The following is a 115,343-nucleotide window of genomic DNA, read 5'->3' as shown; positions in this document are numbered from 1 at the left end:
AATGCTCACGTACTTTATTCCGGGCTTCTCGATCACGATCACGTCGTTCATCGTCGTTAACAAGCTGGGGATGCTCAACACGATGGGAGTGCTGATTTTGCCGGGCGCCGCATCCGCGGGCAGCATGTTCTTTTTCCGGCAATTTTATTTGAATGTTCCGCTCGCGTTGGAAGAAGCGGCACTGATCGACGGGGCGAACCGGTTCAAAATTTTCACCAACATTTTCTTGCCCATGTCCTTGCCGCCGTTTGTCATTATCGGGATCGGCGCTTACCTGGGTTATTGGAACGCCTTCGTCTGGCCGGTCATGACGATCACCAACGAGGATATGTTCCAGATCATGCAATACATCTATAACTTCCGTTCAGGACGCGTCGCCGAAATGCACCTGCTGATGGCGAGTTCCTTCCTGGCGGCACTGCCGACGATCGCTTTGTTCCTCATCTTCCAGAAGTACATCGTCGCGAACCTCAAAATGTCGGGCTTGAAATAATACGGACGGGACAGGAGGCATGACGGCATGATCGTACTTGATAACGGACGGATCCGGCTGGAACTCAGCGAGGCCGACGGCACGATTCGCAGCCTTCGCGACGTGCGCAAGGGCATCGCGTATTCGGAAAATTCGGAGGGTGCCGAGCCGTTTCGCCTGGAAACGGACGGAGGCTTCGACGGATCGTTCGAAGCTTTCGAATGGCGGGAAGAGCGGACGGAATCCGGCGACCATGCGGTTATGCTGACGTGGCGGACGGCGTCCGGCATCACCGTAAGGTCGGAGATTTCGCTCGCGCGGGAAGCATCCGAGGCGCAATTCCGCTGTTCGGCCGACAACGGTTCCACGGAGCGGCTCCTCAGCCTGGAGTATCCGGTGTTTCCGAACCTGACGGCGATCTCGGAGGACGGCAAGGACGATTACCTCGCGCACCCGTTCGCGACGGGATTCCTCGTCCGCAATCCGATGAAACATTTCGTGACGAACGGAACCGGGTTCCGGTTCATGCCGTACCCGGAAAGCTTCTCCGGCGCCTCGATGCAGTTTTTCGCCTATTTCGGTTTGAACAAGGGCGGGTTGTATTTCGCCGCTATGGACGGGGAAGGTCATCCGAAATGGCTGAATTTCTACAAGATCGGGCGCGATTTGCTGGAAGCTTCGTTCATCCACGGCTGCGAGGACATGGGACCGGGCAAAGGGATTTATCCCGTCTATCCGGTGCAAGTCGCGCTGCTGGAAGGCAGCGATTGGTATGAAGCGGCGGACCGCTACAAATCGTGGGCAACGCGGCAAAAATGGTGCGCGCGCGGTGAGTTGACGGACCGTAATCCGGACGAAAGCTGCCCTTGGCTGCATGAGGAGATGGGAGTCGCCACGTTCGGGATCAACGCGGGGTCGGACAGAACCGCCTGGCTGCGCAAATACCACGAGTTCATCGGGACCCCGATGTTCCACGTTCTCGGCCCCGACTGGAGTAACGCGCCGCAAACGTTCTACAAGGGAGTACCCGGCGGGTTCGACGACTGGTTCCCGACTCGGTTCAACAAGGACAATATCGCCTGCATGAAGGAGTACGGGGACAAATACGCCCCTTTCGAGTTCGACTATCTCTACCATTTCGAAGGTGCGGACGGGGAGCTGGGGAAGGCGGCCGCCCAGAAGTTCCCGGAGAACAAGAAAAGCATCGACGGATATCCGTTTCCGTTCCTATGTCCCGCCCACCCCTACACGCAGGAATTCCATGTTCGGCGAGATACCGAGCTGCAGCGTGCGGACGACGTCGATTCTATCTATTACGACATCTCAGCGAACAACATCCTGAAAATCTGCATGGACGATTCTCATGGCCATCCGGTCGGAGCGGGACGTGCGATCGAGGAAGCGTATCGCCGAAACTACGCCGAAACGAAGGCCTCAATGATCGGAGTCGCGGGCCGGTACGTTCCGATGGGCACGGAAATGATCAACGAAACGATGATCGACCTGATCGACTACTACCAGGCAAGGGCGGGAGGTCAACCCGCGTCGCCGCTGGAAGGCTACCCGATCCGCGATCTGCTCAAGTCCGGCGAGGCCGAGCTGATTCCGATGTTCGCTTATGTCTATCACGAGTACGGCGCTTTGCGCATGGACGGTTGGGGCAAGCTGACCGAAGAAATCGGGAACCTCTACTATTTCACGGTAGCCCGCACCTACCTGTGGGGCGGTTTGTATGAGCTCAATTACGAGTATAGCCCGATGGAGGCGCTGGACGGTTCGGAAAACGCGGCGGAAGAGCATTATTATCCGTTCGAAGCCAGGGGTTACGTCTTTTCGGAAGCGCGGGCCCGATACCTGTCTACTTTCGCCCGGCTGCGCGTCGGCAACGCCAATAAGTATTGGGCTTATGGACGAATGCTTCGCCCTCTTGCTTTCGAATGCCCACGAATCCGCATGGATTGGTTTCATTATAACCATGGCAAAGAGACGATGGAGTATAACGATGCCGGGGAGATTGCCGTGAACGCGGTGATTCATTCCGCATGGCAGTACAAAGACGAGAGCGTCGGCTTGTTCTTCGCCAACGTGAGCGGTGAGACCAAGACGGTTCGTCTCGTGACGGATCCGGCGGATTACGGAATGAGCCGCTTGGAAAGCCGATGGTTCGGGGAAGGCTCGAATACCGCGGAAATGCTCGACGTCCGGCAGCCGGCTGCCGGCCAGATCGAGTTTCATATTCCGGCCAGAAGCGTCGCGATGCTCGAAATGATGTAAGGGGCGCCTCATCGAGGAAAGGGGGCGGGAGACGAAAAACAACGGTAAGTCAGCGCAGTCGGGTTCGGTCAATCCTGCAAGCAGCCAACCACGGTAAAGGATGGTGCCAGCATTGAACAAGAACAAACTGTTATCGGGGTTTCTCGTCATGTCTTTGGCGTTCGGATCGCTCGCCATCGGCAGCGCATCCGCCCTGACCCCGGTCGGAACTTCCATGATCGCCCGCGTCACGGGCGCCACCCCGTCAGGGGAAACGATGCCTAACCCCAATCATACGAATACGAACTACGATGTCGGCGGAACCGATCTGGGCATCGTGTGGGACAAAGGCGGCGGCCAATATTTCGTGGCCTTCGGGGATACGAACAACGCCGCGGGCAATTGGACGAGAAGCAATGTCCTCGCGATTTCTTCCGACACGAACCTGGCGGACGGCCTCTCTTTCTCCACGATGATCCAAGACACGCCCGGCCACGCCAAAGAAATTTTGTCTTCCCAGAAGGTCAATAACGTGGAAATGACGGTCATTCCGACCGCCGGCGTGACGGTCGGTTCCCGTCATTACATCCATTACATGTCCGTCAACCATTGGGGCGATCCCGGACGTTGGTATACCAACTACTCCGGCATCGCCTATTCGGATGACAACGGACAGACATGGACCAAGTCGTCCACGGCGCGATGGAACAACAACACCACGACGTGGGACAACAAATTCCAAATGGCGGCGTTCCTCAAGGACAGCGGGTTCGTGTACATGTATGCCACGCCCAATGGCCGGTTCGGCGACGTGTATCTCGCCCGCGTTCCGGAGAACGGAATGCTGAACATCGGCGATTACCGCTATTGGGACGGCAACGGTTGGAACGCGAACCAAGCCTCTGCAAGCCCGGTGGCGATCGGCGTGGCCGGCGAAATGTCCGTCGCCTACAACACCTACTTCAAACGTTATCTGATGACGTACTTAAACGAGGACCGCCAAGCGATCGTCATACGCGACGCTCCGACTCCGATCGGTCCCTGGAGCGGGGAAAAGATTCTCGTTCCCGGCAACTTCACCGGCTTGGGTCAGTACAACGCGTTCATGCATCCGTTGTCGAACAGCGGGCCCGATCTTTATTTCATCATGTCGACCTGGTATCCGGACTACAACACGCACTTGATGAAAGCGACCCTTACCGCCGATATGCTGGGCGACAACATCATCTCCGACCCGAGCTTCGAGACGCAGACCGCGACGCCGGTCATGGCGCCTTGGTATGTGACGGGCGAGGGAGGCATCGACCGGAATCTCGGGTTCGCCCGCACGGGCCAGGATAATGGCTACGTCCGAAACGGCAGCGGGTGGAATGCGATCAAGCAGCGCATCGCCGTCCAGCCCAACACGAATTACACGCTCAAGGGCTGGATCCGCACGTCGGCGAACAACACGGAAGGTTACTTCGGGGCCAGGCTCGTCAACGACGGACCTGTCATCGGCGAGACGAAATTCGGGAATTTGCCGGGCTACACCGAGCTGACCGTACCGTTCAATTCCGGCAACAATTCCGTCGTCGAGCTGTACGCCGGGCTCTGGGCGAACGGCGATACATGGCTGCAGGTTGACGACGTCAGCGTGACGAAAGGGAACAACCTCGTCGGTCATGCCGGGTTCGAGTCCCAGCCGACGTCCGGCTTGACGTCGCCCTGGTACGCGAACGGCAACGCCGGGGTGGACCGGAATCTCGGGTTTGCGCATACCGGCGCGAACAATGCGTTCGCCAGGTATGACAGCGGATGGAACGCCATCAAACAGGAAGTGTTCGTGGAGCCGAACGCCAATTATACGCTGACGGCTTGGGTGAAAACGTCGGCGAACAACAACGACGGTTATTTCGGGGCCAGGCTGCTGAACGGCGGACCGATTCTGAACGAGACCAAATTCCTGAGTTTGCCCAATTACACGCAGCTGACCGTCACGTTCAATTCCGGCAACAACCACAGCGTCGAGATCTATGCCGGCATGTGGGCCACGGGAGATACGTGGATTCAAGCGGACGATTTCAGCCTGACGAAGAACTGATACGAAACGAGCAACTTCCGAGGGGGCAGCCCCTTGGAAGTTGTTTTATCGCCATTAAGGAAAGAAGAGGTGCGCAACCATGAAAGCGCTCGTGATGGAAAAACCGCATCAAGCGGTCGTTAAAGAAGTTCCTTATCCCGCTCCCCGTCAGGGGGAAGTCGTGATCGAAGTCGTTCAGGTCGGAATATGCGGGACCGACTTTCACATTTTCGAAGGGGAGTTCTTATCTCCTTACCCTCTTATTCCGGGGCATGAGTTTTCGGGCGTCGTCCATGAACTCGGAGAAGGAGTGGAAGGCTTCCGGATCGGGGACCGGGTGACCGCGGATCCCTCGCTCTTCTGCGGCCGCTGCCGTTATTGCCTGACGAACCGGGGCAACCAATGCGAGAATTGGGGCGCGCTCGGCAATACCGTGGACGGAAGCATGGCCGAATACGTCGCCGTGCCGGCCCGCAACGTCGTGAAAATCCCGGACGGCATGACTTTCGAAACCGCCGCGTTCATCGAACCGATGGCTTGCGTCGTGCACGCCATGAACCGACTGCAGTTGCAAGCCGGCCAATCCGTTCTGCTGTATGGAGCGGGGGCGATGGGGCTGCAGTTGGTGCAGTCGCTGTCCCGTCTGGGGGCTTCGCGACTGACGGTCGCGGACGTCTCGGACCGCAAGCTGGAGCTGGCGAGAGAGCTGGGCGCCACCGACGCGGTGAATGTCCTCCGCGAAAGGCAGCGGCTCGACGGAGAGAAATTCGACGTGGTCGTGGATGCCACGGGCATTCCGTCCGTGATTGAAGAGGCCATGACACACTTGGGCAAAACGGCGAAGTACCTGCAGTTCGGCGTCACCCCCAAACACGCGGAAATCCGGGTCAACCCGTTTGACCTTTATCATAAGGATTGGACGATCCTCGGCTCCATGGCGATCAACTATACGTTCCTGAACGCGTTCGAATGGGTGAAGGCAGGCCGGGTTCAGTTGGAACCTCTCGTATCTAAAGTGATCACGCTGGAAGAAACGCCGGCGTTCCTGGCCAAGCCGAAGGATCCGGAGCTGCTGAAGGTGCAGATCAAAATTCGGGACTAGCCATTCCTTAAAGGAAAGAAGGAGATCGGGTGTCTACGGTTACCTACAATTTCGAGTACGACCGCAAGCTGAAAGCCTGTTTCATCGGAGCGGGGGGCCATTCTTTCCGCAACGTCTATCCGACGTTCCAGTATGCGCCGGTCGACCTGGCGGCCATTTGCGATACGGACGGGGACCGAGCAGCCGCGTATGCCCGGCAATTCGGTGCGCTGCGGCACTATACCGACCATCGGGAGATGCTGAAGAATGAGAAGCCGGACGTCGTCTTCATCGTTACGGCCTACCATCCGGACGGAAGGGTGCAGGCGACGGAGCTGGCCTTGGATGCCCTCGAAGCGGGAGCGCATGTATGGATGGAGAAGCCGACGGCTTCGAGCGTGCGGGAAGTGGAGCAGCTGATGAAGACGAGCCGCAGAACAGGACGTTTCGTCATGACGGGGATGAAGAAAGTGTTCTTCCCATCCATCGAGAAGGCGAAGCAGATCATCTCGTCTCCCGAATTCGGACGGCCCTCATCGGTGTATATCCGTTACCCGCAGGACCTCCCTCCGTTCGAGGAGAGGTCGGATTTGCCGCGTATGAAATGGCTGCTCGACCACATTTTCCATCCCGCCTCGATCCTGCATGATCTCATGGGGCCGATCCGCAGCTTCTTCTACGAGCGGGAACCGAATAACGGCGGCAGCGTGACGGTGCTTCAATTCATGTCCGGCGCCGTGGGCACGATGCATTTGTGCGCGGGCATGTCCGGGAGCAGTCCGCTCGAACGATTGGAGGTCGTAGGCGAGGGCGCGAACGTCGTGGTCGACAACGGGGTCAAGGTTTCGTATTACCGCCGGGCGGAACGCCCCGCATACGGTCGATCCTCCTCCTACCTGGTGAAGGATGAGGAAGCCCCTCTCGTGTGGGAACCGGAATTTTCGCTCGGGCAGTTGTACAACAAAAACATTTTCTATCTGGGCTATGTTCCCGAGGTCGTGTATTTCTGCGAATGCGTGCTGAACGGCACGGCTCCGGAGAAAGGCTCGCTCGAAGCGTCGCTCGAAATCGTCAAGCTGTTCGAGGGATACCGGAATACGCCGGCCGGGACGCTCGGCAGGATCAATGGTTGAAAGAAAGGGTGAATCCGCGGCATGGTGACCGTATCGGATTTAAGGGAAGGCAAGCATGTATTGAGCATGGATTGGGGCAAAATCCAGTGGCTCTGCGGACAGGATATCGATCCCGATTGCGAAATGACGTTCGGCATGGTGTACATTCACGCGGGTGAGTCGAATCCGCGGCACTACCACCCCAACTGCGAGGAATATATTTTCGTGCTGTCCGGCGAATGCGACCATTCCATCGGGGACGAGATCGTGCATCTCGCGCCGGGCATGATGCTCCGGATCCCCCGCGGCGTCCCGCACAACGCGGCGGTAACCGGCTGGGAGCCTTGCCGCATGATCATCGCGTATTCGGCGCCGGATCGGCAGACGATCGGTGAAGACGAATAATGGAAGACGCCGCGTCTTTTTGAAGGGGGTGATTTCTCGTCCTGTTTGCTGCAGGGCGGCTGATTGAACGCTCATCTAGGCGAAGTCAACGAGACGTTTGGAGGGTATTGATCGACGGCGTACATGCAATCGATTGCAGATCAGGATGGAGGAATGGACATGAACCTGAACTTGAACCTGAAAGAGAAGCTGAATTCGAATTTGAACCCGAAACGGAAAGCGGCAGCCGCGGCCCTGACCGGCTTGCTGCTCGCGGCAACGCTGGCGGTACCCGCGTCCGCGGAACCGGTCAAGCCGGATTCCTCATCTTTTGAACTTTACGGAACGAAAGCGACCAAAGTCGCCAGGGTAACCGGGGCCACGCCGGAGGGCGAGACGCTTCCGAACCCGAATCAGACCAAAAGCCGCTACGCGCTGGGCGGTACCGATCTCGGCATCGTCTGGGACGCGACGACGGATCCGGCCCACCCGAAGGTCATGGTCGCGTTCGGAGACTCGTTCGACGGCTGGGGCGGCAACGGAGGCGGCGGCACGGGCTGGAGAGGCAACGTGCTGGCGCTGTCGGAGGACCAGGATCTCACGGACGATTTGAAATTCACGACCATGATCACGGACCCGGCGACGCCGGACTACGCGAAGGAAATCATCCATTCGGACCACAACACGAACGGAACCGGCGATTTTACGGCCATTCCGACGTCGGGCGTATCCGTCGGCAGCAGGCATTTTATCCATTACATGCAGATCCGGAACTGGGGCGCGGCCGGCAGGTGGAACCTCAATTTCAGCGAGATCGCCTATTCGGACGACGAGGGCCAGACTTGGACGAAGTCGGGCGTCAAATGGGGACCGGGCAGCAAATTCGGGCAAGCGGCTTTCCTCAAGGACGGCGGTTACGTCTACATGTTCGGCACGCCGGCGGGCCGATTCGACGGCGCCTATCTGGCTAGGGTTCCGGAAGCGGACGTCCTGACGAAAGAGAAATACGAATACTGGAACGGCACGTCTTGGGCCGTGAACAACGAAGACGCCGCGGTTCGGGTTATCGACGATCCGGTGGGCGAGCTGTCGGTCGCCTACAATTCCTATTACGGCAAGTACATCATGACGTATTTGAACGAGGACCGCGCCGCGATCGTACTCCGCAGCTCTTCCGAAATAACGGGAGGCTGGTCGGGCGAATCCGAAATCGCCACAGGGGACGAGTACCCCGCGCTCTACGGCGCCTTCATCCATCCTTGGAGTCTGAAAGGCAAAGACCTTTATTTCCTGATGTCCCAGTGGGTTCCCTATAATGTGTTCCTCATGCATTCCACGTTGGAGATCGGAGAGCCGGCGAAAAACCTGCTCGCGGACCCTTCGTTCGAAAGCCAGCAATCCGGTACGATCTCTTCTCCCTGGATCCTGGAGAGCGGCAAAGGAGGCGTGGACCGGAACCATGCCTTCTCGCGCGGAGGCGCGAACAACATATTCATGCGCAATGACGTCGGCTGGAACGGGATCAAACAAACCGTGCAGGTCGCTCCGAATACCGATTACGAGCTGACCGGGTTCCTTCGGACGTCGCAGAATAACAACGCCGGTTATTTCGGCGTCCGGGCGCCGGACGGGAAAATCATGAAGGAACTGAATTACGGCCGATTGGACGATTACACCAAGGAATCGATCCGCTTCAATTCCGGTCCCAACACTTCGGTGACCGTGTTCACGGGTTTCTGGTCCAACGGGGACACTTGGATTCAGGCGGACGATTACAGTCTGCTGGCGGTCGACTCCGTTCCGCCGGTCATCACTCTGAAGGGAGATGCGTCCGTTGAAATCCCGCTCGGCGGCACGTTCGAGGATCCTGGAGCGACGGCCAGCGACAATCTGGATGGCGATATTTCCCGGAAAATAGCGAGAGAGGGCACCGTGGACGCGTCTCTTGTCGGAACGTATGCGTTAACCTATCGGGTGACCGACACGGAAGGCAACGCTGCCGCTCCCGTCACGCGTACGGTCAAGGTGGTCGGCCCGGCTTACGCCGTGCAGAACGCGGCGTTCAAGGACGCTTCCGGCAACGCGCTGAGCGAGCTTCCTAAGAAGGGCATGGTACTCGTGAGCGCAGACATCAAGAGCTACACTTCTTCTCCGGAGCCGGTTACGCTTGTATTCGCGTTATACGACAAGAAAGGCGAGCTGCAAAACGTTTCCGCGGTGACGCAGTCGGTCAGTCCGGGGGCAACGGAGACGTTCACCGGAGGGTTTATGATGCCGGGCAACCACTCGGGTTACACGGCGAAGCTGTTCGTGGCGAAATCGATCTCCAGCCTCGAGCCGCTCTCGAACGTGGCAAGCTTGAGCCAGAAATAAAGAGGCAAGCCAAAGAAGGCAGTCCCCATGACGGGACTGCCTTTGCTTTGACGATCTTCATTGCCCGGATGATACACGGATGAATTCGCGGGGGGAGACGCCTTCCGCCTGTTTGAACGCCTTGCTGAACGCATATACGCTGCCGTACCCGACTTCCTCCGCGATCGAAGTCAGGGAGAGCCGGCTGAACATCATGAGTTCTTTCGCCTTCTCGATTCGACGGCGGATTTGGAATTGATGAGGCGACAGCCCATACTTCTCCTTAAACAGCCGGGAGAAGTGGAAGACGCTGAGGCAGGCGATTTTGGACAGCTCGCTCAGATGAACCGTCCGGTTGTAGTGCTCGACGATATAGGTCACCGTCCGCTCGAGCGCTTTTTCATGCAGGGTAAGGTGGGTGCTGTGCTGCGCCTCCAACCCTTTGGCCAATTGATGGAGAATGAGCAGCACAAGCGACTTCTGAAGAATCGTGAACTCCTGGTCCATCCGGTCATAGGCATGGATGAGCCGGTGGAGATGGTGGAGAATCTCGGCATGGCCGCCGATCCGGATCACGTCGGGAAAGTTCAGGGCAGCGCCGAGAATGTCGGGACGGATGAGCGACGCCTCTTCTTCCGTGCACTCCCGCCGGGTTTTGAAGTTGATCGGCACGGCCTCGAAATCCTCGTAGTTCAGGACGTCGAAGTGGATGTGCGGCATCCAGCATTCCCCGTTAGAACCCAGGAATTCGTGCTCCTTGCCCGGCTTGAACAGAATGATGTCTCCCGGATGGAGCTTATGGAACTCCTGTTCAATCCGCACGCTCAGCTCGCCCTTTTCAAGATAGAGAAGCTCGTAGTCGAAAATGATCCTGGATTTCAATGTCATCTCCGAAACCCGATGGTTCCATGCGAGCCGGACATTGGGAGAAAATTGCCGGAGCAGGCTGCGGCGTTGTTCGGTCATGCGGTCCACGGAAACGCCTCCAATATCGCAAGAACGGATAAATTATCACAAGCCCGAGCAAAGCGGGGGCCCATACAATTTGTTAAGATCAATCATGTAAACGCTTATCGCGCGATAGCAATTTCAATTATAGAACGGGATGGCAATCGCGGCAATGGATGAAGGAGGAAAGACAGATGTTGATCGGAATCCCCATACGGATTTCTCCTGAACTGATCAAAGTGCTGATGGAAATGGGCCACGGCGACGAGCTCGTGCTGGCGGACGGCAATTTTCCCGCCGCGAGCCACGCCCAGAGGCTGATCCGCTGCGACGGCCATTCGATACCGGAATTGCTGGACGATATCCTGACGCTGTTTCCGGCGGATACTTCATCGGACCGGGCGTTCGCCGTCATGCAGGTAGACCCGGGAGACCCGGTGGACACGCCTATCTGGGAACGTTTCTGCGAGATCGCGGCGGCGCGGACCGGTTCGGAGAAGCCGTTCGAGCAGATGGAACGCCATGAATTTTACGCCCGCGTCAAGAACGCGTATGCCGTCGTCGCCACCGGAGAAAGCGCGCTTTACGCGAACTTGATCATCCGCAAAGGCGTCATCCCTTCATGAGGGGGATCAAAGGAGGGAAAGCGGCGGCCATGTCGGTTTTGGGAAGCATCCTGCTGGTCACAGCTTGCAGCGGCGAAGATTCGCCGGATCCGCAAGGCAAAGTGATTCCAGAGGAGAGCACCTTCTTCTCCACCGTGCAGGTAGAGCCGAATTCCACTTACTCGACCTTCAGCGACGGGGATTTGTGGCCGGTCGCCTGGTCCGACGACGACAATCTCTATACCGCGAACGGGGACGGCGCCGGTTTCGATTTCGGATCCGAGTTTTCCGACATCGTCGTGAACAAGATCACCGGCTCTCCATGGACCCAAAACCTCGATGGAGAGAGATTGGCAGCGGGGGACGGCGTGAGCCAAGTATGGTCCGATCCGGCGCTGTATAACCGGAAACCGACGGGCATGGTCTCCGTGAACGGCGATTTGTACCTGGCGGTGCAGGACCTGAGCAAGGACGATAAAACGGGGGACATTTTCAACGAGGTGCCGGCCGCGACCATCCTGAAGTCCACCGACAAAGGGAAGAATTGGAAGGTGGGGCCCAACGCCCCGATGTTCAAGGACCATGTCTTCACGACGGTCATGTTTTTGGATTACGGCAAGGACGGGGCGAACAACACGTTCGACGACTATGTCTACGCGTACGGAATGGATTACAACTGGCGGGACTCGTTTAACGATAAAGTGACGGACCCGACCAAGCTGTACCTGGCCCGGATGCCGAAGGATAAAATCCAGGACGTGTCGGCTTGGGAGTTTTACGCCGGGAATCTGAAGGGCAAGGCGAAATGGACGAAAGCCGGCGATATCGCTTCGAGGAAGCCGGTGCTGCAGGACGACCGCCGGGTGTATACGGACCGCCTGACGGACGGTTTGGGCAACATGTCCGTCATTTCGCAGGGCAGCATCGTATACGACAAACCGCTAGACCGCTATTTATACACGTCGTGGACCGAATTCACGTTCGAATTTTATGAGGCGCCGAAGCCTTGGGGCCCATGGAAAAGATTCTATTCGGCGGACTTCGGGGATTATCCGTGGACGCAGGATAAGAACGGCGGCTACGCGACGGTCATCCCGTCTAAGTTCATCAACGAAGACGGCCGCGAAATGTGGCTGAACGCCAACACGTTCGTCGGAGGCGTGAAAAACTACGATTTCTCGCTCCGCAAAATGAAAGTGACGCCTTATAAGAAAACGAAAGCCACCAACCGGAAGAGCAACGACAATCTGGCACTGCCTTCCTATGACCCGGATGTCGCCCCTTACGCTAGAACGATGGGCAATGGGGGGAACGCCAAACTGAACGACGGCAAAAAGGACGAGTCGGTGGACAGCTTTAACGGCGAACGGAAGCCCGAAGATTGGTGGGGGTACGTCTGGCCGAAATCTTACCGGATGAACAAAGTCGTGTTCACCAACGGGACTCCTTCGTCCTCCGGAGGGTGGTTCGAAAACGTCCGGGTTCAGGTGCGGCAAAATTTCGAATGGGTGGACGTGAAAAACGCCAAAGTCTCGCCGGCTTATCCGGCCAATGCGAGCGCGGAAGATCAAACCTATACGTTCACGTTCGACGAGATCGCCGGAGACGGCGTGAGGATTATCGGCAAACCTGGCGGAGATGAAGCGTTCACGTCCGTCAGCGAGCTTGAAGTCTACTATTCTTGACGATAAACGAAGGAGATGAAGAGAATGTATAATTTTAACGGTTTGGATATGGGATTGGGCAATTTGGCGCGCCTGTCGAACGCGGTGACTCGTTCGATCAGCCCCGAGAATTTCACGGGAGAGAAGGGCAAGGGCGCCATGGCGACGGAAGGTACAGGCGCGGCCTGCGCGCGGGATCTCGGCGTCGGCTGGAAAGTGTCGCCTTCCGTAGAGATCGAACCGGGCACGGAGTTCGTGATGGGCGAGATTCAAGGCCCCGGCGCCATTCAGCACATTTGGCTGACGTGTTTCCCGCCGGAATGGCGGAACTTGATTTTCCGGCTTTATTGGGACGGAGAGGAGACGCCGTCGGTTGAAGTGCCGGTGTGCGACTTCTTCTGCAACGGCTGGCAGGAGCGCGCCGACGTCAACTCGTTGCCGATCGCCGTCAATCCGGCCGGAGGGTTCAACAGCTATTGGCTGATGCCGTTCCGCAAATCCGCCAAGATCACGATGGAAAACAAAAACCCAAATAAAGCCGTCCTGTACTATCAAATCGACTACACGTTGACGGAAGTGCCGGCGGATGCGGCTTACTTCCACGCGCAATGGCGCCGCAGCAACCCGGTCGCGTACAAGGACGTCCATACGATCCTCGACGGCATCAAGGGCAAAGGCCACTACGTGGGCACCTATCTGGCCTGGCAGGTGAATAACACGGGCTGGTGGGGAGAAGGCGAAATCAAGTTCTACATGGACGGGGACGGCGAGTTCCCGACGATCTGCGGGACGGGCACCGAAGACTATTTCGGCGGCGCTTGGAACTGGGAGCAGCCGCTGGGAACTTACAGGACCTATTCGACGGCTTACCTCGGCATGCACCAGGCGATTAAGCCCGACGGGTTATACCGCAGCCAACAGCGCTTTGGTATGTACCGCTGGCACGTCATGGATCCGATCCGGTTCGAAAACGACCTGAAGGTGACGATCCAAGACCTCGGCTGGCGTTCGGAACGCCGCTATTTGCCGCAGCAGAGCGACATCGCGTCTACCGCCTTCTGGTACCAAGCGGAGCCGCATGCCCCGTTCCCGACGCTTCCCGGCAACGACGAGCGCGAAGTGATTTGACCTGGCCCGCATGCTAACTGAGAACACCCCTAACGGGGTGTTTTCGCATTTACGACGAAAGGATAATGCATTTTACAACTTTCGTATAATTAACGCTTATCGTCCCGGTTGCTAAAGTAGGAAGGGCGCCGAATCCTAGCTTCGGCCTCAGGCATGCAACAAGGGAGGATGGCAACGAATGAATGGAATGGAAATCTTGGTTGTTGTTCATGTTTTGTCGGCGTTGATCGGGATCGGCCCTACTTTTCTGGGACATGTTTTCCTGCAACGACGCCAGAATGTACAGCAGTACCGCTCGTCAATCGGCTTCGCCGGCAAAATGGAACGGTTTCCGAAAATCGGAGGGACCATCGCCGTACTTTCGGGACTCGGACTTGCGTTGTCCGGGGATTACGGCACGTTTGCCCAACTCTGGCTATACGGCACTTTAGTGATCTATGTTCTCATTCAAATTACGATGATCGCGGCAGTTGCGCCTACGCTTAAGAAACTCCGAGACTGGCTCTATGATCCCGGCAATCAGCACGTGACCGCATTTCCCCCAGAGCAGCAAAAATGGGTCAATCGGGCAAGCGGTTGGCTGTATGTGGCTTCAGGGCTCGGCATTCTGATTTTTATCTTCATGATCGTAAAACCCGGCGCGTGATAGAGAAATCCGAAGCCGCGAGAGATCATGCTATTGAAAAACGAAAGCGGCTGGGGCAGTCACCTTCCAGCCGCTTTTTCACTTTATTGCTATTTTTAACTCGAAAATAAAACTATACTTTAATAGGAAATGGAATCCATACGGGTGCGGGCGGTGAACGTTTTGACGACAACGCGGGAGTTCGATGGAACCGGAGAGACGGAACCAAGCTTCGCGGACCGGGAAGATTACTATTTTGTAGGGCGAAACGCCGAGCGGCTGCGTTTCCGCGGCTATTTGGACGGACAACCGGAGAAACGCACGCTCTGGAGCATCAGCGGAACCGGAGGGATGGGCAAAACGACGCTGCTCGCGGCATTCCGCCGTGAAGCCGAGCGTGCCGGAGCCGTATTTTTGCTGATCGACAGCCGAGACATTCCGCACCGGGAAGACGAGGTGTGCCGCAGGATTCTCACACTGCTGGAAATCGCGCCGGAGAAGATGCCCGGAAGCGACGGCTCTGTATCCGCGTGGACGGAAGCTTGTATCGGAACCCTGCGCGAGATCGCGAAGAAGCGGCGTGTAATTCTCGCCTTTGATACGTTCGAGGAGTTTTCGGATCTGGAAGTTTGGCTTCGCGAGAGGTTGTTTGCCCGGCTGGCGGACAACGTTCTGCTGATGACCGCCGGCCGATTCCCGCTTGGCGGAGCCTGGACCGTATCGCCTGCCTGGAGGGAACGCTTGAATCCGATTCCTCTGGGCGCGCTGTCGCAAGAAGAATCCAGGGTGTATGCAGAACGCTGCGGTCTGCCGGAAGGAGAAGAAGCGGATCGCGTTTGGCGGGCTTCTTTCGGTCATCCCCTCGCTATGTCGCTGGCCACGGCGCACCGGACGAATATCGGCACGCATGCGGAAGCCATGGACAGCCGTGCTTGGTTCCATGAAATGGCGGACATCTGGCTGAAGGAGGTTGCGGATCCGGAGCTGCGGCTTCTCGTAGAGGCCGCGTCGCTGCCCAAACGGTTTAACGCAAGGATCCTTGCTGCGGCATTGGGCGTTCCCGAAATTCCGTCAGCCGCGTTTGACGGTTTGATCCGGCTATCGTTCATCCGGAAGGCGGACCAGGGCTGGGCGATGCATGACCTGATGCGGGATGCGGTCGCCGCTTACCTTCGGGAGCGCGAGCCGGACCGGTACAAGGCGCTTACCGCCAGGCTGGCCTGCTATTTTGCCGACCGGATACTGGAACATGGGGGAACGCGAAGCGTGGCCCATGAAGTCGGGGAATTGTATCAATTCGTCGGGGGAGAGACGATAACCGCCTTTTACCGTAACGCTCCGGCCCATTCGCTTTGGGAGCAGGTGAACAGCGAGACGGTGAAAGAAGCGGAGAAGTATATCCTTCTTCGGTTCGCCGCACCCGACCGCTTCATCTCGACTGTCGCGATCGAACCCGAAAGCGGTCAAGAGATACGCATCGCGTTCTCGGACTCTTTGCCGAAAGCCAGTCTGCAAGGATTGGATCCGCAGGCATGGTATGAGATGGATCAACGAAGCCTGTTCTTGCTTCGCGATGAAAACCGCGAGGCCGTAGGGCTGGCCGCTATCCTGCCGATTCATGCCGGGACGGTTGCCTATATGGATCAAGATCCGTTCAGCTCACCTTATATGTCCACCCTTTCTTCGGCGGTGCGCCGGTCCTTGACGGTCTCACCCGAAGAACCGGCCGGCTGGTTCATTCGCTCCATCGACTATAGCGACTGGACCGATCATCTCAGCCAAAACGAAGTATTCTCGCTCATGTTCAGATATCTTTGCTCAGGCAGGCTGCTCGTTTGCTGCCCGCCGCCCATCGAGGCATTTATGGTGATCCACGAACGAATGGGTTTTGAAGCAGCCGCCGGAACGGAACACGGAGGTTACCGTGAAATTCCCTCCCCCATGCTGGTGCTCGACACGCGCGGCCAACGACTGGCTCGGTTGCTGGAGCAGTTATTGAACCGGGCGGGTATTGCATGGCGGCATGGGGAATCTTCGGCCGACGCAGAGGAGTTGGCGATCCTCTCGGCACGGGAGCGGGAGGTCGCGATGCTCGCGGCGGAAGGGTTGTCGAACGCCGAAATCGCGGCCAGGCTGTACGTAAGCGAAGCCACGGTGAAGAAGCATCTCTCGACCATTTTCGAAAAACTGGGGCTGAAGCGCCGAAGCCAGCTGGCCACGCGGTTCGCCCGTCATCCCCTCCTCTGAACAAAAAAATCGCCGGCGCTCCCTGAGCGCCGGCGATGTTCTTTTTAACGGCTGTAACCGCCGAAAGTATACTGCAACTTCTACTTTCGAGGAATATGACGCTTCATAGACAGGTGATACATTTAGTAACGATAGTGCACTCAAGTCGGATAGATCACGAAATCATGAGGAGAGGGAGTTTTTAACCATGGCCAGATACGATACGTCCATTGAAATCGATGCCCCCGTCGAACTCGTTTGGACGCTCACGCAAAGCGCGGAGCGCAGGCCGGAGTGGGACGGCAGGGTGCAGTGGGTGGAGCTTTTGAACGCGGAAACGCAAAAGAAAGGTACGGTCATGCGTACGCTCGGCTCGACGTGGGGAAGGCCTTTTTATTTTGATTTGGAAACCGTCGTGTTCGAACCCTGCAGAAGATGCGCCGTCGTATTGGTCGGCTCGAAGGGAATGCCTTTCGTGAAAGGCGGAGGCACATGGAAGTACGAAGAGCTCGGCGAGTCGCGCTGCCGGTTCCGGGCGACGCAAAATTTCAATGCTAAAAACAGCTTATTCGGACGAATCGCCGACAAGTTATTTTATCAGCCCTATTTAGAGCGGACGACGGAGCAAAGTCTCATTCGATTAAAAAAGGTGGCCGAGGCCGATGCAAAGCAAGGGCAGACTTCCCGCGGCGAGGCGTTAGGATGATACGAACAACAGCTCGGCCAACGACGCGGCGGCACTGCCGTTGCCCCAGTCGAAAATGGTGAATTCGCCGACCTCGCCTACCATCGAGCCGCCGTGATGGAAATTTTCCATTTCGAAGCCGTAGTCGCGCGGGCCAAAGTGGGGATGCTTGCGTTCGTACAGCGCTTTGACCTCCGGGTTTTCCGGACAGTACATCATGTAGAACGAGGCGCGCATCGCCCATAAGCCGCGGTACAGGTGCTCTTCTTTGCCGGTCAGCCGGTAATAGGCCATGTGGGTCAGCGCGGCGAGACTCTGCCGGGCATCGTTCCATTCGTCGTCGGAGTTCAGGACGCCGTAGCCGCCGAGCGCCGGAATGCCCAGATAGGGAGGGTTCCACACCGCTTGGTACAGCGAGAGCTCGGCCAAGACGTCTTCTCCGGTCTTCAAGGCTTCCGGATCCCGGCTGAATTCATGCCATTCCCGGAAAGCTTCCGCCGTCCAATACATCGAGAACGTGGATTGATTGAACAAGCCGCTTCTGGCGTCCTTGACGCCGGGCTGCTTACGTTCCCAAGCCCGCGCGCAAGACCAATACGTTTCGAAGTCCTCCCACCTGCGCTCTGGAAGGATATGGTCCCGCAAGAACCCGATCCCGGCTTTCGCCGCACGCTGGGCGTCGGCATTCGGCCGCAGCCGGTTCAGCCGCAGCAAAAACCAGACGTGCAAAGCGGTTTCCGCGCTGTCGCGAAGCCAAGGAGAGACGTGTCCCGTCTCGGTATGAACCCAGGCGGGGAAGCTTCCGTCTTCGTTCTGCAATTCCACCAGACGGTCGGCGTATGCCGCCGCATATTCCGCGAGCCGCTCGTCCTGCTCGATGTCCTCGTACCACCGGAGCATCCAATAGCAAGTCCAGGACATGTCGAGCAAGTGGGCGTATTCATCGTGCCCTTGCGGCCGGCGGTCGGAATGCCCCCACGCTCCGTCGGTCCATTCCTGGGTATCCCCCGCCGTGAAGACGGACGGAAACAGCCCGTTCCGCATCGGAGCGGCCAGCGCGAACTCTTTGTTCAACTCGGCCCGCCGGATCCAATCCGGATCGTTGCGCCGCTCGCCCCACAGGCGATAGCCGTAGGCGCTGCGAAGGCCGCAGAACCACGCCTGGTTCCACAGGCTTTTGCGCTCCCGCCATAAGTTCTCTTCCCCATGGCCGGGAGCTTGGGCTGCCCTTACGATGAAGACCGGGCCGCCGACCTCCCGTTCGCCGATCCGAAACTGCTGCCAGACGACGCTCTCCCAACGCCGGAAAGCCCAGTCGTAGGCATGGTCGACATACCGGGAGAGGTCCGGAAGCGAAGAGATCCCGCCGCCCTCGCGCTTCATTCTCGGTTCCGCGAACCGCCGCCAAATCCAATCGCTGACGGCTGAATAACGGCGGTTTTCCTCCACCTGCTCCCATTCGACCAAGTAAAAAGAGAACAGCGTCTGCCCTGTGCGGACCTGCAACGGCCGGCCGCTCTTGCGATGATAGACGTGTTCCTTCTTCTCGTAACGGCACAGCCCGTAGAACAGGTTCCGGTCGGTCTCAACGAAATCCATCACGTGAGGCTCCTCACGGTTATCTTTGAGCCAGTCGAGATCGGGATAAAGCGCGAACTGTCGCTGTCCGTCCCGCAGCACGATTGCCGGCGAGCGGAACAGCAGGTCGCCGATGACCATGTTCCCTTCCGGCGCCAGGTGCGGCTTCCACATCAATCGGATCCGGTCATCCGCGACCGGCATATGCAGCAGGCATTCCGCCGCTTCACGAGACTCCCCTTGCCATACCGCCGTCACCCGTGCCGTGCGGATTCCTTCCTCCGACGGCACATCGGCGACGACCACCGCCATTTCCCTCGCGTCCGGCTCCAGCCGGATCCAGGTTCCGATCCATTCGGTCGAAGTACCCATGAACATTCCCCCCATATATTGCCGATACAATGTGGAATCGATTGCATATTCCTCTAGATCATCATAAACTGGATGGGAGCGGGCTTCAATACGCAAGATTTCCATTGAATTCGAAATGGCCCGGTGCTAGTGTGAGAATGTGTAACCGATTGCATTCGACGGAGGACCAGATGGACAAGCATACGATTTATCATATCGCGGAGCGGGTCGGCGTTTCGCCTTCCACCGTGTCGAGGGCGTTGTCCGGCAGGGGATATTGCGGCGAGAAGACGAAGGCCAAAATCCTGAAGGCGGCCGAAGAGTTGAACTACGCGCCCGACAGCGCCGCCAAAATGCTCAAAATGAGGCAGACGAACAAAATCATTTTCGCGGTTCCCGATATTTGCAATCCTTTCTATTTCGACATGATCAACGGAATCAACCAGGTGCTCGAGGAGCACGGCTATCTGCTGATTCTGTTCTATACGAAGCACAGCTTAAGAGATGAACTCAAAGCCATCCAAAACCTTCGGGAAAGGGTGGCGGACGGCATGATCATGGTTTCCTTCAATTTCTGCGAAGAAAACATCGGGGCCATCAACGCCCTGCAAGAGCCGGTCGTGCTGACGAATAAATACGTTTCCCCGAGCGGCAAAGACCGCTTCGATTACGTGTACGTCGATACGTATACCGGCATCAAACAGGCGACGGAGCATCTGATTGGACAAGGCATCCGCAGAATCGGGTATATCGGCGGCAGCTTGGCCGAGCAGACGGGTTACCAGCGTTTTTGCGGATACCGTGACGCCTTGGAGGAAGCGGGGCTGCCGCTCGACGACCGGCTGATCTCGGAATCCGATTATACGGAAAACGGGGGCTATCTTCACGCCAAAACGTTGTTGGGGACGACGGATAAGCCGGAGGGGATCGTGGCGGCCAACGACCTGATGGCGATCGGCGTCATGAAAGCTTGCGAGGAAGCCGGCTTGCGTATTCCCGAAGACGTGGCCGTCGTGGGCATGGACAATCTCGACTTGGCGTCCCGGGTTTATCCCAAGTTGACTTCCGTGTCCCTCATGCAGGAGGAAATCGGAAGGAAAGCCGCCCAGGTTTTGATCAACCGGTTGCGGGGATACCCTGTTGATAAGACCGAAAGAAAGCTGCTTCCGCAGCTTGTCGTGCGGAATTCCAGCGTGAGGGCGGGGCTTTCATGAATCGATTCGGGTTCGGGAAATGGACGCTGCAGAAGAAAATGACGCTTCTCCTCGTGGTCTTCATTTTGATCCCGCTCACCCTGTTCGGCTACCTGTTCAGCGGAAGCTCCAACCGGTTCGTCTCCAAACGGACGGATCAGGAAACGAGCCAGGTGCTGAGCCTGGTAAAGCAGAACGTGGACCAGATGCTGAAGGAATACGAAACGCAGCTAAAGACGATCTACGACAACGAGGACGTCATTTCCGAGCTCAGCCGGATCGGGCGGGGCGGAGCGGAATCGGCGGACAATGCCGATACGATCAACCGCTTTTTGCGCAACTTCTTGAGGGGCAAGGAAGACCTGGACTCGATTTACCTGTACACGGCCGACCGGCAAGTGTATTTCGCCGACTTCAAGGGCTCGAACTTCTTCTTCTCGCAATTCCAGCTTCACCCGGAATGGCAGCGGACGGCGGAATTGGCCGGAGGCCGTGCGGTTTGGCTGCCCACGTACGTGTTGCCGGCGAACCGGTACTTGCCGCAGGCGACGCAATATTTTCTGCTCGGCATGCAAGTGAAAAACGTTACCGACGTCATGCAGACGCTCGGGACCGTATACATGAACGTGAAAATATCGGCGCTCGACCGGCTGATCCAGGGCGTGGACGTCAGCCCCCGCGGCATGCTGTTTCTTGCCGACGGGGAGGGGCACGTCCTGTGGCACCGGAATCCCGAAGCTTATCCCGTGAAGCTGGCCGAAATCCCGTTTTACCAAGATCTGATGAAACGGAAAACCGCGTCCTCCACCCAAGAGCTGAACGGCAATCTCTACCGGGTGAGCCTCGTGCAGTCCGACTACAACCATTGGTACTACATGTCGCTTATTCCGCAGTCCGACTTGAACGAACAGTCCCGCGATTTGCGCAAGTTCCTTCTCGTGACGCTCATCGCGTTCGGAGGCTCCTTCGTGCTGCTGGCATGGCTGACCTCGCGGTACATTACGAGGCCCGTCCGCCAAATGGCGCTCGCGATGAAGCAGATCCACAAAGACAATTTGGGCTTCCGGCAGCCGGCGACGTCCGCGGACGAAATCGGCATGCTTCAAACCTCGTTCAACAGCATGAGGGGCAGAATCACGGATTTGATCCAGGAGGTCCGGATCGTCTCGGACAAAGAGAAGGAAGCGGAGGTACGGGCCCTGCAGGCGCAAATCAACCCTCACTTCGTCTACAACTCTTTGGATACGATCAACTGGATGGCGATCGAGCGGGGGGAGACGGACATCAGCACGATGATTACCGCCCTGAGCGACATCATGCGGTATGCCATCCGGCCCGGCGAGCAGTGGGTCACGCTGGAGGAGGAGCTGAAATGGGCTTCCGACTACGCGTATTTGCAGAAAATGAGGTTCGAGGATCGGTTCGAAATCACGTTCGATGCGGAGCCCGACCTGCTTGCCTGCAAGGTTCCCCGCCTGTTCCTGCAGCCCTATCTGGAAAACTCCATTCTTCATGGGATGGAGCACGTCGAGGAAGGCGGCTTGATCGCCGTCACGGTCATGCGGGATCTCGCTACCGGTGGACTTCGCGTCGTGCTGGCCGACAATGGCGAGGGCATTCCGAATGAAGAGCTTCAAGACATCGTTCACCGCCGGAGCAAGGGCATCGGCATTTACAATCTGGACGACCGGCTGAAGCTGGAGTTCGGCCCGGAATACGGCGTGACGATTCAATCGTCGCCGGAAACCGGCACTTCCATTACGATCCTGCTGCCTGCGATCGATAAAATTCGGCAACAAGACTCAACTACAGCATTATCATCGGAGGGTGGATGATGTTTCGAGCCATCGTCGTCGACGACGAGCCCAGGGTTCGCCGGGGATTGCTGGCATTGATCCCGAAGCTGGATCCCGAGTGGAGCGTCGTGGGAGAAGCCAAAAACGGGCTGGAAGCGATCGATCTCGTCAAACGGGAAATGCCGGATTTGGTCATCACCGACATCCGCATGCCCCATATGAACGGGTTGGATTTGCTGATCGCATTGAAGGAATATCCGGTCCACGTCGTCATCCTGTCGGGGTACGGTTTTTTCGAATACGCGCAAACCGCCGTCAAGTTCGGCGCGTTCGATTATTTGCTGAAGCCGGTCAAACCTCCGGAAATCGCGTCTTTGCTGCAGCGCCTGAAAGAGCATAAACAGGTACGGGATTTGCCTGCCGGCCCCGCCGTGCCGGCGCTCAATTACTCCAAGTGGTGGAAGGACTGGTTGACCGGCTCCGAGGAAGCCGAAAGCTACGTCTCACGCCTGCGGGAACTCCTTCCGAAGAACGCGGAGCGATTCCAGATGATGGCGGTCGAGATCGACCGTTTCGACGAGCTCAGCCTGGAGGATCAGTGGGGGGACAAGCAGCTCGTCTCCTTCGCGGTGCGCAACGTGATCCAAGACGTGTTGGCCGCGGAGCGGGAGGCGCCGTTCGTCCATCTCTTCACGAGCGGACCGCAGCTCTATTACGTCAATGCCGGAGGCGGTTGTGCGCTGGACGCCGCCAAACGGGTTGCGGAAGAGGTCCGCAAATGGGTGAAAATCTCCGTTTCCGTAGGGCTCAGCGAGACGTCGGCGAAATTCGAAGCGTTGCCTCTCCTGTACCGGCATGCGGGGGAAGCCTTGCGCAACAAATGGATCCACGGCGGCGGAATCGTGAGCCGCTTTGAAGACGTGCTCAGCGGCGAGCGCGAAGCCTCCGGGTATCCGACCCATCTGGATGAGGAAATTTGCCGCGCCGTCCGAGCGGGCGACCGGGACAAAGCGCTGAAGGGCGTCGAAACGTTCCTGGACGAAATCAAGCGGAACAACGTGTCGTTCCGGCTGTTTCAGCGCTTCGGGCTGCAACTGCTTTCTTCCGTCAACCGGATCGTCTACGAGAACCGCGTTCACGACCTCGTGGCCAAGGAAGCCAGTCAGCCGCAAGACTTGTTCCAGCGGGACTTCGGCGCGGACGAGTTCATGGCTTACATGGGGGACTGGATCGGAGCGACGATCTCGGCATTGGATTGGAACCGGCAGCAACGCCATAACCGTACGATCGAGAAAGCGATCGAGTTCATCCACAAAAATTACGCCAAGGACATTTCCCTGGAGGACGTCGCGCTGCACGCCAAAATGAGCGGGAGCTACTTCAGCTCTTACTTCAAGCAAGAGACGGGCGACAACTTCGTCGAGTATTTGACCCGTTTGCGGATGGACAAGGCCAAGTCGCTCATGATGAACTCCGAGCTTCGCCTTTACGAGATCAGCCAGATGGTCGGCTATCAGGACGTCAAGTACTTTTCGCGTTTGTTCAAGCGCCACGCCGGGGTTACGCCGCAGGAATACCGCCAGTTCTTTTACCGCAAGGAGGACTCCTAGGATGACGAAAATCGCGCGCGGGGCTTTGGCGTTGCTGCTGGCCGTGCTCCTGTTCGCCGTCGGCGGATGCGGCAACGTGGTCCGATCGGAAGGGCCGGACGTCGATAAGCTGCTGAACGCGCCGAATTCCGATGCCGGCGGGGATAAGATCGTCCTCCGGCTGTGGTCGTTCCATCAAGCGATGGAGTACGACTTCTGGCAATGGCTGGCCAAGGAATACGAGAAAGAACATCCGCAAGTCGAAATCCGGGTGGAATACGTGTCCAGCGACGATTATTTCTCCAGCACCCGCCTTCTGTCCGCACTCGCGTCGGGACAAGGGCCGGATATTTTCTTCGTTTCCCCCGCGACGATCAAGCGGTTCGTGGACGCGGACTATTTGTACCCGCTGACGGATTACTTCACGCCGGAAATCCGGAGCGACTTCAACCCCGTCGCGCTGGACTCCGTGACCGTGGCGAACAACATCTACGCGGTGCCGTTCGAGACGGAATTGCTCGGCTTGTTCTACAACGAGGACATGTTCAAGTCCCATGGCCTGCAGCCTCCCAAAACGTGGGACGACATGATGAAAGCCGCCCGGATTCTCAAGTCCCCCGGCGTCACGGGACTCACGATCGAAACGTACGACGGCGTCTTCCAAAATTTTTCCTGGCTGCCTTTCCTGTGGCAGACGGGCAGCGACCTGCTCAGCGAAGACGGACGCTCCTCGGCGCTCACCGGTTCGCGCGCGAAGAGCATGTATGCCTTCTTCCGCAGCATGGTGGAGCAAGGGTTGATCAATCTCCGCCCGTCGCGTCCGACGACCGATATCGGCATTCTCGCCAGCGGCGAAACGGCCATGCAGGTGAGCGGGTCCTGGAACATCCGCATGCTGGAAACCGAGTTCAAAGACCAGCCGATCGGCGTCGTGCCGCTGCCTTTGCCGGAGGGCGGAGCGCCGGTGACGATCTCCGGCGGCTGGAAGATGGCCGCGAACCGGCAAAGCGAGCATGCGGAGGAAGCCGCGAAATTCATCATGTGGGCGTTTGCCGGCAAGCCTGAAATTCCGCTCAAGTGGGTCAGCGAGACCAAGTTCGCGTACTCCCCGCGCAAATCGGTGATGGAAGCGGGCCAAGACTTTTACCGAAAAGGGCTCAGAGAGGTGTTCACCGACCAAATATACGGGACGGAACGGGCCGAACCCCGTCTTCCCGAGGATATCAACCGGATTTTCTCGGATTCGCTGCAGCAGCTGCTGTTCGGGACCGCGACGCCGGAGGAAATCGTGCGTAAAGCCGACCAGCGCATTCAAAGCAGCCTGGATGCCTCCTTGAAATAGTCCACCCTCCCAAAATATTTCCCGTTATGGACCCCGACCCAAGTGGCTTACACTTGGGTCGAAATCATTTGAAAGGGGTCATTCACGATGAGAAAGACGTGGAAAGGGCTTGGATTTGCGGCAATCTCCTTGCTGCTCGTGCTTCAGATCGCCTGCGGCGGCAGCGGCACCAAAAACAGCGACGCCGGTGCGTCCGCACCCGCCGAATCCTCCGGACAAGCTTCGGCTTCCGCCGACAACGGCGGAAACAGCGGCAACGGCGGGAAAAAAATAAAGCTGAAATTTTACGATTTCCACACCGAAGCCGAAGAAAAGTTTTTCCGCGGTTTGGTGGACGAGTACAACAAAATCCAGGACAAAGTCGAAATCGAATACTCGACCTTCAACCAAGGCGATTACACGACGACGAAGCTTCCGACTGCATTCGCTTCCGGCGAAGGTCCGGATATCTACATGATCAGCCCGGGCGACTTCATGAAATTCGCCAAGTCCGGCCTGATGGCCGACCTGACGCCGTACTTCCCGGAAGGCGCCAAAGAGGATTTCCTTCCCGCCTCCCTGGACGCGGTTACGGTAGACAACAAAATCATGGCCCTGCCGTTCGAGCTTGAGCTGCTCGGCCTCTACTACAACGAAGATATGTTGAAAGCCGCGAACGTCCAAGTACCGAAGACGTGGGACGAACTGTACGCAGCGGCGAAGAAGCTCACGACGAACAAAGTCGCGGGACTCATCCTTCCTCCGGACAAAGGCCCGTACTTCAACTTCATCTGGTATCCGTTCCTTTGGCAGCAAGGCGGCAACGTGCTGAGCGCGGACGGAACGAAATCGACGTTCAACACGCCGGAAACCGCGAAAGCGCTGGATTTCTGGGGACGCTTCTTCAAAGAAGGCTTGTCGCCGAAGAAGCTGCAAGCCGGCCCGTGGGAAATCGACCACCTCGGCAAGAAAGAAGCCGCGATGCAAATCGTCGGAACCTGGGCGATCAACCGCGCGGAAGAAGTGTTCAAAGACGTTCCGATCAACGTAGCTCCGCTGCCGATTCCGGAAGGCGGCAAAGCGGCGACGGACGCGGGCGGCTGGAAGTTCGCCGTCAACGGCAAGAGCGCCAACGTCGAAGAAGCGGCCAAGTTCGTCATGTGGGCGTTCGCGGGAGATCCGCAGCGCGCGCTCAAATGGTGCACCGAAGTGAAGTTCGCTTACTCGCCGAGGAAATCCGTCGTCGAAGCGGGCAAAGAGATCTACAGCAAAGGCATGCGCAAAGTGTTCACGGAGCAAATCTACGATTCCGCCATTCCGGAGCCGCGTTATCCTTCCGAAGTGCTCGACGTCGTAGGCGACGCGATGCAGTACGTCATGTACGGCAAGTATGACGGAGCCAAAGCCGCCGAGGTCTCGGATCCGAAAATCAACGACGCGCTGGCGAAAGCGAACAAATAAAACGAATCGAGAATGGGTCGGGGGCGGATGGACGCATGTGGGTCCGTCCCCGTTCCCGTTTAAGGGGGAGGATGCTCCAGTGACTCCAAAACGAATCAGCGCCAGAACCCGGAACGAGTGGGTCACGGCATACGGCTTTCTGCTTCCCAATATCGTCGGCTTGCTGGTGTTCGTGTTTATTCCGATCATTTACGCCTTTTACGCTAGCTTGCATGATTGGAACGCGCTCAGCCCGAAAGTGTACGCCGGATGGGCCAACTACCGCGAGCTGCTTCATGATGACGAGTGGTGGGCGTCGGTCCGTAAAACGCTGACGTTCAGCGTCGTATACGTTCCGCTCTTGTTCATGTCGTCTCTGCTGTCTGCGGTCATGCTGAACGCAATCCGCGGGCGCGCCAGCGGCGTCGTCCGGACGATGTTCCTGATGCCTTTCGCGATCACGTCCGTGATCTCGGCGATCATCGGCATGTTCATGCTGGATCCGCGCAACGGCGCGGTGAACCACATTCTCGAGCTGTTGGGCGGCAGCCCGCAGCAGTTTCTCGCCTCGACCTCGCAGGCGATGTTCAGCATCGCCGGCGTCATTCTGTGGATCAACGTCGGCTATAACATGATCATTTTCCTGTCCGCGATGAAGGAGATTCCCCGGGACTATTACGAGGCGGCCGAAATCGACGGCGCCACGGGCTGGAAGTCGTTCCGGTACATCACCCTTCCGCTTCTCAAGGAAACAAGCACATTCATCCTAATCGTGACCACAATCGGCTCCTTCCAGGCGCTCGAGCAAATCCTCGTCATGACCGACGGCGGTCCGATGAACTCGACGCAAGTGAGCGTTCTATACATCTTCAAGCAAGGCTTCGACATGCTGAATATGGGTTACGCTTCCGCGCTCGCGTTCGTGCTTTTCCTGATCATTTTCTGTTTGTCCCTCTTCCAGCTCAAACTTCTGTCTTCCAAGAAGGAGGGGGTGTAGGACATGGCCGTATCCAAACGGATGGTGCTGCCCGTCGTCGGGGTCCTCCTCGGTTTGCTCATGCTTTTTCCGATCTACATGATGCTGATCAGCTCGCTGCGTTCGGAGACGACCGTCTTCGACTTCCAGCTGCTGCCGGTCGAGTTCGAATGGTCCAATTTCAAGACGGCTTGGACGGAATCGGGGCTGCCCCGTGCCATCCTGAATTCGCTGTTCGTGTCCGTGACGGTCACCGTCGTGGCCATGGTGTTCCACGCCATGTCGGGCTATGCGCTCGCAAGGCTGAATTTTCCCGGTAAATCGGTCGTTTTCGGCTGGATGCTCAGCACGCTGATGGTGCCGTTTTCGATTATCATGCTGCCGCTGTACCTGATTACCAAGGATTTGGGGCTCGGAAATTCGTATTGGGGATTGATCGTGCCTTCGATCTTCAACGCTTACGGGATCTTCTTGTTCCGCCAGTTTTACCGGGACTTCCCGAAGGAACTGGAAGAGGCCGCTTACATGGAGGGGCTGAGTCTTGCGGGGACGTTCTTCCGGATCGCCTTTCCGCTGTCCGTGCCGATTATCGTTCCTTTGACGATCGGATTTTTCCTCGCCAACTGGAACTCTTACCTGTGGCCGCTCGTCATCACCCAGGACGAAAAACTGTGGGTCGTGCAGCAAGAGCTGGCGCACATCGTAGGCGGAGGTTATTTCACGCCTTGGAATATCGTGCTGGCCGCCGCGGTCATCGCCGCGATCCCGACGTTCATCTTGTTCTTCATCGCCCAGAGATACTTGGTGGAAGGCATCAAAATGAGCGGGATCAAATGATCCGATCCGCGGTTGGCTGGAACATAAAAAAGGTTGTCCCGAAAGAGGATTCGGGACAACCTTTATTTTTTTGGCGGGGGATGCAACAATTCGCCTAGCTGCGCCGTTTATAGGATTACAAAACCCGGCGAGCCGTGATGTAGTTCTTCTTCCAGTAATTCGAGCTCAAGCTGGAGACTTGGACTTTCTTGCCCGACGCTCCAAGCATTTTGTTGTTGCCGATGTAGACGGCGACGTGGCCGACGCCGGATTTGCCCGGACGCTTGAAGAAGACGAGATCGCCTTTCTTCAGTTGAGCCTTGGTGACTTTCTTCCCTTTCGCCGCTTGGGAGGAAGAAGTGCGCGGAAGCGAGATTCCGTTTCTTTTAAAGATGTATTGGGTAAATGAAGAACAATCGAACGCGTATGTGACACCGGACGGAGCGCCGAACCGGTATTTAACACCTAAGTACTTCTTACCCGTGGAGATGATTTTGTCTGCCTTCGTTTTCGTTGCGGCGCTGGCGGTTGCGGCATTCCCGAAGCCGAGAGCGGCGAGCCCGATTACGGAGCATATACCAACGCTGATTACTTTACGGATGAGTTGTCTTTTGAACAATGTCGATTCCCTCCATCTTTCATCTAGTCAGCGGTTAACCGTGGTTAACTAGAATCCACTTTACCACAGATAAATCTTCCTAATTTTTTCCACAGAGAGCGCAAAGCCCGTATTTACGGGATTTTTTGGTGTGTATGAGAAATAAATGAGAATCTTTTAACGCAACGAATCCCGCGGCTCTCATTTTTGAGCGGCGGGCTTTCGGCGTTCGTAAATTCATGCGAAAATGGAGAAAACGGCAGCCGGAGGGATCTTATGAGAGGTTTGATCAACATCGACTACACCCATGACTTTATCGCGACGGACGGAGCCTTGACATGCGGAGAGCCGGGGCAGGCAATCGAAGCGGAAGTGGTGCGGTTGACGCGCGAATTCGCGGAGTCCGGCGATTACGTCGTGTTCGCGGTCGACGTACACGATCGGGACGATGCTTATCACCCGGAGACGAAGCTGTTCCCACCGCACAACATCCGCGGAACGGCGGGCAGGGCCTTGTACGGCGAACTTGGCCTTTTATATGAAGAGATCCAAGGACGGCCGAACGTCCATTACATGGACAAAACCCGGTACTCCGCCTTCGCGGGCACGGACCTGGACTTGAAACTCCGCGAGCGGGGCATTACGGAAGTCCATCTGGTCGGCGACTGCACCGACATTTGCGTGCTCCACACGGCGGTCGACGCTTATAACCGGAACTATCGGATCGTGATCCACGAGAAAGCCGTCGCCAGCTTCGATCAAGCGGGGCACGAGTGGGCGCTGCGCCATCTCAAAAACTGCCTGGGTGCCGAAATCGTATAAGCAAGAGTCTTCGGTCACGTCAAAGCAGCGAAATCCGCTCCGGAAGACGGCGAGACCGTCTTCGGTCACGTCAAAGCAGCGAAATCCGCTCCGGAAGACGGCGAGACCGCGACCATGAGGTCGCGGTTTTTTGTTGTGCGATAACGGGGTCTTCTGCGAGGGCTCGAATACCTGCGATTGTGCATCTATCTTCCGGGGAACCCGTTCGTTGGATAGGAATAGGTGCAATCGTGCAGGTATTTCGAGTCATATTCGCTCATTAAGAGCTTTTTCAAAGAAATACATGCATATTTGCATCAATGCGACTACACCTCAATGCCTGTTTCGAAAAAGATGTACATTTGCATCCTTTGATCCAGCGGGAGTTGAGCGTGAGCGATTATCGGTTGCTAGAAGCCCGCCAGCTCTATATAATAAAATTTAGTAAAATCGTAATATAAATTTACTAAAGAAGTGGTTATTAATGGCAACTCTCAAAGAGATCGCCCAAGCCGCCGGGGTATCGACCGCTACCGTCTCCCGCGTACTTGCGCAAGACTCTTCGCTGTCCGTCAGCCAAGAAACGAGAGAGCGTATCGTTGAAGCGGCCGAGCGTCTCCAGTACAAGCCCAAGCATCTCAAAAAACCGAATCACCCGCCAAAATCCGGCCAACCGGACATCGCAATTTTGCTCGCCGTGTCGCTGGATGACGAGCGGGAGGATCCTTACTTCGCCGACATGCGCCGAGGGATCGACAAGAAGATTCAAGAGCTCGGGCTTAAGCAGCCTGTCGTAATCCGAAGGAACAGCGCGGACGAACTCCAGCTCCCTCCCCTGGACGGGTTGATCGCCATCGGAACGTTCGACTCGAAGGAATTGGAGTCAAGGCTCTCTCCCAACACGAAATTGGTGCTCGTCAACAGCATTGAGGAAACCCGCCGGCACGACGCCGTGAAGCTGGACTTCCGCCAAGCCGTCGACGACGTGTTGACTCACCTGATCGGCTTGGGGCACGAGAAAATCGCCCTCATCGAAGGCCGGGAGATCATCGGCCGGCTGGATGACCGGAATAGCGAGCGGACGGATGACGACGCCAGGCGCGTTTATTTCGAGAAGTTCCTGCGGGAGCGCGAATTGTTCCGGCCGGAATACGTCGCGACGGGCAACTGGAAATCGACGAGCGGTTATGAAGCGATGCAGCGTTTGCTCGACTTGCCTGACCGGCCGACCGCTTGTTTCGTCAGCAGCGACCCGATGGCGGTCGGAGCCCTGCGGGCGTTGCACGAAAGAAACGTCACAGTACCCGAGCAGATGGCGATCATCGGATTCGACGATATCGACGTCGCCGCTTACGTCCAGCCTCCGCTTAGCACCGTCAAAGTATATCCCGAGGAGGTCGGCAGGGCGGCCGTCAGCCTTCTGTACGACCGGCTTCAGGGGCGCGAGGTTCCCCAGCAGGTGATCGTGGGCACGAAGCTCGTCGTCCGGGAAAGCTGCGGAGGAGGCAGCCGATCGGCGCGGTAGATCCAGTCCCTATTCTTTCGAAACTCGAATCCTGAAAGGAAGAAAACCATGCCCATCACCTATCACGAATCGCAAAATCTGTTCCATCTCCGCTCAAACGACATGAGCTATGTAATTCAAATCGTGCGCGGCTATCCGGTGCATGTGTACTGGGGCAAACGCCTGCGGGACGACGCGAATTGGAACGGCATGGTCCAGCGCGTACAGCGAGCTTCGTTCTCTCCGAATCCGGTGGAGGACGACCACACGATCTCCCTGGACACGCTTCCCCAGGAATATCCGCAATACGGCACGAGCGATTTCCGGGAGCCGGCCTACCAAGTGCGGCTTGCCGACGGAACCCGGATTACCGAGCTGCAGTACGAGAGCCATCGGATCTTCTCCGGCAAGCCGAAGCTTCAGGGGCTGCCCGCGACCTACACGGAGACCGATGACGAAGCCCATACGTTGGAATTGACGCTGGCGGACGCCTACAGCGGGCTGACCGTCGTTTTGTCGTATTCCGTTTTCGAGGCGGCGAACGCCGTCACCCGGTCCGCGCGCCTGGAACTGGCGGAGGGCGCTGCGCCGCTCACCATTCTGCGGGCGCTGAGCGCAAGCATCGATTTCCACGACCGGGATTACGAGTTCGTGTACCTGGCCGGCGCATGGACGCGCGAGCGGCATATCACGAGAAGGCCGGTCGCCGCCGGAGGCACCCGGATCGAGAGCCGCCGGGGCGCGAGCAGCCACAACCTGAATCCGTTCGCGGCGCTCGTTCGGCCGAATACGGATGAAGACCAAGGGGACGCATTCGGCTTCAGCCTCGTCTACAGCGGCAATTTCCTGGCTCAAGCGGAAGTCGACCAGTTCGATATGACCCGGGTGTCGATCGGACTTAACCCTTTCGATTTCGCGTGGAAACTGGGCGCCGGCGAATCGTTCCAGACTCCGGAAGCGGTGCTCGTCTATTCGTCGGAAGGGCTCGGCGGCATGTCCCGCGCTTACCACCGCCTGTACCGCACACGTCTGTGCCGGGGAACCCACCGGGATCAAGCCCGTCCGATCCTGGTCAACAACTGGGAAGCCACTTATTTCGACTTCAACGCCGATAAAATCGAAGCGATTGCCCAAGCCGGAGCGGATCTCGGCATCGAGCTGTTCGTGCTGGACGACGGTTGGTTCGGCAAACGGGACGACGACCGCAGCTCCCTCGGGGACTGGTTCGTGGACCGGAAGAAGCTGCCGAACGGGCTTCGCGACCTCGCGGAGCGGGTGAATCAGAAGGGCTTGCAATTTGGCCTGTGGTTCGAGCCCGAAATGATCTCGCCGGACAGCGACTTGTACCGCGCCCATCCGGATTGGTGCCTGCATGTGCCCGGCCGCAGAAGGACGGAGGCACGCCAGCAGCTCATTCTCGACATGTCCCGCCAAGACGTTCGCGACTACTTGTACGAGGCTTTGAGCGGCATTTTCTCCAGCTGTCCGATCTCTTACGTCAAATGGGACATGAACCGCAACATGTCGGAAATCGGTTCCGCCGCGCTGCCGGAAGACCGACAATCCGAAGTCGCGCACCGTTACATGCTAGGGCTGTACGACTTGCTGGAGAAGCTGACGTCAGCCTTCCCCAACATCCTGTTCGAGAGCTGCTCCGGCGGCGGAGGACGTTTCGACCCCGGCATGCTCCATTACATGCCGCAAACCTGGACCAGCGACGACACGGACGCGATCGAACGGCTCAAAATTCAATACGGCACAAGCCTCGTGTATCCGGTCAGCAGCATGGGCGCCCACGTCTCCGACGTGCCGAACCACCAGGTGGGCCGCATCACTTCTCTCGCCGTGCGCGGTGACGTGGCGATGTCGGGCAATTTCGGCTACGAGCTCGATTTGACCCGTTTTCATGAGGAAGAGAAGGAAATCGTCAAACGGCAGGTCGCGGCTTACAAGGAGCTGCGGGGTTTGATCCAAACCGGGGACCTGTACCGGCTGAAAAGCCCGTTCGAGGGCAACGAGACGGCGTGGATGTTCGTGTCGGAGGACCGCAAGGAAGCCGTCGCGTTCTACTTCCGGACGTTGGCCGAGCCGAACCCGCCGCTGAGAAGGCTGAAGCTGCGCGGCTTGGATCCGGCGATCTCCTATCGGATCGAGGGAGCGGACGCCGCGTTCGCGGGCGACCGCTTGATGCATTTTGGGATCCCGCTGCCGCAGATGCAGGGCGATTTCGCGAGTCTGGTATTCAAGCTGAGAGCCGAATAGGGATATAGGAAACACGGACAGAGCGTCCCGGCAAGCCGGGCACTCTGTCCTTTTCGCATGAATCATTGACGAACGGTTGAATTCGCCATTATGATAGCGATTACATCTCCAGCAAAGGAACGTGTCCCGCATGCCCGTTTCCGGACTTTCCGAGTGGTTCCGCAGCCGGACGATCCGCAACAAGATCATCGTGATCTATATTCCGCTCGTCGTGCTGCCGTTGTTCTTGCTCGGGTACGTCTCCAACCGGATCTACACGCAATCGATCGTAAACAAAACCGTGCAAAGCGTGTCGGATAACGCCCGGCTCATCTCGACGCGGGTTCAGGGAATTCTGCAAAACGCCGAAAGCAGCGCGAACAGCCTGACTTTGAGCCTGAACCGTGTCGTCAAAGAAGAGGGAGAACCGGGCGAGGTGGAGGATCCCCGTTACACGTCGCTGATCGTGAACCAAATCAGCTTCGCGCTTCTCGTATTTCCGGACGTGGATTCCGCCGTGTTCGTCGACACGGGGGGAAGAACTTACGCTTCCCACCCGAGTCTCCAGGAAGGAGCGGATCATTTCCCGGACAGCGAAATGCTGAAGACGCTGCGCCGATCCTCCGGCGAAAACATGTGGTTCGGCATGCAGAAAAGGAACTTCTTCGTCCGCGACAAAGGGCAGGTCGTCCTGACGCTGGGCAAGAAAGTCATCGAAATCAATACCGGCCGAACCCTCGGGTGGCTGATCCTGAACGTGGACGAGAAACACCTCTCCGGCATTTTCCCGGCCGTCGGCTCCGAATTCCGGGCGACGCACATGTTAGTGGACGGCAAAGGCAGAATCGTATCCGCTTTGGATGCGGCCATGCTCCTAACCTCCGTGGACAAGCCGGCTTTGCGGCAGTGGGCGATGGCATCCGGTTTAGGCGGGACGGACCGAACGTTCCGGGACGGGGGCGAACTGTCGGTGGCGCATCGGCTGAACCTAATGGGATGGACGCTGGTTACCCGCGTTCCGATGAAGGAGCTTACCCGGGACACGGGCAAAGTAAGCTGGTTCATCGTGGCCCTCGGGGCGGGCTGTCTGCTGCTCGTTCTCTTCGGCGCGGGACTTTTGGCGCGCACGATCGCGACGCCGCTGGTCCGCTTAACCCGAACGATGCGCAAAGTGCAAGACGGATCGCTCGACAGCCGTTTCGAAGCCCGGGGAAGCGACGAAATCGGAATGCTGGGAGCCGGCTTCAACGGCATGATCGAACGCATCCGCGGGCTGCTCCAAAGCGTGCGCAGCGAGCAGAAACTCAAAAGGGAGTATGAGCTCGCCCTCATCCAATCGCAGATCAAGCCCCATTTTTTATACAACACGCTAGACGTCATCTATACACTTTCGGAGATGGGAAGAAGCAAGGACGTGCAAAGAACGACCAAAGCTTTGGCGGACTATTACCGGATCGTGCTCAGCAAAGGGCGGGAAATCATCACGGTAGGGGAGGAACTCCAAAACGTGCGCGATTATTTGGCGATCCAGCGGATCCGTTATTCCGACGTTTTCGATTACCGGATCGACGTGCCCGCGGAGTTGGAGTTCTACCCGATCCTAAAGCTTACGTTGCAACCTTTGGTGGAAAACGCGATCTACCACGGTCTTAAGCCTGCCGGCCGATTCGGGACCCTCACGATCTCCGGCGAGCTGTCGGAAACGCACGTGCTGCTCAAGGTGGAGGACAACGGGGTAGGCATGGACTCGTTCGCATTGGAAGCGATCTGGGAGCGGGAGGAACCGGCGAAAGGAGCCTCGCTCGCAAGTTTCGGCCTCCGAAGCGTGCAGGAGCGCATCCGGCTATACTTCGGCGAGCCGTACGGCATCCGGATCGAATCGAAGCCCGGCGAAGGCACCGTCGTCACGGCCGTCCTGCCGATCCCTTCCAGCCATCGCGAAACGGGAAGGAAAGAGGAGGAACCTGCATGAAAATCCTCATCGCGGACGATGAAGCGATATTCCGCGACTATTTGAAGCAAGCCCTGGATTGGGCGGCGTACGGATTCAGCATTTGCGGCGAAGCGCGAAACGGCGAAGAAGCGCTGGAACTGGCCGAACGCACGGCACCCGATTTGGCGCTCGTGGACATCAACATGCCGAACATGGACGGGCTTACCTTGACGGAACGTCTTAAAGCCGTTAACCCTCGCATGGACGTCATCATCATCACCGGTCACAATGAATTCGACTACGCCAGGACGGCGATACGCCTCGGCGTGGAGGATTACATCCTCAAACCGTTCTCGAAGGACGAACTGGTCCTGACCCTTTTGAAATGCAGGCAGAAGCACCGGGATTCGCTTGAAGCGCTGCAGACGGAAAAGGCGGATCGCCAATTGATGGCGGAGAGCATGTTGAACCGGTTGGTTTCGGGGGAAGCGGCGGAACCGGCCGAGCGGATCGCGTCGCGACTCGGGCAGCTTGGCGTGAGCCTGGGCTTGAGGCACGGCGTGGCTTGCATCGAAATCGACCACATGGAGCGGCGCTGGAACGAGCCTGCGGAACGTCAGTTGTGGAAATTCGCGGTGGCGAACATCCTGCAGGAAACGATGGAGGAGGATGGGCAGCTGCACGTCTTCCACGGTCCCGAGGGCCATATTCTTTGTTTGCGGAAAGAGAACGGAGCGCCGGGAAGAGCGGCGCAAAACAGCGTCGAAGCCTACGAGAAGGTATGCCGATACATCCGCAAATACCTCAAGCTGACCGTCACCATCGGATTGGGGACCGGCCATGACGGCATCGAGGGAATCCGCCGGTCTTACGGGGAAGCGAGACAGGCGCTGAGGAACAAGTTCACGCTCGGGGAGGATCGCGTGATCGCCTTCGAGGCCTTGGATTCGAAGGGAGAAGGCACGGCTTTCCCCGCGGATACGAACGAGCAGCTGGCGCACCAGCTTCGGATCGGCGATTGGCCTTCCCTCGATTCGAAGTTGGACGAGCTGTTCCGAATCATCCGCGACCGGAAGCTGTCTCTGGATCTGATTTACGTGGCCTGCATGGGGTGGGTATCGGTTTGTCTTTCCCATGTCACCGAAGCGGGTCACCCTATTGAGGATTGCTTCGGGGAGCATTTCTTTCCGTATTCGGAAATCCGGACTCTGGAGACGGCCGAGAACGTGAAAGCGTGGATGAAGCCTCTCTTCCGAAGGGCCTTCGACTATGTCAGCCGGCATAAGCAAACCCGCGCTTCCATCATCGCCAACACCGCCAGGCAGCATATCGAGGAACATTACGGAGATCCCGATCTGTCCGTGGAAGGCGTGGCTGCCCGGTTGTTCATCAATCCGAGCTACCTTCGGGCGGTTTTCAAGAAAACCTACGGCATGACGGCGGGGGAGTACCTCATCCACGTCCGGATGACGAAAGCGAAAGAGTTGATCGGCGGGCCGCTTCGCTTGTCCGACGTGGCGGAAAAGGTCGGGTTTTCCGATCCGGGGTATTTCAGCAAAAGCTTCCGTAAATTTTTCGGCGTGCCTCCCAGCGAGTACGAAAACGCGGCCAAGGGAGCAAGAACCTGAATAAGGCCCGGGAAATTGAAGCGGAAAGTACAATTCCCCATCGTTTTTTCCATTATCGAGGGAGGGGGAGGATTTTATAATGAACCTCGTAAACGAAAAGCGATACTCTTGGGGAGGTCCATCCAATGATCAAAAAATCGGCAACGGTCCTGTTGATCGCGCTGCTTGCCTTCACGGCGGCGGCCTGCGGGTCCGGCAGCAACAAAGAAGAAGGTAACGCCGCTTCTCCGGCCGCTTCGGCCACGACCGGCGCAACCGAGTCGGCGAGCGCTTCTCCGAGCGCCTCGGCCGCGGACGAGAAGGTCAAGCTTCGCATTTACGCCCAATACGCGGACGAAGATACCAAGCTTCCTTACGACTACGCGGTCGCCGAGCTGAAGAAGGAAATGCCGAACGTCGAGCTCGAACTCGACATCCAGGCGCAGGACGACGGGCAGAAGCTGAAAACGTACGCGGCAACGGGAAACCTGCCCGACATTTACCAGGCGGGGCTCGACATCATCAATACATTCAAGCAGTCGGGGAATATTCAAGAGCTCGACGCTTACGCGGATCAATTCGGTTTCAAGGACGCGATGCAGCCGAGCGCCATGAACACGCTGGTGACCGACGATGGCCATATTTACGCCTTCCCTTACGCAGGCAACGAGATGGTGCTGCTTTACTACAACAAAGAATTGTTCGAGAAATACGGCGTGAAAGTCCCCACGACGTTCGACGAATGGAAAACGGCCGTCGAGACTTTTAAGAAAAACGGCATCATCCCGCTCTCCATGTTCGCCAAGGAAAAATGGCCGGATGTCGCGCTCTACGACGTATTCGCCAGCCGGCTGGACCCGGAAGGCATCAAGAAATTGGACAAAGGCGAAGCGAAGGCCAGCGACCCGGCATATAGAACCGCGGCCGAGAAGCTGTCCGAGCTGGTTAAGGCAGGTTTGCTTGCCAAAGGCGCGACCAACATGAACTATGACCAAGCGGCGGCTCTTTTCTATGAAGGGAAAGCGGCGATGTTTCTAAACGGCCAGTGGGAAATCGAGGCGTCGACCAAAGCGCTTGGCGACAAAGCGGCCTGGATGCCTTATCCGGGCATTGACGCGGCCGGCTATGAATCGGCGAAGCTGATTTTCAGCGGCGGAGGCGGTCCCGGCGGCTATGCCGTGAACCCGAAAAGCGAGCACGTCGAGCTCGCGGCTCAGGTAGCGGCTTTCATGTCCCGCAAATACGCCGAATTCAAGTATACGCAACGCGGAACGCCGATCGTCGCCACGAAGGTCGATAAAGCGATCGAGAAGCCTTATCCGCCGATGATGGAAGAACTCGCGAAGGTCATCCCGAACATGAAATCCACCTCGTTCGCTTGGGGATTGTCGAACCCGAAATTCAAAGCCGGCATCGAAGACGCTTCGCAGGCGCTGTTGGCGGGATCCTCCGTGGATCAGTTCGTGAAAGAAGTCGACAAGTCCATCGGGAAATAAGCAGCCGTTCATCCGGACGCAAGTCACACCGCGCGTTTGCGCGGTGTGAACTTTTTCCGGGGCGAGGAAAGGAAGCGCAGCATGAACAAATTTATGGGCAACCGGACGGCCGTCGCCGTCTTCGTCCTTCCGGCTTTGATTTTGTATTCGGCCATCGTGTTTTGGCCTCTGCTGCAGACCGTCTACCGCAGCCTTTTCCAATGGGACGGCCTCAATCCGGCAACCTTTCTGTTCCTGGATAACTATAAAGAACTCTTCCAAGACGAACTGTTCAAAACCTCCGTATACAACGGGCTTATATTCGCGGTGATCATCGCCGTCTTTCAGATCGGCGTCGGCACGCTGCTGGCTTTCGGCGTGGCGGATGCTTTCGTCAAGGGCCGCAAGTGGCTCCGGATCAGCTTTTTCATTCCCGTGGTGTTGTCCGTGACCGTCGTCTGCCAATTGTGGTTGGCGGTTTACAACGGGGAGTACGGCTTGCTGAACCGGCTGTTCGAAGCCTTCGGGATTTCCTACCGGCAGGATTGGCTGAGCGACCCCGAAAAAGCAATCTACGCGATCGCCTTCGTCAATGCCTGGCACTTTATGGGTTACCATTTCGCGTTGCTGTTCGCGGCGGTCAAATCGATCCCCGAACATTTTCTCGAAGCCGCGCGGATCGACGGAGCGGGCAAATGGAAGGCCCATTGGCTGATCAGCGTACCGCTGCTTCGGGAAACGTACCGTTTTTGCCTGGTGCTGGGCGTGACGGGGGGACTCAGCGCTTTCGCCCAAATGTTCATCATGACGGGCGGAGGGCCGGGTACCTCCACCTACACGCTTACGTACTTGATGTACCGCTCTGCGTTCCGGATCAACGAATTCGGCTACGGCAGCGCTTCCGCGGTCGTCCTCGTCATCGAATGCCTGGTCGTCACGCTGCTCATCAACCGGCTCGTCGCGCGCGACCGGATCGTCTATTAAGGAGGGCGGCGCATGCATACATTAATCCGATGGAGAAGGCGGGCTCCGCTGTCGCAGTTTCTGATGTGGATCTACGCGGCCGTGTCCGTGTATCCGCTGCTGTGGATGGTATTCTATTCGCTTAAAAACAATAACGAAATATTCGTCACGAACCCGTTCGGCCCGCCGCTGAAGCTCCGATTCGAAAACTATTCGACGGCTTGGCACAGCTTCAAGGTTCCGGTTTACTTCCTGAACAGCGTCATCGTATCGGCCGCCACGGTGGCCGGAGCCATTGCCTTATCCGTGATGTTCGCCTACGCGGCGGCCCGATTGAGATGGCGTTTCCGGGAGACGGCCCGAATGTACATGGTCGTGGGACTCTTCATTCCGGTGCAGGTCATCTTGCTACCGCTGGCCGTCCTGATGAGGGAAATCCATTTAGCCAACTCTCTGCTGTCGCTGATCGTTCCTTACATCGCTTTCAACCTTTCGTTCTCGACGCTCGTGTTTTACGGCTTTTTCCGTACGATCCCGTTCGAATTGGAAGAATCGGCTTGCATGGACGGGGCCAGCATCTACCGTACGTTCTGGAGCATCATGCTCCCGATCGTCCGGCCTGCGGTGGCGACGATGATCATCTTCGTTTTCCTCTCCGCCTGGAACGAGTTCCCGCTGGCGTTGATTCTCATTTCCAAGGAAGAGTTGAAGACGCTTCCGCTGGGATTGCTGTTTTTCCAAGGGCAATTCACGACGGATTGGGGAGCGATGGGCGCGGTCATGACGCTTGCGAGCCTGCCGACCGTGCTGCTCTACGTCTTCTTCAGCGAGAAGGTGGAAAGCGCCTTGACGGTTGGTTCCGCAGTAAAAGGATGAGCGACTCGAAGCCCGCCGGCCATGACGCTGGCGGGCTTTCGTAAGTGTCCGATGGAAAAAGCTTTCAAATACATATTTACTTTTTTATAATTCCGAGTTATTTTATTGGAAAAGTAAAATATTCATCAAGGGAGGGAAGAGGGGTGAATATCGAGAATATCGAGGCGTTCGTCTACGTGATCCACTACGGCAGCTTCAACAAAGCCGCCGAAGCCTTGTACCTGTCCCAGCCTTCCGTCACCGCCCGCATCCAATCGCTGGAACGGGAGCTGGATTGCCGGCTGTTCGACCGGACGGGCAAGCAAATCCGGATCACGGAGGAGGGCAAGCGGTTTCTCCCTTACGCGCAGCAGCTGATCCTGACCTACCAGAAGGGGAAGCTCCACATTAATCAGAAAAAATCGCTTCCGGCGGAGCTGAAAATCGGCTGCACCGTTTCGGTATCCAATTACGTCATTCCCGAGCTGCTTCCCCGCTTGAAGCGGAAGTTCCCCGGCATCCAGTACCGGTTCGTCACGGGAACGACCGACGATATCCTGAACAAAACGTTGAACCAGGAAGTCGACATCGGCTTCGTCCGCAACGTCAACCACCCGCAGCTTCAGTCGGTGAAATTTTACGAGGATCCCATCCGGCTGTACGCCTACGAAGGACATCCATTCGCCACGGGCGAGCGGGTCACGGCGGCGCAAATCGCGGAACAGCCTCTCGTGTTCTTCGAATGCGGCGCGTTGGACTGGCTGAGGATCCACCGGATTTTCGAAACCCTGGACATTCCGCCCAACATCCAGATCCAAACCGACAACTCGGAAATGGCCAAAAAGCTCGTCATGCAAAAGGCGGGAATCGGCTTTCTGCCCGGGCTCGCCGTCCGCAGGGAGGTGGCCGAGGAGAAGCTGTTCCCGGTGCCCGTGACGGAGACCGAAGGGATCTCGCTGCAGACGAACGTCATCTCCCCATACGGTGAACACGTCCCCTTCGTCGAAGCGATTCTCGAAGCGGGCCGGGAGCTGCGGCAGGCGCGGACGCCGTCGCCCGTGGTTTAGTAGAACTCTTATCTCATTCCCATTGGAGGCTATGAAAATGAGCAAAATCGTCATCATCGCGGGAAGCCCGAACCCGGGCTCCCGCTTGAACGGAATCTTGGAGTATGCGGAAAAGGTTTGGAAAGAAAAAGGGTTCGGCATCGAGACGGTCCGGGTGGCGGAATTGCCGGCGTCCGCGCTGCTGCATGCCGACTTCAAAAATGCAGAGCTGCTTCGGGCGATCGCCTCGGTGGAGGAAGCGGACGGCGTCGTGATCGCCGGACCCGTGTATAAAGCCTCCTATTCCGGTTTGCTTAAATCGTTCCTGGACGTCCTGCCCCAGTCCGGGCTGCAAGGAAAGATTTCGCTTCCGCTGTTCATCGGGGGTACGATCGCGCATCTCTTGAGCGTGGAATACGCCTTGAAGCCCGTGATCTCCGCCTTGGGCGGCAGGCACGTGCTTGCCGGCGTTTACGCGGTCGATCAGTGGGTCGAGAAGCTGGAGAACGGAGGCTTCCAATTGACGGAGGAGCTGAAGAACCGGCTGGATCGGGCTGCGGATGAGTTCGCCGAAGAGCTTTCGTGGGCGGAATACCGGAAGAAGAACCGGGAACAAGCCGGCATCGCATGATCGGAACGAGCTTCAAGAAAGGACCTTGCTTCGTGATGAAGCAAGGTTCTTTTTGCGTTTGCGAGTGCCGGATTCCGCCTATATCGGATTGTTGAATCGCCGTATTGAATATCTCTATTAGCCGAGGCCGCCGGGGGATGATAGAGTGGATTCAAACATAATTCTTACTTAACCAGTAGGAATTATAAGGTTAAAAAATTCCGAGTGGATACGGGGAGGAGAAACACATGAAAAAGACGACTTTGGCTATCATTTTAACGCTTGCACTGGGGGTTGTCGCCGCCGGGTGCGGCAACAAGGAGGAAGGCTCCAAGGGAGAAGCGGCTGCTGCCGCCCCAACGGCGAGCGCGTCGGCGAAGCCGGCCGAGGTGAAGAAAATCATCGTCGGCACGGGCACCAAATTTCCGAAGGTGGCGTTCCTGGACGAGAACGGCAAGTTGACCGGCTTCGACGTCGAGCTGGTTCGCGAAATCGACAAACGGCTTCCCCAATACGAGTTCGAGCTTCAGACGCTGGAATTTTCCAACATCCTGCTCAGCCTCGAAACGAAGAAGGTCGACATCGGCGCCCATGAGTTCGAGAAGAACCCGGAGCGCACCGAAAAGTACCTGTTCAACAAAGAGCCCTACGCTCACTGGAAGAACAAGATCATCGTCGCGAAGGACAACGATTCGGTCAAGACGCTGGATGATTTGGTCGGCAAAAAGGTGTTGACGAGCGCCACCAGCGCGGAAGCCCAAATCCTGGAGAACTACAACCGGGACCACGACAAGAAAATCGACATCGTTTATCAGAACGGTGCGGCCAACGATACGGTCAGCCAGATCTCGACCGGCAGGGTAGCCGCGACGATCGGCGCCGATTTCACCCTGCCCCTCATCGACCCGCAAGGCAAGCTGAAAACGACGGATGAAGTGCTGAGCGAGGCCGACATCCTGTTCGTTTTCCGCAAGAACGATCCCGAGTCGCAGAAGCTGGCGGACGACGTCGACACCGCGATCAAGGAACTGAAGGCGGACGGAACGCTGGGCAAACTCAGCAAGCAGTGGCTCGGCCAAGACTTCACGCAATAAAAAAGAGGGCGGTGAGTCCGCATGGAACAATCTTTCGAGATCGGCTACGTGTTCCAGTTCATTCCGAAGCTGATCTCCACGCTCGGGACGACTTTAACGATCGTGGCGGGCGCGGTGTTTCTCGGTCTGGCGGCGGGGTTCCTCGCCGCCCTTCCCCGGCTCTACCGGGTACCGGTGCTGCAGCGCGTTTCCCAGCTGTATGTCTCCTTTTTCCGCGGCACGCCGATTTTGATCCAGCTGTTCCTGTTCTATTTCGGATTACCGGAAGTGCTGAAGCAGATCGGGATCGACGTCTCGAAAGCCCCCGTGCTCTTCTTCGTCATCCTGACCTACGGCTTGCATACGGGAGCCGCCGTCTGCGAGATGATCCGGGCCGCCGTCGGTTCGGTCGACCGGGGACAGGTGGAAGCCGCTTATGCGGTGGGGATGAACGGATACCGGGCGTTTACGAGAATCGTGTTTCCCCAGGCGATCGCGATCGCGCTGCCGATTTTCTCCAACGTGCTGCTCGCCTTGACCAAGGAGACGTCGCTGGCGTTCTCGCTAGGCATTATGGAAATGACCGGGAAAGCCCAGTCGCTTAGCACGCTAACCCAGCATTTCGTGGAGGCGTACCTGTCCCTTGCGCTCGTTTACCTCGCGGTTTGTTTCCTGTTGGAGAAGCTTCTGCTGGGGGTCGAATGGCGCCTGCTGAGGCATGAAAGACAAGAGAGCGAGACGAGAGCATGGTTCCGCTCTTGGAAGAAGATCAAGTGGCGCCGTTATTCCTCGGAATTCCCATTGGAACGGAAGGAGGCCGGGAGTTATGAAGCTTGACCCGTCGTTCATCTGGACCGCCTTCACGCAGCTCCTGTCCGTGATCCCCACGACGCTGCTGATCACGGCGGTGTCCGTCGCGTGCGGCCTCATCATCGGAACGGCGGTCGCGTTGATACGCACCTTCCGGGTTCCGGTGCTTGCGCCCATTGCCGCCGGCTATGTCACATTCATCCGGGGAACGCCGATGCTCACGCATTTGCTGCTCATTTATTTCGGGCTGCCGATCGCGTTAGACGCGTTGGCGGCGCAGTTCGGATGGGGCTTCCGGTCCGCCTCGATCCCGATGATCGCCTTCGCGTTCATCGCCTTCTCGATCACGGCGGGCGGCTATGCGTCCGAGGTCGTCCGGTCCGGGCTGCTGGCGGTTAACCGCGGCCAAATGGAGGCCGCCCATTCGGTCGGCATGACGACCGCGCAAGCGCTCCGGCGAATCGTGATTCCCCAAGCGTTCGCGGCCAGCTTGCCGAACATCTCCAACCTGGTCGTCGGCATGCTGCACGCCTCGACGCTGGCTTTCACCGTTTCCGTCGTCGAAGTGACGGCGAAAGCGCAGATCGTCGCTTCGACGAACTGGAAGTTCTTCGACGCTTATCTCGCCGCGGCGCTCATTTATTGGGGGCTTACGCTGTTGGTGGAAAGAGCGTCGGGCCTCGTGGAACGCAGAATCAACGTGTACGACAGGGGGGGCGTCGCATGATCCAGTTGAAAGGAATCACCAAATCGTTCGGGCGCCACCAGGTGCTCAAAGGCGTCGACGTCACGGTGAACAAGGGTGAAGTCGTCGCCATTTTAGGTCCGAGCGGCTCGGGCAAGACGACCTTGCTGCGGTGCGTCAATTTCCTCGAGAAGCCGAGTTCCGGCGAAATCCGGATCGGCACCGAGCGGATCGACTGCAAATCGGCCTCGAAAAAAGACATCCAGGCATTGCGCCGGAAAACGGCGATGGTGTTCCAGCAGTACAATCTGTTCCGTCATAAAACGGCGCTTGAGAATGTCATGGAAGGGCTTGTGATCGTCCAAAAGGTGCCCAAAGAGGAAGCCCGGGAACGCAGCATTCGCTTGCTTGAGAAAGTCGGTCTGGGCAACAAATTGGACGCCTATCCGAGCCAGCTGTCGGGCGGACAGCAGCAGCGCGTCGGCATCGCGCGGGCGCTGGCGCTGAACCCCGAAGTCATCCTGTTCGACGAACCGACGTCGGCGCTGGATCCCGAGCTCGTCGGCGAAGTGCTGGCGGTCATCCGCAAAATCGCCAAGGAAGGCATCACGATGATCATCGTCACCCATGAGATGGGGTTCGCGCAGGATGTGGCCAATCACGTGATTTTCATGGACGAGGGCGTCGTGGTCGAAGAGGGCACGCCGAACGAAATCTTCTCTTCCCCGAAAGAAGAGAGGACGAAGCAATTCCTGAAACGGTTGACGCCGGAAGGCGTGTATTCGATTTGATTCGATTCGAGAGCGGACGGGAGTGGTTGGGGATGGGAATTCCATTCGGCATTTTGGACCAAAGCATCGTGTTTCCGGGACAGACCCCGATCGAAGCGCTGCAAAACACCGTAAAGCTGGCGCAGTTCGCGGAACGGCGGGGGTTCCGCCGGTTTTGGGTGTCGGAGCATCACGATTCCCCGCAGATGGCGGGCTCGTCACCTGAAGTATTGATTTCGCATTTGCTGGCGAAGACGGAGAAAATCCGGATCGGCTCGGGCGGCGTCATGCTCCAGCATTACAGTCCTTATAAAGTGGCGGAAAACTTCAACGTGCTGGCTTCCCTCGCGCCGGGACGGGTCGACCTTGGCATCGGCCGCGCGCCGGGCGGTCTTCCCCGTTCGACGAAAGCTTTGCAGCAAGGAGCGGGGGACGGCAAGTCGCTCGGCGGGAAACTCGCGGAACTCGAGGGTTACCTGCACGGCCGGACGGAGGAAGAGCATCCGCTCGCCGGCATCCAGGCGAATCCGCTGCCGGAGCAGCCGGCCGGCATTTACTTGCTCGGCACGAGCGTGTCGAGCGCGGAATTGGCGGCGGAGCGGGGATACCCTTATGCTTTCGCGCTGTTCATCAACAGCGACTACGAGACGGCGAAGGCCGCGTTCCGGGCTTATCGGGACGGGTTCAACCGGGCGCGCGGAACGGAGCCTTACGCGATTCTCGCGCATTCCGCGATCGTAGCGGATACGGAAGAAGAAGCGGGAGAGCTGGCCGGGACGTTCAAAAGCGTTCGGGTGACGCTGGCGAGCGGGAAAACCGTCAACGTCGGTTCCTTGGAAGCGGCGGAGGAATTCGCGCGCCAGGCGGGCGAATCGTTCACGGCCGAGGTCCGGGAAGCGGACATCGCCAAAGGGACGAAGGAGACGGTTCGGAAGCGGCTGTTGGAGCTTCAGCAGGAGTACGGCGTGGACGAATTCATCTTCACGACGATCCTTGGCGATTTCGAGCGGCGTCTGAGGTCTTTCGAACTGCTGGCGGAAGCGTTCGAGGAACTGCCGGTATGAGCGGCGCGACCGTGACGGATACGCTGGAACGGCGTTTGGTGGAGGCACGGCGGCAGCTTCACGCCTTTCCCGAAACGTCTCTGGAGGAATTCGAGACGACGGAAACGATCCGCGGATGGCTGCGGGAGGCGGGAATTCGAATGCCGGATTATCCCCTCAAGACGGGAGTCATCGCGGAGATAGGCGGATTGCGCGGCGGCCCGGTCGTCGCGCTGCGGGCGGACATCGACGCCTTGCCGGTGCAGGAAGAGACCGGCTTGCCGTTCGCGTCGAAGGTGCCGGGCAAAATGCATGCCTGCGGGCACGATTTCCACACCGCCGCGCTGCTGGGCGCCGCTCTGCTCTTGAAGGAGCGGGAGAGCGAGCTGCCGGGCGCCGTCCGGCTCATCTTCCAGCCCGCCGAGGAAAAGGCGGTCGGCGCAGGCCAGGTCATCGAGAGCGGCGCCTTGCAGGGCGTGCAGGCGATTTTCGGCTTGCACAACAAGCCGGATCTGCCGGTCGGCAAGGTCGGCATCAAGGCGGGACCCCTCATGGCCGCGGCGGACGGATTCGCCGTGGAAGTGGAAGGACGGGGCAGCCATGCGGCCGTGCCGGAAGCGGGCATCGATCCGATCGTCAGCGCGGCCCACATCGTCACCGCGCTGCAATCCATCGTCAGCCGGAACGTCAGCGCGCTCGACAGCGTCGTTCTCAGCGTGACCCGTTTCCGCGGAGGAACGGCTTGGAACGTCATCGCCGATAAAGCGGTATTCGACGGAACGCTCCGCACCTTCGACGAGAAGGCGAGAGCCAAAGTCCGGGAGCGCTTCGAGCAAGTCGTCCATGGGGTCTCCGAAGCCTACGGAACGAAAGCTTCCGTCCGATGGATCCAAGGGCCGCCCGCCGTCCGCAACGATGCGGACTGGGCGCAAGCGGCGGTACGGACGGCCGAAGGGCTGGGGCTGAACGTCGTGACTCCGCTTCCTTCGCCGGCCGGAGAAGATTTCGCGTTTTATCAGGAGCAGGTGCCGGGGCTGTTCGTATTTCTCGGCACTTCCGGTCCGCAGGAGTGGCACCATCCCCAGTTCGACGTGGACGAGAGGGCGCTTCCGGTCGGAGCTTCGTTTCTGGCCGCGCTGGCGGCCGACGCAATTGGGATTCTGCAGGCGCGTCGATCGGGAGCGGCGGGCTAGCATGGGGACGGGGATCTCCAAATCCTACGAGGTCATCGTCATCGGCGCGGGATCCATGGGCATGAGCGCGGGGTATCATCTGGCGCGAAGAGGCGTGAAGACGCTGCTGATCGACGCCTTCGATCCTCCGCATGCGCATGGCAGCCATCACGGGGAGCCCCGCCTGATCCGCCACGCCTACCACGGCGGAGAGACATACATCCGGCTGGCGCAGCGGGCGGACCGATTATGGCGCGAACTGGAGGCGCTCGCCGGAGAGCCTTTGCTGGTGCGCTCGGGCGTCTTGAACCTGGCTCCGGAAGAACTGGTTTCGTTCGACGAACGCGCGCTAGACGCCGCCCGGTTGGGCGTCGTGACGGAGCTGCTGGACGCAGCGGAAATTCGCAAGCGATGGCCGGGATTCGCGGTGCCGGAACATTTTCGGGGACTGTACGAACCGGACGCGGGTTACCTGAACAGCGAACGCTGCGTGGCGGCTTACCGGAAGCTTGCTCTTAGGGCGGGCGCGACGCTGCTGACGAACACGTTCGTCAAGGACGTGAAAGTCACGGGCAACGCTTTCTCTTTCGTCGCGACGAAGGATGACGTCTACTACGCCGACAACGTCATCGTGTGCGCCGGAGCTTGGTTCCAGACGCTGAAGCCGTTCATGCACATGCCGGTCCGGTCGGTGCGCAAGTGCGTCGGGTGGTTCGAAACCGCCGGACCGGAATACCGGGCCGGGTCGTTTCCGGGCTTCACTTTGGGGACGGGAGAAGGAGGCTATTACGGCTTTCCCGACATTGGCGGAGCCGGCCTGAAGATCGGCCGCCACGACGGCGGAGTCGAGTGGAAGCCGGGCGAGCCGTTCCTTCCGTTCGGCGACGATCCGGAAGATGAAGGAGACTTGCGCCGCGCTTTGGAATCCTTCCTGCCGGGCGCATCGGGCAGGCTGATTCGGGGAGCCGCCTGCAAATACGAGCTGAGCCCCGACGAGCATTTCATCATCGACGCCCATCCCGCGTATCCGAACGTCCTTCTGGCGGGAGGCTTTTCCGGGCATGGCTTCAAATTCGCCAGCGCGGTCGGCGAGGCGCTCGCCGATCTCACGATCAACCGGGAAACGGAACTGGACCTGGGCATGTTCTCCTATTGGCGTTTCGAGGAAACACGCAGTCGAATCGACTTTCAAATTTAGGGAGGAATCGGAAAATGAGCGCAGGGCCGGCGGATATTACCGCGTATTTGAAAACGTACAACCAATTGCAAGAAGCGATCGAGGGCCTGTCGGAGGAGGAGCTTCGTTTCAAACCCGGACCGGGAAAATGGAGCGTGACGGAGGTCATCGCGCATTTGGCGGACCACAACATCGTCGTATCTTTCCGGATCCGCGAGATTCTCTCCGGCTCGGAAGCCAGGCTGCCGGCTTTCAGCCAAGATCCTTGGATCGACGGGCAGAAGGCGAACGAGGGCAAGGCGGAGGATTTCCTGAACGTTTTCCGCGCTTTGCTCGTGCACAACGGGCAATTGTTCGTCCGGCTGACGGAGGAAGAATGGAGCAAATCGAGCGTGAATTTCCGGGGTGAAACGGTGACGCTGTCGGCGGTCGTGCAAGGTTTCATCGATCACGTGCAGCGGCATTTGGGGCAAATCGACCGGATCAAAAAGGGCATTTCTGATCAACCGCCGCTCGGAGCGAGCTGCGCGGTATAACGGGGACGGGAGGCGAGGGGAATGACGGAGCATAGGGTGTTGATCCGAGAGGCGCGCGTTTCGGATCGGGAAGCGATCCGCAAGGTGCTGTTGGACGCCTACGGACAGTATGAAAGCGTGTTGTCGCCGGAACGTTGGGAGGCGTACAAGGAGAACATCGAGGCCTCCGTCGATAGCGCGGGACCGAGGACCAGGCTGGTCGCCGAACGGAACGGCGAGATTATCGGAAGCGCGCTGTTGTTCGATTCCTCTCTCGCCGCTTACGGCCACGATATCGGCATCGAATCGCCGATCGTCCGGCTGCTGGCCGTTTCGCAGAGTGCCAGAGGGCAGGGCGTCGCGACCGCGCTGCTTCGGGAAAGCGCAAGGCTGGCGGTGGAATGGGGCGCGGATACGCTGCACCTGCACACTTCCGACATGATGGCGTCCGCGGTTCGTCTTTACGAGAGATTGGGCTTCGAGAGAGCTTACGATAAAGAGTTCCATAACGGGGAAACGCTCGTCAAAAGCTACCGGCTTCATTTGAGAGAATCCGCCTTGCTTCAGGCGCAGGCGTGAATTGAAGGAGGAGAGGGCATGGCAAACCGGAAAAAAATCAAGTTCGGAGCACTGATTCATGGCGTGGGAGGAAATATTTCGGCGTGGCGCCATCCGGAAATCCCGGCGGACGCGAGCGTGAATTTGGAGTTTTACAAGAAACAAGCGCAAACGGCGGAAGCGGGGCTGTTCGACCTGCTGTTCATCGCCGACGGCCTCTATATCACGGAAAAATCGATCCCCCATTTTCTGAACCGGTTCGAGCCCGTGACGATCTTGTCCGCGCTTGCCGCCGTCACCCGGCGGATCGGCCTCGTCGGCACGCTGTCCACTTCGTATAGCGAACCGTTCACGGTGGCCCGGCAATTCGGGTCCCTTGACCACATCAGCGGCGGTCGCGCGGGCTGGAACGTCGTCACTTCGCCGCTCGAAGGCTCGGCACGGAACTATTCCAAGACGGACCACCCGACGCATGATGAACGTTATCAGATCGCGGAGGAATATTTGGAGGTTACCCGGGGGCTGTGGGATTCCTGGGAGGACGACGCGTTCGTGCGCGACAAGGAAGCAGGCGTTTTCTTCGAACCTTCGAAAATGCACCGGCTGAACCATAAAGGGCGGTATTTCTCGGTCGAAGGTCCGCTGAACATCGCTCGCTCCAAGCAAGGGCATCCGGTCATTTTCCAAGCGGGGTCCTCGGAGAGCGGTAAAAACCTCGCGGCGAAAAGCGCGGACGCCGTATTCACGGGCCACGAGAGCATCGAGGAGGCGAAGGCGTTCTACCGCGACGTCAAGGGCCGGGCTGCCGCATACGGGCGGAGTCCGGACGAAATCGCCATCCTGCCCGGCATCGGGCCGATCATCGGCCGGACGGAGGAGGAGGCCGAGCGGAAATACGAGGAGCTCGCGAACCTGGTCTCGATCGACAAAGCGCTCGATTACCTGGGCCGTTTCTTCGAGCACCACGACTTCTCGCAGTATCCGCTGGACGAACCGTTCCCGGAACTCGGGGACCTCGGCAGCAACAGCTTCCGCAGCGGCACGGACAAAATCAAGCGCACGGCCAAGGAGCAAGGGCTTACGCTGCGCCAGGTGGCGCTTCGCTCCGCGACGCCGCGCGGGGAATTCGTCGGGACGCCGGAGAAGATCGCCGACCTGCTTCAGCGTTGGCACGAGGAGGAAGCGGCCGACGGATTCATCGTCCATTCGGCGTTCCCGAGCGGGCTGACCGACTTCGTCGAGCTGGTCGTCCCGATCTTGCAGGAGCGTGGACTTTACCGTACGGAGTACGAGTCCGACACGCTGCGCGGCAACCTCGGGCTGCCGATACCGGAGAATCGTTACACCGCGGCGAATAGGAAAGTAACCAGTTAATAGGTTTGTCAGGGCCGGCGGCCGCGGTGAGCGGTCGCCGGTTTTCGCGTTCTCGGCGTGCGGGGGGAGTGAGGAGGAGTTGTGCAAGAAAGTTACATAACTCCGGGGAAATGGCGGGAGTGCGGCGGAGCTGTGTGAGAAAGTTACATAACTTCGGCGGAGTGGCGGGAGTGCGGCGGAGTTGTGCAAGAAAGTTACATAACTTCGGTGAAACGCGGGGTTGAGGAGGAGTTGTGCAAGAAAGTTACATAACTCCGGCGAAATGGCGGGGTTGTGGCGGAGTTGTGCAAGAAAGTTACATAACTCCGGCGAAATGGTGGGGTTGAGGAGGAGTTGTGCAAGAAAGTTACATAACTTCGGTGAAATGGTGGGGTTGTGACGGAGTTATGCAAGAAAGTTACATAACTCCGGCGGAGTGGCGGGTGTGCGGCGGTGTATCGAAAAAGAGTAACCAAATTTAGAAGGGTATCGTCGCATAATGCGACGATAAACCGCCAGGACTCGCCGCAGCCAGCATAATCGTCGCAAAATGCGACGATAACGGACCGAAGTCAGCCGCAGCCACCAATATCGTCGCAAAATGCGACGATAAATCACCGAAATCCGCCGCTGCCGGCAAAATCGTCGCAAAATGCGACGATAGCCCGCACTCGCACCCGCACCCGCATCTATACCCCCACATCTCGCCACCCGCATCTATCCCCCCCACGTCTCACCCACCCCGCACTCGCACCCGCGCCTATACCCCCACATCTCGCCCCGCCCCCGCGCCCGGTCGCTATCTCTCACCGCGTGAGCCCGAGCCGTACAGCCGGCGGTATTGGTCCGGCGTGAGCCCTTCCTTCCTGCGGAAGGTGGCGACGAAATGGCTCGCGTCCCGGAAGCCGACCGCCTCGCCGATCTCCCCGACCGTCATGCCGCCGAGCACGGGCAGCTTCTCCTTCGCCTTGCGGATCCGCAGCTGTATCAAATACGCGTACGCCGGCATCCCGAACAACCCGCGGAACCTCTCGTTCAGCTGCCGCTCTCCGATGCCGAGACGCGCGGCCATGTCCGCCAGACTGAGCTCCGGGTCCGCATACTCCAATTCCAGCCATTCGAGCAGGTTCTGCATTTTCTCCATGCTCCGCGACATCGAGGGCCGATGATCCGTTCGGCCGACCGTTTTGAGCCGCGTCAGAAACCGGTACAAGTCGGCGGACTGCTCCCAGCCGGACCGGTCGGTTCCTTTCTCCGCAGCCTCCAGCAATCTTTCCCATTGGCCGGTAATGCCTTCTTCCCCCGCGTCCCAATGGATCCTCAAAGCGCGCGGACCGAACATCGACGAAACCCAATCCGCCGCCAATACGCCCTCGAACGTCACGTAGGCCGTCTGCCAGATGGCGGTTTTCGCACGATAGCGATGGGGCATGTCCGGATGCAACAAAACGCCTGACCGCGGCGGAAGCCGCCAGATTAACCCTTCCGCCTCGAACTCCCCCTCCCCTTCGAGCGTATGGAGCCAATGGAAGCAAGGATATCCCTGCGGACGGTCGATCGGCTCTTGTTCTCCATTCAAGCCCACCGTTTCCAGCTCGAGCGGAAGCGGCTCCGCCGGGTTCGGCATGACGAACCTTCTTCTCATCACAAGAACCTCCGTTTTCTTATATCGATATTCCTTAATTTTATATGGGAATCGCCCATTCCGCATCATAAAATGATAGCATCTGAATGCGTTTTTATCCTATGTGGCGAGGTGCCGAAATGATCAACGAGAAAAAACCAAAAATCTGGTACGGAGGCGACTACAATCCGGATCAGTGGGAGAAACCGGTGTGGGACGAAGACGTCCGCATGTTCAAGCTCGCCGGCATCGACGTCGCCACGCTGAACGTATTCGCCTGGGCAAAGAACCAGCCCAACGAAGACACCTACGATTTCGGCTGGCTCGACGAAATGATGGACAAGCTGCACGATGCGGGAATCGGCGTGTGCCTGGCAACGAGCACGGCAGCCCATCCCGCGTGGATGGCCCGCAAATATCCCGACGTCACGCGCGTCGATTTCGACGGACGCAAACGCAAATTCGGCGGCCGCCACAACTCTTGCCCGAACAGCCCGAACTATCGGCTCTATTCCGTCCGGATGGCCGAGATGCTGGCGGACCGGTACAAGGACCATCCGGCCCTGCTGATCTGGCACGTTTCCAACGAATACGGCGGCTACTGCTATTGCGACAATTGCGCGGCGGCGTTCCGCGATTGGCTAAAGGAGCGCTATGGATCGATCGACCGGGTGAACCAAGTTTGGAATACGGCGTTTTGGGGCCATACGTTTTACGATTGGGAAGACATCGTTCCCCCGAACGGAGTCAGCGAGGAATGGCGCGGAGCGAACGGCCGGACGGAGACGAACTTCCAGGGCATTTCGCTTGATTATCGCCGTTTCCAATCCGACAGCCTGCTGGCTTGCTACGAGCTGGAATACGATGCGCTCAAGAAATTCACGCCGGACGTTCCCGTGACGACGAACTTGATGGGCGCGTACAAGGAACTCGACTATCATAAGTGGGCGAAGAAATTGGACGTCGTATCCTGGGACAACTATCCGTCGCTAGATACGCCGCACAGCTTCACGGCCATGATGCACGATTTGATGCGGGGGCTGAAGGAAGGCCAGCCGTTCATGCTGATGGAACAGACGCCGAGCCAGCAAAACTGGCAGCCGTACAACTCTCTCAAACGTCCGGGCGTCATGCGGCTGTGGAGCTATCAGGCGGTGGCGAGAGGCGCGGACACGGTCATGTTCTTCCAACTGCGGAGATCGATCGGGGCGTGCGAAAAATACCACGGCGCCGTCATCGAGCACGTCGGTCACGAGCATACGCGCGTTTTCCGCGAGTGTGCGGCTCTGGGAGCGGAATTGAACACGCTCGGCGACTCGCTGTTGGACAGCCGCGTACAAGCGAAAGCCGCGATCCTGTTCGATTGGGACAATTGGTGGGCGGTCGAGATGTCCAGCGGCCCAACCATCGCCCTGCAATACGTGAAGGAAGCGCACAAATATTACGAGGCGCTGTACGAAGCGAACATTCCGGCGGACGTTATCGGGGTCGACGCGGACTTCGGCGGGTATTCCGTTCTCGTGGCTCCCGTGCTGTATATGACCAAACCGGGCATCTCAGAGAAGCTCGAAGCGTTCGTCAAAGCCGGCGGCACGCTCATCACCACGTTCTTCAGCGGCATCGTCGACGAGAACGACCGGGTCATTACCGGAGGTTACCCCGGTAAACTCCGCAAGCTGCTCGGCATCTGGTCGGAGGAGATCGACGCGTTGCTGCCGGGGCAATCCAACCGACTGGTCCTGTCCGCGCAAACGGCCGGCCTTCGTTCCGAATACGAGTGCGGGATGCTGTGCGATTTGATCCATACCGAAGGCGCGGAAGTCCGGGCCGTTTACGGGGACGACTTTTACCGCGGCATGCCCGCGCTGACCGTGAACAAGTTCGGGCAGGGTGAAGCTTGGTACCTGGCGACGAGTCCCGAGCAGGCTTTCCTGAACGAATGGCTGCCGAAAATTTGCGAGGATCTTGGCGCCAGGCCCCTTCTCCGGAACGCGCCCCATGGCGTCGAAACCACCGTACGTGCCAAAGACGGCCATGAGTTCCTGTTCGTGCTGAACCATAACGCCGATTCGGTCCGGGTGGATCTTGGAGACAAGTCGGTCTCCGATTTACTCGGCGGACGGACGCTCTCGGGCACCGTGGAAGTGCCGGGACGCGATTTGCTGATCTTGCGCAGGTAGGAGGCGAAAGCCATGCACCGACAGATTCCGGAGGCGAAGCCGTACATCCGCGAGTTCGAGCGGCTGGGTTTCGGCATGTTCATCCATTGGGGGCTATACTCCCAAATGGCCCGCGGAGAATGGATCATGAAGCTCCAAGGCATTCCGAGAGAAGAATATCGCCGGCTCCAAAACACGTTTACGGCGGACGACTTCGACGCGAGGGCGATCGCAAGGCTGGCGAGAAGGGCGGGCATGAAGTACATCGTGCTGACGGCGAGACACCACGAAGGGTTTTCGTTGTTCGACACGAAGGGACTCAGCGACTACGATTCCGTTCACAGTCCCGCGGCGCGGGATTTAATCGCCGAGTTCGCGGAAGGGTGCCGCGCCGAAGGAATCGTTCCGTTTTTCTATCACACGACGCTCGATTGGTATCAAGAGAACTACAAGGACGATTTCGATTCCTACCTGCGATATTTGCAGCAATCGGTAGAGCTGTTATGTACGCATTACGGCAAAATCGGCGGCATGTGGTTCGACGGCAACTGGGATAAGCCGGAGGCGGATTGGCGGGAAGACGAGTTATACGGCATGATCCGGCGTATGCAGCCGGAGGCGATCATCGTCAATAACTCGGGCTTGCACCGGCAAGGAGGCTACGGCCATCCGGAAATCGACTCCGTGACCTTTGAGCAAGGCCGGCCGCAGCCGATGGACCGCAAGGGCAAGAGCAAATACGTGGCCGCGGAGATGTGCCAGACGATGGGCGCTTTTTGGGGTTACAGCGGCTCCGATTTCGCCTTCAAATCCCCGAAGGAGCTCATCGAGCACTTGTGCGCCTGCCGTAAAGTCGGGGCGAACTACTTGCTCAATATCGGCCTGACGGGAACCGGAAGCGTCGCGAAACTCCAGGAAGCGATGCTCGAGACGGTCGGCGAATGGCTGCGCGTCTTCGCACCGGCCGTGTATGCGACGACCCCATGCGGAATCGCGGGGCATGGCGAAGATTTCGGACTCGCCGGGGAAGACGGCAAGCTGTACTTCTTCGTGCACCGGCTTTCCGCGGCGGGCGACTGGAACGTGACGGTCCCGTCCGGCGGCGTCGGACCCAGAACGTACACGGGCGTCCGGAAGAAAATCCGCTCGGTGAGGTGGCTGGACAACGGAGAAGAGCTGGCATTCGTCCAAGATGCCGATAAAGACTTGTTCTCCTTCCAGGCGACGGGTTATCCGTACGGCATCGATTACGTGGTGCGCGTCGCGGTGGCCGTCGTGGAGGAATAACGAAACCAAAAGAAACGACCGACAGATCCGATCTGTCGGTCGTTTTTTCATTCGCATCCTTAAAGCTGAATCCGCAGCTCCTGTCCCTCGCCTTCGGGAACGATCCGCACGCCAATCGCGGTATTTTCCGCACGCCCGCCTTGCACGGATGCCACGGCTTCCGTACCGCTCAGCAGCAGGCTCCATGCCGCCGTCCGTCCCTCCGCCCGTACGGTCACTTCGCCGCCGGAGCGGGACGCCGTCACCCGGAGAGCCGAGGCTCCCGTCAAGTCCGGCACGACCGCGAACGCTTGCGCTCCGTCCTGCAAGGCGAACAGCTCAAGCGTAACGCCATCGGCGTAATCGTAATCCGGCCGGCCGTCTTCCGCGCCTACGGGAATCAGGCTGTTCTCGCGGACGAACAGCGGCAGGCTGAAGTAGTCGTACTTCTCCTTCCGCCAGACGCCGCCCTGCACCTGCTCGCCGCTCAGGAAATGGGTCCACGTCCCTTGCGGCAGGTAATACAGGGCCTCACCTTCCGGATTGAAGATCGGCGCGACGAACAGCGAGTCCCCCAGCATGTATTGGCGGTCCAGATAATCGCAAGTCGGATCGCCGCCGAACTCCATCACCATCGCGCGCATGAGCGGCATGCCGAGCGTGGAGGAAGCGACGGATTGGCCGAACAGATACGGCATGAGCCGCAGCTTCAGCTTCGTGAAATGGCGCAGTACGTCGACGGCTTCCTCGCCGTAAATCCACGGCACCCGGTACGTGGTGCTGCCGTGCAGGCGGCTGTGGCTGGAAAGCAGGCCGAACTGCACCCAGCGCTTATAGAGATCCGGCGGCGAGCTTTGCTCGAATCCGCCGATGTCGTGGCTCCAATACCCGAAGCCCGACAAGCCCAGCGAGAGGCCGCCTCTCAGACTTTCGGCCATCGACTCGTACGTCGCTTCGCAATCGCCGCCCCAATGGACCGGGAACTGCTGGCCGCCGGCCGTCGCGGACCGCGCGAATACGGCGGCTTCGCCCTTGCCCCGTTTGCGCTCGAGCAGCTCGAATACGGCTTTGTTGTACAAATGCGCGTAGTAGTTGTGCATTTGCTCCGGATCCGAGCCGTCGTGCCAGACGACGTCCGTCGGAATCCGCTCGCCGAAGTCGGTTTTGAAGCTGTCGACGCCCATATCCAACAGCGCTTCGAGTTTCTCTTGGTACCAGCGCGTCGCCTCCGGATTCGTGAAATCGACGAGGCCCATACCGTACTGCCACATGTCCCATTGCCACACGCTGCCGTCCGGACGTTTGACCAAATAGCCGCGCTCCATGCCTTCGTCGAACAGCGGGGACTTCTGGGCGATGTATGAATTGATCCATACGCAAATATGCAGCCCTTTGGCTTTCAGCCTTTTCAGCATGCCTTCCGGATCGGGGAAAACCCGCTCGTCCCACTCGAAATTGCACCACTCGTATTCCTTCATCCAGAAGCAGTCGAAATGGAACACGGCAAGAGGAAGGTCGCGCTCCGCCATGCCGTCCACGAAGCTCGTGACGGTCGCTTCGTCATAGTTCGTCGTGAACGAAGTCGTCAGCCACAGGCCGAACGACCAGGCCGGCGGCAATGCCGGTTTGCCGGTGAGCGACGTGTAGTTGTGCAGCACTTCCTTGAGCGAATCCCCGCCGACGAGGAAATACTCCAGCCGTTCGCCCGGCACGCTGAACTGCGTTTTCGAAACTTTCTCCGAGCCGACCTCGAACGAGACGAGCTCCGGATGGTTGACGAATACCCCATAGCCCCGGTTGGTGACGTAGAACGGAACGTTTTTGTAAGCCTGCTCGGAAGCCGTTCCGCCGTCCTGATTCCATATGTCGACGGACTGCCCGTTTTTCACGAACGCCGTGAACCGCTCGCCGAGACCGTAGACGGTTTCTCCGACGCCCAGTTGAAGCTGCTCGCGAAAATGGTGATGGCCGTCTGCCGCGCGGACGAACCCGGTGGAGCGGGTGCCGCTGCCGGTCAAATAGCGGCCTTTATGCGAATACGAGATGGAGACGGGGTGTTTCTTCGTGACGGTGACGATCGTATCTCCGCTGGTCAGAGAAATCCGGTCCTCTGCGTCCTCGATCGAAATCGGATTCGCCTTGTCCTCGCGGATTTCGAAAGACTCGGGCGAAGGGCGGACTCGTCCTTTGTGATGATAAAACCTCGCCCGGATGACGTTCGGAAGCGGGGAAGAGAACTCCATCGTCATCAGAGGAGCATTGAGCGTGTTGCCCCGATGCTCCTGGCTCCGGAAGGCCGCAAACAGCGCGATGCCGTCCTCTTTCACTTTCACGTCGCAGATTTCGTACGGACTAAGCAGCTCGTAGCCTTCGCGCATCATCCAATAGCCGTCGCTGAACTTCAATCGTCTCATCCCTTTTCAATGTGATCGCAAACCCTTACAATTAACAGTATAGTGATTGGGGCGTCGCAAATCTTTCAAAATCATGCCGAATGCTAACACGATTCTGATGGGCGGAGAGCGATCGGATGGATAAACGCAGCTTGCTGGAAGACCGTGTCCACGGGAGCTCGGAGTTTCCCGTCGGCTTTTATCGAATGGAAAGACAGGCGGGCGACCCGATTTTGGATACCCATTGGCATGCGGAGGCGGAATTTCTGGCTGTGGAAAGCGGGCAAGCGGTTTTCCATGTCGGGAGGTCGACCTACGAGGTCCGTGCCGGGGAAGCGCTGTTCATCCCCGGAGGGGAGCTGCACGGGGGCTATCCGCTGGATGGCGCGGCATGCACCTATTCGGCTCTCGTGTTCGACCCCGAATGGCTGGGCGGCGGAGCGGAGGGGGTGACCGCCCGTTTCGTGAAACCGTTGCAGCGGGGGGAGATCGGATTTCCGCCGCATTGGAGCCGGGAAACGGAAGGCGGTCGGGCGGCGTTCGGCCGTTTGGCGGACTTGATCGCGCTCGGGCTCGCGGCGGAGGATCCGGCCTTAGAGCTTCGGGTCAAGGGCGGGCTTTACCTGCTGATCGCCGATTTCGCGGCCGCGGGATGGATCCAAAGGAAGGAGGCGTGGGAGGTTGGCGCTTCCGGTACGCCCGAACGGATGAAGCAAGTGATCCGCTATATGGAGGAGCATTTCGTGCGCAAATTGTCCGTCTCGGAGCTGGCAGGCGTAGCCGGCATGAGCGAGGGCCATTTCAGCCGGGTATTCAAATCGTACTTGAGGCAGACTCCGCTCGAGTACTTGAACCGGCTCCGCCTGCGGTACGCGGCGGACATGCTGCAGCAACCAGGCGTATCCGTGGCCGAGGCGGCCATGGCCAGCGGCTTCGACAACTTCAGTTATTTCAGCAAATCGTTTCGGGCCCTCTACCGCTGCACGCCTTCGGATTACCGAAAAACTGTGAGATAATGGTGGCAATACGGCAAGAATGGGAGCGAGGTGCGAGCATGGACAGCAAACAACGATTTTCGAACCGGGTGGAGACGTACGTAAAGTACCGCCCCGGATATCCGAAGGAAGCCATCGATCATGTGTATGAAGCGCTGGGCATCGGGCCGGATGCCGAAATCGCGGACGTCGGGGCGGGTACCGGCATTTTCACGCGGCTGCTGCTGGAGAGGGGGAGCCGCGTGACCGCGGTGGAACCGAACCGGGAAATGCGCGAAGCGGCCGAAGCGTCCATCGGCGAAAACCCGAAATTTCGGGCTGTGGCAGGATCGGCGGAGGAGACGGGACTACCCGATGGCGCCGTGGATGCCGTCGTGTGCGCGCAAGCGTTCCACTGGTTTGACCGGGACGCGGCGAAACTCGAATTCCATCGCATCCTGAGGCCAAACGGCAAAGCGGCGCTGATCTGGAATACGAGGCTGACGTCCGGAACTCCGTTCCTGGAAGGGTACGAGCGGCTGCTGCACGAGTTAGGCACCGATTATGGGGCGGTGAACCATCGCAACATTTCCGAGGACATGCTGAAAGCCTTTTTCCGGGAAGGCACGATGCACGTCGCTCGTTTCGTCAATCGGCAAATTTTCGATTTCGACGGCGTGAAGGGACGGCTATTGTCTTCCTCCTACAGTCCGGCGCCCGGTCATCCGAATCACGAGCCGATGCTGCGGGAATTGCGGGCATTGTTCGATCGGTGCCAGGAAGATGGCGTCGTGTTCTTCGATTACGAGACCGAGGTTTATACGGGAGAAGTGTAGAAGCCGCGCAACTTCCGTCTGAATCTCACCCTCATTCAATCGTAACGGAACTCAGCGACCTTATTCCTTTCATTCAAACGCATTCGAGTATGCTAACGGAACTCAGAGGCGTTATTCAGACATTTTGAGGCCATTTCTTCGTAATAGATGGTCAATAGCGTCGCTGAGTTCCGTTAGATTCCCAAAAAGACCGATTTCCCACGAATAACGCTTTTCCGTTCCGTTAGCCCCGACAAACTCCCGCCAACTCCCGCCACCGACAAATGCGGTCCCCCTTTTCCAATTCGATTTTGCCCGCTTACAGAGAAGAACACGCCTAAAATCGTGCTGCAGTTCGATTTCGCCCGCTTGCAGGCTATTTTCCAGCTGCCGGTTTCAAAATTCACTCTCCAAGTGTGCATTTCCGAACTGCAGGCCCTCGCACGGTTCGATCGAAGCGGCTAATTGTGCAAAACCGAATTGCGGGCGGTGGCGGCAAACGAAAAGAGACCGGAGGTCATAGGGATGACTTCCGGTCTCTTTATCATGCGGAGAAAATTACTTGACTTTGCCCTTCAAGGTTTCTTTCCACTGCTGCTTTTCTTCGTCTTTCTTGGATTTCGTCACGACGCTGTACTCATAATTCACGCTGTTATTGGTGCCGGCCGGAGCGGCGAACGTCGTCATCATGACGACGCGGTCGTATTGGGAGCTGTGCAGCATGTCGGCCAGGTCGATCCGGTCCTGGTTGGACATGTTCAGCGGATTCTTGAGGCGGATGACTTTGGCCTTATCGTCGGCCCCTTTGCCGCCGCCCTTCTTATAGCCGATGAATTCGACTTGGTAATCCACATAGGTGCCCGTTGCCTGCTCCAGGCTTTGGAACCCGGCGGTGCTCGTCATCGGGTCGATCGTGACGCCGTTCAGCTGCAGGTTGGACAACAGCCAGCCGGATTCGTTATAGCCCCAGTCCGTCATGTACCGGAATCCGAGCAGCACTTTCTTGCCGGCATACGCGCTGAGATCGAACGTTTCCGTTTTCCACCCGCCGGAGCTTCCCGTAAAGCCGGGAAGGTTGGCCGCGATCGTCGGATGGCCGCCTTCCACGAGGTCGCCACGGGTGTCGGCGTTGGACAGGGACGTCCACGTTTTGCCTTGGTCTACGGACACTTGAACGGCGCCGAAATCCCACTGCTCCTCGATGTTGTAGGAAGTATCGAAGGACAGCGAAGGAGCCGTCACGCCCGTCAAATCCAATTGCTTGATCAGGAAATTGTCCGCCAGGTCGCCTTGGTTGCCCCAAAGCACCGTTCCGCGTTCCGGATCCTGAACGGTTGTCCATTGCGTGCGGAGGAAGTCCAGGCCTTTAAAATAAAGGTGGTCGATCTTTTTGTCCGGGGTAATGACTTTGAAATCGGTCCCCCAGGCGGGCGTGACGTTGTCGGTCTTAACGGAACTGTTCAGGTTCGGAGACAGGTCGATGGAGTTGAACCTGTACGTGTCGTTGTCGCCCTGGTATTTGCCGTCCAGCATAACGGCCGTCATATAGTCGCCGTAAAGCTGTTGGAACGTTTTGCCGGTGTTATATTGGGCCAGGACGGCGTTGACGCCGGCGATGCCGTGCTGTTGATTTTGGAATAGGCTGCGGATGAAGTTTTCGCCGAAATGCTCGTACAAGTACAGCTCGAACAAGTACGCGTTGCCGTAATCGCCGAGGATTTGCAGGTCCGTCTGGTCGCTCCAGAGCGTGAGCGAATTGCGGAGGTTGTTCATGAAGAAGTTCACGTGATCCTGGGAATGGCCGTATCCGACGAGGTACTGGGCAAAATCGGACAAGCCTTCGTTGATGAACGTATCTTCGCCGGAATCGGTGTCGCGGTGCAGCAGGTGCTGGAATTCGTGTGCGAATACTCCTTCATAAAGATAAGGCTTCACCGCGTTAGGCCCGGTTCGGTTCAGCCAATCGAAACTGTCGACCGTCATGACGTTCCGGTCGGAGAAGTCGCTGATGGTCGGGGAGAAGTAACCTGCGATGTAACTCGGATATGTGGGGTCATAATAGCTTTGGTCTTTGATGTTGTCGATCAGGATGACCGTCCGGCCGCTGTCGTCCGCATACCAGCCGTTAAAGCCGTCTTCGCCTTTACGTTCGGCAGGCGGGGCGAAAAACTCGATTTCCTTGGGATAAATGCGGTTGTCGAACTCATTCAGCAAATATTGCACCTGCGCGTCGGTAATCGTGGTCAAGGAATTCCTCGGATCGCCCGCCGGGTAGTTCAGGTTGTTGGCTACCCAAACCTCTCCGTACGTGCCTACGGCGCGAAGGGTAAAATCCGTCAAGGAGTATTTGCCGGTATAGTCGTCGTTCGTCAGCCATTTTCTGACGAGTCCGACGTTGGACGAGTCCACGCTGGATTTCGCCGTGAGCGGCGCGGCGAGGGATGCGGCTCCTCCCGCCAGGTCAAGCCGGTTCTCGGCTTTGACGTCGACAAGGGACTCGGCGCGAAGCTTCGGTCCGACGTCGAGAACGGTCGGGTTGGCGTTGTATGCGGCCGGTTTGGCCGAGGCAACTGTCGGAACGACCAGGCTTCCGACTAAAACGAGCGTGCTGAATAGGCCGAACGCTTTACGGGGACTCATGAATTTCCTCCTTCGGATAGAGAAATCGCCGCCGCGACGGACGGTATCCCCATCATAGCAAGGAGGGAAATTTTAGGAAGTGCCTCTCAGACCGGGCTTAAACTCCTGCTTGGCAAACGTTCTAATCTTTTTCTCCTATTTCCATGTCAGATCGCGTCGCATCGGTTTCAACCTGTCGAAAACCGGGTAACCAATTGCCGCAATCCGTGCCGTTGACGAACAAATGGTTGAAAAAAGTTGAAAAGTTATTTATCCTTAAGTTAATGTCAGTAACCGAAGGGATTCCGAAATGAAAAAAGTAACGCTTCAATCGATCGCGGACAAGCTGAGCGTGTCCAAGGCGCTTGTCTCCAAGGCGCTGTCGGGAGATCCCGCCGTCAACGAAGGCACGCGGGAAACGATTTGGCAGACGGCCGAGGAACTCGGCTACCGTTTCAAGACGTCCCGGAAGCCCTCCGCTCCCATGCAGACCGGCAATATGGCTGTCCTGATGCCGAGGGCCTATTTGGACGATATGGAGTATTGGGGCAACGTGCTACATGGGATCGAAAAAGAGCTGCTCGAACACCAATTCAGCATGCTTCTTTCCAGCATCGACATCGCCCAATCCCCGAAGGAAGGGCTGCCGTCGAGCATATACGACCGCAAGGTCGACGGGGCGATCGTCATGGGACATTTGCCGGACAGCTATGTAACGGCGCTGAAAACCCACGCGATTCCGTTCATCATGCTGGACGCGAACATGCTCGATCCGACGGTCGACCACGTGCTGGCGAACAATTTCCTCGGCGCCTATCACGCCGTCACCTATTTGCTTGAAAAGGGACATCGCCGGGTCGCTTTCGTCGGCGACGCGGATACCGCTTGGAGCTTCCGGGAGCGGTGCCGCGGATTCGACGAGGCCGTCCGGGATTTCGCGCGCAAGACGGGTGAGGAAGTGGAGTCCGCGCATATCGAAGGCGTTGGCGTCAGCGGCAAGGGCATGTACACGGCCCCCGCTTTCCCGGATGCGGTGAAGGGTTGTTTTCTGAAGGAAAAGCCGGTCACAGGCTTGTTCTGCGCCAATGATTTGACCGCGTTCGAAGCGCTCAAAGTGCTGGCCGAATTGAACGTTCGCTGCCCGGACGACGTGTCGGTCATCGGTTTCGACGACTTGACGCTGACGAAGCTGATGCAGCCGAACTTGACGACCGTGCGGGTGCCCAAATCGGCCATCGGATCGCGTGCCGCGGACCTGATCCTGCGGCGCATACGCGAACCCGAAGCCGTCCCCGAGCTCATTCTGCTGTCTACGGAGCTCGTGGAAAGGGACTCCGTGACCGCCATTTGATCCCGACGTCCCCATAAACCCATAAATGAACGAGACGAAGAGGCTCTTGTCCGCAAACGTGGACGAGAGTCTTTTTTTTTTTGTTTAAATATTTTTCAACAAAATATAAATAATTAAAAATATGTTGAATTAAAAATTTCAATATGTTAATATCCGTGTTGAAAGCGATACCATTTTTAGGGGGATTCATTCCATGAAAAAGGCAATGGCAATCGTACTATCCGTCCTGCTGCTGGCCGTGGTCGTATCGGCTTGCGGCAAAGGGAACAACGAGTCGGCATCATCCGCTCCCGCTTCCAGCGCGCCGGCTTCCAGCGCTGCGGCTTCTCCGTCTTCCGACCCGGCCCAGGACATCAGCGGCACGATTACGTTCCTGACGAACCGCACGGACATGATCGACAAGGAGTATGTCGATTACGCGAAACGCTTCAACGAGAAATACCCGAACGCCCACGTCGAATTCGAGGCGGTCACCGATCTCGACAAGACGACCAAGGTCCGCTTGTCCTCCGGCGAATACCCGGACGTCGTCCTCATTCCGACGATCCCGAATTCCGACTTGCCGAAATACTTCGCGCCGCTCGACGATCTCGGGCTGAACGACAAAATCTACTTCAAAGATTACAAGTCGTTCGACGGCAAACTGTACGGCATCTCCGCCGGCGCCACGACGACGGGCATCGTTTATAACAAGAAAGCGTTCGCCGACGCGGGCATTACTTCCGTTCCGAAAACGCTGGACGAATTTTACGCTGCCGCAGAAAAGCTCAAGCAGAAAGGCATCGTGCCGCTGGCTTCCAACTTCAAGGACCAATGGCCGCTGTACCCGTGGGCATCCGAGGTCGCGATCGCGATTTCGGGCGACGCCAACCTGACGAACGAGCGCCTGAATTCCGATACGCCTTACACGCTGGATAATCCGTACGGTAAATCGCTGCAGATCATCCGCACTTTGTACGAGAAAGGCTACCTTGAGCCCGACGTCAACTCGACGAACTGGGAGCAATCCAAGAAAGACATCGCCAGCGGCAAGTTCGCCATGTACATGCTCGGCAACTGGGTCATCCCGCAAGTGATCGGGGCGGGAACGACTTCGGACAACGTCGGATTTTTCCCGCTGCCGTACGACAATTCCGGCAAAACCAACGCGCTTCTCGCGCCGGATTGGGGCTACGGGGTCAACAAGAACAGCGAACACGCCGAAACCGCCAAAGCGTTCGTGAAATGGATGCTTGAGGATTCCGGCTTCGACAATTTCGCAGGTTTCATCCCGGTTCTGAAGGATCGTAAGCCGGAGATGGCGCAGCTCAGCGAGTTCAACGGCTACAATCCGACCATGATCGAAGGAGCCATCGACTCCGAGGATACGACCGCCGTCGTCAACAAAGCGCAAATCGTGAAAGAAGCGATGGTTCAGGACTTCGTATTGGCCAAAGACCCGCAGAAGGTGCTGGACCAGTACAACAAAAAATGGGCGGACGCCAAAAAAGCCCTCGGTAAATAACGACATCGGTGCAACGGGACAAAGTGGATGATCCTCGGCGATCGTCCACTTTGTTTCCAAGGACTTCCTTAGATTCGGGGTGGAATGATGAACGGCTTGTCCTACAGAGCCCAAAAAAGAATCGTGCTGGCCCTATTCATGACCGTGCCGCTCTTGCTGCTGGGCCTGTTCACGTACTACCCGGCCGTTAAGCTGATCTATATGAGTTTCACGGACTGGGACGGTTTGGAGGCGAATCCGCGCGGGATCGGCTGGAGCAATTACGCGGAAGTGTTCCGCAATCCGGATCTCTTCGGGGTGTTCGTACACCAGATCCCCTATGCTTTGATCGGGATCGCGCAAAACGCGCTTGCCATCGTGTTCGCGGTCATTCTGAATTCGAAATTGCGAGGCAGGAACGGATTCCGCGTGCTGATGTTCCTTCCCTTCATCATGAACGCCGTCGCCGTGGCTTTCATGTTCCAATACGTCTTCGATACGGCGAACGGGTCCCTGAACCTGCTGCTCAAGGCTATCGGCCTGGAGAGGCTGTCCCATACGAGCTGGCTGGGCAACCAGGCGCTGGTGAATTTTTCGCTGGCTTCGATCAGCATGTGGCGGTTCATGGGCTATAACATGGTGATTTACCTAGGGGCGCTTCAGTCGATTCCCGCGGATATGTACGAAGCGGCCAAAATCGACGGGGCGGGGCGGCTGCAGACGCTGTTCCGCTTAACGCTTCCGAACCTCACCAAAATCGTGCAATTGAACATGTTCCTGACGTTGAGCGGAGCTCTTGCGGTATTTGACCTTCCTTTCGCGCTCACCAAAGGCGGCCCGGCCGGCGCCAGCGAGACGTTCCTCTACAAAACGATCGAAACGGCTTTCCAATTCAACAATTTCGGCCTCGCCTCGGCCATGAGCGTCGTGTTGCTCGTCATTGTCGTACTCGTGCTCGGTGCCCAAAATCTCGTGATCGGACGGGGAGGAAGAGAGGAATGAGTAAACGGGATCCCGTCCAATGGCTCAAGTACGTCGTGCTGCTGTTTGCCTCCTTCATCGTGCTGTTTCCGCCCTACGTCGTCGTGGTCAACTCTTTCAAACGCGATACGGAAGGCTCCGATCCGCTGGGTCTCCCGGCCAGTTTTCTGAACTTCGACAATTTCAGGACCGTCATCGAACGAACCCATTTGCTGAATTCGTTCTCCAACACCGCGGTCATTATCGTGCTTACGCTTCTCGGCAACGTCATCCTGGGTACCATGATGGCTTACTGCCTCGGCCGCCTGGATTTCAAAGGAAAGAAGCTCGTCTTAGGCGCCTTTCTTCTCGCGACCGTCATTCCGACGATCACGACCCAGGTCGTCGTGTTTTCCGTCATCAAGTGGCTCGGACTCTACAACTCGCTTTATGCGCCGGTCGTCCTCTTCATCGGGGCGGACGTGATCCAAATCTATATTTACCTGCAATTCATCCGCAACATTCCGTACGAGCTGGACGAAAGCGCGATGATGGACGGCGCGAGCCTGTTCCGGATTTACGGCTCGATCATCTTCCCGCTGCTCGGACCGGCCACCGCCACGCTCATCATTTTGAAATCGATCAACGTCTACAACGAGCTGTACATTCCGTTCCTTTATATGCCGAAGACCAAACTGGCCGTCGTGTCGACGTCCATCATGCGCTTCGCGAGCAATAACCAGGCGCAATGGGGCTATATTTGCGCCCTGATTCTGCTGATCATGATTCCGACCGTCGTGCTCTATTTGTTCCTTCAGCGTTACATTTTCTCCGGCGTCACGAACGGCGCGGTGAAAGGGTAGCTTGCGTATTTCACAACAGTGGGGATGATCGCCATGATTTTAACCGATTTCGTAACGCGCTCGGGCAGCAGGCTGCTGCTGAACGGGAAGCCTTTCAGGTTTGCAGGCCCGAATATCTATTGGCTCGGATTGGACGAAAACGTCGGAGGGGTCGATTGGCCTTCGGAGTTTCGGGTGCTGAATGCGCTGGACACGGCGGCTGAGATGGGTGCAACCGTCATTCGCTCTCATACGCTCGGCGCTTCCTGCGGGCATTCGAAATCGATTCAGCCGGAAAGAGGCATGTTCCAGGAGGAGGCGCTTCGCCGGGTCGATTTCGCCATCCACGAAGCGGGGATGCGCGGATTGCGCGTCATCATTCCGTTCGTGTGCAACTGGCATTACTATCACGGCGGCAGGGCCACCTATACCGGATGGCACGGGCTGGACGATCCGAATGCATTCTACACGCACCCGGGCGTCATCGAGGATTTCAAACGACACATCGCCGTGCTGCTGAACCGGGTGAATTCCTATAACGGCAAGCGATACAAAGACGATCCGGTGATTCTGGCGTGGGAGCTCGGGAACGAACTCAACGATGCGCCCGTCGCATGGGTCGCGGAGATCGCAGGTTATATCAAAAGCACGGATCCCCGCCATCTCGTGGCGCACGGCCGGCAATTCAAGCTGGACGGGGACAAGTTGGACGTGACCAAGTTGGATATCCTGGATGTCCACTATTATCCGGCGGACGCGGATGAGCTGAGAAGGGACGCCGGCAGGGTCGCTGAGGCGGACAAGGTTTACATGGCCGGCGAATTCGGCTGGCCGGAAGGGGATTTAACGTCTTTCCTGGAGACGGCGGAAAATACGGAAGCCGTTGCCGGCACGCTCTTCTGGTCGCTGTTCGGCCATCATGACACTTGCGGATACGTGCAGCATTTCGACGGGTTTTCCGTCCATTATCCGGGCAACGGGGTCAACGCCGACTTGGCGCAGCGTGTCTCGAGCTTGAGGGCCCACGCCTACCGAATGACGGGAAGGGAGGTGCCGCCGCTCAAAATTCCGGAACCGCCCCGTATTACGCAAGCGTTCGGCACGATCGCGTTTCGGGGGGTCGTCGGAGCCGCGTTCTATTCGGTAGAGAAGTCGATCACCGGCGCGGAAGGTCCGTGGACGATCGTGTACGACCGCCGCCCGGCCGACCATGACATGCCGTGGACCGATCCGACGAGAGCCCAGACGATCCGAACCTGGTATCGGGTGAAAGCGATCAACCCGGCCGGCATCGAAGGTCCTTATTCCGACGTTTATGAATCCGCCCCGAGGGGCTGACGCTTCATCATTCCAAGCGAAGAAGGAGTGCATGCTCGTGAAAACGAAAGGTTGGCTGGTCACGCTACTTGCTCTGGCGCTGGGGTTTCAAACGTTTGCCGCGGCTGAAACGGCGAGCGCGAATAAAGCGGAGGCGAAATCGGCCTTCAAAACGTTCATCACCGTCAAAGGCGACAAGCTGATGGACGGGAACAAGGAATTCCGCTTCGGTTCGATCAACTATCCGGGCGCGATCCGAGACCCGGCGTTCTCCCAGGAAGACGCGCTCCGCACGATCGCGGCCATGGGCGGCAAAGTCACGAGAACATATGTCTTGCCGGTAAAGCGGTACGACAACGCCGTGAAGGATCCTCTCGTTCTCGGACCGGATGCCAAGGGCATCATGCAGTTCAACGAGCAGGGCTTCAAAAACCTGGACCGGTTTCTCGCTCTCGCGAACCGTTACGGCATCCGCGTCATTCTTCCTTTCGTGGACCAATGGCAATGGGAAGGCGGAATCGAAAGCTACGTTAACTTCCGGTATCCCGGCACGATCACGAACGATGCCGCGAACGACGAAGACGCGTGGAAGTTTTATACCGATCCGCAGGTCATCTCGGATTTCAAGCAGGTCGTCAAGTATACGATGAACCGCGTCAATACGGTCACGGGCGTCAAATATAAGGACGATCCGGCCATTCTCGCCTGGGAAACGGGGAACGAGCTGGGCGGTTACAACCAGGACAAATTCCCGCAATCCTGGACGACGGAAATCGCGGCGTACATCCGATCGCAGAAGCCGAAGCAGCTCGTCATGGACGGACGCTTCGCGATTCAGCCGGAATCGCTCGCGAACAAGGATATCGACGTCGTCAGCGACCATTTTTACACGGGGAATTTCCTGGAGCGGGTGAACGCGGACCGCGAAGCGTCCAAGGGCAAGAAGCCCTACATCCTCGGCGAATTCGGTCTCTATACCGACGCGAAAGACGTGGACGCTTTATACAAGGCGGCACTGACGAACGGAACGAGCGGCATCATAATCTGGAGCCTGCGGCCGCACAAGCCGGACGGCGGATTCTATTGGCACGACGAGAGCCCGGGGAATTGGTCGGCCTACCATTGGCCGGGCTTCTCCTCCGGAGATTGGTATGATGAGACGGATATCATTCAGACGGTTTACAAGTATGCCCATTATATGAGCGCCAACGATAAGGCGCAGAAAACGAAGGTACCGGCCATTCCCGCCCCGGCAAACGCCCCCGTGCTGCTGCCGTTCGATTCCGTCGCCGATATTCGTTGGCAGGGCTCCGTCGGCGCTTCCGGTTACGAAATCCAGCGGTCGAAGGACGGCAAGAAGTGGGAGACGGTCGCGACCGGCGTGTCCGACGGCGGCCGTGCGGGCACGCGTGCGTTCCACGACGAGAAAGCGGTCACGGGAACAACGTACTTCTACCGTATCCGCGGCACCAATGAAAGCGGCGTTTCCCCGTGGTCGAACGTCATCCGAACGAAAGCGCGGCACATCATCAAAGACGAAATGAGCTTGCTGTACGACGATAAAGAAAATCGCGACATTTACGCTTACGACCATTCTTCCAACGTCCAGTCGGGATCGGCCAGCCCGAACGAGCTCGGCATCGGGTATCAGGCTTACGTCGCCACGGCGGATTCCGGGTACGTCACCTACGCATCGAAGGTGCCGCTGAACAGCTTGAAGGTGATCGCGACGGGCAGCGGAACGCCCACGTTCCTCGTCTCCGACCGGGACGACGGCTATCAGCCGGTTGACGCCGGCAAAATCGCGAAATCGACCGAGAACGGCCAGACGGTATACAAGATCGGCGAGCTGCCGCTGAATACGCGGTTCGTCAAGCTGATCATCCCCGGCAAATCGGCGCTGCGCGTCGATCGCGTCGAACTGGAGTATGTCTTCTCCGGCAATGGATATCAAGAAGTTCAAGCGCCGGTCCGCAGCGGGTTCCTCGTGGATTCCGAGGCGGCAGGCAAAACCGGCTCCCTGATTTACCGTACGGGCGGCGATATCAACTCGTATCGTCTGACGGCGTCGACCCGTTCGGCCACGACGGAAGGTTTGTTCCGTTTCGAGGTGTCGATTGACGGCCTGACGTATAAGGAAGTGCAGCCTACGCTCGATACCCGCGCGGGGGAAGGCGGCGAAACGACGCTGATTTATTCCGACTTCGCCGTTCCGGCCTCGTCGCGTTACCTGAAAATCACGGCTCCGGCCGCGTCCGAGGCGAAGCTGATTCAGACCGCGATCGGCTACGGGAAAGACATGCTGCCGGTCACGGACCGGCCGCCCGTGAACACGCTGGAGAACGGAGAGTATTACTTCGGCGACAACGGTTTGATTCGCGAAGCGTATACCCGTGACGGGAACGGGGGAGCGATCTCGATTTCCGTCGATCCCGCGAACAAGCTTCACGGCAGCTACGGAGTCTCGCTCGATTATTCGCTGTCGCAGGCGGGTTACGCGGGGCTGACACGTAACCTGGGCGGTGCGGACTTGTCCGCCTTCGACGCGCTGCATGCCTGGGTGAAACCGGACGGATCCGGCAACACGCTCACGTTCCGATTCCGCACGGCGGATGACCGCGTTTGGGAAACCGGCGTCAAGCTGACGGGTACCGAGGGGCGAACGATAGAGATTCCATTCTCGGCATTCAAGCAGCCGGCAAGCGATACGCAGGCGGCAACGGCGATGGACATGAAGGCCGTCAAAGCGTTTTCCTATTACGTCCGTTCAGCCGAAGGAGCGTCTACCGCAGCGGGGAAAATCGGCTTGGATGACGTGAACGCGGCGAACGCGGCGAAGATCGACAATTTCGAGAGCTACGGCGGCTATGACGCGCTGCTGAAGATGGCCTACGGCCGGAACGCCGGCGGAGGAACGTTCGACATGGCTTTGGACCGCACGAACAAGTCGGAAGGCCAATACGGCTTGAAGTTGACGTACGACATCACTTCCGCCGGTTACGCGGGCGCGACGCTGAAGCCGGATTTCCTGAATCTGAAAGGGTTCGACGGCTTTACGATGTGGTTTAAGCCGGACGGCTCCGGCAACAAGCTGGTCATCCAGTTCACGACGGAGGACGGACAGTTCTGGGAAACATCCGGTTTGATTCGCGGAACGGACGCGAAGCTGCTTTACGTGCCGTTCTCGGCATTCCGCCATCCGGAATGGTACGGCGGAGACCGGAACGCGACGCCGGACCTGACGAAAAACATCACCGGATTTTCGATCTACATCAACAGCAATCCGGATACGACGAAGAAAACGGCTAGCACGGTGTATATCGACGACATCAACGGAGTGGTATACAGCGACGATCTCGCATCGAAAACCGTTTCCCTGGCGGAAATGGGACCCGCTGAGCCCGTTGGAGATCAGCCGCTTCCGGACCTCGGCAAAAACTACCTGTTGAATCCGGGCTTCGAGGACGTCGTCGACGCGAACGCCTGGCCGGTCTTGCCGAAAGAGTGGACGCACAAGGACGCGAACGGCAAAGACATCACGGACGGGACCGTCAAATTGGAGGGAAGTCCGCGCACCGGCGCGTACAAACTCGTGCACTACAGCGCGGGTCCTTACGAGGCGACGAGCTCTCAGACGGTGACCGGGCTGCCGGACGGCACCTACGAGCTGACCGCCTGGACCAAATCCAAGTTCGGCAACCCGCAGCTGGCCGAGATGACGGTGAGCGGCTACGGCGGCGCGCCGGTCAGCGAAAAGATCGAAGAGGGAGAAGGCAGCTGGGTGCTGCAGAAAATTTCCGGCATCCAGGTGTCCGGAGGTTCTCTGACCGTATCGTTCCATTCCCGCAACGTACAGAATGATTTCTGGATCGCCGTGGACGACGTCAAACTCGTGAAAGTCGAAAATGGAATCGAATAGGGCGAGACCATGGACCCGTGCAGCCGCACGGGTCTTTCGCTTGCAGGATCGTCTGCAACGAGGTAAGATGAGAAAGCCATTAACTTGTATACAAGTAGACAAAACGCGGCCGAGGAGGACCATCCCATGAGACATTTTCCGAAAGCTTGGCTTCAGGGAGCCTCCCTTGGAGAAGAAATCGCCTGCCAGTTGCGGCTGCAGATCATAGATGGAACGGTCAAAGCCGGAGACGTGATTTCGGAAAACAAAGTCGCCGCCGATTTCGGGATCAGCAGATCGCCGGTACGGGACGCGATGAAAACGCTTTCGGCCGAAGGGCTGCTCCGGCTGGAGCGAATGGGCGCCGTGGTCGTGGGAATGACGCTCAAGGACGTGGAGGAACTGTATGACGTCCGTTATCTGATCGAGAGCTTCGCCCAAGAACGGCTGGCCGACGACGATCACGAGAAGCTGCTGTCCCAGCTGGGCCAAACGATCGATAAAATGGAGCTGGCCGCAAAGCATGGGGACGCCGAGTCGTTCGCCTACCTGGACTTCAGCTTCCACGAAGCGATCGTCATGGAGGCGAGACACGCGAGAATCCGGCAGTTGTGGAAAAACATCCGGCAGCTCATTTTGACGGTGATGCTCATTACGACCGAAGAGGTTTTCGCCGAAGGAGAAGCCAGAATCCGCGCCGTCATGGAGAAACACCGGACGATTCTGCGGTCGCTCGAAGCCAAAGACGCGCCGGCCATTCGGAAAACCGTACAAGAATATTTCGCGGACTCCCAGGTCACGCTCCATCGCAGTCTGACTTGAATCCTTTCTGGGAATGCTAACCTGATGATCCACTTTTTCTTATAGGAAAGAAGGATAAATTCATATGTATATGATCGGTGTCGATATCGGAACGACGAGCACCAAAGCCGTCTTGTTCGAAGAGAACGGGAAGGTCGTCGCCAAAGCGGACGAGGGCTACCCTCTCTTCACGCCGACGCCTTCGGTGGCGGAACAGGATCCGGACCAGATTTTCGGAGCCGTCGTCCATACGTTAAAGCAAGTGATGGAGAAAAGCGGAACCAAGCCCGAGCAGATCCTGTTCGTCTCCTTCAGCTCGGCCATGCACAGCGTCATCGCCGTGGACGCGGATGGCAGGCCGCTTACCCGCTGCATCACGTGGGGCGATAACCGGAGCGCGGAGATGGCCGAACGGCTGAAACGGGACTCCGCCGGCCATGAGATCTATCTGCGGACCGGCACGCCGCTGCATCCGATGTCCCCGTTGGCCAAGCTGATGTGGCTCCGCCAAGATTTCCCCGATCTGTTCCGGGAAGGGAACAGGTTCATTTCGATCAAGGAATACGTCTTCGCCAAGCTGTTCGGACAATATGTCGTGGACTATTCTATTGCTTCGGCGACAGGACTGTTCAATCTCGAGAAATTGGATTGGGACGAAGAGGCTCTGCGCCTGGCGGGTGTCACGAGCGCGCATCTGTCCAAGCTCGTCCCCACCACGCACACGATGACGGACATGAATCCCGTATATGCGGCTGAAACGGGGCTGGCGGCCTCGACCCCATTCGTCGTCGGAGCCAGCGACGGCGTGCTGTCCAACCTCGGCGTAGACGCGATCGGTCCGGGAGTCGTCGCCGCGACGATCGGCACGAGCGGCGCCATCCGCACCGTCGTAGACCGGCCGATGACCGATCCCAAAGGGCGGATTTTCTGCTACGCGCTCACGGAGAAGCATTGGGTCATCGGGGGTCCGGTCAATAACGGCGGCGTCATTTTCCGCTGGGCCCGCGATGAGTTCGCCGCCGCGGAAGTGGAGACCGCGAAGCGCCTCGGCCTCGATTCGTACGACCTGCTTACGAGGATCGCCGAGAAAGTGGCGCCGGGGGCCGAAGGGCTGCTGTTCCACCCTTACATGACGGGAGAACGCGCCCCGCTTTGGAACGCGAACGCGCGGGGCTCCTTTTTCGGCTTGACCTTGCACCATAAGAAAGAACACATGATCCGCTCGGTTCTGGAAGGCGTCATTTTTAATTTGTATACCGTTCTGCTCGCGATGGAAGAGAAAATCGGCAGGCCGCGCAAAATCCACGCCACCGGCGGCTTCGCCCGCTCCCCGCTGTGGCGCCAGATGATGGCGGACATCTTCGACCAGGAAGTGATCGTGCCCGAAAGCTACGAGAGCTCTTGCCTGGGCGCCGCGGTGCTCGGCTTGATCGCCGTCGGCCGCGCGGACAGCCTGGACATCGTCTCCGGCATGGTCGGCGCGACCCACGCGCATAGACCGGTCAGGGAAAGCGCCGAGATTTATCACCGGTTGCTGCCCATCTTCATCGCCATTTCGCGGAAGCTGGAAGAGGAGTACGAAGCGATCGCCCGGTTCCAGCGGGACTTCCGCTAAGCATTTCGCCCCATAGGCCGCCTGAAGTCATCCGTGACTTCGGGCGGCCTTTTTGCGTTCCGCGGCACGGCATCTGTCGAACGATGTTCCATTTTCGCCGGAATCAAAAAAACAGACAAGCGATTCTGAAAAATGACGTATAACAATTTGCCGGACGGGATTTTAAAATGGTGACGCAAGCAGATGAGTACGGAAAGGAGAAATCGGGATTCCGCATCGCGCCTGTTGTAATCGATTTCAGTCGACAAGAACCACAAGGAGGATACGAACATGCTGAAACGTAAAATATCCGCCGTCGCGGCCGTCGCGCTATTTTGTTCCACGATAGCGGGCCTCGTGCCGGGCGTTTCCGCGGCCCCGCCGACGGATGCCGGCTTGCTGCCTTATTACGATGCGTCCCGTCCCGTTGAGGAACGCGTATCCGATCTTCTCGCCCGCATGACGCTGGACGAGAAAATCGGCCAGATGGTACAAGCGGAAAGAGCATCGGTGACGCCGGAGGACGTATATGCCTACAAGCTGGGCTCCGTGCTCAGCGGGGGCGGCTCTTTCCCGAACGGCAAACAAGCGGACAGCACGAGGGAGAAGTGGGCCGGGCTGGTGGATTCCTACCAAGCCGCCGCGCTGTCCACGAATCTGGGCATTCCGATCCTGTACGGCGTCGATGCCGTGCACGGAAACAGCAACCTGATCGGCGCGACGTTGTTCCCGCATAACATCGGGCTCGGAGCCACGAGGGATTTCGAACTCGTCCGCAAGGTCGGATCGGCGGCGGCCAAGGAAATCAAGGCGGCCGGCACCAATTGGGCTTTCGCGCCCACGATCGCCGACCCGCAGGACGTCAGATGGGGCCGCACGTACGAAGGGTTCGGCGACGACCAGACGCTCGTGGCCCAAATGGGCAGCGCTTACATCAAAGGCCTGCAGGGCACGACGAGCGGGGAGCTCAAGAACAGCGACAAAGTGCTCGCGACCGCGAAGCATTTTCTCGGGGAAGGCTTGACCGACAACGGGGCAAACCAAGGCAACGTCTCCGCCATGACGGAAGAGGAGGTTCTGGCGCTCGATCTCCCGATGTACAAAGCCGCCATCGACGCGGGCGCGCGAACCGTCATGGTCTCTTACAGCAGCATCCAGGGTCTTAAAATGCACGCCAACAAGCGGATCCTGACCGATGCGCTCAAAGGAACGGGTCCCGGACAGCTCGGCTTCACCGGGTTCGTCATCACGGACTACAACGGAGTCCAGCAGATCACGAAGGATTCCGACGGCAACGCCGTAAGCGGCTTGAAGGACCAAATCCGCGTCGCGATCAATGCCGGGGTGGATATGCTGATGGAACCGTCGGATTGGAAAATCAGCCTGACGTACCTGAAAGATTTGGTCGATGGAGGCCAGATTCCCCTATCGCGGATCGACGACGCGGTGACCCGGATTCTGAGGGTGAAATTCGAGTCGGGACTGTTCGAGCATCCGATGACCGATTCGAACCTGGCCCAGACCTTCGGCTCGACGGAGGACCGCGCCGTCGCCCGTCAAGCGGTGAGGGAATCGCTCGTTCTGCTGAAGAACGATAAAGTCAACGGACAACCGATTCTGTCGCAACTGAAGAACATGAACAAGATTTTGGTCGCGGGCAAAAGCGCCGACAACATCGGCTTGCAGGCCGGAGGCTGGTCGATTACCTGGCAGGGAGCGGCCGGCAGCACGACGCCGGGCACGACGATCCTCAAAGGCATCCAGAACGCGGTCGGAAGCACGAAGACCGTTACCTACAACAAGCACGGGCGGGGAGCCGCCGGCAACGACGCCGCGATCGTGGTCATCGGCGAGACGCCTTATGCCGAAGGCAACGGCGACAGCTTGAACGGCTTGAAGCTCGACGAGGAGGATCTGGCGACGCTTGCGAACGTCAAAGCGGCCGGCATTCCGACGGTCGTCGTGCTCGTGTCGGGGCGGCCGATGATGATTAACGACCAGCTCGGAGACATGGCCGGACTCGTGGCGGCATGGCTGCCCGGGACGGAAGGCCAAGGCGTGGCCGACGTGCTGTTCGGCAGCTACGACTTTACGGGCAAGTTGCCCGTGCGCTGGCCATTCTACACGGAAGCGTACAAAACGCCGAAAGCCGGGGAACGCAACCTGGATCCCCAATATATCCTGTTCGATTATGGTTACGGGCTGAAGAAAAGCCAAGAAACCCCGGCGCTTCCGCCGATTCCGGCGAAACCGGGCCAGCCGCTCTACCAAAGAGTGGAGGCGGAGAGCTACGTCGCCCAGAACGGCATCCAGACCGAAAACACTTCGGATGCCGGCGGCGGCCAAAACATCGGTTGGACGGATCCGGGCGACTGGATGGAATACTTGATCAACGTTCCGGCCGCCGGTTCGTTCGATATCGATTTCCGCCATGCGGGAACCGGAGACAATACGGGCTTCAATATTTTTAACGAATCGGGAACCAAAATCGGGGAATTGAACGTGAACGGCACCGGCGGCTGGCAGAACTGGCAGACGACGACGGTCCACGGCGTTCCGCTCGCGCAAGGCGTGCAGAAAATCAAGCTGGTGTTGAAGGCCGGCGGCCTCAACTTCAACTGGTTCGGTTCCGCCGGTTTCTCCCCGGCAGCCGTGCCTGCCGACGGCGGAGGCGCGATTGCCGATCAGCCGGTCGTTGCGGCTGGTGCCGTACAGAACTGGATCACGACCGAGCGCGATTCCAAGAGCAAAAACTGGTATTACGGGCCCCGCTGGCAGGACGGCGACAAACGCCTGGAGCCGCAGGCCAATCTTGACATCACGGCGGCCGGCAGCGATCCCGGCGCCACGACGATCAAGATCGATCCGCGCAAGGAGTACCAGTCCGTGATGGGCATCGGGACTTCGATGGAAGAGTCCACGGTGTACAATTTGATGAAAATGTCGCCCGCGAAACGGGATGAGTGGCTGAAACAGATGGCGAGCAAGACCGACGGCATCGGCATGAGCATGGTCCGCGTCACGATCGGGACCGCCGATTTCACGGCGCAGAAGTTTTACACGTACGACGATATGCCGGCCGGACAGACGGATCCGACGCTGAGCCATTTTTCGATCCAGAAGGATATCGACTACGGTATCGTCGGCGCCTTGAAGAAATTGAAAGCCTTCAACCCGGACATCAAGTTTTTCGCTTCCCCTTGGAGCCCTCCGGGCTGGATGAAGACGACGGACAGCATGATCCGCGGACAGGTAAAGGACGAATACCTGCCCGTATTGGCGGACTACTACGTCAAGTACATTCAAGCTTACAAGGATCAAGGCATCAACATCGAAGCGATGACGCTGCAGAACGAGCCGCTGCTCGAAATCGATTATCCCAGCACGAAGATGCCTTGGCAGCAAGAGGCGGCGCTGGCGAAGCTGCTGAAGCAGAAGCTGGCGGCGGCCGGCCTCGACGTGAAGCTGTGGATTTTCGACCATAACCCGAGCGACATGATGTCGTATCCGGCACCTCTGCTTTCCGTGCCGGAGAACCGGGACGCGGTAGACGGAACGGCATTCCACGACTACGGCGGAGACCTGGCGCTCATGTCCCAGCTGCACGACATGTATCCGGACGAAAACATCTACCTGACGGAACGAGCGGTGTGGGGAACGGAAGGCACCGACCGGATCGCCCAATATTTCCGCAACTGGGCGCGCAGCTACAATTCGTGGGTCGCGATGCTCGACAGCGACATCGCCACGCATCAGTGGGTCGGCACGCCGGATCCGACGATGCTCGTACAGGACTCGGCCAACCGCGACAACTACTGGATGACGCCGGAGTATTACTTCCTCGGCCATTTCACGAAGTTCGTGGAGCCCGGCTACGTCCGGATCGACAGCGACTACGGCTCCAAGGACAAGGTGACGAACGTCTCCTTCCTGAGCCCGGACAAGAAAACGATCGTGACGGTCGTGATCAACCAGACGAACGTCGAGCAGACGTTCAAGCTGGTGAGCGACGGCACGCAGATCGCCGCCAAGCTGCCGGCGAAGTCGGTCGCCACGTACAAATGGGACCGCATCGGCGACCTCTCCGATCCGGCACCGGCTCCGGTACTGAGCGCGGAACCGCAATCGCTGGATTATGGCGTGGACGGGGCGACGGTGACGCTGAAGCTCGCGGGCGGCGCGTTCAAGCCGGACGGATTGAATCAAATCACCGTCTCGGGCGAAGCCGCTTCGAAAGGGATTACGGTCACGGGCGTGACATACGGATCTTCGGTCGCGGAACCTACCGTGACGGAACCTACTGTAACGGACGTGACCTACAACGATAACGCGTCCAGCGGCAGCGTCACGGATGCCGTTTACGGCCAACCCGACCAAGTCACGGTTCATTTGGGATGGAACGGAACGCCTTATTACGGCAGCGTGAAACTGACGTTCAACGTTCCGCCGGCCGCGTACTCCGATTCTTCCGGCAATGCTACGCTGACGACTGACGTGATGCTTCAGGGAACCGTTAATCAGACGACTCCGAAGGCGATTCCCGGTACTTTGGGAGCGAATGATTTTTATCAGCTTTCCGGCGTAACGGGGGCAACCGATCAAATCGCGGGTTTCGGGCCGGGAGATTGGGCGGCGTTCAAAGTGAACGTCCCGCAAAACGGCAAGTACGCGGTGACGGTCGTCGCGAAATCGCCGAACGGCAGCAACTTTAGCATTACGGAGGACGACGGGGCGCCCGTGACCGTCAGCATTCCGTCCTTGTCCGGGTCGACGGCATGGGTCGGAGCACGGACGACGATCGACCTGCATGCGGGAGAGCGGATCCTTAAAATTACGGGCGCCGTAGGCGCGTTCGACATGCAGCGGATCGAGGTAGAAGCCGTCACGGCTCAAATGGCGGGAGAAGGCGGCATTCTCAAAGCGGAAGCAGAAAGCTTCACGTCGGCCGGCCAGAACGTCATCCAGTACGGCAGCCAGAACAACCTGGGTTACACGGTCGGCGGCACCTTCATGGATTACCTGATCGCCGTACCGGCCGACGGGTTCTACAAGGTGAAATACCGCTACGCCACCACGCAGGGCGGCGTGTCCATGTCCCTGACGGCGGGCGGGGCGCAAAAAGCGGCGACCGCGCTGCCCGGAACGGGAGGGTGGGATTCCTACGCGGAAGCCTCCGATGTCGTTCAGCTGAGCGGCGGCGTACAGACGATCCGGCTCACGATTTTAGGTGACGGGGCCAACCTGGATTGGTTCCAGTTGGTGCCGACGAGCGCCCCGGTGGTCCAAGGCGGTAAAGCTGCGGTACCGGTCATCGGCCATAACGGCCAGCCGGGCAAACCGCATACGATCACGCTCTCGACGTCGACGGACGGCGCGGACATCCATTACACGACGGACGGGACGCTGCCGGACGAAACGAGCGAGATTTACCATTCCCCGGTGCATGTGGAGCGGGGGACGGTGATCCGGGCAATCGCCGTGAAGGCAGGCATGCAGATCAGCTACGTCGCCTTCTATTCCAACAATGAGATCACGTATTCGAACGAAGTATTCGTGGAACCCGGCAATCCGGACCCGGGTACCCCGGGCGGGAATCCGGGAGGCGGTGGCGGAGGAGGCCATTCGGGGCCCAAAGAGGTGATCGAGGCTCCAAAGCCGGTCGTGGACCCGAAAACAGGCCGCGCGGTGACTACAATCCCGGATGACGCGCTTACGGCCGCCATTGAAGCCGCGAAACCGGAAGGTAAAGGTGCGGCTAAAATCACCATCCGGGTGCCGGAGTTGTCCGGGCAGTCCGCATACGAGGTCGTCCTTCCTGCAAACCGGTTGTCGGATACGAAGTTGACGGCCAAAATGGAAGTCGTTACGGTCGTGGGTACGATCGTCCTGCCGAGCGACATGGTCGATTCGGCCGACGTGAACGGCGGCAAGAACATCGGCGTAGCCGTGGCGGCAGCGGACAAGACGAAGCTGGATGCGTCATTGAAATCGCAAATCGGCGACAGGCCGGTAGTGGAGCTGATCCTTCAGGTCGACGGCCGTACGGTGGCCTGGAGCAACCCCGATGCCCCGGTGGTCGTATCCGTTCCGTATAAGCCGACCGCCGAGGAATTGGCCCACCCGGAACATATCACCGTCTGGTATATCGACGGAGCCGGCAGTATCATCGCGGTGCCGAGCGGCCGGTATGACAAGGCAACGGGCATGGTCACGTTCAAAACGACCCATTTCAGCTCATATGCCGTAGCGTTCGTAAACAAGACGTTTGCGGATTTGGGTTCCCATGCATGGGCAAGGCAAGCGATTGAAACTTTGGCGGCCAAGGGCGTGATCCAAGGCGTTTCGGGATCTTCCTTCTCGCCGGGCGCCAAGGTTAAGAGAGCGGATTTCATCCTTCTCTTGGTCAAAGCACTCGGATTGACGGCCAAGGCGGACGGCCAATTCGCGGACGTGAAAGCCGACGCCTATTACGCGGACGCCGTCGCCGTCGCCAAAAAGCTCGGTATCGTCCAAGGAATCGGAGACAATCGGTTCGGTCCGGAAACGAACATCACGCGCCAGGAAATGATGACGATGGCGGCGCAAGCCCTTAAAGCCGCGCAGATCGAACTGCCGGCCGGTTCGGCCGCAGACTTGGCGAAGTTCGCGGACCGCGGCAAAATCGCTTCGTTCGCGGTCGAGGGCATGGCCACGCTGGTCAAAAACGGTCTGATCGCAGGCAGCGGCACCGGAATCAACCCGCTGGGCACCGCGACCCGCGCCGAAACCGCATTGCTGATCTACGGGCTTTATAAGCTTCAGCCCTAATAGTGGAAGCCGCGTCTCTGAGGAGACGCGGCTTTTTTTACTTATCGCGCGCGGATGCGGAACGCGGCTCGCGAATAAAATGGTGGAAACACAACGGGGGGGCAGGTGACGGGGATGCGCGCGGGATTCGGGCTCGGATACGGTATGCTTCAGCGGCAAAACGGCCAAATGCGCTTGTCGCCCCGTATGCAGCAAGCGGTCCGGATCCTTCAACTTCCCTCCTCCGAGCTCGAGGAAATGATCCGCGATGAGCTGGAGCGCAATCCCGTGTTGGAGGTGGTCGACGGTTCGATGGGGATTGGCGTCGGCATCGGAAAGGGGAAGCCGTCGGATTTCGATCCGTTGAAGAATGTCGCCGCCTCCCCGAGCCCGACCCTTCAGCAGATTCTGGAAGAGCAGTTGAACCTGACGACAGGTGTTCCCGCGTTGCTGCGGAGGATGGTCCGCTACCTGATCGGAAACGTCGATTCGAACGGGTACTTGGCGATCTCCTTGGAACAAGCCGCTATTGATGTGAAGGCGAAATCCGCGCTGGCGGAAGCGGCTTTGGAGGTGCTGCAGAGCTTCGAGCCGACGGGCGTCGGCGCCAGAAATTTGGCGGAGTGCCTGCTGCTGCAAGCGAACTCGCGCCCCGATTGTCCTCCGCTGGTGTTTCTCCTGATTCGCAGTCACTTGCAGGAAATCGCCGAGCTCAATCCAGCCGAGATCGCGAGAAGATTGCGTTTGAATCCCCGCGAGCTCGGGGATGCGATCGAAATCATCCGGTCGTTCCATCCCCGGCCGGGAGCTTCATTCGATTCTGCCGTGACTTCCTACATCGTGCCGGACATCCGGATCGAGCTAATCGGGAAGGAAGTTGCCGTTTCGGTGTTGGAAGGAGCGGCTCCCAGGCTGTACATCCGGGAGGACTACCGAAGCATGGCGAAGGAAGCGGAAGGCGCCCCGGAGACAAGCGCGTTCCTGTCCCCACAGCTTCATTCCGCCGCCTTCCTCATCCGATGCGTCGAGCGCAGACGGCAGACGCTGACGCGAGTCGCCGGAGCGATCGCAGAGGAGCAGGCGGCATTTATCCGATTCGGCCCCGCCCGGCTGAAGCCGCTGTCTCGCCGGCAACTCGCGGACCGGCTCGGGCTGCACGAATCGACGGTGAGCCGGGCAACGGCAGGCAAATTCGCGTTAACGCCGCATGGCGTTTTCGAGCTTGGCTACTTCTTTCCGATTGGTTACGGTCAAGGGAATGACGATACCGCCTCCGCGGAAAGCGTCAAAGAGAAAATCCGCCATTACGTGCGCGGCGAAACCGCGAAGAAACCGTTGTCCGACCGGCAGCTCGCGGAGCTGCTGGAGAGGGAAGGGATCCCCGTCGCCCGGCGCACCGTCGCCAAATACCGGGAAGAGCTCGGCATCCCGTCCTCCGTCAAACGAAAGCCAGTTTTTTGACCCACAGGTTCATGTCCTCGTATCCTCCGCCGATGTCGCAATTGTTCGCCAGCCTTCCGCTGTACCGGTAACCGGTCCGGAACAAAGCGGCGTTCATGCCGTACGAAGTGGCCCGGGAAAGGGAATAGGCGCAATGGATGTTCCTCTCCTTCAAATGTTCCTCTAATGCCCGAATGAGTGTTGTGACCCTTCCTTGCCCCCGCTCTTCGGGCGCGGTGACGCAGTCGGTGATTTCCGCGTTCCGATACTTGACGTTCACTTCGGCGGAAGCCGCGCTGACGATCCGTCCTTCCCGCTCGATCACGCAGAACAGCGTTCCTTCGGCCAGGACTTTCGCAACGTAGGAAGGATCCGACATCGGCGTCGGATAAGTCCGGAAAATTTGGCCGAACAAGGCGGCGAGCGGAGCGGCATCTTCGGAAACAGCCGGACGCAGAAGGGTGCCGTCGTCCTGTCGAACCCTCTCCGGGCGAGCTTGGAGGGCAAGCACTTGGCTGAGCAACCGGTCTTCTTCGATCCAACGGCCGCTGGTCCGCCTGTCCGGATCCAAGTAGACGGCCATGCAATAGGCATCGCTTCCGGCAAAATACCCCTGATAAACCCCCTCCAACATGTACCCCAGTGACAGAAAACGCGGCCAGTCCTCCTCGTGCGATTTGACGAAAATTTTGGTGAAGGCCCGTTCCTCCGCCAGTTCGAAAATATGCCGATGCAGCGGCTCCGGCTGTCCCCGGTAATCGTCCACCCGGAGGCGGCGGTTCGCGGGATCCAGGCACAGCTCGGCTTCGAATCCGTTTCCTTTGACATGGGCCATGGTGTAGATAACGCTGGCATCCGCCATAGGGATTCCTCCGTTCCGTGTTCTAGCGTTCTTATCCGCTGTTATGCAAGATCGGTGCCAAACATGCCGGCATGGACATGGGTAAGCGCCGAAGTTGGCATCCCGTTTGCTGGTACGTTGAAGGAAGACCAAGATCGGGGGTGACGGGATGGAACGGGAGCATTTGATCAAACCGCTGCTGGATCGCCGTTATCCGAAAATCCATCACGGAAAGGGAGTCTTTTTGTACGACGAGGACGGAAAGGCCTATCTGGACGCCTGTTCGGGAGCGGTGACGGCCGGCATCGGCCACGGCGTCCCTGAGATTCTGGAGGCGATGAAGGAACAGGCGGAAAAGGTCATCTTCGTTTATCGCTCGCAATTCACCAGCGAGCCGGCGGAACGGCTGGCCAAGAAGCTAAGCGAATCGGCTCCGGGCGGGGGGTATTGGACGTTTTTCGTGAACAGCGGATCGGAAGCGACGGAGACGGCGATGAAAATCGCGATCCAACATTGGCAGGAGCGGGGAAAACCGGGCAAAACGATCGTGCTGTCCCGGCGGATGAGCTACCACGGCATTACGCTCGGCGCGCTTTCGATGTCCGGACATGCGGCGAGGAGAAGGCGTTTCGTCCCGCTCCTGGAGGAGTGGCCGGCGGTGCCGGCTCCTTATTGCTACCGCTGCCCGCTGCGATTGACGCATCCGGAATGCGGCCTGGCCTGCGCGGATGAACTGGAAGCCGCCATCCGGCGGCTTGGGGCCGAGCATGTCGCCGCCTTCATCGCCGAGCCGATTATCGGCGCGGCGGGAGGCGCGGTTGTTCCGCCCGAAGGCTATTTTCAGAAGGTCAAGGACATTTGCGAGAGGCACGACGTGCTGTTGATTGCCGACGAAGTGATGACCGGAATCGGCCGGACCGGCGCGATGTTCGCGATGGAGCATTGGGGCGTGGAACCGGATTTGATCGCCCTCGGCAAGGGTATGACCGCGGGATATACCCCAATGGCGGCGGCGATGGCGAAGGATGCGGTTATCGAGCCGATTTTGAACGGTTCGAAATCGGTGATGTCCGGCCATACGTTCAGCGCCAATCCGCTGTCCGCGGCCGTATCGCTTGCCGTGCTGGACTATGTCGAGCAACACGGGCTCGTGCAGGCTGCGGCGGAGAAAGGCGCTTATCTGTCGGAGCGTCTCCGCGAATTGGCGAGCCGGTGCGATATGGTCGGCGACGTACGCGGCAAAGGGCTCCTCTGGGGGCTTGAATTCGTATCGGACCGGACGGCCAAACGACCTTTTCCCGCCGAACGTAACGTAACGGCGCGTATCGTGGACAGAGCGTTCGGGAAAGGGCTGCTTGTCTACCCGGCTTCCGGAGGAGACGACCGAGGCGGGGATGCGATCATCGTCTCGCCCCCCTATACCATAACCTTAGAGGAGTTGGATCAGGCGGTATCCCTGCTGGAGGAGTCGATCCGGGAAACGGCGGAGGAGGTCACGGCATGAACAAGGTCATCTCCTTGGAGGAAGCATTATCGCGGATCAGGGACGGCAGCACCCTGATGTACGGAGGCTTCGGCGGGATCGGCACGCCTCCGACGCTCGTGGAAGGGATTCTGAATCGAGGAATCAAGGATTTGACGCTGATCGGCAACGATACGGGCTTTCCGTGGATCGGCATCGGCCGGCTCGTTACGGAGGGCAGGGTTCGCAGGGCCGTCACCTCCCATATCGGGTCCAATCCGAATGCCGGCCGGCTCATGGAGGAAGGAAAGCTGGACATCGAGTTCTATCCCCAAGGTACGCTGGCGGAAAAAATCCGGGCGGGCGGCGTCGGGCTGGGCGGCATTTTGGTGGACGTCGGGGTCGGCACGATGCTGGAGGAAGGCAAAGAGAAGGTGGTCATCGACGGCCGGACTTACCTGGTCGAACCCGCACTCACGGCAGACGTGGCGATTGTCCATGCGAGCAAAGCGGATCCGTTCGGCAACCTCGTATACGACAAAAGCGGACGCAACTTCAATCCGCTGGTCGCCATGGCCGGCCGAGTGACGATCGCGGAGGCGGACGAAGTCGTGCCCCTGGGCGAGTTGGATCCGGAAGCGATCGTCACACCGGGCATTTTCGTGGATGCGGTCATTGCGGGTAAAGGGGTGAACTGGGCATGGGTATGGGAGAAGCAAGCCGGGACCGAATCGCGAGACGCGCGGCGCGGGAATTGAGAGACGGAATGGTCGTCAATTTAGGGATCGGCATTCCGACGCGGGTTGCGGATTTCATCCCGGAAGGGGTCCATGTCGTGTTCCATGCCGAAAACGGCATCCTGGGCGCGGGACCGTCGCCGCTGCCGGGGGAGGAGGATGCGTTCCTCTGCAACGCGGGCGGTTATCCGGTGACGGTTGTGCCGGGCGCCTCTTATTGCGACAGCGCCGTCGCGTTCGCGATGATCCGACGCGGTTGCATCGATATGACCGTGCTGGGGGCGTTGGAAGTGAGCGGGCAGGGGGATTTGGCGAATTGGATCGTGCCGGGCAAACGGACGGCGGGCATCGGCGGCGCAATGGAGCTGGCCCAGAAAGCGAAGAAGGTAGTCGTGCTGATGAACCATGTCAACCGCGACGGCCAGCCGAAAATCCGGCGGCAATGCGTGTTGCCGTTAACCGCGCAAGCGTGCGTCGACCTGATCGTCACGGACATGGCGGTGATCGAAGTAACGCCGGACGGGTTAGTGCTGCGGGAAGTCATGGCGCCTTATTCCATCGAGGACGTGGTGAATCGGACCGAGGCGGATTTGATCGTGCCGGAGCATGTGGTGGTCAATCCATGAGCGGAGAGAGGAGTTCATGAAAATGCCGCTGAAGGAGCGGGTACACGACTGGTTGAAGCAACATCGAAAGGACGGCATCTCGTTGCTGCAGAACCTCGTCCGCGTTCCAAGTACCGCCGGCAACGAATCGGGGGTTCAGCGGATCGTGGCCGAATGGCTGCGCGACACGGGTTTTGACGTAGAGGCGTGGGAACCGGACGGAGGGAAGTTGGCCGCTCATCCTTATTTTTATTCGCCGCGAGACAGGTTCGAAGGAAGCCCGAACGTCGTCGGGGTGTTACGGGGAACGGGCGGAGGGCGGTCTCTTCTGTTGAACGGCCACGCGGACGTCGTGCCGGAGGGAGACTTGGGTCAGTGGCGGCATCATCCGTACGGCGGGGAGGTTTCCCCGGAGGAGGGTCGGCTGTACGGGCGCGGCGCCTCGGACATGAAAGGGGGCACCGCGTCGCTGCTGCTCGCCGTTCGGGCGCTGCGCGATCTGGGCGTGCGGCTGCGGGGCGACGTCATCCTGCAAAGCGTCATCGAGGAAGAGAGCGGCGGCGCGGGCACGCTGGACGCGATTCTTCGCGGATACCGGGCGGATGCGGCTTTGATTCCGGAGCCGACGAATATGCGGATTTTTCCGAAGCAGCAGGGTTCCATGTGGTTCCGCATCACGGTCCGGGGCAGGTCCGCGCACGGAGGAACGCGGTACGAAGGCGTCAGCGCGATCGAGAAGAGCATGGCCGTCATCCACCATGTGCGGGAATTGGAGGCGGCGAGGAACGCCCGAGTCCGTGATCCGCTCTACGCCGGCAATCCGATTCCGCTTCCGATTAACATCGGCGTCATCGCGGGAGGAAATTGGCCATCTTCCGTCCCGGACACCGTGAAGCTGGAGGGAAGAATCGGCGTCGGCCCCGAAGAGTCGCTCGAGCAGGCGCAGGCGGAAATGGCGGCGTGGCTCGCGCGATTGGGAGAGAACGATCCTTGGTTCGCCTTGTTTCCGCTCGTATTGGAGTGGTTCGGCGCGAGATGGGTGCCGGGCAGCGTGGACCCGGCACACGAGCTGGTCCGCGTGCTGTCGGGGCATTACCGGGATGTGCTTGCCAAGGAGCCGGCAATCGAGGCGTCGCCCTGGGGCACGGACGGAGGGTTACTCACGCGGCTCGCCGACACGCCTTGCGTCGTATTCGGACCGGGCCTCACTCAGATGGCGCATTTCCCGGATGAACACATCGAGCTGGACCGCATGTTCGAGGTTGCAGAGATCGTCGCTCTCACGATCGCCGAATGGTGCGGAATCGAAGAAGACCTTGCCCGCTGAAAGCCGCGGCAAGGTCTTTTTTGTGTGCTCACTCCGTGGCGGGCGGCTGATCGGTTTGGCGGGCGCGGATCAGCTTCTGCTTCATCGCGTCCCGTTTCTCCCGGCGATCCTTGAGCGAGGTGTGATCCGGCGCCTGCTCGTAGATTTTCCTCCTGCCGATCCGGCGCAAATTTTCCGGCACCAAGTTGAATTTTTCGTCTTTGATGAGGGCGATGATGCCCGTGTTCTCCGGCTCTTTGTCGATGCCGTAAATTTCGTTGAAATATTCGTCGGCGCGTCCCGGCACGTAATTTTGCGGCTCGGGGTACCCGACGATGACGCCTTCGTAGTTTCGCAGAATCACTTTATCTTGGCTTTGCGAAATGAGATAGTTCGGCTGGAGCGCGATTTTGCCGCCGCCGCCCGGGGCATCGACGACGAAAGTCGGCACGGCGTAGCCGGAGGTGTGCCCGCGAAGGGATTCGATGATCTCCAGCCCTTTGGAGACGGGGGCGCGAAAATGGCCGATTCCTTCGGACAAGTCGCATTGATAGATGTAGTAGGGGCGGACGCGGATTTTGACGAGCTCGTGCATGAGCCGTTTCATGATGTGCGTGCTGTCGTTGATGCCGGCGAGGATGACGGATTGGTTTCCAAGCGGAACGCCTGCGTCTGCGAGCATGGCGCAAGCCCGTTTGGCTTCCTCCGTTATTTCGAGGGGATGGTTGAAGTGAGTATTCAGCCAAATCGGATGGTATTTGCGGATGAGGTTGCACAGATTCTCGGTGATTCGCTGCGGGAAAACGACGGGAGCGCGCGTTCCGATGCGGATGATTTCGACGTGCGGGATTTCCCTGAGGTTTTTCAAAATGTACTCGAGAATCGTGTCGTTGATCAACAGCCCGTCTCCGCCCGACAGCAGGACGTCGCGGACCTCCGGCGTGCGGCGGATGTAGTCGATCGCGTCGTCCATCTGTTTCTTAGGTACGCCCATCCCGACTTGGCCGGAGAAACGGCGCCGCGTGCAGTACCGGCAGTACATCGAACATTGGTTGGTCACCAAAAACAGGACGCGGTCGGGATAGCGGTGCGTCAGCCCCGGCGTCGGAGAGTCCTCATCCTCGAAAAGCGGGTCCTCGAGATCGTACTTCGTCTTCAGCAGCTCCGCCGAAATGGGGACCGACTGCATCCGGATCGGGCAGCGCGGATCGTCCGGGTGCATAAGCGACGCGTAGTAAGGGGTGATGTTAAGCGGGATCGTTTGGGTGGAAATCCGGACGCCTTCCTCCTCATCCGGCGTGAGATTGACGACTTGCTTGAGCTCATCCAGCGTTTTGATCGTGTGCGTGAGCTGCCAGATCCAATCGTTCCATTGTTCATCCGTGACGTCTTTCCACAACGCGATTTCTTTCCAATGCCGCTTGCTGCTCAGAGGAACGTTGGCGGTTCCCCCTTGGATTTCGCCGGCGGGCATGTTCATGTATCGCACCTCCAAGAGATTGCCTGATGACTCTCTAGAGTTGCAAGTCGCATGCCAGCGACGCCGGACCAAGCACAAAAAAGGCTCCCGCCTGGGGAGCCGATAAGCGATTTCGATTTATGTCGAGAGGGTCCACGCTGTAGCTCGGTTTTGCCCACTTGCATGCTTAAAAATGCCAATTTCAGCGCTGCAGTTCGATTTTCCCCGCTTAGAGGCCGCTTTTGAGATTCATGGTAGAAAATCGCGGTTGCAAGTGTGCAAATCCGAACTAGAACCCATCGTTCAAGACGGAGGACTCGAATAGTTGTGCAAAATCGAACTGCAGATAAAGGCCACTGTCACCTACCCTCGCGGTCCCTTCGGGATACCGTAGCGGGCGAGCTTATATTGCAGCGCCTGGCGCTTGAGCCCGAGCGCTTGCGCAGCGGCGGTGATGTTGTAGCCGTGCGCCTGCATCGCGTCTACGATCGCCTCCCGCTCCATCCGCCGCAAACGCTCCGCCAAATTGTCGTCGACCGACGAAGGCGGAGGCTCCGGCAAGCGCGAAGACACGGACGCGGTCAAAGGAGCATACTTAAATGCCGGCTCCCGCAAGTGGGCAGGCAAGTGATGCTCCTCGATCGTCTCCTCGTCCAGCTCCACCATGTTGAATGCGGACTCGATCGCATGGCCCAATTCCCTCACGTTGCCCGGCCAACCGTAGGCCAGCAGCCGGTCCAGCGCAGGGGGCGAGAGTCCGGCGATTTTCGTCCCGAACATCGGATTGAGCTTCTCGATAAAATGCTCCGCGAGCAGCGGAATGTCATCGAGCCGTTGCTGCAATGGCGGCAGATGCAAGGTGACGACGTTCAGCCGATAGTACAGGTCGTAGCGCAGCAGCCCTTTCTCGAGCGCTTCCTGCGGATCCGAGTTCATCGCGGTAATGATCCGAACGTCCACCTGCTGCTCCTTGGTTCCGCCGACGCGCCGGACCATGCCGTCCTGCAGCACGCGCAGCAGCTTGGCTTGCAAATACAGGTCCAAACTATTCAATTCGTCGAGGAAGAGCGTGCCCCCGCCGGCCTGCTCGAACAGGCCGGGCCGGTCGACGGCTCCGGTGAAGGCGCCCCTGGCGGTACCGAACATGATGCCCTCCAGCAAATCGCCGGGCACGGCCGCGCAGTTCTGCGCGACGAAAGGCCGGTTCCGGCGCGCGCCGGCGTTGTGGATGCTTTGGGCGAACAGTTCCTTGCCGGTTCCCGTCGGCCCGCAGATCATGACGGGGGAGGCGGTGCGGGACGTTTTTTTGGCCAGCGCGAGCGCCTCCGCGAACGGCCGGCTTTTGCCGATCAGGTCGCTGAACTCGTACCGAGCGGTGCCTTTGGTTTTCGCGTCCTTTTCCTTGCCCGGATAAAGCTGGCGCCGAAGGTCGAGGATCTGATCGTGCAGGTTCACGATTCCGGTAATATCCTTGGCGACTTCCAGCGCGCCGATGATCCGGCCGTTCTCGATCAAGGGATACGTGCGGTTGATCGTGGTAATCCGTTTGCCGGCGAGGTTGTAGTACGTTTGGATATGCTCCGGCAGCTCATCGCCCGACCGCAGCGCCTTGGCCAGCGTGCTCGTTTCGTGCGTAAGGGAGGGATAGAGATCGAAAATGTTGCGCCCCAGCACCTGTTCTCGTTCGAAGCCGTCCATTTCCGCCATTTTATCGTTATAGAATACGGTCGTTCCTTCGCGGTCGATCAAATGGACGCCGACATCCACGATATTGAGGATTTTCTCGAAATAAGGGGAGACGAAGCCGCTCCGATCGGACATGCGTTCACCCGCTTCCGCTGGGTTTCGGAAAAACCGCTACTTGTCATTATACAAACGCGGTCTTCCCGCCATGCCGATTAAACGTCCCCGTTGTCCCCTTCTTCCGCGGCCGCTCCGAAATCGCCGAACTCGACCGTTAACGAATATCGGTCCGCGAAACGGCGGAAGTCTTCCATCGCTTTGCCGATATGGCGCGGATCGCCTTCCGGTTCTCCCACGACGACGAGACGGTCTTTCCTGCGGGTATAGGGAATGTGGACTTTTCCGCCGAGCGCCGCGAATATCGAGCGTCCCTTTCCGATCCGCCGCATCGGCCGGAACAACAGCACCATCACGAGAACAAGCCAGCATACGGACAGCGCCATTACGGCGGTCACGGCGAATTGGGAGGCCGTCGACGGCCACGGCCCAACCGCGTTCAACAGGCCCGGACGGGTGCCGATCCCGACATAGATATAGGCAAAAGCGATCACGAGCGTGACGAACCCCCACCGGGCGGCATGTTCCGCGCCGTAAGGGGAGGAAGCGCGGTAAAAATGGCGCCGGGAGACCCACAGCATGACGCAGACGCCAAGCAGGAAGAGGGCTTCTTCGTAGTCAAACGCCTTCGTGAACGTGAAAATCGATCCGGCGGCCAGCAGGGCGATCGTCCATCCGAAAGCCGGCTTGACGCGGTGCGTGATCCCCCAGGACAGTACGATCAACAAGAGACCGATGACGACGCTGAGTTGATGCGACAAACGAAGCAGAGGCGTGGACAGCAGCTCTTCGGCAAAACGCAGCCGAATCAGCAGGCGAGGAGTCGCTGCGGATAACAAAAGCACGAAGCCGCCGGCGAACACGAGTTTGCCGAGCGACCATGCCCCGATCTCCCCGATCGCCCGGCCCTGCTCGGGTCCGCTCCAGAGTTTTTGCCAGGGGTTCAGCACGTAACCCAGGTCCGGCGCTCCGACCGTCTCCGGTTTCCTGCGTCCGAGCAAAGTAAACTCGACCGCCGCCATGACCAAACCGACGAGCCAAGGAATGAGGTAATACGACAGCCGGAACAAGACGAGCACCGCGGCGGCGACCCCCGAAGAGTGTCCCAGCAGGTGGAGGCCGAGCAGAGCCGTCAGATCGAATCCTCCGATACCTCCAGGCGCCATGCAGACCAACCCGGTAATCGCCGCGACCGTGAAAACGCCGAGCCCTTCCGAAAGAGGCAAGCCCGGAAGAAGAAGATTCGCCGTCAGCCAGAACGTCATTCCGGCCATCGTCCACTCGAGCACGGAGAGGCCGACCGTGGTGCCGATCGTGCCCCAATCCATGGGCGACTTTTCCTGCCGGCGAAACCATTTGGCGAGCAGACGGGACCGCTGCAGCAGCAACAGCCCGGGCAAAATGAGCGCATCCCCCCAAACGACCCATCGGATCCAGGGATGCACGCGAAGCACGGACCCCATCGGCAGCCAGCCGAAGAGGCCCGCCCACGCCATCAACGAAAGTCCGGATATCGTCATCGTGGACAGGAAAGCGATCGAAGCGGCAATGGTCGGCATCGGGATGTCCCATTTCCGGTACAGAACGGTTCGGAGCCCGGCGCCGGCAATGCCCGCGAACCCGATGACGCTGTTGGACGTATTGGCGATCCAGGCATATCGGAAAATCGTCCCCGCCGGTATGGGCAGCCGGAAATGTCTGCGGATGATGAGATCGTAACCCCCGATGACCGCGACGGAGAGAAAGGCAAACGCCAGCAGAAGCGCGAGCGAGGAAATTTTCATTTCGCGGATCGAGTGTAGCGTCGTTCCCCAATCGATGCTTTTGAACTCTTTATGCCCCTGGCGATAGACGAAAGCGATCACGGCCGCCGGAACGAGCAGATGCGGCACTTTCCAGCGATTGAGCAGCTGAACCGCCTTCGAGTTTTTGATTTTGGTGAGCGAACCTCGGATCATGGTCATGGCCTACCTCGCTGCGAATGATGTCCTCCGTCTCCCTCATCAGCCTTCCCATTCCTTCCCGGCTTCAAAGCTTGGGACTGCGAAATGGGTACAATAGGATTATCAATTCTTACACGAGAAAAGGAAATCCGAACATGCGAAACTTCGTTTTGTGGCAAGATCCCAAACAACGGAAGCTGCTCTTCAGCGCTGGCCTGAGCTGGCTGTTCGACGCGATGGAGGTCGGACTCATCTCGTTCGTCATGGCTGCGCTTGCCAAGGACTGGCACTTGGGCAAAGAAGCCACCGGGCTGCTTGCCGCCTTCAATTCCCTTGGCATGGCAGCGGGCGCCATCGTCGCGGGATCGCTGGCCGACCGCTTCGGAAGAAGGCCGATCCTGCTTTGGACGCTGTTGATTTTCTCCGCCGCCAGCGGTTTGTCCGCACTGGCGACGGGGTTTGCGGTATTGTGCGCGCTTCGCTTCGTATCCGGTTTCGGATTGGGCGGGGAACTGCCGGTCGCTTCGACTCTCGTATCCGAATCGGTGCCCCCGAAGGAGAGAGGAAGAGCGGTCGTCCTGCTCGAAAGCTTTTGGGCCGCCGGGTGGATCGTATCCGCCCTGATCGCCTATTTCTTCGTTCCGGTCTATGGCTGGAGAGCGGCTTTCGTCATCGGCCTCATTCCGGCCTTGTACGCCCTGTACTTGCGCAGGGCGATCGGCGAATCGCCGCTGTACCAAGGGCGGAAGCGGGACAAGCTTCCGTTCCGTGAACGTTTCGCTTCCGTGTGGTCGGGGAAGTTCCGGCGTTCGACGGTGACGCTGTGGATCCTTTGGTTTACCGTCGTGTTTTCTTACTACGGCATGTTTTTGTGGCTCCCTTCGGTCGTCATGCTGAAGGGCTTTGATCTGGTGAAGAGCTTCCGCTACGTGCTGATCATGTCCTTGGCCCAATTGCCGGGTTATTTCACGGCGGCTTATTTCGTGGAAAAGCTCGGCCGAAAATTTGTCTTGGTCTCCTACTTGCTGCTGACGGCCGTCTGCGCGATCTGGTTCGGCAACTCGAATACGGCGGGCATGCTCGTGACGGCGGGCTTTTGCTTGTCCTTCTTCAATCTGGGCGCATGGGGAGCGATGTACGCCTATACGCCGGAGTTGTATCCGACGGCGATCCGGTCTACGGGCGTCGGCATGGCCGCCTCCTTCGGCCGGCTGGGCGGCGTCATCGGTCCTTACCTGGTTGGAATGCTCGCTGCGCGGGAGGTGCCCATCGGCTCCATTTTCGCGGTTTTCTTCGCGGCCATCCTCATCGGAGCGGCGGCGGTGTTCTTCTGGGGCCAAGAAACGAAAGGTTTGGATCCGGACCGGCCGCGGGAGTTTGGGTAATACGTAAGGAGGAGGTGTCGTTCATGGCAGAGAAACCGGAAACCGTGCCGGAAGTGAAGCCGGCCGCGCCGCCGGAAGTGAAACCGGCGTCCCTGCCGGAAATCAAACCGGCGTCCCAGCCGGAAGTGAAACCAAGCTCCCGTCCCGAAATCGTGCCGAACCAGCCGCCGGAAATCCAACCCGTCATTCCGCCGGAAATCAAGCCAACCTTGCCGTAAAAGACGAAACGAGCAGGGCAGCCCCCGATGTTGCGGGGGCTTTTTTATTATTTTCGGAAATTCGCTTGACCCTTACATTAATGTCATGGTTTACAATGAGATCAACTCGGCGGAAGGAGGAGATGCGGTTGAAAATCGGAGAATTGGCGGAGCGCACCGGGGTCAGCATCCGATCGCTTCGCTACTACGAACAGCAGGGATTGCTGACGCCGCTGCGCCAAGAAAACGGGTACCGGGAATATTCGACGCTCGCGGAGGAGCAGGTCAAAACGATCCAGCTTTATTTGAACTTGGGGTTGTCGACCGATCAAATCGCGGGGTTCCTGCATTGCGTGCTTAAAAACAAAGAGGCTTTCTGCGAGGAAGTGCTGCCGCTGTACCGGCAAAAGCTTGAGGAGATCGATGCGCAAATCCATCTGCTCAGCGGCATTCGGCAAAACTTGCTTGACCGCATCAATTCCATTTTGCGGGAACGCAACCCAAACGGACAGGAGGAACAACAATGAGCGTACAAGAGGTAAATGATTCGACTTTCGATTCTTCGATCGCTAAACAAGGCTTGACGCTGGTCGATTTCGGTGCGGTATGGTGCCCGCCCTGCAAGGCTTTGCTGCCCATCATGGACACCTTGTCCACGGAACGCGGGGATGCGCTTCGCGTGTTGAAAGTCGATTGCGACGATTCTCCGGAAACGGCAAGCCGGTACGGCGTCATGTCGATGCCGACCGTCATCGTGTTCCACGACGGCGAGCCGGTGGAGAAACTCGTCGGGCTCCGCCCGAAAAGCGCGTATGAAAACGTGTTGGACAAATACGCGGTGAAAGCGTAAGGAGAGGGCGGCTGCCGGATTCGAACCGGCAGTCTTTTTTTTCAGCCCTTCGCTTTTAACGATGGAAAGAAGCGTACAGTCCCTGGGCGATGAGTTCCGCCATGCCCATGACAAGATGCAGGCGCGTGTTCTGAAGGACGAAATATTCCATGAAGCCTCCGATGTTGACGACGCCGGAGACGTGGATTTCTCCGACGGGAGAGAGTTCCTTGTTGACGCCCGCTCCGGGACGTATCGGGCCCTCCCCGACATGGATGTTGCCCACGCTTGCGGCTTTGCCTAAACACGCATCCACGCCCACGATGAAGGGATGGCGGAACCTGCGGTGAATCAGGTCGAGCGTCTCGTCAAGATTCATGGCGTGAACAGGCTGCTCCAGCGTGCCGAACACGTCGAATGCCGGGGAACGGTATTTACTCAAGACGGAGCCGGTGATCGGACCCAGCGAGTCGCCGGTCGACCGGTCCGTTCCCAGGCAGACGACGACGATTCTGCGATCTGCGGGCAGCCAGCGCGTGTAGAAGCTGAGCTTGTCCGAGATCAGGGCAGGGGCTTCGGGATCCGTATACGCGATTTTCAAAGGAACGTTCGGCTGGGGGGCCAAATTCAAAGCCTTCACCTCATCGGTTTCTCGTTTATATCCCGTATGATACATAATGTAGCATTCGAAGTCTGTCGCATTTCGCTGCCGAATCGCGATTATTCGTTTTTTGTTTCGACATGAACGGGTTCGAAAAGGCTATAATAGGGATATGAGAGCCGAGAGGGGAGCCGAAATGCGCAAGAACGTCAAAATCAACGGCAAAGAGATGAACGTCGAATTCATCGGTTATTACGATTCGCCGTATGGGGAATTGCTGTTTACGCAGGTCATGTGCGACGTCTTCATGCCGGGCAACGAAGTGGTGCCGGTGGAAGTGGAGAAGGAACAGATCCGGAGAGTCGTCGAAGCCTTCAAAAAGCGCAAAGCGCTGTACGATGAAGTCCGGCAAGAGAACGTGAAGGGCAAATCGTATTACGTCATCAATCCGCGGATGCGGTACGACTTGGGATGGTTGGAAGGCAAGCAGAAGGTGATCTTGTCCAAAGACAAGCCGCCGGTGTACGAGCGCGAAGGTACGGCGCTGCTGAATTCGGCCGAGCCGGCGAAGAAGGAAAGCAAACCGCGCATGCCGTCCGGTTCCCGCAGGGAGTATCTCGACAAGCAAGGGTTCAGGTTCAACGAGGCAACCCGCAACTGGGAGATCGGCACCATCCGTTTCCCGGACGCTTTGGTCGATAAGCCGGTGACGGACGAGGAGTTCATCCAAGGCATGACGCGCCTGCTCGAAGCGGACCGTCAAAAGGGCCGAGGGTCGAAAGGCCAACCGAAAACGACATAAGGCGGAAACTTCGCCGAGTATGAAGGACATTCCAACGGTTCGCCCGTTCGAATGTCCTCCTTTGTTTTTCGCGCACGCCAAACATTAACGTTGACGTTAAGGTTAATTAGGTGGTATGTTAGAAAACGTGATGAAAAGCGGAAAGGAGGGGCTTTAAATCGCCACGTACAAAATCGAGGAAGTCGCCAAAATGTGCGGATTGACGAAACGGACCATCCGATACTACGAGGAGATCGGCCTCCTGTTTCCCCCGGAACGCAGCGAAGGCGGCTATCGCCTTTACTCCGAAAAACACGTCGAAAGGCTGAAGCAGATTTTGAACGCCCGCGACGTGCTGGGCAGCTCCTTGCAGGAGCTGCAAGAGTACATCGCGGTGATCGAGGAGTTTCAGCAGCTCCGGCAAGGGATCCACGAGATCCGCGAGGAAAAGGCGAAGTTGGAGAAACTGGAAGGGTTGGAACGCACGATCGGTCTCCAACTGACGATGATCGACCAGAAGCTGGAGAAGCTGACCGGATTCCGCGCCGAGGTTATGGAATTGAACGATCGGGTTCAAGAAGCCAAACGCAAAATTATCAGTCATCAGGAGTGAAGTTATTCATGGAAAGCAACAGCATACTTAAGCAACCGCGGGCGGTATGGGCCGTCTTCTTCGCGGGCATCATCGCCTTTATGGGCATCGGGCTCGTCGACCCGATTTTGCCGGCCATCGCCAAAAAGCTGCATGCCTCCACTAGCGAGGTCAGCTTGCTTTTCACGAGTTACAACGCCGTCATGGCCGTCGCCATGCTCGTTACCGGCACGATTTCTTCCCGCATCGGGATTAAAGGCACGCTGCTGTCGGGGATCGTCATCATCGCTTTATTTTCAGGTCTCGGCGGCATTTCCAACGGCATTTGGACGCTGGTCGGACTCCGGGGCGGCTGGGGCTTCGGCAACGCCTTGTTCGTCGCGACCGCGCTGGCCGCGATCGTCTCCTTGTCCACCAGCGGAGTGACCAAAGCCATCATCCTTTATGAAGCCGCCATCGGACTCGGCATCTCCGTCGGTCCGCTGCTCGGCGGCGAGCTCGGCGCCATTTCCTGGAGAGGGCCGTTCCTCGGCGTCGCCGCGCTCATGGTCATCGCCTTCGTCGCGCTGACGCTGATGATGCCGAAGTCGAAAACCCCCGCCGGCGCAAGGAAGAAAACCTCACTGCTGGATCCGTTCCGCGCGATGAAGCACCGCGCGCTCGTCGTTTTCGGCTTCACGGCGTGTCTGTACAACTTCGGCTTCTTTACCTTGTTGGCTTACGCGCCGTTCGTCATGGGACTCGACGAGCATGGGCTCGGTTACGTGTTCCTCGGCTGGGGCATCCTGCTCGCGCTGACGTCCGTATTCATGGCGCCGAAGCTTCAAGCCCGATTCGGAACGGTGAAATCGATGTCCGCCATGCTGGCTCTCTTCGGTCTCGTGCTGCTCGCGATGGGGATCTGGACGAATACGCAATGGGTGATCATCGCCTGCGTCATCGTGGCCGGCGCCTTGCTGGGCAACAACAACACGCTGATCACGACCGGCGTCATGAACGCGGCTCCCGTAGAGCGTTCGACGGCGTCCGCGGCTTACAGCTTCCTGCGGTTCCTGGGCGGGGCCATCGCGCCTTACTTCGCGGGCAAGCTGGCCGAATGGTACAATCCGCACGTTCCATTCATCGTCGGCGCCGCGTTCGTGCTCGCTTCCGTCGTTTTCATCGTGCTGAATCGGAAACACGTACGGCATGTGGATTTGGCTGCGCCGTCTCACTGACGCCCTTGGACAAGCTGGCGCATTCGCGAAAGGCGAATTGGGAGCATCCCAAGCACGTGTTGGCGTCCATCCGTTGCAAAGCATAATTAATCGCTTCTCCCGTATGGGAGAAAAAGCGATCTTCCCCGATGATCCGGTCCAGTCCCGTTCGTCTCAGCACGTCGCGGGGTTGAGGCTGGATGCCCGAAATGAGGACGATGCCCCCGTGCTTGTGCATATCCTTGACGACCACGGCGAGATTGGATTCGCCGGTCGTGTCCAGAAACGGAACCCGGCTTAGCCGGAGGAGCAGGAAGCGGGGCCGGGCGTGAATCGTGCTCATGACGGTCGTTTCGAAAACCGCGGCGGCTCCGAAGAACAGGGCGCCTTCCACGGTAAATATGGCAAGCTGCGGACAATCGTGGCCTTCCCGTACTCTACGGGAGGCCACTTTCTCGTTTTTGGCCGCGGGGTCGGGCAGCACCTTGGAGACGGTCAGCAATTCGCTCATCCGCTTGACGAACAGGACGGCCGCGAGCAGCAATCCGACCTCCACCGCCACGGTCAAATCCGCCAGTACCGTGAGCAGGAAAGTGATGACCAGCACGATGGAATCCGCCGTACGCGTGCCCACGATATGCGCGAAGTGTTTGCGTTCGCTCATGTTCCAAGCGACCACCATGAGAACGGGGGCGATCGCGGCCAAAGGAATGTCCGACGCATAGGGTGCGAACAACAGAAGGACGAGCAGTACGGTCACGCCGTGGAACATGCCGGACAGGGGACTGGCGGCGCCGTTTTTGATGTTGGTGGCCGTTCTCGCGATGGCGCCGGTCGCCGGAATGCCGCCGAACAAAGGCGCGACGATGTTTGCGATGCCTTGGCCGATCAATTCCCGGTTGCTGTGATGGCGGGTCCCGGTCATGCCGTCCGCGACGACGGCGGACAAAAGGGATTCGATGCTCCCCAGCATGGCGATGATAAGCGCCGGGTAGAACAACGTCTTCAGCTTCTCCAACGTGATGTTCGGCCAATGGAATGCGGGCAGCGAACCGGAAATCGCTCCGAAGGATGATCCGATCGTCTCCACGCGGCCGCCGAACAGCCAAATGGCGGCGCAGCTCGATACGATCAAACCGACCAGCGAGCCCGGTACCTTAGGAAAGAGTCGCGGAGTCAGAAGGATGCAGGCCAAACAGATGACGGCCGTCAGCACGCTGTAAAGGTTCGCCGTGTTCAGGTGAGTCACGATTTCACGCATGTTGGGCAGGAAGTTCTGATGCTTCTTAAGGCCGCTCAGCCCGAGGAAGTTCGCGATTTGACCGGTGAAAATGATGACGGCGATACCCGCGGTAAAGCCGATCGTAACGGGGCGGGGGATGAAACGAATCAACAAGCCAAGCCGGAATATTCCCATAAGCACAAGGAAGGCTCCCGCCATCATCCCTGCGATCAGGAGGTTCTCGTAGCCATAATCCATGACGATGGCAAGCAGGATGGGCACGAACGCGCCGGTCGGCCCCCCGATCTGGAATTTGGATCCGCCCAGCAGCGAAATCAGGAAGCCCGCGACGATAATCGTGTAGATTCCGTATTGCGGCTTAACGCCGGAAGCAATGGCAAAGGCCATACCTAAGGGGATGGCGATGATGCCCACGATCAACCCGGCCAATAGGTCGCGCTTGAGATCTCTGACCGAGTAGTTCGCAAACCGTCCGCGTTGTTTCGTCAATTTGAATACCTTCTTTTTTAAATATTTGATTATTTGAATATAATGGCCATAAAATTGCCGCGCTTTGCTCACGTGCCGGACGATTCTTACTCTTTGCGGATATTCTCCAGAATCGAAATTGCGTCCACCAAATGATTGTCGAAAATTTGCCGGGCGACCTGAAGCAGATCCCTGATGAGCGGATCCCGGAGCGAATAAATGACGGATGTACCTTCTTTCGTGCCGAACACGACGTTTTTGCCCCGCAGCACGGCGAGTTGCTGGGATACGGCGGAACCTTCGCTGCCGAGGATCGCCTGGAGCTCGTTCACCGTTTTGTTGCCTTCGCTCAGCACCTCCAGAATCCGAATGCGCAGGGGATGGGCCAGCGCTTTAAAAAATTCCGCTTTGAATTGCGGAAGCTCTCGATACATACCGTAATCTCCTTAATCTTTGAATATGCAAATATTTTATATTCAGTATAGCACAGCCGATGTGACTTTTATCACATTCCGTCGGCGTCCCTTCCGATAAACTGGCAACATAGAGGATGATTACCTTACATCGAAGGGGAAGAACAACATTGAGACTCGGACTGGTTAAAAAGATCGTCATCGGCATCACGGCAGTATCCGTTGTAACCTATGGGTGCAGCGCCTTTTTTATTTTTTACCTGAAGGACCTGATCGCGCCTTCCATGGCTTCGTGGGCGTACGTTTCTATGATTTTGCTGCTCGGCATCGTCTGGAGCGGCATTCTGGGCTGGCTTGGCGCCATCTGGCTGATCCGGCCGTTGCTGCGATTGTCTGCCGCCGCTAATGAAGCGGCGACGGGAAATCTGAAGGTGCAGATTCCGATTCATCCGTCGGATGACGAAATTCGCTTGCTCAGCGAATCGTTCGCGAAAATGATCGGCGGATTGAGGCAGCTGATCGGGGATCTTTCCGGCAACGTTACGTTTACACGCGACCATGTCCGCGCCCTCAGCGGCGGTATGGAGGAGGCGGCTATGCAGGCCGAACAGGTCGCCGGAGCGACGGAAACGATCGCCGGCGGAGCCGCGGAGCAGGCGGAATCGGCTATGGCCACGTTCGCGGCCGTCACGCGGATCAAAGAAACGGCCGAGGCGATGGGCGGCAGGGCCGACGCCTCGCGCGCCATCGCCCATGATATGTTGGAGACGCTCGCAGACAGCGAAGCGATCGTGAGGTCCCTGGTGGACGGCATGATGGAAATGGCCCGGTCCAGCCGCGAGTCGATGCGTATTGTCGAAGAACTCCGCGAAAACGCCAACCATATTCGAAGCATTTCATCCGTGGTCGGCGGAATCGCAGGCCAGACGCATCTGCTCGCGTTGAACGCCTCGATCGAAGCGGCGAGGGCGGGGGAGACCGGACAAGGCTTTGCCGTCGTCGCGGGCGAGATCCGGAAACTCGCCGAAGAAAGCGCGGACGCCGTCAAGAACATTAACCGGCTCATCGCGGGGATGGAGGCCGGCGTATCCGGCGTCGTCAAGAAAACGTCCGCGCAAGAACGGCTGGCCATGGCCGAATCCGGCAAGGGGGAGGCGGCCAAGGCGGCGTTGGACCGGATCAGCCTTGCCGTGAAGGAAACGGCGAACGCGGTCGACGGCATCGCGGCCGGCATCGCCGAGCAATTGGACCAAGTCGAGAGCGCGAAGGACAAAACCCGGGAGGTCGGCGAGATCGCCAAGCGGATTTCCGCCAGCATCCGGCAGGTTTCTTCTTCGGTGCAAGAGCAGATGGCGGTTTCCGAGGAACTGGCGGCTGCTTCGTCCGCTTTGGAAAACCAAGCCGACGCCCTCCATGCCAAAGTCGGCGTGTTCCGCGTCTAGTTGACAAACTCCGTGCGCTAGGAAGATCATAAGGGAATGGAAATCCCCTCTCTCGATATGATTTTGTTTCTCCTTGCCGCAGGGTTCGTCGCCGCTTTCGTCGATTCCGTCGTCGGAGGCGGGGGACTCGTCACGGTGCCCGCGCTTCTCATGACGGGGCTTGCTCCCGGTCTCGCGCTAGGCACGAATAAGTTCGGCGGCACGCTGTCTTCTTTGACCAGCTCGGCATCGTTTTTCGCGTCCGGGAAGGTCGAGGGCAAGCTTGTCGCCCGGCTGTTTCCGCTATCGTTCGCCGGAGCCGCGCTCGGCACGTATACCGTCCAGCGAATTCCGTCGGAGTTCCTGCGTCCGCTCGTGGTCTGCATGCTGGCCGTTATCCTGGTGTACACGCTGCTCAAGAAAAACTGGACGGGCTCCGGCCGCGCAAATGAAGGGTTATCGAGAAAATCGGGCCTTATCGTGGCCGCCGCAGCGGTGGTGATCGGCTTTTACGACGGTTTTTTCGGGCCGGGCACCGGCTCGTTCCTTCTGTTCGTATTCCTGCTGGCCGGTTTCGATTTCGTTCGGGCTTCCGGCAACGCCAAAGTGCTGAACCTCGGCAGCAACGCCGCGAGCCTGCTTCTGTTCGCGCTTTTCCACTCCATCGATTACGGCTATGGGCTGTTCCTCGGGGCGGCGATGATCGCGGGCGCGTGGACCGGTTCGCGGGTGGCCATCCGGAAAGGAGCCGCGTACGTCAAGCCTTTGTTCATCGTTGTGACAACCGTGCTGATTGGAAAGCAGCTGTGGGATTTGTGGCGAGGTTAATTTTATCCGGGTAAAAGCACTTGCTAAGTTATTGCTTTCCGACACTAAAATGGCGCCCTGGGTCGGTTCGACCGCAGAGTTACTGCTTTTGGACACTAAAAGCTTGCATTTGCTTTCATATCGACGGTGAAACAGGCGATTTAGCGTCGAAAGGCAATAAAACGACCCCGCTTTCGCGATCTAAGCCGAAGTTAGTGCCAAAAAGCAATAAAACCGGGGCGGCGTTGGTTGAGCGACGGCTACTGCGGCTGCAATGCCGAACAAGAAGACAAGAAGACCCTTGGGATTCCCCAAGGGTCTTCTTGCCGTTATCGGCCTCGATGCTTGTTCTTGGCTTTGGCGATTTTGGCTTCCCATTTGGCTTCACGCGCTTCTTCCGTTCTCAGGCGGTTTCGGAGATGCCGTTCCTTCTTGCGCTTCTCGTACTCCAACTGGAGAGCGGCTTGCGCGATAGTCGACGCCCCGCGTGCTTGCAGCTCACGGGAGGCTTGCCTGGCCAGCCGTTTCGGATTCACTCTGCCCTCTGCGGGTTTGGCGCCCGCATTGACCTCCTCGGTCAGACCGGCGATCAACCCCGGGTTACGGCTTCAGCCAGCTAGAGGACCCCGCGTTCCTGAAACACTTTTTTGGCGGTAAAAACCGCGTTCAACACACGGGGAAATCCGGTGTACGGGATGCAGTGCATGAGCGCCTCGACGATTTCAGCCGGGGTCAGCCCGACATTCAGCGCCGCGTTCAAATGGACGTTTAGCTGAGGTTCGCAGCCGCCTTGGGCGGTTAGGGCTGCCAAAGTCACCAGCTGGCGCTGCTTGAGATCCAGACCCGGCCGCGAGTAGATGTCTCCGAAGGCGAATTCCACGACGTACCGCCCCAGATCGGGCGCGATATCCCCGAGGGAATCGATCACGCGCTGTCCGCCTTCCCCGTCCACCTCCATCAATTTTCGCCAGCCTTGTTCGTAACGAGTCGTTGTCATGAATAAGTCCTCCTATAAGGGAATGGACCCATTCTAAACTTTAGAGCGCGCTCGAAGGCAATACTTTCCGGGAATGAAAAAAGTCCGCGGTTCCGCGGACCTTCTTGGCTATTCCACCAGCGCGGCGATCGCCGGATCCGAAATCAGGTCCCGGTCGCGGTACGTCGCCTGTATGATGTCTTCCCTCGAACTGATGATGCCGTTCTGCAGCATCACCGCTTTGAAGCCCCGCTCGAGCGCGCCGTTGTAAGTAAAGAGCACGCATTGCTCTGCGGCGAATCCGGCCACGATGACCAGATTCACTTCTTTTTCTTGCAGGAGCCGTTCGAGATCCGTCTTCCAAAACGCATTGGCTTGCTCCTTCTTGACGTGCAGGTCTCCCGGGAATATCTCGATTTCGGGAATGAATCCGATCGCCTCCATACCGGATTCGTCTGCGCCTTCCACGTCTTGTACATGAACCACTATGTGATCCTTGCTTCTAAGCAATTCCGCAACGTAATTGATATAGACGCATGCGCGGGGTACTTTGAACTCTTTCATCCGATCCTGAAGAAAGTGCTTCTGCATGTCGACGATTACAAGCGCTATTTTCATCCCCAATAACGCACCCCTTTCTATAGTTAGGGGTATTCTCGCCGCAACCATGTTTTTCCTGCAAACAAAAATGCCCATCACCAAATGCGTGTTGGGCATTTTTCTGCCTAATTCAGTTCAACGATGCGATTGATTTCCGTGCCTTCCGTGTTCTTGCCCATCAGTCGCCGGAGCATGAACTTCGCCATCTTGAACTTATTCCAGGAATCCCAATACTCTGCGGTGTCGGCTTTGACCTTGATAAGGACCAGGTTCGGATCGTCATATTTGGTATCCAAGAGTTCCTCGTAGACCGGGTTCCAGAATTGTTTCACCTTTTCCGGACTTTCCACGAGCTCGGCTTCGCCGCGAATCGAAACGAATGATTGATCCGCGTAAGCCACGTTGACTTGCTTGTTGTGAAGCAGCTCATGGAATTTACCCGAATCTTTCTTGGTCAGAAACCACAGATCGCCGTCGAACTCGACATCCTGGGTTTTCATGGGGCGCGAAACCAGCCCTTCATCCGAGATCGTCGTCAGCATCGCCGTTTTGATGCCTTTGATCAAATCCCGTACTTTCTCGATCGCTTCTTGGTCTGTGGACGTTGGAACCATCGATTCGTCACCTCTCGTTATGCATATTGCATTAGTATTACACCCTCCGCTGACCGGCAAACCATCGTATAATTGAGTGTAAAAAATACTTGACATTATGTATTGTAGGTAATACATTGTGTATAGAAATATTTACCTGTATACGCCATGAAATCACCAAGTCAAGGAGAGAGCAAAAATGAAAACCTCGTTCGCTTCGAAACTCATCCGCTGGGCAGGGTTAGCGGCTATGCTGGCCGGTATTCTTTACATCTTCATCCAAACGATCCACCCGCTCGATAAACTATCGTCCGTCACCACGGATACGTGGGCCATCACCCATTATCTGACGATTGCCATGGCGCTGCTCGGCCTGCTCGGCATTACGGGGATTTTCGCCAGGCAAGCGAACGAGGCCGGTTGGCTCGGCCTGATCGGGTATCTCCTGTTCGGTTTCTTCTGGGTGGCGACGGCCGCCTTCGCGTTTGTCGAAGCGTTTATTTTGCCGATACTCGCCGCTGACGTGCCGAAGTTCGTGGAAGGCTACTTGGGCATCTTCGGCGGCACCGCAAGCGAGTTTGATCTGGGCCTCCTGCCGGGCGTCGCGCCGGTGGGCGGGGTCGTGTATATCCTGAGCGGACTCCTGCTCGGCATCGCCACGTTCCGCGCCGGCATCCTGCCGCGCTGGGCCGGTGTTCTGCTCGCCTTCGGGTCCGTGGTGACTCTCGCGTCGTCGCTGCTTCATCACCCGCTCGATCGGATCTTGGCGGTGCCGATGGGCCTGGCGTTCATATGGCTGGGATTCGCTCTCTGGTCGGAACGGCGTGGGAAAGCTGCATTTTGAGGAGGTAAAGCCGTGTCGGACAACTGGGATACCTATTTTACGTATATTGATCGCAAACCGGCATCCTTCTTTTTGGATTTGGACCCGTGGGAGGAGGGGACAAACGAAAAGTTTGTCCATTTGTACCGGCTTAGCGTGGTCTTGAAGGAACCCGACAATATCGGACTTACCACAAACGCGGAGGCAGAGGTTTTGTTCGCGGCCGAGGATTCGATCCATGATTTGCTGGATGAGCATTATTTGTTTGTCGGCAGAGTTACGACTGAGGGAAGAAGAAATTTTTATTACTACACGGATTCCGAAGATGTGAACCTGCTTCAAAACCTTGCAGCGAGAAGCCTTGAAAACTATCGCTACACCTTCGGACGTATCGAAGAAAAGGAGCCGGGGGCCTTTTATCGAGAATTTCTGTATCCGAATAAAGCGAACTGGCATCGCTTGATGAACCGGCATCTCGTCAATAAGTTGAATGAATTGGGAGACACTTTGGAGAAACGGCGGGAAGTCACCCACTGGATTTATTTCGACTCTGCGGAATCCCGTCGTCTTTTCCAAGAGAAAGTCCTGAAAGACGGGTTTCGGATCGTAGATCAGGAGCAATCAAACCAGAGGTACTCGCTTTGCATCTCTAGAAATGACCTCGTGGATTTGCATGCCATCAGCGGCGTAACCGATGTTTTGGTCCATGCGGCGGAGGAGTGCGGCGGAGACTACGACGGCTGGGAAACGAAAGTTATCGAAGATCGTAAAGGATGGCTACACGGGTTAAAAAAGATTTTCAAGTCCGGCGAGTGAGGATACAATGTTCGCTATGGAACCTTTAACAATCCAACGGATGGCGGATCTGTCCGGCCTTTCCGTACATACGCTTCGCTATTACGAGAAAACGGGGCTCATCCACGCGGTGGAACGCGACTCCAGCGGTTATCGCCGGTATTCGCCGGCCGACGTCGACTGGGTGCGGTTCCTGTTGCGGCTGCGGACGCTGGGGATGCCGATTTCCGAGATGAAACTGTATTCCGATTTGCGATATGAAGGCGACTCCACGGCGGAGGCCCGAATGGAGCTGCTTCAAAAGCACAAGCGGAAAGTGGAGGAGCGGATCCGCGAGTTAAGCGGACATCTGGAGAAGCTAGAGGACAAAATCGATTACTACAAAGGCATGCGCATGACGACAGCCGCTTCGATTCAATTGGACCGTTTGGACCATTTCGTGCTCACCGTTTCGGATTTGCAGGCGACCGTCCGTTTTTATTCCGAAGTGCTCGGCATGGAGCCCGTGCAATTCGCGGGAGGAAGATACGCCCTGAATTTCGGGAGGCAGAAGATCAACTTGCACGAGAAGGGCAAGGAGTTCGAGCCGAAAGCGCACGCTCCGCTCCCTGGAACCGCGGATTTGTGTTTCATCGCGCACACGCCCGTAGCCGAAATCATGCGGATATTGGAACAACGGGGAATCGCCGTGGAAGAAGGACCGGTACGCCGGACGGGGGCGCTCGGCCCGATCGAGTCCGTCTATTTCCGCGACCCGGATTTGAATCTGATCGAAGTATCGAATTACGCAGAAGCTTAAAAGGTTACCCTTAGAAAGCCTGATTCTCAAGATCGGGCTTTTTTCTGTATCGAAAAAGACGGATTTATGAATCGAATTGCCTTCGGCGAACCTTTACATTGGGGGTATACCGTCCGAATGAGGTGACTTCATGATCAAAATAGCGTTTCTGCAAGAAGGCCAAGGCTACTATCCGCGCATCCTTTGGGGCGACGGTCCCGCGGATGCGTTGATTTTTCCGGCTCCCGTCACGGTGCACTACCTGAACCGCGGGAGTAAGGCCATGAATTATACTAAGGTTTCGAAACGGAGTGATTCCGAGTGGGCCGCGGAAGCCGAATGGGAAGAAGCCGGCTGCCGGTTTCGGGTACTTGACGTTTGGTCGGCCGATGAGGGCAGGGCGGTATTGACCCGCCGCTTTCTTGCCGGGAAAGCCGAGGGAGAATGCACGCCGGCCGAAGGCGTCCAACTGGAGCTCCGAGCGGAGATTCCGTCGGACGCCGGCCGTACATGGCGCTTCGCCCATCCCGCGACGCATTATTCCGACCCCGTTCCGTTGTCCGAAATTCGGGAAGCGAAAGTGTTCATGGAGGATAGGCTGACCTACCCCGCGGTGATCGCCTTCCAACCGGAAGAGAAGCGTTATTTCACGCTGGGAAGGGTTTCCCTGCCGGTCTTCAGCGAGGCGCCGCGGCGCACGGCAGCGAAGGAAAACTTCTACTTGCAGAAGACGGAGGTCGGCTCGATCGGTTATTCGGGAGGCCGGGACGAGGTGGTTCTGCGGGCGTTTTGGCCTTACTTCGAAGGAGACCGGAGCGTCGCTTTGAACGCCGGGCGCGTACCCGTATCGGCATATTATCCGCTGGAAGGAACACCCATGGAAATGGAACTGTCGTACGACTTCCGCTTCGGCCATGGAGACACGTTCGCGGATGCGGTGTACGGCGCGTTCAAGGGATATGCGGAACTGAATCCGCCTCAACCGGCGGAACTTCCGTTCTCGCTGGAGGATTCAATGGAGTACCGCCGGGTTTCCTTGCGAAGAAGCTACTGCGAGTTGGAGAACGGAGGCGCGGGCTTCTTCTTCCATTTCGATCCGAGACACGGTTACGGCTCGCAGCCTTCCGGTTTCGGAACGTCGTTCAACAACATTCCGCACGAGTCGTACACCCGCATTTTGGAATACGGCTTCACGGGACGGCAGTTGAACACGGTGTACTCCCTCGCCAGTAGCGACGGCGGGGAGTGGATCGAGCGGGGCCGCAAGGTCGTGCAGTTCTTCGTAGACCGCATGCCGAAGCCTTCCGGCTTCCTCTATTCCTTGTATGACATCGAGAATGACAAGCCGTTCGCTTCCTTCGGAGAAGAGGGCGCGCCGAAGCTGCACTACATTTCTCATGGAAACATTCCCGGCAACTATCTCCGCACGATGGTGGAACCGGCGTTCGATTTGCTCATGTGTTATCAGCTGTACGCTTCGCTGGGGAGCGAACAGGCTTCTTGGTGGGAGACGACCCGGAACTTCGCCGATTTCCTGCTGAACGTGCAAAACGAAGACGGCTCCTGGTACCGCGCGTTCGAGCCGGACGGCACGCCGCTGAAAAACGCGGAGGGCTTCGGCAATGACGAGTTCTCGTCCAAATCGGCCAGCTCGATTCCCATCCTGTACCTGATCGCCATGGGGCAGCAGGCGGGAGAAGCGGGCCGGAAGTATTTGGAGGCTGCTCGCAGGGCGGGTGATTATGTCCTGGAGACGTACGTGCCGCTGGACCATTACCTTGGCGGAACACTGGACAACCCGAACGTCATCGACAAGGAAGCCGCTCAATACACGTGCGCCGCTCTATACGGGATGTACAAGCTGACGGGCGAGAAACGCTATCTGGAAGGCTCCGTGCGGGCAGGCAAAATTTTCGTTACCTGGAACTATGTTTGGAACGCGCCTTGTTTGCCCGGCACCGACCTCCACCGAGCCGATTTCAAAACCGTCGGCAACGGAGGCATCAACTCCATCTGGGGCGGCGGGGTCGTCGACATTTACTCCCTGTTCCATATCGAAGAACTGGACCGGGTAGGCGAAGAGACCGGCGAGGACTTCTTCCGGCGCATGGCGGAGTGGATCGCGATCGGTACGCAGCAGGTGCTTTCGCATCCCGGCGACCTGATGGGCTTCACGGACCTGGGCATGCAGCCCGAGGGCTTCGGGGTCTGCAACCAGGGGATCGACGAAGGAATGATCGCCAAAGGCGACATTTGGGGAACGCTCGGCTGGATCTATTCGGCCGGCATTTACGGCTTGGGCAAATACCTGGCCGCCCGCGGGCGTTAACGAAAGTGTATAAATAATCGAATGAAAACGAACACAAACGTGAATGTAAAGCGTTGCCGTTATCCGGTACATTGAAGAGGCACGAGAGATAAACCTTTACACCCTCAAGGGAGGATCATCACATGACCAGAAAAAGCAAATGGCTTGGCGCAGGGGCATCGCTCGTTCTCGCCGCGTCCCTCGTCCTGACGGGTTGCGGCTCGAAATCCGGCGACGCCGGCAGTTCGCCGACCGGTTCCGCGTCCTCGAGCGAGGCTTCGTCCGGCAAGGAAATCGACTTGACGATGCTGAGCAGTTGGAGCACCGACACCGAGCGGGGCAAAGCGCTCAAGACGATCGTAGACAAGTTCAACCAGGAAAACGCCGGCAAAATCAAAGTGTCCGTGGACATCAACCCGGACTGGCCTTCTTACCAGGAGAAAGTAAAAACGATGATCGCGGCGAACCAAACGCCGGATCTGTTCAACTACAACTTCAACCCGAACGACCTGTCCCGTCAGCAATCCGGCAAGCTGCTGGACTTCACCCCGTACATGGACGCCGAGTGGAAAGCCCGCTTCTCGGAGCAGGACCTGCAAGCCATGACGGTGGACGGCAAGCTGACCTCGATTCCGTTCGAGAAAGCCGGCATCCTGTTCTACTACAACAAGGAGCTGTTCACGAAAGCGGGCATCGCCGAATTCCCAAAAACGTGGGATGAATTCTTCCAGGCCTGCGACAAGCTGAAAGCGGCAGGCATCACGCCGATTTCCCTGATGACAGCGGACGACGCTTGGCACACGACGAATGCGTTCACGTACCTGGCCGCAAGCATCGCCGGAACGTCCGTGTTCGAACCGGGCAAATCGCTCGATACGCCGGAAGTCGCCAAAGCCGCCGAATACCTGAAGAAGCTGTTCGATAATACAACGCCCGACGCGCTCGGCGGCAACTATTCCGTCAGCTCCAACAACTTCCTGACCGGCAACTCGGCGATGATCATCGACGGCCCGTGGCTGATCGGTTCGATTAAAGAAGACATGGCCTCCAAGATCGGCGTGGCTGCGGCCCCGACGTTCGGCGACGGCAAGGTACAGCCGGGCTTCACGGTTACCGACGCTTACACGCCTTGGGCGGCAGGTGTGCAAAAAGACAAGAACAAAGAACAAGCGATCGTGAAATTCCTGAAATTCATGACTTCGGAAGAAAGCTCGAAAACGTTCACCCTTGAAGGACACATCCTTTTGTCCACGAAGTTGAACCTGAGCGCGGACGAGGCGAACAAATCCGGCCCGGTCATGGGACAGTATATCCAAACGAACAGCAAGTCCCCCGAGAGCATCGTGAATATCGTTCGGACTCTCAAACCCGGCGCGATTTCCAAGCTGCCTTCCATTATCGAGAAGCTGGCACTCGGTAAGGCATCGCCGGAAGAGTTCGCCAAAGAACTTCAGGCCGCCAACCAATAATCCCTATCATGACCGGCGTGAAGGGGAGGGTCACCCTCCCCTTCATTCCATGAAAGGAGCGGCGTTCGCATGACCTCAAGGCAAATATACTGGTATCTCGCACCCGCCTTGCTCTTTACCGTCGTCTTTTTCGTATTCCCGATCCTGTTCGTGATGTACGTCGACCTGCACGAGTGGAACGGGCTCGGCGCGATGAAATTCGTCGGACTGGACAATTTCCGCTTCCTGTTCGACGATCCTTCGTTCAAGACCGCAACCGTCAACACGATTTACTGGATTTTGGCCGGCATTTTCCTGCACACGCCGCTCGGCCTGCTGCTCGCCCTCATCCTGTTCAAAAAACCGCGGGGCTGGAAAGCGTTCCGCCTGCTATTCTTCCTGCCGAACGTCATTTCGACGACGGCGCTCGCGTTCCTGTGGTACTTCGTGCTGCACGTGTCTCTCGGCCTGGTGAATAACGGGCTGAAGGTCGCGGGCTTGACCTCCTGGACGCATGCGTGGCTGTCCGATCCGGGCACGGCCGTGTTCGCCAACATGGTGCCGTTCGTGCTGTACGTCGGCTTTACGATGGTGATCTTCCTCACGCAAATGTCGACGATCTCGCCAGACATGTACGAAGCCGCGGACATCGACGGAGCGACCTCGTGGCAGAAGGACCGGTACATCACGATTCCTCTGGTCAAGAGCGCCATCGGAATCAACATCATTTTCAACACCGCGTTCTGTCTCCGCATGTTCGAATATCCGCTGCTCATGACCAACGGCGGCCCGGCCGATTCTTCGCTGAACTTATCCCTGTACATCTACCGGGAAATGATCACGGCGAACCGGTACGGCGTCTCGATGGCGGCGGGCCTGGTTACGATCCTGCTCGGCGCAGTTGCCATGCTGCTCGTATTCGGCGTCCTTCGCATCGGAGAAAGGAGGGGGTTGCGGTGAAAGGTTTCCGTTGGCTCGTCATCGTTCTGTTTCTGTTGGTCACGCTCGTTCCGTTCTTGTGGCTGATCCTGGCTTCGTTCAAAACCAGCTCCGAGCTGTTCTCCGCTCCCTTCAAGCTGCCCGAGCATTGGTCCTGGGACAACTACCGGTCGGTGCTGGAGAGCCATCCGATTCCGAAGTATTTCTTCAATTCGCTGATCCTGGCGGTCTCGTCGACGATTCTGGCGGTCGCCATCGCCACGCTCGTTTCCTACGCGTTCATGTATAAGTTCAAATTCAAGCCGGGGCTGCTGTTGCTGATCACGTTCGGCATCTTCATCCCGACTAACGCGTTCCTGGTTCCCTATTACTTCATCGTGAACTGGATCGGGCTGTACGACAGTTTGGCAGGCGTTGCGTTGGTGTACGCAGGGGTCTCCCTACCTCTCAGTATCCTGATCGTCAAGACGTACATGGAGTCCATCCAACACGAAATTCTGGAGGCTTCCTTTATCGACGGGGCCAGCGTGCACCGGACGTTCTTCAACGTTATTCTGCCGATTTCTTATCCCGGCATGACGACGGCGAGCATCTTCCTGATGATCACCGCGTGGAACGAGCTGTTGTTCGCCAACCTGTTGACGCAGAGCGAAGGCACCCGTACGCTGCAGGTGGCGATCCGCTTCTTCCTGTCGACGTTCTCGGCCAACTATCCGGTCGCGTTCGCGGCCATGGTGATCGCGGTTCTGCCGACGATTCTCATATATTCCCTGTTGAGTGAGAAAATAATCGGTGGACTGACCGCAGGCGCCGTGAAATAATCGGGGTATTCTGTTTTCGGCGCCAAAGGGGGAGCGGAAATGCGAGTCATGATCGTGGACGACGAGGCCGTCATTCGTGACGGCCTTCGCGCTTTGATCAATTGGAGGGCGTCGGGCTTCGAGGAAGTCGTGGACGCGAAAAACGCGATGGAAGCGATGGAGAAGATGGAACGGTATTTGCCGGATCTCATCATCACCGACATATTCATGCCCGAGATGTCCGGCCTGGACTTCGCGAAAAAAGTTCGGGAGCGGTATCCGTTCATCCGCTTCGTCATCCTGACGGGCTACGAGAAATTCGAATACGCCAAGGAAGCGATCGAGATCGGAGTGGCCAAATACATGGTCAAACCGATTTTCCCCGAAGAGCTGAAGCAGATCGTAGAGAGTCTTCGGGACGAAATCCAGCAGGAGAGCCGGCTGCGGAACTGGAATGAAGCTGCCGCGCGGCGCTTGGATCAATACAAGCCCATCGTCGAGGAGAATTTCTGGCGTGACGTGCTGGAGGGAGCGATTCCGACGACGCGGGAATTCGAGGCGCGGGCGAAGGCCGGCGACATCGAGGCTTCTTATCCCGTATACGCCTGCACGGCCATCCGCATCTGCCGGCCGGAGCAGGTGTATTCCCGTTACGGCGAGAATGAAATGCCTCTCGTTCGGTTCGCGATTCGGAATATCGTGGAGGAGATCCACGGCACCTCGGTCGTCCACATGCTGGAGCATGGGGACACCACGCTGATTGGCCTGCTTTCCCGGCCCGTCGATGCCGAAGCCTGGAGCCGGACGGCCGAAGCGATCGAACGCACGCTCAAGATCGCCGTCGGGATCGGAGGGGGATACCCGAGGAGCGATCCGACGGAGCTTCGGGTCGCGGCTTCGGAAGCGCTAGAGGGCACCCGATATTTGGCTCTGATGGACCGCACGGGCTTTATCCGCTTCGAGGATATCCCTTCCCGCAGCCGGGAGCGCGTCGAATATCCTTACGAGGAAGAGAAGGAGTTGCTGGAAACGCTGCGGTATCGGGGGCGTCCGGGCGAATCGGCGCTGGCTCCGTTCCTGGATCGGTTGTCGTCGCAAAATCCGACGCCCGAGGAGATCCGGCTGTCCTTCGTCCAACTGATGGCAGCCGTCTACCGGCTCGCCGACGAGCTCGGAGTGAACGGCATCCCGTCTTACTCCGAGAGCGTGGCCAGGCTGGAGAAGCTGAGCTCGTACCAGCAGATGCAGAAGCTCCTGCAGGAACTCTTCGCCGGCATCGCGGAAGGGAAAGACGCCGGACAGGCCGATTACGTTGGCCGTCTCGTCGACCAAGCGCGGCAGCTCATCGATGACAGGTTCCGGGACTCCTCGCTTAGCGTGGCCCAGATCGCGCAGGTGCTTTGCATCACGCCCAACTACCTGTCCCGGA

Annotated in this window: 92 protein-coding genes and 1 pseudogene (2 of these 93 cut by a window edge); 76 read left to right on the top strand and 17 right to left on the bottom strand. The window is 58.2% G+C overall.

Going from position 1 to position 115,343, the window contains the following annotated elements; genetic code table 11:
- From EAV92_RS13390 to EAV92_RS13360, 7 genes are all read left to right on the top strand, one after another.
- Positions 1–493, top strand: partial view of a carbohydrate ABC transporter permease gene (locus EAV92_RS13390; protein ID WP_123041564.1) — the 3' portion only. Its footprint begins 335 nt before the window's first position; 493 of the gene's 828 nt are visible here — the last part of the coding sequence; its start codon lies off the left edge, out of view; it ends in the stop codon at positions 491–493.
- A gap of 27 nt (positions 494–520) precedes the next feature.
- Positions 521–2,746, top strand: coding sequence for a DUF6259 domain-containing protein (locus EAV92_RS13385; protein WP_123041563.1), 2,226 nt, complete (start codon positions 521–523; stop codon positions 2,744–2,746).
- A gap of 112 nt (positions 2,747–2,858) precedes the next feature.
- Positions 2,859–4,808 carry a DUF4185 domain-containing protein gene (locus tag EAV92_RS13380; protein WP_206424217.1) on the top strand — a complete coding sequence of 650 codons (1,950 nt, stop codon included), beginning with the start codon at positions 2,859–2,861 and terminating at the stop codon, positions 4,806–4,808.
- Between the two features lie 79 nt (positions 4,809–4,887).
- On the top strand, positions 4,888–5,889 hold the full coding sequence (locus EAV92_RS13375) for a zinc-dependent alcohol dehydrogenase family protein (RefSeq protein ID WP_123041562.1): 1,002 nt from the start codon (positions 4,888–4,890) through the stop codon (positions 5,887–5,889).
- Between the two features lie 29 nt (positions 5,890–5,918).
- Complete coding sequence (locus EAV92_RS13370) at positions 5,919–7,001, top strand: Gfo/Idh/MocA family protein (RefSeq protein WP_123041561.1); 1,083 nt, start codon at positions 5,919–5,921, stop codon at positions 6,999–7,001.
- A 21-nt stretch (positions 7,002–7,022) separates the two neighbouring features.
- Entirely contained in the window at positions 7,023–7,385 is a 363-nt protein-coding gene (locus EAV92_RS13365) for a cupin domain-containing protein (protein WP_123041560.1), read from the top strand.
- Positions 7,386–7,544: 159 nt separating this feature from the next.
- Positions 7,545–9,737 (top strand): DUF4185 domain-containing protein, encoded by a 2,193-nt coding sequence (locus tag EAV92_RS13360; RefSeq protein WP_164472769.1) that lies wholly within the window; start codon positions 7,545–7,547, stop codon positions 9,735–9,737.
- A gap of 57 nt (positions 9,738–9,794) precedes the next feature.
- Here EAV92_RS13360 and EAV92_RS13355 read toward each other — a convergent pair whose 3' ends face one another.
- Entirely contained in the window at positions 9,795–10,682 is an 888-nt protein-coding gene (locus EAV92_RS13355) for an AraC family transcriptional regulator (RefSeq protein ID WP_241158560.1), read from the bottom strand.
- 176 nt (positions 10,683–10,858) lie between these two features.
- On the opposite strand from EAV92_RS13355, the gene EAV92_RS13350 reads away from it, so the two are divergent.
- The 6 genes from EAV92_RS13350 (at position 10,859) to EAV92_RS13325 (ending at position 17,618) form a co-directional block, all read left to right on the top strand.
- Complete coding sequence (locus tag EAV92_RS13350) at positions 10,859–11,290, top strand: RbsD/FucU family protein (RefSeq protein ID WP_123041557.1); 432 nt, start codon at positions 10,859–10,861, stop codon at positions 11,288–11,290.
- 29 nt (positions 11,291–11,319) lie between these two features.
- Positions 11,320–12,954, top strand: coding sequence for a DUF4185 domain-containing protein (locus EAV92_RS13345; RefSeq protein WP_164472768.1), 1,635 nt, complete (start codon positions 11,320–11,322; stop codon positions 12,952–12,954).
- 24 nt (positions 12,955–12,978) lie between these two features.
- On the top strand, positions 12,979–14,061 hold the full coding sequence (locus EAV92_RS13340) for a glycoside hydrolase family 172 protein (RefSeq protein ID WP_123041555.1): 1,083 nt from the start codon (positions 12,979–12,981) through the stop codon (positions 14,059–14,061).
- 178 nt (positions 14,062–14,239) lie between these two features.
- Positions 14,240–14,707, top strand: coding sequence for a DUF2269 family protein (locus tag EAV92_RS13335; RefSeq protein ID WP_241158266.1), 468 nt, complete (start codon positions 14,240–14,242; stop codon positions 14,705–14,707).
- Positions 14,708–14,869: 162 nt separating this feature from the next.
- Entirely contained in the window at positions 14,870–16,933 is a 2,064-nt protein-coding gene (locus tag EAV92_RS13330) for a LuxR C-terminal-related transcriptional regulator (RefSeq protein ID WP_164472767.1), read from the top strand.
- Positions 16,934–17,120: 187 nt separating this feature from the next.
- The gene (locus EAV92_RS13325) at positions 17,121–17,618 is read left to right on the top strand and encodes an SRPBCC family protein (protein ID WP_123041553.1); all 498 of its coding nucleotides are present in this window, start codon (positions 17,121–17,123) and stop codon (positions 17,616–17,618) included.
- Here EAV92_RS13325 and EAV92_RS13320 read toward each other — a convergent pair.
- Positions 17,610–19,547, bottom strand: a complete 1,938-nt coding sequence (locus EAV92_RS13320; protein WP_123041552.1) for a prenyltransferase/squalene oxidase repeat-containing protein — start codon at positions 19,545–19,547, stop codon at positions 17,610–17,612. The two genes, EAV92_RS13325 and EAV92_RS13320, sit on opposite strands and share 9 nt — an antisense overlap.
- A 170-nt stretch (positions 19,548–19,717) precedes the next feature.
- Here EAV92_RS13320 and EAV92_RS13315 point away from each other — a divergent pair, with 170 nt between their 5' ends.
- The 7 genes from EAV92_RS13315 (at position 19,718) to EAV92_RS13285 (ending at position 28,678) form a co-directional block, all read left to right on the top strand.
- Positions 19,718–20,740: a LacI family DNA-binding transcriptional regulator gene (locus EAV92_RS13315; RefSeq protein WP_123041551.1), complete on the top strand. Its 1,023-nt coding sequence runs from the start codon at positions 19,718–19,720 to the stop codon at positions 20,738–20,740.
- Positions 20,737–22,554: a cache domain-containing sensor histidine kinase gene (locus EAV92_RS13310; protein ID WP_123041550.1), complete on the top strand. Its 1,818-nt coding sequence runs from the start codon at positions 20,737–20,739 to the stop codon at positions 22,552–22,554. The genes EAV92_RS13315 and EAV92_RS13310 overlap by 4 nt, the downstream gene beginning before the upstream one ends.
- Entirely contained in the window at positions 22,554–24,125 is a 1,572-nt protein-coding gene (locus EAV92_RS13305) for a response regulator transcription factor (RefSeq protein ID WP_164472766.1), read from the top strand. The genes EAV92_RS13310 and EAV92_RS13305 overlap by 1 nt, the downstream gene beginning before the upstream one ends.
- A gap of 1 nt (position 24,126) precedes the next feature.
- Positions 24,127–25,446, top strand: coding sequence for an ABC transporter substrate-binding protein (locus EAV92_RS13300; RefSeq protein ID WP_123041548.1), 1,320 nt, complete (start codon positions 24,127–24,129; stop codon positions 25,444–25,446).
- A gap of 87 nt (positions 25,447–25,533) precedes the next feature.
- The gene (locus EAV92_RS13295) at positions 25,534–26,886 is read left to right on the top strand and encodes an ABC transporter substrate-binding protein (protein WP_123041547.1); all 1,353 of its coding nucleotides are present in this window, start codon (positions 25,534–25,536) and stop codon (positions 26,884–26,886) included.
- Positions 26,887–26,965: 79 nt separating this feature from the next.
- Positions 26,966–27,862: a carbohydrate ABC transporter permease gene (locus EAV92_RS13290; RefSeq protein WP_206424216.1), complete on the top strand. Its 897-nt coding sequence runs from the start codon at positions 26,966–26,968 to the stop codon at positions 27,860–27,862.
- Positions 27,863–27,865: 3 nt separating this feature from the next.
- Positions 27,866–28,678, top strand: coding sequence for a carbohydrate ABC transporter permease (locus EAV92_RS13285; RefSeq protein ID WP_123041545.1), 813 nt, complete (start codon positions 27,866–27,868; stop codon positions 28,676–28,678).
- A 115-nt stretch (positions 28,679–28,793) separates the two neighbouring features.
- Here EAV92_RS13285 and EAV92_RS13280 read toward each other — a convergent pair whose 3' ends face one another.
- Complete coding sequence (locus tag EAV92_RS13280; RefSeq protein WP_123041544.1) at positions 28,794–29,276, bottom strand: C40 family peptidase; 483 nt, start codon at positions 29,274–29,276, stop codon at positions 28,794–28,796.
- A gap of 255 nt (positions 29,277–29,531) precedes the next feature.
- On the opposite strand from EAV92_RS13280, the gene EAV92_RS13275 reads away from it, so the two are divergent.
- The 20 genes from EAV92_RS13275 (at position 29,532) to EAV92_RS13180 (ending at position 51,467) form a co-directional block, all read left to right on the top strand.
- Positions 29,532–30,077 carry a cysteine hydrolase family protein gene (locus tag EAV92_RS13275; protein ID WP_123041543.1) on the top strand — a complete coding sequence of 182 codons (546 nt, stop codon included), beginning with the start codon at positions 29,532–29,534 and terminating at the stop codon, positions 30,075–30,077.
- 463 nt (positions 30,078–30,540) lie between these two features.
- Entirely contained in the window at positions 30,541–31,581 is a 1,041-nt protein-coding gene (locus tag EAV92_RS13270) for a LacI family DNA-binding transcriptional regulator (RefSeq protein ID WP_123041542.1), read from the top strand.
- Positions 31,582–31,629: 48 nt separating this feature from the next.
- Positions 31,630–33,822 (top strand): alpha-galactosidase, encoded by a 2,193-nt coding sequence (locus tag EAV92_RS13265; protein ID WP_123041541.1) that lies wholly within the window; start codon positions 31,630–31,632, stop codon positions 33,820–33,822.
- 130 nt (positions 33,823–33,952) lie between these two features.
- On the top strand, positions 33,953–35,773 hold the full coding sequence (locus EAV92_RS13260) for a cache domain-containing sensor histidine kinase (protein WP_123041540.1): 1,821 nt from the start codon (positions 33,953–33,955) through the stop codon (positions 35,771–35,773).
- Positions 35,770–37,362 (top strand): response regulator, encoded by a 1,593-nt coding sequence (locus EAV92_RS13255; protein WP_123041539.1) that lies wholly within the window; start codon positions 35,770–35,772, stop codon positions 37,360–37,362. The genes EAV92_RS13260 and EAV92_RS13255 overlap by 4 nt, the downstream gene beginning before the upstream one ends.
- 125 nt (positions 37,363–37,487) lie before the next feature.
- The gene (locus EAV92_RS13250) at positions 37,488–38,837 is read left to right on the top strand and encodes an ABC transporter substrate-binding protein (protein WP_123041538.1); all 1,350 of its coding nucleotides are present in this window, start codon (positions 37,488–37,490) and stop codon (positions 38,835–38,837) included.
- 81 nt (positions 38,838–38,918) lie between these two features.
- On the top strand, positions 38,919–39,800 hold the full coding sequence (locus EAV92_RS13245) for a carbohydrate ABC transporter permease (protein WP_123041537.1): 882 nt from the start codon (positions 38,919–38,921) through the stop codon (positions 39,798–39,800).
- 12 nt (positions 39,801–39,812) lie between these two features.
- Entirely contained in the window at positions 39,813–40,655 is an 843-nt protein-coding gene (locus tag EAV92_RS13240; protein WP_123041536.1) for a carbohydrate ABC transporter permease, read from the top strand.
- A gap of 143 nt (positions 40,656–40,798) precedes the next feature.
- Entirely contained in the window at positions 40,799–41,701 is a 903-nt protein-coding gene (locus EAV92_RS13235) for a LysR family transcriptional regulator (protein ID WP_123041535.1), read from the top strand.
- Between the two features lie 37 nt (positions 41,702–41,738).
- Positions 41,739–42,311, top strand: a complete 573-nt coding sequence (gene ssuE / locus EAV92_RS13230; RefSeq protein ID WP_123041534.1) for an NADPH-dependent FMN reductase — start codon at positions 41,739–41,741, stop codon at positions 42,309–42,311.
- 227 nt (positions 42,312–42,538) lie between these two features.
- Complete coding sequence (locus EAV92_RS13225) at positions 42,539–43,384, top strand: transporter substrate-binding domain-containing protein (RefSeq protein WP_123041533.1); 846 nt, start codon at positions 42,539–42,541, stop codon at positions 43,382–43,384.
- Between the two features lie 21 nt (positions 43,385–43,405).
- Positions 43,406–44,200 carry an amino acid ABC transporter permease gene (locus tag EAV92_RS13220; protein ID WP_123041532.1) on the top strand — a complete coding sequence of 265 codons (795 nt, stop codon included), beginning with the start codon at positions 43,406–43,408 and terminating at the stop codon, positions 44,198–44,200.
- Entirely contained in the window at positions 44,190–44,900 is a 711-nt protein-coding gene (locus EAV92_RS13215) for an amino acid ABC transporter permease (RefSeq protein ID WP_123041531.1), read from the top strand. The genes EAV92_RS13220 and EAV92_RS13215 overlap by 11 nt, the downstream gene beginning before the upstream one ends.
- Positions 44,897–45,649 carry an amino acid ABC transporter ATP-binding protein gene (locus EAV92_RS13210; RefSeq protein WP_123041530.1) on the top strand — a complete coding sequence of 251 codons (753 nt, stop codon included), beginning with the start codon at positions 44,897–44,899 and terminating at the stop codon, positions 45,647–45,649. The genes EAV92_RS13215 and EAV92_RS13210 overlap by 4 nt, the downstream gene beginning before the upstream one ends.
- A gap of 32 nt (positions 45,650–45,681) precedes the next feature.
- On the top strand, positions 45,682–46,692 hold the full coding sequence (locus tag EAV92_RS13205; RefSeq protein WP_123041529.1) for an LLM class flavin-dependent oxidoreductase: 1,011 nt from the start codon (positions 45,682–45,684) through the stop codon (positions 46,690–46,692).
- On the top strand, positions 46,689–47,864 hold the full coding sequence (locus EAV92_RS13200) for an amidohydrolase (RefSeq protein ID WP_123041528.1): 1,176 nt from the start codon (positions 46,689–46,691) through the stop codon (positions 47,862–47,864). The genes EAV92_RS13205 and EAV92_RS13200 overlap by 4 nt, the downstream gene beginning before the upstream one ends.
- A gap of 1 nt (position 47,865) precedes the next feature.
- On the top strand, positions 47,866–49,041 hold the full coding sequence (solA, locus tag EAV92_RS13195) for an N-methyl-L-tryptophan oxidase (RefSeq protein WP_123041527.1): 1,176 nt from the start codon (positions 47,866–47,868) through the stop codon (positions 49,039–49,041).
- 14 nt (positions 49,042–49,055) lie between these two features.
- Positions 49,056–49,556 carry a DinB family protein gene (locus tag EAV92_RS13190; protein ID WP_123041526.1) on the top strand — a complete coding sequence of 167 codons (501 nt, stop codon included), beginning with the start codon at positions 49,056–49,058 and terminating at the stop codon, positions 49,554–49,556.
- Positions 49,557–49,577: 21 nt separating this feature from the next.
- Positions 49,578–50,114, top strand: a complete 537-nt coding sequence (locus EAV92_RS13185; RefSeq protein ID WP_123041525.1) for a GNAT family N-acetyltransferase — start codon at positions 49,578–49,580, stop codon at positions 50,112–50,114.
- An 18-nt stretch (positions 50,115–50,132) separates the two neighbouring features.
- A complete protein-coding gene (locus EAV92_RS13180; RefSeq protein WP_123041524.1) occupies positions 50,133–51,467 on the top strand; it encodes an LLM class flavin-dependent oxidoreductase in 1,335 nt (444 codons plus the stop codon).
- Between the two features lie 778 nt (positions 51,468–52,245).
- On the opposite strand, the gene EAV92_RS13175 is transcribed toward EAV92_RS13180, so the two are convergent.
- On the bottom strand, positions 52,246–53,091 hold the full coding sequence (locus EAV92_RS13175) for an AraC family transcriptional regulator (protein WP_123041523.1): 846 nt from the start codon (positions 53,089–53,091) through the stop codon (positions 52,246–52,248).
- Positions 53,092–53,210: 119 nt separating this feature from the next.
- Here EAV92_RS13175 and EAV92_RS13170 point away from each other — a divergent pair, with 119 nt between their 5' ends.
- Positions 53,211–55,250 carry a beta-galactosidase gene (locus tag EAV92_RS13170; protein WP_123041522.1) on the top strand — a complete coding sequence of 680 codons (2,040 nt, stop codon included), beginning with the start codon at positions 53,211–53,213 and terminating at the stop codon, positions 55,248–55,250.
- A gap of 12 nt (positions 55,251–55,262) precedes the next feature.
- Positions 55,263–56,516, top strand: coding sequence for an alpha-L-fucosidase (locus EAV92_RS13165; RefSeq protein ID WP_206424215.1), 1,254 nt, complete (start codon positions 55,263–55,265; stop codon positions 56,514–56,516).
- A 59-nt stretch (positions 56,517–56,575) separates the two neighbouring features.
- On the opposite strand, the gene yicI is transcribed toward EAV92_RS13165, so the two are convergent.
- Positions 56,576–58,900, bottom strand: a complete 2,325-nt coding sequence (gene yicI, locus EAV92_RS13160) for an alpha-xylosidase (protein WP_123041521.1) — start codon at positions 58,898–58,900, stop codon at positions 56,576–56,578.
- 125 nt (positions 58,901–59,025) lie between these two features.
- On the opposite strand from yicI, the gene EAV92_RS13155 reads away from it, so the two are divergent.
- Together EAV92_RS13155 and EAV92_RS13150 are read left to right on the top strand one after the other, a co-directional pair.
- Complete coding sequence (locus tag EAV92_RS13155) at positions 59,026–59,904, top strand: AraC family transcriptional regulator (RefSeq protein WP_123041520.1); 879 nt, start codon at positions 59,026–59,028, stop codon at positions 59,902–59,904.
- Between the two features lie 38 nt (positions 59,905–59,942).
- Complete coding sequence (locus EAV92_RS13150) at positions 59,943–60,698, top strand: class I SAM-dependent methyltransferase (protein ID WP_123041519.1); 756 nt, start codon at positions 59,943–59,945, stop codon at positions 60,696–60,698.
- A 537-nt stretch (positions 60,699–61,235) separates the two neighbouring features.
- Here the strand turns inward: EAV92_RS13150 and EAV92_RS13145 are convergent.
- Positions 61,236–63,317 (bottom strand): M6 family metallopeptidase, encoded by a 2,082-nt coding sequence (locus EAV92_RS13145; RefSeq protein WP_123041518.1) that lies wholly within the window; start codon positions 63,315–63,317, stop codon positions 61,236–61,238.
- A 289-nt stretch (positions 63,318–63,606) separates the two neighbouring features.
- On the opposite strand from EAV92_RS13145, the gene EAV92_RS13140 reads away from it, so the two are divergent.
- The 10 genes from EAV92_RS13140 (at position 63,607) to rpoN (ending at position 83,789) form a co-directional block, all read left to right on the top strand.
- Positions 63,607–64,647: a LacI family DNA-binding transcriptional regulator gene (locus EAV92_RS13140; protein WP_123041517.1), complete on the top strand. Its 1,041-nt coding sequence runs from the start codon at positions 63,607–63,609 to the stop codon at positions 64,645–64,647.
- A 193-nt stretch (positions 64,648–64,840) separates the two neighbouring features.
- Positions 64,841–66,151 carry an ABC transporter substrate-binding protein gene (locus EAV92_RS13135; protein WP_123041516.1) on the top strand — a complete coding sequence of 437 codons (1,311 nt, stop codon included), beginning with the start codon at positions 64,841–64,843 and terminating at the stop codon, positions 66,149–66,151.
- A gap of 87 nt (positions 66,152–66,238) precedes the next feature.
- Positions 66,239–67,132 carry a carbohydrate ABC transporter permease gene (locus EAV92_RS13130; RefSeq protein WP_123041515.1) on the top strand — a complete coding sequence of 298 codons (894 nt, stop codon included), beginning with the start codon at positions 66,239–66,241 and terminating at the stop codon, positions 67,130–67,132.
- Positions 67,129–67,953: a carbohydrate ABC transporter permease gene (locus tag EAV92_RS13125; protein ID WP_123041514.1), complete on the top strand. Its 825-nt coding sequence runs from the start codon at positions 67,129–67,131 to the stop codon at positions 67,951–67,953. Before EAV92_RS13130 ends, EAV92_RS13125 begins: the two co-directional genes overlap by 4 nt.
- A 33-nt stretch (positions 67,954–67,986) precedes the next feature.
- Positions 67,987–69,270 carry a glycoside hydrolase 5 family protein gene (locus tag EAV92_RS13120; RefSeq protein ID WP_123041513.1) on the top strand — a complete coding sequence of 428 codons (1,284 nt, stop codon included), beginning with the start codon at positions 67,987–67,989 and terminating at the stop codon, positions 69,268–69,270.
- A 37-nt stretch (positions 69,271–69,307) separates the two neighbouring features.
- Positions 69,308–73,168, top strand: a complete 3,861-nt coding sequence (locus EAV92_RS13115) for a CIA30 family protein (RefSeq protein WP_164472765.1) — start codon at positions 69,308–69,310, stop codon at positions 73,166–73,168.
- 126 nt (positions 73,169–73,294) lie between these two features.
- Complete coding sequence (locus tag EAV92_RS13110) at positions 73,295–73,969, top strand: GntR family transcriptional regulator (protein WP_123041511.1); 675 nt, start codon at positions 73,295–73,297, stop codon at positions 73,967–73,969.
- A 64-nt stretch (positions 73,970–74,033) separates the two neighbouring features.
- Positions 74,034–75,563, top strand: coding sequence for a gluconokinase (gntK, locus tag EAV92_RS13105; RefSeq protein ID WP_123041510.1), 1,530 nt, complete (start codon positions 74,034–74,036; stop codon positions 75,561–75,563).
- Between the two features lie 270 nt (positions 75,564–75,833).
- The gene (locus EAV92_RS25275) at positions 75,834–82,349 is read left to right on the top strand and encodes a glycoside hydrolase family 3 N-terminal domain-containing protein (RefSeq protein ID WP_123041508.1); all 6,516 of its coding nucleotides are present in this window, start codon (positions 75,834–75,836) and stop codon (positions 82,347–82,349) included.
- 114 nt (positions 82,350–82,463) lie between these two features.
- Complete coding sequence (gene rpoN / locus EAV92_RS13090) at positions 82,464–83,789, top strand: RNA polymerase factor sigma-54 (RefSeq protein ID WP_123041507.1); 1,326 nt, start codon at positions 82,464–82,466, stop codon at positions 83,787–83,789.
- On the opposite strand, the gene ablB is transcribed toward rpoN, so the two are convergent.
- Entirely contained in the window at positions 83,767–84,630 is an 864-nt protein-coding gene (ablB, locus tag EAV92_RS13085; protein ID WP_123041506.1) for a putative beta-lysine N-acetyltransferase, read from the bottom strand. The two genes, rpoN and ablB, sit on opposite strands and share 23 nt — an antisense overlap.
- Before the next feature lie 148 nt (positions 84,631–84,778).
- Here ablB and EAV92_RS13080 point away from each other — a divergent pair, with 148 nt between their 5' ends.
- Genes EAV92_RS13080 through EAV92_RS13065 form a run of 4 tightly spaced genes read left to right on the top strand, consistent with a single transcriptional unit; the run spans position 84,779 to position 88,740 of the window.
- Positions 84,779–86,113, top strand: a complete 1,335-nt coding sequence (locus tag EAV92_RS13080) for an aspartate aminotransferase family protein (protein ID WP_123041505.1) — start codon at positions 84,779–84,781, stop codon at positions 86,111–86,113.
- A complete protein-coding gene (locus EAV92_RS13075) occupies positions 86,110–86,829 on the top strand; it encodes a CoA transferase subunit A (RefSeq protein WP_123041504.1) in 720 nt (239 codons plus the stop codon). The genes EAV92_RS13080 and EAV92_RS13075 overlap by 4 nt, the downstream gene beginning before the upstream one ends.
- Positions 86,772–87,434 carry a 3-oxoacid CoA-transferase subunit B gene (locus EAV92_RS13070; protein ID WP_123041503.1) on the top strand — a complete coding sequence of 221 codons (663 nt, stop codon included), beginning with the start codon at positions 86,772–86,774 and terminating at the stop codon, positions 87,432–87,434. The genes EAV92_RS13075 and EAV92_RS13070 overlap by 58 nt, the downstream gene beginning before the upstream one ends.
- 22 nt (positions 87,435–87,456) lie before the next feature.
- Positions 87,457–88,740: a peptidase gene (locus tag EAV92_RS13065; RefSeq protein ID WP_123043715.1), complete on the top strand. Its 1,284-nt coding sequence runs from the start codon at positions 87,457–87,459 to the stop codon at positions 88,738–88,740.
- 28 nt (positions 88,741–88,768) lie between these two features.
- On the opposite strand, the gene kamA is transcribed toward EAV92_RS13065, so the two are convergent.
- The 3 genes from kamA to EAV92_RS13050 all read right to left on the bottom strand — a co-directional run bounded on the left by kamA (position 88,769) and on the right by EAV92_RS13050 (position 93,942).
- On the bottom strand, positions 88,769–90,193 hold the full coding sequence (gene kamA, locus EAV92_RS13060; protein WP_123043714.1) for a lysine 2,3-aminomutase: 1,425 nt from the start codon (positions 90,191–90,193) through the stop codon (positions 88,769–88,771).
- Positions 90,194–90,541: 348 nt separating this feature from the next.
- Positions 90,542–91,999: a sigma-54 interaction domain-containing protein gene (locus EAV92_RS13055; RefSeq protein ID WP_123041502.1), complete on the bottom strand. Its 1,458-nt coding sequence runs from the start codon at positions 91,997–91,999 to the stop codon at positions 90,542–90,544.
- A gap of 77 nt (positions 92,000–92,076) precedes the next feature.
- Complete coding sequence (locus tag EAV92_RS13050; protein ID WP_123041501.1) at positions 92,077–93,942, bottom strand: lysylphosphatidylglycerol synthase domain-containing protein; 1,866 nt, start codon at positions 93,940–93,942, stop codon at positions 92,077–92,079.
- Positions 93,943–94,076: 134 nt separating this feature from the next.
- On the opposite strand from EAV92_RS13050, the gene EAV92_RS13045 reads away from it, so the two are divergent.
- From EAV92_RS13045 to trxA, 4 genes are all read left to right on the top strand, one after another.
- Positions 94,077–95,306: an MFS transporter gene (locus EAV92_RS13045; RefSeq protein ID WP_123041500.1), complete on the top strand. Its 1,230-nt coding sequence runs from the start codon at positions 94,077–94,079 to the stop codon at positions 95,304–95,306.
- A 23-nt stretch (positions 95,307–95,329) separates the two neighbouring features.
- The gene (locus EAV92_RS13040) at positions 95,330–95,524 is read left to right on the top strand and encodes a hypothetical protein (RefSeq protein WP_123041499.1); all 195 of its coding nucleotides are present in this window, start codon (positions 95,330–95,332) and stop codon (positions 95,522–95,524) included.
- 128 nt (positions 95,525–95,652) lie between these two features.
- On the top strand, positions 95,653–96,030 hold the full coding sequence (locus tag EAV92_RS13035; protein WP_123041498.1) for a MerR family transcriptional regulator: 378 nt from the start codon (positions 95,653–95,655) through the stop codon (positions 96,028–96,030).
- Positions 96,027–96,353 carry a thioredoxin gene (gene trxA, locus EAV92_RS13030; RefSeq protein WP_123041497.1) on the top strand — a complete coding sequence of 109 codons (327 nt, stop codon included), beginning with the start codon at positions 96,027–96,029 and terminating at the stop codon, positions 96,351–96,353. The genes EAV92_RS13035 and trxA overlap by 4 nt, the downstream gene beginning before the upstream one ends.
- A gap of 55 nt (positions 96,354–96,408) precedes the next feature.
- Here the strand turns inward: trxA and yyaC are convergent, their stop codons facing one another.
- Entirely contained in the window at positions 96,409–96,963 is a 555-nt protein-coding gene (gene yyaC, locus EAV92_RS13025; RefSeq protein ID WP_241158265.1) for a spore protease YyaC, read from the bottom strand.
- Positions 96,964–97,129: 166 nt separating this feature from the next.
- Here yyaC and EAV92_RS13020 point away from each other — a divergent pair, with 166 nt between their 5' ends.
- From EAV92_RS13020 to EAV92_RS13010, 3 genes are all read left to right on the top strand, one after another.
- Positions 97,130–97,735 carry a hypothetical protein gene (locus EAV92_RS13020; RefSeq protein ID WP_123041495.1) on the top strand — a complete coding sequence of 202 codons (606 nt, stop codon included), beginning with the start codon at positions 97,130–97,132 and terminating at the stop codon, positions 97,733–97,735.
- Positions 97,736–97,925: 190 nt separating this feature from the next.
- Positions 97,926–98,327, top strand: a complete 402-nt coding sequence (locus tag EAV92_RS13015) for a MerR family transcriptional regulator (protein WP_241158264.1) — start codon at positions 97,926–97,928, stop codon at positions 98,325–98,327.
- Between the two features lie 8 nt (positions 98,328–98,335).
- Positions 98,336–99,523, top strand: coding sequence for an MFS transporter (locus EAV92_RS13010; RefSeq protein WP_123041493.1), 1,188 nt, complete (start codon positions 98,336–98,338; stop codon positions 99,521–99,523).
- On the opposite strand, the gene EAV92_RS13005 is transcribed toward EAV92_RS13010, so the two are convergent.
- Together EAV92_RS13005 and EAV92_RS13000 are read right to left on the bottom strand one after the other, a co-directional pair.
- A complete protein-coding gene (locus EAV92_RS13005) occupies positions 99,465–101,234 on the bottom strand; it encodes a SulP family inorganic anion transporter (protein ID WP_123043713.1) in 1,770 nt (589 codons plus the stop codon). The two genes, EAV92_RS13010 and EAV92_RS13005, sit on opposite strands and share 59 nt — an antisense overlap.
- 86 nt (positions 101,235–101,320) lie before the next feature.
- Positions 101,321–101,647, bottom strand: a complete 327-nt coding sequence (locus EAV92_RS13000) for an ArsR/SmtB family transcription factor (protein WP_123041492.1) — start codon at positions 101,645–101,647, stop codon at positions 101,321–101,323.
- A 149-nt stretch (positions 101,648–101,796) separates the two neighbouring features.
- Here EAV92_RS13000 and EAV92_RS12995 point away from each other — a divergent pair, with 149 nt between their 5' ends.
- Both EAV92_RS12995 and EAV92_RS12990 read left to right on the top strand, forming a co-directional pair.
- Positions 101,797–103,068: a methyl-accepting chemotaxis protein gene (locus EAV92_RS12995; protein WP_164472764.1), complete on the top strand. Its 1,272-nt coding sequence runs from the start codon at positions 101,797–101,799 to the stop codon at positions 103,066–103,068.
- Positions 103,069–103,104: 36 nt separating this feature from the next.
- Positions 103,105–103,875, top strand: coding sequence for a sulfite exporter TauE/SafE family protein (locus tag EAV92_RS12990; RefSeq protein ID WP_123041490.1), 771 nt, complete (start codon positions 103,105–103,107; stop codon positions 103,873–103,875).
- A gap of 308 nt (positions 103,876–104,183) precedes the next feature.
- Here EAV92_RS12990 and EAV92_RS12985 read toward each other — a convergent pair whose 3' ends face one another.
- The 4 genes from EAV92_RS12985 to EAV92_RS12970 form a co-directional block, all read right to left on the bottom strand.
- Positions 104,184–104,447, bottom strand: coding sequence for a DUF2992 family protein (locus tag EAV92_RS12985; protein WP_123041489.1), 264 nt, complete (start codon positions 104,445–104,447; stop codon positions 104,184–104,186).
- A 23-nt stretch (positions 104,448–104,470) separates the two neighbouring features.
- Positions 104,471–104,851: a carboxymuconolactone decarboxylase family protein gene (locus EAV92_RS12980; RefSeq protein WP_123041488.1), complete on the bottom strand. Its 381-nt coding sequence runs from the start codon at positions 104,849–104,851 to the stop codon at positions 104,471–104,473.
- Between the two features lie 108 nt (positions 104,852–104,959).
- Complete coding sequence (locus EAV92_RS12975) at positions 104,960–105,448, bottom strand: cysteine hydrolase family protein (protein ID WP_123041487.1); 489 nt, start codon at positions 105,446–105,448, stop codon at positions 104,960–104,962.
- A 107-nt stretch (positions 105,449–105,555) separates the two neighbouring features.
- Entirely contained in the window at positions 105,556–106,044 is a 489-nt protein-coding gene (locus tag EAV92_RS12970; RefSeq protein ID WP_123041486.1) for a pyridoxamine 5'-phosphate oxidase family protein, read from the bottom strand.
- Between the two features lie 178 nt (positions 106,045–106,222).
- Here EAV92_RS12970 and EAV92_RS12965 point away from each other — a divergent pair, with 178 nt between their 5' ends.
- From EAV92_RS12965 to EAV92_RS12930, 9 genes and pseudogenes are all read left to right on the top strand, one after another.
- Positions 106,223–106,867, top strand: a complete 645-nt coding sequence (locus EAV92_RS12965) for a hypothetical protein (RefSeq protein ID WP_123041485.1) — start codon at positions 106,223–106,225, stop codon at positions 106,865–106,867.
- A gap of 12 nt (positions 106,868–106,879) precedes the next feature.
- The gene (locus EAV92_RS12960) at positions 106,880–107,662 is read left to right on the top strand and encodes a DUF695 domain-containing protein (protein WP_123041484.1); all 783 of its coding nucleotides are present in this window, start codon (positions 106,880–106,882) and stop codon (positions 107,660–107,662) included.
- Between the two features lie 7 nt (positions 107,663–107,669).
- Positions 107,670–107,975, top strand: a pseudogene (locus EAV92_RS24740) (MerR family transcriptional regulator); the annotation flags it as partial.
- Between the two features lie 60 nt (positions 107,976–108,035).
- Complete coding sequence (locus tag EAV92_RS24735) at positions 108,036–108,440, top strand: VOC family protein (RefSeq protein WP_206424328.1); 405 nt, start codon at positions 108,036–108,038, stop codon at positions 108,438–108,440.
- 130 nt (positions 108,441–108,570) lie between these two features.
- Positions 108,571–110,748, top strand: a complete 2,178-nt coding sequence (locus EAV92_RS12950) for a glycoside hydrolase family protein (RefSeq protein ID WP_123041482.1) — start codon at positions 108,571–108,573, stop codon at positions 110,746–110,748.
- Between the two features lie 122 nt (positions 110,749–110,870).
- Positions 110,871–112,196 carry an ABC transporter substrate-binding protein gene (locus EAV92_RS12945; protein ID WP_123041481.1) on the top strand — a complete coding sequence of 442 codons (1,326 nt, stop codon included), beginning with the start codon at positions 110,871–110,873 and terminating at the stop codon, positions 112,194–112,196.
- A 69-nt stretch (positions 112,197–112,265) separates the two neighbouring features.
- The gene (locus tag EAV92_RS12940; RefSeq protein WP_123041480.1) at positions 112,266–113,135 is read left to right on the top strand and encodes a carbohydrate ABC transporter permease; all 870 of its coding nucleotides are present in this window, start codon (positions 112,266–112,268) and stop codon (positions 113,133–113,135) included.
- The gene (locus EAV92_RS12935) at positions 113,132–113,935 is read left to right on the top strand and encodes a carbohydrate ABC transporter permease (RefSeq protein WP_123041479.1); all 804 of its coding nucleotides are present in this window, start codon (positions 113,132–113,134) and stop codon (positions 113,933–113,935) included. Before EAV92_RS12940 ends, EAV92_RS12935 begins: the two co-directional genes overlap by 4 nt.
- Before the next feature lie 39 nt (positions 113,936–113,974).
- Positions 113,975–115,343 carry the 5' portion of a response regulator gene (locus EAV92_RS12930; RefSeq protein WP_123041478.1) on the top strand. It continues 215 nt past the right edge of the window, so 1,369 of the gene's 1,584 nt are visible here — the first part of the coding sequence; it begins with the start codon at positions 113,975–113,977; the stop codon falls past the right edge of the window.

This window comes from Cohnella candidum (genome assembly GCF_003713065.1).
GTDB classification, from domain to species: domain Bacteria; phylum Bacillota; class Bacilli; order Paenibacillales; family Paenibacillaceae; genus Cohnella; species Cohnella candidum.
This window is presented reverse-complemented; position numbering and strand designations above follow the sequence as displayed.

What these genes read in the sequence shown, in the direction of transcription:
- EAV92_RS13385 (WP_123041563.1), top strand. Translation starts at nt 521, where the DNA reads ATGATCGTACTTGATAACGGACGGATCCGGCTGGAACTCAGCGAGGCC.
- EAV92_RS13375 (WP_123041562.1), top strand. Translation starts at nt 4,888, where the DNA reads ATGAAAGCGCTCGTGATGGAAAAACCGCATCAAGCGGTCGTTAAAGAA.
- EAV92_RS13365 (WP_123041560.1), top strand. Translation starts at nt 7,023, where the DNA reads ATGGTGACCGTATCGGATTTAAGGGAAGGCAAGCATGTATTGAGCATG.
- EAV92_RS13360 (WP_164472769.1), top strand. Translation starts at nt 7,545, where the DNA reads ATGAACCTGAACTTGAACCTGAAAGAGAAGCTGAATTCGAATTTGAAC.
- EAV92_RS13355 (WP_241158560.1), bottom strand. Translation starts at nt 10,682, where the DNA reads ATGACCGAACAACGCCGCAGCCTGCTCCGGCAATTTTCTCCCAATGTC.
- EAV92_RS13350 (WP_123041557.1), top strand. Translation starts at nt 10,859, where the DNA reads ATGTTGATCGGAATCCCCATACGGATTTCTCCTGAACTGATCAAAGTG.
- EAV92_RS13345 (WP_164472768.1), top strand. Translation starts at nt 11,320, where the DNA reads ATGTCGGTTTTGGGAAGCATCCTGCTGGTCACAGCTTGCAGCGGCGAA.
- EAV92_RS13340 (WP_123041555.1), top strand. Translation starts at nt 12,979, where the DNA reads ATGTATAATTTTAACGGTTTGGATATGGGATTGGGCAATTTGGCGCGC.
- EAV92_RS13335 (WP_241158266.1), top strand. Translation starts at nt 14,240, where the DNA reads ATGAATGGAATGGAAATCTTGGTTGTTGTTCATGTTTTGTCGGCGTTG.
- EAV92_RS13325 (WP_123041553.1), top strand. Translation starts at nt 17,121, where the DNA reads ATGGCCAGATACGATACGTCCATTGAAATCGATGCCCCCGTCGAACTC.
- EAV92_RS13320 (WP_123041552.1), bottom strand. Translation starts at nt 19,547, where the DNA reads ATGGGTACTTCGACCGAATGGATCGGAACCTGGATCCGGCTGGAGCCG.
- EAV92_RS13315 (WP_123041551.1), top strand. Translation starts at nt 19,718, where the DNA reads ATGGACAAGCATACGATTTATCATATCGCGGAGCGGGTCGGCGTTTCG.
- EAV92_RS13310 (WP_123041550.1), top strand. Translation starts at nt 20,737, where the DNA reads ATGAATCGATTCGGGTTCGGGAAATGGACGCTGCAGAAGAAAATGACG.
- EAV92_RS13305 (WP_164472766.1), top strand. Translation starts at nt 22,554, where the DNA reads ATGTTTCGAGCCATCGTCGTCGACGACGAGCCCAGGGTTCGCCGGGGA.
- EAV92_RS13300 (WP_123041548.1), top strand. Translation starts at nt 24,127, where the DNA reads ATGACGAAAATCGCGCGCGGGGCTTTGGCGTTGCTGCTGGCCGTGCTC.
- EAV92_RS13295 (WP_123041547.1), top strand. Translation starts at nt 25,534, where the DNA reads ATGAGAAAGACGTGGAAAGGGCTTGGATTTGCGGCAATCTCCTTGCTG.
- EAV92_RS13285 (WP_123041545.1), top strand. Translation starts at nt 27,866, where the DNA reads ATGGCCGTATCCAAACGGATGGTGCTGCCCGTCGTCGGGGTCCTCCTC.
- EAV92_RS13275 (WP_123041543.1), top strand. Translation starts at nt 29,532, where the DNA reads ATGAGAGGTTTGATCAACATCGACTACACCCATGACTTTATCGCGACG.
- EAV92_RS13270 (WP_123041542.1), top strand. Translation starts at nt 30,541, where the DNA reads ATGGCAACTCTCAAAGAGATCGCCCAAGCCGCCGGGGTATCGACCGCT.
- EAV92_RS13265 (WP_123041541.1), top strand. Translation starts at nt 31,630, where the DNA reads ATGCCCATCACCTATCACGAATCGCAAAATCTGTTCCATCTCCGCTCA.
- EAV92_RS13260 (WP_123041540.1), top strand. Translation starts at nt 33,953, where the DNA reads ATGCCCGTTTCCGGACTTTCCGAGTGGTTCCGCAGCCGGACGATCCGC.
- EAV92_RS13255 (WP_123041539.1), top strand. Translation starts at nt 35,770, where the DNA reads ATGAAAATCCTCATCGCGGACGATGAAGCGATATTCCGCGACTATTTG.
- EAV92_RS13250 (WP_123041538.1), top strand. Translation starts at nt 37,488, where the DNA reads ATGATCAAAAAATCGGCAACGGTCCTGTTGATCGCGCTGCTTGCCTTC.
- EAV92_RS13245 (WP_123041537.1), top strand. Translation starts at nt 38,919, where the DNA reads ATGAACAAATTTATGGGCAACCGGACGGCCGTCGCCGTCTTCGTCCTT.
- EAV92_RS13240 (WP_123041536.1), top strand. Translation starts at nt 39,813, where the DNA reads ATGCATACATTAATCCGATGGAGAAGGCGGGCTCCGCTGTCGCAGTTT.
- ssuE (WP_123041534.1), top strand. Translation starts at nt 41,739, where the DNA reads ATGAGCAAAATCGTCATCATCGCGGGAAGCCCGAACCCGGGCTCCCGC.
- EAV92_RS13225 (WP_123041533.1), top strand. Translation starts at nt 42,539, where the DNA reads ATGAAAAAGACGACTTTGGCTATCATTTTAACGCTTGCACTGGGGGTT.
- EAV92_RS13220 (WP_123041532.1), top strand. Translation starts at nt 43,406, where the DNA reads ATGGAACAATCTTTCGAGATCGGCTACGTGTTCCAGTTCATTCCGAAG.
- EAV92_RS13215 (WP_123041531.1), top strand. Translation starts at nt 44,190, where the DNA reads ATGAAGCTTGACCCGTCGTTCATCTGGACCGCCTTCACGCAGCTCCTG.
- EAV92_RS13210 (WP_123041530.1), top strand. Translation starts at nt 44,897, where the DNA reads ATGATCCAGTTGAAAGGAATCACCAAATCGTTCGGGCGCCACCAGGTG.
- EAV92_RS13205 (WP_123041529.1), top strand. Translation starts at nt 45,682, where the DNA reads ATGGGAATTCCATTCGGCATTTTGGACCAAAGCATCGTGTTTCCGGGA.
- EAV92_RS13200 (WP_123041528.1), top strand. Translation starts at nt 46,689, where the DNA reads ATGAGCGGCGCGACCGTGACGGATACGCTGGAACGGCGTTTGGTGGAG.
- solA (WP_123041527.1), top strand. Translation starts at nt 47,866, where the DNA reads ATGGGGACGGGGATCTCCAAATCCTACGAGGTCATCGTCATCGGCGCG.
- EAV92_RS13190 (WP_123041526.1), top strand. Translation starts at nt 49,056, where the DNA reads ATGAGCGCAGGGCCGGCGGATATTACCGCGTATTTGAAAACGTACAAC.
- EAV92_RS13185 (WP_123041525.1), top strand. Translation starts at nt 49,578, where the DNA reads ATGACGGAGCATAGGGTGTTGATCCGAGAGGCGCGCGTTTCGGATCGG.
- EAV92_RS13180 (WP_123041524.1), top strand. Translation starts at nt 50,133, where the DNA reads ATGGCAAACCGGAAAAAAATCAAGTTCGGAGCACTGATTCATGGCGTG.
- EAV92_RS13175 (WP_123041523.1), bottom strand. Translation starts at nt 53,091, where the DNA reads ATGAGAAGAAGGTTCGTCATGCCGAACCCGGCGGAGCCGCTTCCGCTC.
- EAV92_RS13170 (WP_123041522.1), top strand. Translation starts at nt 53,211, where the DNA reads ATGATCAACGAGAAAAAACCAAAAATCTGGTACGGAGGCGACTACAAT.
- EAV92_RS13165 (WP_206424215.1), top strand. Translation starts at nt 55,263, where the DNA reads ATGCACCGACAGATTCCGGAGGCGAAGCCGTACATCCGCGAGTTCGAG.
- EAV92_RS13155 (WP_123041520.1), top strand. Translation starts at nt 59,026, where the DNA reads ATGGATAAACGCAGCTTGCTGGAAGACCGTGTCCACGGGAGCTCGGAG.
- EAV92_RS13150 (WP_123041519.1), top strand. Translation starts at nt 59,943, where the DNA reads ATGGACAGCAAACAACGATTTTCGAACCGGGTGGAGACGTACGTAAAG.
- EAV92_RS13145 (WP_123041518.1), bottom strand. Translation starts at nt 63,317, where the DNA reads ATGAGTCCCCGTAAAGCGTTCGGCCTATTCAGCACGCTCGTTTTAGTC.
- EAV92_RS13140 (WP_123041517.1), top strand. Translation starts at nt 63,607, where the DNA reads ATGAAAAAAGTAACGCTTCAATCGATCGCGGACAAGCTGAGCGTGTCC.
- EAV92_RS13135 (WP_123041516.1), top strand. Translation starts at nt 64,841, where the DNA reads ATGAAAAAGGCAATGGCAATCGTACTATCCGTCCTGCTGCTGGCCGTG.
- EAV92_RS13130 (WP_123041515.1), top strand. Translation starts at nt 66,239, where the DNA reads ATGAACGGCTTGTCCTACAGAGCCCAAAAAAGAATCGTGCTGGCCCTA.
- EAV92_RS13125 (WP_123041514.1), top strand. Translation starts at nt 67,129, where the DNA reads ATGAGTAAACGGGATCCCGTCCAATGGCTCAAGTACGTCGTGCTGCTG.
- EAV92_RS13120 (WP_123041513.1), top strand. Translation starts at nt 67,987, where the DNA reads ATGATTTTAACCGATTTCGTAACGCGCTCGGGCAGCAGGCTGCTGCTG.
- EAV92_RS13110 (WP_123041511.1), top strand. Translation starts at nt 73,295, where the DNA reads ATGAGACATTTTCCGAAAGCTTGGCTTCAGGGAGCCTCCCTTGGAGAA.
- gntK (WP_123041510.1), top strand. Translation starts at nt 74,034, where the DNA reads ATGTATATGATCGGTGTCGATATCGGAACGACGAGCACCAAAGCCGTC.
- EAV92_RS25275 (WP_123041508.1), top strand. Translation starts at nt 75,834, where the DNA reads ATGCTGAAACGTAAAATATCCGCCGTCGCGGCCGTCGCGCTATTTTGT.
- rpoN (WP_123041507.1), top strand. Translation starts at nt 82,464, where the DNA reads ATGCGCGCGGGATTCGGGCTCGGATACGGTATGCTTCAGCGGCAAAAC.
- ablB (WP_123041506.1), bottom strand. Translation starts at nt 84,630, where the DNA reads ATGGCGGATGCCAGCGTTATCTACACCATGGCCCATGTCAAAGGAAAC.
- EAV92_RS13080 (WP_123041505.1), top strand. Translation starts at nt 84,779, where the DNA reads ATGGAACGGGAGCATTTGATCAAACCGCTGCTGGATCGCCGTTATCCG.
- EAV92_RS13075 (WP_123041504.1), top strand. Translation starts at nt 86,110, where the DNA reads ATGAACAAGGTCATCTCCTTGGAGGAAGCATTATCGCGGATCAGGGAC.
- EAV92_RS13070 (WP_123041503.1), top strand. Translation starts at nt 86,772, where the DNA reads ATGGGTATGGGAGAAGCAAGCCGGGACCGAATCGCGAGACGCGCGGCG.
- EAV92_RS13065 (WP_123043715.1), top strand. Translation starts at nt 87,457, where the DNA reads ATGCCGCTGAAGGAGCGGGTACACGACTGGTTGAAGCAACATCGAAAG.
- kamA (WP_123043714.1), bottom strand. Translation starts at nt 90,193, where the DNA reads ATGCCCGCCGGCGAAATCCAAGGGGGAACCGCCAACGTTCCTCTGAGC.
- EAV92_RS13055 (WP_123041502.1), bottom strand. Translation starts at nt 91,999, where the DNA reads ATGTCCGATCGGAGCGGCTTCGTCTCCCCTTATTTCGAGAAAATCCTC.
- EAV92_RS13050 (WP_123041501.1), bottom strand. Translation starts at nt 93,942, where the DNA reads ATGACCATGATCCGAGGTTCGCTCACCAAAATCAAAAACTCGAAGGCG.
- EAV92_RS13045 (WP_123041500.1), top strand. Translation starts at nt 94,077, where the DNA reads ATGCGAAACTTCGTTTTGTGGCAAGATCCCAAACAACGGAAGCTGCTC.
- EAV92_RS13040 (WP_123041499.1), top strand. Translation starts at nt 95,330, where the DNA reads ATGGCAGAGAAACCGGAAACCGTGCCGGAAGTGAAGCCGGCCGCGCCG.
- trxA (WP_123041497.1), top strand. Translation starts at nt 96,027, where the DNA reads ATGAGCGTACAAGAGGTAAATGATTCGACTTTCGATTCTTCGATCGCT.
- EAV92_RS13020 (WP_123041495.1), top strand. Translation starts at nt 97,130, where the DNA reads ATGCGCAAGAACGTCAAAATCAACGGCAAAGAGATGAACGTCGAATTC.
- EAV92_RS13015 (WP_241158264.1), top strand. Translation starts at nt 97,926, where the DNA reads ATGTGCGGATTGACGAAACGGACCATCCGATACTACGAGGAGATCGGC.
- EAV92_RS13010 (WP_123041493.1), top strand. Translation starts at nt 98,336, where the DNA reads ATGGAAAGCAACAGCATACTTAAGCAACCGCGGGCGGTATGGGCCGTC.
- EAV92_RS13000 (WP_123041492.1), bottom strand. Translation starts at nt 101,647, where the DNA reads ATGTATCGAGAGCTTCCGCAATTCAAAGCGGAATTTTTTAAAGCGCTG.
- EAV92_RS12990 (WP_123041490.1), top strand. Translation starts at nt 103,105, where the DNA reads ATGGAAATCCCCTCTCTCGATATGATTTTGTTTCTCCTTGCCGCAGGG.
- EAV92_RS12980 (WP_123041488.1), bottom strand. Translation starts at nt 104,851, where the DNA reads ATGACAACGACTCGTTACGAACAAGGCTGGCGAAAATTGATGGAGGTG.
- EAV92_RS12975 (WP_123041487.1), bottom strand. Translation starts at nt 105,448, where the DNA reads ATGAAAATAGCGCTTGTAATCGTCGACATGCAGAAGCACTTTCTTCAG.
- EAV92_RS12970 (WP_123041486.1), bottom strand. Translation starts at nt 106,044, where the DNA reads ATGGTTCCAACGTCCACAGACCAAGAAGCGATCGAGAAAGTACGGGAT.
- EAV92_RS12965 (WP_123041485.1), top strand. Translation starts at nt 106,223, where the DNA reads ATGAAAACCTCGTTCGCTTCGAAACTCATCCGCTGGGCAGGGTTAGCG.
- EAV92_RS24735 (WP_206424328.1), top strand. Translation starts at nt 108,036, where the DNA reads ATGACGACAGCCGCTTCGATTCAATTGGACCGTTTGGACCATTTCGTG.
- EAV92_RS12950 (WP_123041482.1), top strand. Translation starts at nt 108,571, where the DNA reads ATGATCAAAATAGCGTTTCTGCAAGAAGGCCAAGGCTACTATCCGCGC.
- EAV92_RS12945 (WP_123041481.1), top strand. Translation starts at nt 110,871, where the DNA reads ATGACCAGAAAAAGCAAATGGCTTGGCGCAGGGGCATCGCTCGTTCTC.
- EAV92_RS12940 (WP_123041480.1), top strand. Translation starts at nt 112,266, where the DNA reads ATGACCTCAAGGCAAATATACTGGTATCTCGCACCCGCCTTGCTCTTT.